Annotated in this window: 78 protein-coding genes and 8 pseudogenes; 40 read left to right on the top strand and 46 right to left on the bottom strand. The window is 71.2% G+C overall.

Translation table 11 applies throughout. The features are described from left to right. Positions 1 to 216 precede the first annotated feature (216 nt). Complete coding sequence (locus AB0435_RS13400) at positions 217 to 753, top strand: ATP-binding protein (protein ID WP_366426990.1); 537 nt, start codon at positions 217 to 219, stop codon at positions 751 to 753. Between the two features lie 197 nt (positions 754 to 950). Beyond that, positions 951 to 2,144, top strand: coding sequence for a S53 family peptidase (locus AB0435_RS13395; protein ID WP_366005456.1), 1,194 nt, complete (start codon positions 951 to 953; stop codon positions 2,142 to 2,144). A 273-nt stretch (positions 2,145 to 2,417) separates the two neighbouring features. On the opposite strand, the gene AB0435_RS13390 is transcribed toward AB0435_RS13395, so the two are convergent. The 8 genes from AB0435_RS13390 to AB0435_RS13355 form a co-directional block, all read right to left on the bottom strand. Further along, a complete protein-coding gene (locus AB0435_RS13390; protein WP_366005457.1) occupies positions 2,418 to 3,518 on the bottom strand; it encodes a methyltransferase in 1,101 nt (366 codons plus the stop codon). A gap of 58 nt (positions 3,519 to 3,576) precedes the next feature. Continuing rightward, positions 3,577 to 5,208: a serine hydrolase domain-containing protein gene (locus tag AB0435_RS13385; protein ID WP_366426989.1), complete on the bottom strand. Its 1,632-nt coding sequence runs from the start codon at positions 5,206 to 5,208 to the stop codon at positions 3,577 to 3,579. Then, positions 5,205 to 6,065 carry a methyltransferase domain-containing protein gene (locus AB0435_RS13380; RefSeq protein ID WP_366426988.1) on the bottom strand — a complete coding sequence of 287 codons (861 nt, stop codon included), beginning with the start codon at positions 6,063 to 6,065 and terminating at the stop codon, positions 5,205 to 5,207. The genes AB0435_RS13385 and AB0435_RS13380 overlap by 4 nt, the downstream gene beginning before the upstream one ends. Further along, entirely contained in the window at positions 6,062 to 7,174 is a 1,113-nt protein-coding gene (locus tag AB0435_RS13375; protein WP_366426987.1) for a Gfo/Idh/MocA family oxidoreductase, read from the bottom strand. Before AB0435_RS13375 ends, AB0435_RS13380 begins: the two co-directional genes overlap by 4 nt. 10 nt (positions 7,175 to 7,184) lie before the next feature. After that, positions 7,185 to 8,492, bottom strand: coding sequence for a radical SAM protein (locus AB0435_RS13370; RefSeq protein WP_366426986.1), 1,308 nt, complete (start codon positions 8,490 to 8,492; stop codon positions 7,185 to 7,187). Between the two features lie 13 nt (positions 8,493 to 8,505). Next, positions 8,506 to 9,627 (bottom strand): ABC transporter ATP-binding protein, encoded by a 1,122-nt coding sequence (locus AB0435_RS13365; RefSeq protein WP_366426985.1) that lies wholly within the window; start codon positions 9,625 to 9,627, stop codon positions 8,506 to 8,508. After that, a complete protein-coding gene (locus AB0435_RS13360) occupies positions 9,617 to 11,212 on the bottom strand; it encodes a hypothetical protein (RefSeq protein ID WP_366426984.1) in 1,596 nt (531 codons plus the stop codon). The genes AB0435_RS13365 and AB0435_RS13360 overlap by 11 nt, the downstream gene beginning before the upstream one ends. Positions 11,213 to 11,472: 260 nt before the next feature. Then, a complete protein-coding gene (locus AB0435_RS13355) occupies positions 11,473 to 14,235 on the bottom strand; it encodes an AAA family ATPase (protein WP_366426983.1) in 2,763 nt (920 codons plus the stop codon). Positions 14,236 to 14,829: 594 nt separating this feature from the next. On the opposite strand from AB0435_RS13355, the gene AB0435_RS13350 reads away from it, so the two are divergent. Then, positions 14,830 to 15,099 carry a hypothetical protein gene (locus tag AB0435_RS13350; RefSeq protein WP_366005465.1) on the top strand — a complete coding sequence of 90 codons (270 nt, stop codon included), beginning with the start codon at positions 14,830 to 14,832 and terminating at the stop codon, positions 15,097 to 15,099. A 144-nt stretch (positions 15,100 to 15,243) separates the two neighbouring features. Here AB0435_RS13350 and AB0435_RS13345 read toward each other — a convergent pair whose 3' ends face one another. Further along, entirely contained in the window at positions 15,244 to 15,834 is a 591-nt protein-coding gene (locus tag AB0435_RS13345) for a snapalysin family zinc-dependent metalloprotease (protein WP_366005466.1), read from the bottom strand. A 386-nt stretch (positions 15,835 to 16,220) separates the two neighbouring features. Between AB0435_RS13345 and AB0435_RS13340 the strand changes: the two genes are divergently transcribed. From AB0435_RS13340 to AB0435_RS13330, 3 genes are all read left to right on the top strand, one after another. Beyond that, the gene (locus AB0435_RS13340; RefSeq protein ID WP_366005467.1) at positions 16,221 to 16,835 is read left to right on the top strand and encodes an FAD-dependent monooxygenase; all 615 of its coding nucleotides are present in this window, start codon (positions 16,221 to 16,223) and stop codon (positions 16,833 to 16,835) included. Continuing rightward, the gene (locus tag AB0435_RS13335) at positions 16,720 to 17,007 is read left to right on the top strand and encodes a hypothetical protein (protein WP_366426993.1); all 288 of its coding nucleotides are present in this window, start codon (positions 16,720 to 16,722) and stop codon (positions 17,005 to 17,007) included. The genes AB0435_RS13340 and AB0435_RS13335 overlap by 116 nt, the downstream gene beginning before the upstream one ends. Before the next feature lie 72 nt (positions 17,008 to 17,079). Next, positions 17,080 to 17,622: a GNAT family N-acetyltransferase gene (locus AB0435_RS13330; protein WP_366426992.1), complete on the top strand. Its 543-nt coding sequence runs from the start codon at positions 17,080 to 17,082 to the stop codon at positions 17,620 to 17,622. A gap of 273 nt (positions 17,623 to 17,895) precedes the next feature. Here the strand turns inward: AB0435_RS13330 and AB0435_RS13325 are convergent, their stop codons facing one another. From AB0435_RS13325 to AB0435_RS13315, 3 genes are all read right to left on the bottom strand, one after another. Further along, positions 17,896 to 19,473: an LCP family protein gene (locus AB0435_RS13325; RefSeq protein ID WP_366426982.1), complete on the bottom strand. Its 1,578-nt coding sequence runs from the start codon at positions 19,471 to 19,473 to the stop codon at positions 17,896 to 17,898. After that, the gene (locus AB0435_RS13320) at positions 19,466 to 19,963 is read right to left on the bottom strand and encodes a DUF6542 domain-containing protein (protein ID WP_366426981.1); all 498 of its coding nucleotides are present in this window, start codon (positions 19,961 to 19,963) and stop codon (positions 19,466 to 19,468) included. The genes AB0435_RS13325 and AB0435_RS13320 overlap by 8 nt, the downstream gene beginning before the upstream one ends. Before the next feature lie 163 nt (positions 19,964 to 20,126). Next, complete coding sequence (locus AB0435_RS13315) at positions 20,127 to 23,405, bottom strand: tetratricopeptide repeat protein (protein ID WP_366426980.1); 3,279 nt, start codon at positions 23,403 to 23,405, stop codon at positions 20,127 to 20,129. Positions 23,406 to 24,797: 1,392 nt separating this feature from the next. On the opposite strand from AB0435_RS13315, the gene AB0435_RS13310 reads away from it, so the two are divergent. From AB0435_RS13310 to AB0435_RS13265, 10 genes and pseudogenes are all read left to right on the top strand, one after another. Further along, positions 24,798 to 27,317: a Pls/PosA family non-ribosomal peptide synthetase gene (locus AB0435_RS13310; RefSeq protein ID WP_366426991.1), complete on the top strand. Its 2,520-nt coding sequence runs from the start codon at positions 24,798 to 24,800 to the stop codon at positions 27,315 to 27,317. A 35-nt stretch (positions 27,318 to 27,352) separates the two neighbouring features. Next, on the top strand, positions 27,353 to 30,583 hold the full coding sequence (locus tag AB0435_RS13305) for an amino acid adenylation domain-containing protein (RefSeq protein WP_366426979.1): 3,231 nt from the start codon (positions 27,353 to 27,355) through the stop codon (positions 30,581 to 30,583). A gap of 58 nt (positions 30,584 to 30,641) precedes the next feature. Then, positions 30,642 to 31,646, top strand: a complete 1,005-nt coding sequence (locus AB0435_RS13300) for a TauD/TfdA family dioxygenase (RefSeq protein WP_366005474.1) — start codon at positions 30,642 to 30,644, stop codon at positions 31,644 to 31,646. After that, complete coding sequence (gene sbnB / locus AB0435_RS13295) at positions 31,643 to 32,686, top strand: 2,3-diaminopropionate biosynthesis protein SbnB (RefSeq protein ID WP_366426978.1); 1,044 nt, start codon at positions 31,643 to 31,645, stop codon at positions 32,684 to 32,686. Before AB0435_RS13300 ends, sbnB begins: the two co-directional genes overlap by 4 nt. Further along, the gene (gene sbnA, locus AB0435_RS13290) at positions 32,683 to 33,702 is read left to right on the top strand and encodes a 2,3-diaminopropionate biosynthesis protein SbnA (RefSeq protein ID WP_366005476.1); all 1,020 of its coding nucleotides are present in this window, start codon (positions 32,683 to 32,685) and stop codon (positions 33,700 to 33,702) included. The genes sbnB and sbnA overlap by 4 nt, the downstream gene beginning before the upstream one ends. A gap of 131 nt (positions 33,703 to 33,833) precedes the next feature. Continuing rightward, a pseudogene (locus AB0435_RS13285) lies at positions 33,834 to 34,196 on the top strand (transposase); the annotation flags it as partial. A gap of 177 nt (positions 34,197 to 34,373) precedes the next feature. Continuing rightward, a complete protein-coding gene (locus tag AB0435_RS13280) occupies positions 34,374 to 34,760 on the top strand; it encodes a hypothetical protein (RefSeq protein WP_366005477.1) in 387 nt (128 codons plus the stop codon). A 5-nt stretch (positions 34,761 to 34,765) separates the two neighbouring features. Next, positions 34,766 to 35,344 carry a TetR/AcrR family transcriptional regulator gene (locus tag AB0435_RS13275; protein ID WP_366005478.1) on the top strand — a complete coding sequence of 193 codons (579 nt, stop codon included), beginning with the start codon at positions 34,766 to 34,768 and terminating at the stop codon, positions 35,342 to 35,344. Positions 35,345 to 35,347: 3 nt separating this feature from the next. Further along, a pseudogene (locus tag AB0435_RS13270) lies at positions 35,348 to 35,494 on the top strand (transposase); the annotation flags it as partial. Between the two features lie 71 nt (positions 35,495 to 35,565). Then, positions 35,566 to 36,063 carry a hypothetical protein gene (locus tag AB0435_RS13265; RefSeq protein ID WP_366426977.1) on the top strand — a complete coding sequence of 166 codons (498 nt, stop codon included), beginning with the start codon at positions 35,566 to 35,568 and terminating at the stop codon, positions 36,061 to 36,063. 18 nt (positions 36,064 to 36,081) lie between these two features. On the opposite strand, the gene AB0435_RS13260 is transcribed toward AB0435_RS13265, so the two are convergent. Continuing rightward, positions 36,082 to 37,215, bottom strand: coding sequence for an IS630 family transposase (locus tag AB0435_RS13260; RefSeq protein WP_366426976.1), 1,134 nt, complete (start codon positions 37,213 to 37,215; stop codon positions 36,082 to 36,084). Between the two features lie 499 nt (positions 37,216 to 37,714). On the opposite strand from AB0435_RS13260, the gene AB0435_RS13255 reads away from it, so the two are divergent. Then, the gene (locus tag AB0435_RS13255) at positions 37,715 to 38,260 is read left to right on the top strand and encodes a hypothetical protein (RefSeq protein WP_366008117.1); all 546 of its coding nucleotides are present in this window, start codon (positions 37,715 to 37,717) and stop codon (positions 38,258 to 38,260) included. A gap of 574 nt (positions 38,261 to 38,834) precedes the next feature. Here AB0435_RS13255 and AB0435_RS13250 read toward each other — a convergent pair. Beyond that, on the bottom strand, positions 38,835 to 39,677 hold the full coding sequence (locus tag AB0435_RS13250; protein WP_366426975.1) for an NAD(P)H-binding protein: 843 nt from the start codon (positions 39,675 to 39,677) through the stop codon (positions 38,835 to 38,837). A 92-nt stretch (positions 39,678 to 39,769) separates the two neighbouring features. Between AB0435_RS13250 and AB0435_RS13245 the strand changes: the two genes are divergently transcribed. After that, positions 39,770 to 40,141: a helix-turn-helix domain-containing protein gene (locus tag AB0435_RS13245; RefSeq protein ID WP_366008115.1), complete on the top strand. Its 372-nt coding sequence runs from the start codon at positions 39,770 to 39,772 to the stop codon at positions 40,139 to 40,141. 253 nt (positions 40,142 to 40,394) lie between these two features. Here the strand turns inward: AB0435_RS13245 and AB0435_RS13240 are convergent, their stop codons facing one another. Together AB0435_RS13240 and AB0435_RS13235 are read right to left on the bottom strand one after the other, a co-directional pair. After that, positions 40,395 to 41,195: a GNAT family N-acetyltransferase gene (locus tag AB0435_RS13240; RefSeq protein WP_366426974.1), complete on the bottom strand. Its 801-nt coding sequence runs from the start codon at positions 41,193 to 41,195 to the stop codon at positions 40,395 to 40,397. A 203-nt stretch (positions 41,196 to 41,398) separates the two neighbouring features. After that, positions 41,399 to 42,211, bottom strand: a complete 813-nt coding sequence (locus tag AB0435_RS13235) for an SDR family NAD(P)-dependent oxidoreductase (RefSeq protein WP_366008113.1) — start codon at positions 42,209 to 42,211, stop codon at positions 41,399 to 41,401. 346 nt (positions 42,212 to 42,557) lie between these two features. Here AB0435_RS13235 and AB0435_RS13230 point away from each other — a divergent pair. Together AB0435_RS13230 and AB0435_RS13225 are read left to right on the top strand one after the other, a co-directional pair. Next, positions 42,558 to 42,835, top strand: a pseudogene (locus tag AB0435_RS13230) (amino acid permease); the annotation flags it as partial. A 190-nt stretch (positions 42,836 to 43,025) separates the two neighbouring features. Then, a complete protein-coding gene (locus AB0435_RS13225) occupies positions 43,026 to 43,472 on the top strand; it encodes a hypothetical protein (RefSeq protein WP_366008112.1) in 447 nt (148 codons plus the stop codon). A 566-nt stretch (positions 43,473 to 44,038) separates the two neighbouring features. On the opposite strand, the gene AB0435_RS13220 is transcribed toward AB0435_RS13225, so the two are convergent. Next, positions 44,039 to 44,827 (bottom strand): LysR substrate-binding domain-containing protein, encoded by a 789-nt coding sequence (locus AB0435_RS13220; RefSeq protein ID WP_366008118.1) that lies wholly within the window; start codon positions 44,825 to 44,827, stop codon positions 44,039 to 44,041. Between the two features lie 365 nt (positions 44,828 to 45,192). Here AB0435_RS13220 and AB0435_RS13215 point away from each other — a divergent pair, with 365 nt between their 5' ends. From AB0435_RS13215 to AB0435_RS13195, 5 genes are all read left to right on the top strand, one after another. After that, positions 45,193 to 45,375 carry a hypothetical protein gene (locus tag AB0435_RS13215; protein ID WP_366008111.1) on the top strand — a complete coding sequence of 61 codons (183 nt, stop codon included), beginning with the start codon at positions 45,193 to 45,195 and terminating at the stop codon, positions 45,373 to 45,375. Between the two features lie 13 nt (positions 45,376 to 45,388). Beyond that, the gene (locus AB0435_RS13210; RefSeq protein WP_366426973.1) at positions 45,389 to 46,780 is read left to right on the top strand and encodes an amidase; all 1,392 of its coding nucleotides are present in this window, start codon (positions 45,389 to 45,391) and stop codon (positions 46,778 to 46,780) included. Positions 46,781 to 47,033: 253 nt separating this feature from the next. Continuing rightward, positions 47,034 to 47,615 carry a TetR/AcrR family transcriptional regulator gene (locus AB0435_RS13205; RefSeq protein ID WP_366426972.1) on the top strand — a complete coding sequence of 194 codons (582 nt, stop codon included), beginning with the start codon at positions 47,034 to 47,036 and terminating at the stop codon, positions 47,613 to 47,615. A 265-nt stretch (positions 47,616 to 47,880) separates the two neighbouring features. Then, positions 47,881 to 48,927, top strand: a complete 1,047-nt coding sequence (locus tag AB0435_RS13200; protein WP_366008108.1) for a methyltransferase — start codon at positions 47,881 to 47,883, stop codon at positions 48,925 to 48,927. A 160-nt stretch (positions 48,928 to 49,087) separates the two neighbouring features. After that, positions 49,088 to 50,335 (top strand): neprosin family prolyl endopeptidase, encoded by a 1,248-nt coding sequence (locus AB0435_RS13195; protein WP_366008107.1) that lies wholly within the window; start codon positions 49,088 to 49,090, stop codon positions 50,333 to 50,335. 123 nt (positions 50,336 to 50,458) lie between these two features. On the opposite strand, the gene AB0435_RS13190 is transcribed toward AB0435_RS13195, so the two are convergent. Then, positions 50,459 to 51,391 carry an amidohydrolase family protein gene (locus tag AB0435_RS13190; RefSeq protein WP_366426971.1) on the bottom strand — a complete coding sequence of 311 codons (933 nt, stop codon included), beginning with the start codon at positions 51,389 to 51,391 and terminating at the stop codon, positions 50,459 to 50,461. A gap of 34 nt (positions 51,392 to 51,425) precedes the next feature. On the opposite strand from AB0435_RS13190, the pseudogene AB0435_RS13185 reads away from it, so the two are divergent. Then, positions 51,426 to 52,034 (top strand): annotated as a pseudogene (locus AB0435_RS13185) (IS21 family transposase); the annotation flags it as partial. Between the two features lie 27 nt (positions 52,035 to 52,061). Then, positions 52,062 to 52,496: pseudogene (locus AB0435_RS13180) on the top strand (ATP-binding protein); the annotation flags it as partial. A 9-nt stretch (positions 52,497 to 52,505) separates the two neighbouring features. On the opposite strand, the gene AB0435_RS13175 reads toward AB0435_RS13180, so the two are convergent. The 6 genes from AB0435_RS13175 to AB0435_RS13150 form a co-directional block, all read right to left on the bottom strand. Then, positions 52,506 to 52,910: a hypothetical protein gene (locus AB0435_RS13175; RefSeq protein ID WP_366426970.1), complete on the bottom strand. Its 405-nt coding sequence runs from the start codon at positions 52,908 to 52,910 to the stop codon at positions 52,506 to 52,508. Positions 52,911 to 52,949: 39 nt separating this feature from the next. Beyond that, the gene (locus AB0435_RS13170; protein ID WP_366426969.1) at positions 52,950 to 54,377 is read right to left on the bottom strand and encodes a hypothetical protein; all 1,428 of its coding nucleotides are present in this window, start codon (positions 54,375 to 54,377) and stop codon (positions 52,950 to 52,952) included. Between the two features lie 477 nt (positions 54,378 to 54,854). After that, complete coding sequence (locus tag AB0435_RS13165) at positions 54,855 to 55,892, bottom strand: 2-hydroxyacid dehydrogenase (protein ID WP_366005206.1); 1,038 nt, start codon at positions 55,890 to 55,892, stop codon at positions 54,855 to 54,857. Between the two features lie 33 nt (positions 55,893 to 55,925). After that, positions 55,926 to 56,549 carry a histidine phosphatase family protein gene (locus AB0435_RS13160; RefSeq protein WP_366005205.1) on the bottom strand — a complete coding sequence of 208 codons (624 nt, stop codon included), beginning with the start codon at positions 56,547 to 56,549 and terminating at the stop codon, positions 55,926 to 55,928. Then, on the bottom strand, positions 56,546 to 58,033 hold the full coding sequence (locus tag AB0435_RS13155; protein WP_366005204.1) for an FGGY family carbohydrate kinase: 1,488 nt from the start codon (positions 58,031 to 58,033) through the stop codon (positions 56,546 to 56,548). Before AB0435_RS13155 ends, AB0435_RS13160 begins: the two co-directional genes overlap by 4 nt. Then, positions 58,026 to 59,585 (bottom strand): FGGY-family carbohydrate kinase, encoded by a 1,560-nt coding sequence (locus AB0435_RS13150; RefSeq protein WP_366426968.1) that lies wholly within the window; start codon positions 59,583 to 59,585, stop codon positions 58,026 to 58,028. Before AB0435_RS13150 ends, AB0435_RS13155 begins: the two co-directional genes overlap by 8 nt. Before the next feature lie 299 nt (positions 59,586 to 59,884). On the opposite strand from AB0435_RS13150, the gene AB0435_RS13145 reads away from it, so the two are divergent. Beyond that, on the top strand, positions 59,885 to 60,664 hold the full coding sequence (locus tag AB0435_RS13145; protein ID WP_366005202.1) for a DeoR/GlpR family DNA-binding transcription regulator: 780 nt from the start codon (positions 59,885 to 59,887) through the stop codon (positions 60,662 to 60,664). 221 nt (positions 60,665 to 60,885) lie between these two features. Here the strand turns inward: AB0435_RS13145 and AB0435_RS13140 are convergent, their stop codons facing one another. Genes AB0435_RS13140 through AB0435_RS13125 form a run of 4 tightly spaced genes read right to left on the bottom strand, consistent with a single transcriptional unit; the run spans position 60,886 to position 65,738 of the window. Further along, positions 60,886 to 62,052 carry an XdhC/CoxI family protein gene (locus AB0435_RS13140; RefSeq protein ID WP_366005201.1) on the bottom strand — a complete coding sequence of 389 codons (1,167 nt, stop codon included), beginning with the start codon at positions 62,050 to 62,052 and terminating at the stop codon, positions 60,886 to 60,888. Then, the gene (locus AB0435_RS13135) at positions 62,036 to 64,195 is read right to left on the bottom strand and encodes a xanthine dehydrogenase family protein molybdopterin-binding subunit (RefSeq protein WP_366426967.1); all 2,160 of its coding nucleotides are present in this window, start codon (positions 64,193 to 64,195) and stop codon (positions 62,036 to 62,038) included. The genes AB0435_RS13140 and AB0435_RS13135 overlap by 17 nt, the downstream gene beginning before the upstream one ends. Beyond that, complete coding sequence (locus AB0435_RS13130; protein ID WP_366426966.1) at positions 64,192 to 65,184, bottom strand: xanthine dehydrogenase family protein subunit M; 993 nt, start codon at positions 65,182 to 65,184, stop codon at positions 64,192 to 64,194. Before AB0435_RS13130 ends, AB0435_RS13135 begins: the two co-directional genes overlap by 4 nt. Next, positions 65,181 to 65,738 carry a 2Fe-2S iron-sulfur cluster-binding protein gene (locus AB0435_RS13125; RefSeq protein WP_366426965.1) on the bottom strand — a complete coding sequence of 186 codons (558 nt, stop codon included), beginning with the start codon at positions 65,736 to 65,738 and terminating at the stop codon, positions 65,181 to 65,183. The genes AB0435_RS13130 and AB0435_RS13125 overlap by 4 nt, the downstream gene beginning before the upstream one ends. 350 nt (positions 65,739 to 66,088) lie before the next feature. On the opposite strand from AB0435_RS13125, the gene AB0435_RS13120 reads away from it, so the two are divergent. Continuing rightward, entirely contained in the window at positions 66,089 to 66,703 is a 615-nt protein-coding gene (locus AB0435_RS13120; protein WP_366005197.1) for a TetR/AcrR family transcriptional regulator, read from the top strand. 401 nt (positions 66,704 to 67,104) lie between these two features. On the opposite strand, the gene AB0435_RS13115 is transcribed toward AB0435_RS13120, so the two are convergent. Further along, the gene (locus AB0435_RS13115) at positions 67,105 to 67,698 is read right to left on the bottom strand and encodes a TetR/AcrR family transcriptional regulator (protein WP_366005196.1); all 594 of its coding nucleotides are present in this window, start codon (positions 67,696 to 67,698) and stop codon (positions 67,105 to 67,107) included. A 244-nt stretch (positions 67,699 to 67,942) separates the two neighbouring features. Here AB0435_RS13115 and AB0435_RS13110 point away from each other — a divergent pair, with 244 nt between their 5' ends. Continuing rightward, positions 67,943 to 69,088 carry an NAD(P)/FAD-dependent oxidoreductase gene (locus AB0435_RS13110; protein WP_366426964.1) on the top strand — a complete coding sequence of 382 codons (1,146 nt, stop codon included), beginning with the start codon at positions 67,943 to 67,945 and terminating at the stop codon, positions 69,086 to 69,088. 128 nt (positions 69,089 to 69,216) lie between these two features. Here the strand turns inward: AB0435_RS13110 and AB0435_RS13105 are convergent, their stop codons facing one another. Then, positions 69,217 to 69,906, bottom strand: a complete 690-nt coding sequence (locus AB0435_RS13105) for a LysR substrate-binding domain-containing protein (RefSeq protein WP_366005194.1) — start codon at positions 69,904 to 69,906, stop codon at positions 69,217 to 69,219. Between the two features lie 15 nt (positions 69,907 to 69,921). Between AB0435_RS13105 and AB0435_RS13100 the strand changes: the two genes are divergently transcribed. Beyond that, on the top strand, positions 69,922 to 70,263 hold the full coding sequence (locus AB0435_RS13100; protein ID WP_366005193.1) for a tautomerase family protein: 342 nt from the start codon (positions 69,922 to 69,924) through the stop codon (positions 70,261 to 70,263). Positions 70,264 to 70,933: 670 nt separating this feature from the next. Here the strand turns inward: AB0435_RS13100 and AB0435_RS13095 are convergent. Both AB0435_RS13095 and AB0435_RS13090 read right to left on the bottom strand, forming a co-directional pair. Next, a pseudogene (locus AB0435_RS13095) lies at positions 70,934 to 71,349 on the bottom strand (IS5/IS1182 family transposase); the annotation flags it as partial. Between the two features lie 94 nt (positions 71,350 to 71,443). Then, positions 71,444 to 72,202, bottom strand: coding sequence for a thioesterase domain-containing protein (locus AB0435_RS13090; protein WP_366005192.1), 759 nt, complete (start codon positions 72,200 to 72,202; stop codon positions 71,444 to 71,446). 46 nt (positions 72,203 to 72,248) lie between these two features. Between AB0435_RS13090 and AB0435_RS13085 the strand changes: the two genes are divergently transcribed. Continuing rightward, positions 72,249 to 72,518, top strand: a complete 270-nt coding sequence (locus AB0435_RS13085) for a hypothetical protein (RefSeq protein ID WP_366426963.1) — start codon at positions 72,249 to 72,251, stop codon at positions 72,516 to 72,518. Positions 72,519 to 73,102: 584 nt separating this feature from the next. On the opposite strand, the gene AB0435_RS13080 is transcribed toward AB0435_RS13085, so the two are convergent. The 10 genes and pseudogenes from AB0435_RS13080 to AB0435_RS13035 form a co-directional block, all read right to left on the bottom strand. Then, positions 73,103 to 73,318 (bottom strand): transposase family protein, encoded by a 216-nt coding sequence (locus AB0435_RS13080; protein WP_366426962.1) that lies wholly within the window; start codon positions 73,316 to 73,318, stop codon positions 73,103 to 73,105. Further along, positions 73,315 to 73,677 carry a transposase family protein gene (locus AB0435_RS13075; RefSeq protein WP_366426961.1) on the bottom strand — a complete coding sequence of 121 codons (363 nt, stop codon included), beginning with the start codon at positions 73,675 to 73,677 and terminating at the stop codon, positions 73,315 to 73,317. The genes AB0435_RS13080 and AB0435_RS13075 overlap by 4 nt, the downstream gene beginning before the upstream one ends. A 330-nt stretch (positions 73,678 to 74,007) precedes the next feature. Further along, positions 74,008 to 74,733, bottom strand: coding sequence for a hypothetical protein (locus AB0435_RS13070; protein ID WP_366005189.1), 726 nt, complete (start codon positions 74,731 to 74,733; stop codon positions 74,008 to 74,010). A 173-nt stretch (positions 74,734 to 74,906) separates the two neighbouring features. After that, positions 74,907 to 75,059, bottom strand: a pseudogene (locus AB0435_RS13065) (flavin reductase family protein); the annotation flags it as partial. A gap of 21 nt (positions 75,060 to 75,080) precedes the next feature. Further along, positions 75,081 to 81,260 carry a beta-ketoacyl synthase N-terminal-like domain-containing protein gene (locus AB0435_RS13060; RefSeq protein WP_366426960.1) on the bottom strand — a complete coding sequence of 2,060 codons (6,180 nt, stop codon included), beginning with the start codon at positions 81,258 to 81,260 and terminating at the stop codon, positions 75,081 to 75,083. Then, complete coding sequence (locus tag AB0435_RS13055) at positions 81,250 to 87,408, bottom strand: SDR family oxidoreductase (protein WP_366426959.1); 6,159 nt, start codon at positions 87,406 to 87,408, stop codon at positions 81,250 to 81,252. The genes AB0435_RS13060 and AB0435_RS13055 overlap by 11 nt, the downstream gene beginning before the upstream one ends. A gap of 73 nt (positions 87,409 to 87,481) precedes the next feature. Beyond that, on the bottom strand, positions 87,482 to 89,110 hold the full coding sequence (locus AB0435_RS13050) for a PfaD family polyunsaturated fatty acid/polyketide biosynthesis protein (protein WP_366426958.1): 1,629 nt from the start codon (positions 89,108 to 89,110) through the stop codon (positions 87,482 to 87,484). A gap of 322 nt (positions 89,111 to 89,432) precedes the next feature. Continuing rightward, positions 89,433 to 90,737 carry a cytochrome P450 gene (locus tag AB0435_RS13045; RefSeq protein WP_366426957.1) on the bottom strand — a complete coding sequence of 435 codons (1,305 nt, stop codon included), beginning with the start codon at positions 90,735 to 90,737 and terminating at the stop codon, positions 89,433 to 89,435. A gap of 316 nt (positions 90,738 to 91,053) precedes the next feature. Continuing rightward, on the bottom strand, positions 91,054 to 92,691 hold the full coding sequence (locus AB0435_RS13040) for a transglycosylase domain-containing protein (RefSeq protein WP_366426956.1): 1,638 nt from the start codon (positions 92,689 to 92,691) through the stop codon (positions 91,054 to 91,056). A gap of 165 nt (positions 92,692 to 92,856) precedes the next feature. Beyond that, positions 92,857 to 94,440 (bottom strand): GMC family oxidoreductase N-terminal domain-containing protein, encoded by a 1,584-nt coding sequence (locus tag AB0435_RS13035; RefSeq protein ID WP_366426955.1) that lies wholly within the window; start codon positions 94,438 to 94,440, stop codon positions 92,857 to 92,859. Between the two features lie 475 nt (positions 94,441 to 94,915). Here AB0435_RS13035 and AB0435_RS13030 point away from each other — a divergent pair, with 475 nt between their 5' ends. The 3 genes from AB0435_RS13030 (at position 94,916) to AB0435_RS13020 (ending at position 98,434) form a co-directional block, all read left to right on the top strand. Beyond that, positions 94,916 to 95,785 (top strand): universal stress protein, encoded by an 870-nt coding sequence (locus AB0435_RS13030; protein WP_366005174.1) that lies wholly within the window; start codon positions 94,916 to 94,918, stop codon positions 95,783 to 95,785. Positions 95,786 to 96,259: 474 nt separating this feature from the next. Next, positions 96,260 to 97,393, top strand: a complete 1,134-nt coding sequence (locus AB0435_RS13025; protein WP_366426954.1) for an NAD(P)/FAD-dependent oxidoreductase — start codon at positions 96,260 to 96,262, stop codon at positions 97,391 to 97,393. A 111-nt stretch (positions 97,394 to 97,504) separates the two neighbouring features. Then, positions 97,505 to 98,434, top strand: coding sequence for an NADP-dependent oxidoreductase (locus AB0435_RS13020; RefSeq protein ID WP_366005172.1), 930 nt, complete (start codon positions 97,505 to 97,507; stop codon positions 98,432 to 98,434). A gap of 169 nt (positions 98,435 to 98,603) precedes the next feature. On the opposite strand, the gene AB0435_RS13015 is transcribed toward AB0435_RS13020, so the two are convergent. Further along, positions 98,604 to 100,118 (bottom strand): MDR family MFS transporter, encoded by a 1,515-nt coding sequence (locus tag AB0435_RS13015; protein ID WP_366426953.1) that lies wholly within the window; start codon positions 100,116 to 100,118, stop codon positions 98,604 to 98,606. A 310-nt stretch (positions 100,119 to 100,428) separates the two neighbouring features. Here AB0435_RS13015 and AB0435_RS13010 point away from each other — a divergent pair, with 310 nt between their 5' ends. Then, positions 100,429 to 101,034 carry a helix-turn-helix domain-containing protein gene (locus AB0435_RS13010; protein WP_366005169.1) on the top strand — a complete coding sequence of 202 codons (606 nt, stop codon included), beginning with the start codon at positions 100,429 to 100,431 and terminating at the stop codon, positions 101,032 to 101,034. Between the two features lie 217 nt (positions 101,035 to 101,251). Continuing rightward, positions 101,252 to 101,914, top strand: coding sequence for an MSMEG_1061 family FMN-dependent PPOX-type flavoprotein (locus tag AB0435_RS13005; RefSeq protein WP_366426952.1), 663 nt, complete (start codon positions 101,252 to 101,254; stop codon positions 101,912 to 101,914). A gap of 100 nt (positions 101,915 to 102,014) precedes the next feature. On the opposite strand, the gene AB0435_RS13000 is transcribed toward AB0435_RS13005, so the two are convergent. Beyond that, the gene (locus tag AB0435_RS13000; protein WP_366005167.1) at positions 102,015 to 102,437 is read right to left on the bottom strand and encodes a MarR family transcriptional regulator; all 423 of its coding nucleotides are present in this window, start codon (positions 102,435 to 102,437) and stop codon (positions 102,015 to 102,017) included. Between the two features lie 162 nt (positions 102,438 to 102,599). Between AB0435_RS13000 and eno the strand changes: the two genes are divergently transcribed. From eno to AB0435_RS12985, 3 genes and pseudogenes are all read left to right on the top strand, one after another. After that, entirely contained in the window at positions 102,600 to 103,907 is a 1,308-nt protein-coding gene (gene eno, locus AB0435_RS12995) for a phosphopyruvate hydratase (protein ID WP_366005166.1), read from the top strand. Positions 103,908 to 104,408: 501 nt separating this feature from the next. Beyond that, entirely contained in the window at positions 104,409 to 104,678 is a 270-nt protein-coding gene (locus AB0435_RS12990; RefSeq protein ID WP_366005165.1) for a hypothetical protein, read from the top strand. A gap of 210 nt (positions 104,679 to 104,888) precedes the next feature. Continuing rightward, a pseudogene (locus AB0435_RS12985) lies at positions 104,889 to 105,098 on the top strand (hypothetical protein); the annotation flags it as partial. Here the strand turns inward: AB0435_RS12985 and AB0435_RS12980 are convergent. After that, positions 105,064 to 105,879: an alpha/beta fold hydrolase gene (locus tag AB0435_RS12980; RefSeq protein ID WP_366426951.1), complete on the bottom strand. Its 816-nt coding sequence runs from the start codon at positions 105,877 to 105,879 to the stop codon at positions 105,064 to 105,066. The pseudogene AB0435_RS12985 and the gene AB0435_RS12980 overlap by 35 nt on opposite strands. 51 nt (positions 105,880 to 105,930) lie before the next feature. After that, entirely contained in the window at positions 105,931 to 107,013 is a 1,083-nt protein-coding gene (locus tag AB0435_RS12975) for a non-ribosomal peptide synthetase (protein ID WP_366005163.1), read from the bottom strand. Positions 107,014 to 107,085 lie beyond the last annotated feature (72 nt).

Genomic DNA, 107,085 nt, shown 5'->3' with positions numbered 1-107,085 from the left:
GGTCTCCTACCACCCCTTCACCCGCCCACTCGACCTCATCGGCCTGCCCTGACCTGCACCACCACATGATCACCAGGACTTTGAATCAGCCCTGGGTGTGAGGAGCACCCGCCCCGTGCTGGAGGAAAACAGCTGCCTCTACAGGGACTTGGGAACCCTCCACGCCGACGTGATTCCCGGCTTCACCGGCACGGGCCTGACCGCTGGGGGTGCGGCATGATCACCGTGGCCGCTCCCTGCCCTGATCGCGTCACCCGCGTCCCGGTGACGGCGCCCGCGCTGCGCAAGCGCCCCCGCCTGCGTGCGCAGCGCCTTCAGACGATGGGTGTGGTGCCGCGAGCGAGTGCGGTCAGCGATGCCCGCCGTGCGGTGAAACAGATCCTCGCCCGTTGGGGCGTTGCCGGGGAACCGCTGTGCCGTGCGGAGCTGTTCGCCGGGGAGTTGCTGGCCAACGCGCTTCACCATGCCGCTCCCGCTGATGGGGAGGAGATCGGCCTGCTTCTCGCCGAGGGTGGTGGTGCGGTGCTGATCGAGGTGGAGGACGGCGGGGGTGCGGACACTCCGGCGGCGCGTGGTCGTGGCGGTGAGGACGGGTCGTGCGAGCGGGGCCGCGGGCTGGCCCTGGTGGAGGAGCTGGGCTGGTGGGGCTGGCGTACGTGGCCCGACGGCCACCGGACCACCTGGGCCTACCTGCCCGCACGCGGGGAGGGCTGGTGGCGTTCTCCCCTCCGCCCCAAGGCCACCCCATCTTGAAGGAAGCCTCGGCGTGACGATCGAGAACCCGGCCACCTCTGGGGACAGCTGTGATCTCCAGGCCGCCGTCGTAGACGCAGCCCGGCGACAACAGGTACGGCCGGCCCGATGGGTGACGCGCCCCAGCGCGAGCGCTTCGCCCCGATGCGGGCAACAATCCCTTTATGTCACTAAATGCACTCGTTCGGGTTCTGTCCGTGACAGCGGCCCTTGTCGTCGGTACGCCGTCCGCCGCGTTCGGCGCCGAACCCCCGCCGGGCACCGATCCCTGCCAAGGGCTTTCCACCCCCTGCTACACACCACAGCAGATCCAGGCCGCCTACGGAGCCGACACGCTGCAGGCGCAGGGGCTGACCGGCCAGGGCATGACCATCGTGACCGGTTACGGCCAGGGCTCCACGACGATCCAGCAGGATCTGGACACCTACTCGGCTGCCACCGGGCTTCCGCCCACCACCCTGCAGTTCGTCCAGTCCGGTTCCCCGACGCCCAGTCCTGTCCCGTCGGGGGAGCTCGACGAGACGACCACCGACGTCCAGGCGATCCACACGATGGCTCCGGGCGCCCAGATCGTCGTGGTGCAGTCGGACACGATCCAGAACAGGTTCCAGGGCTACCTTCAGGCTGTGCAGCAGTACGGCGCCGATGTGGTGTCGATGAGCTTCGACTACGGGGAGGCGACGGAGCAGCAGAACGGCACGATCGCGGCGCTCGACCCGGTGATCTCTCAGATCATCGCCGCGGGTGCCACGATGGTGGCCTCCTCCGGCGACTACGGTGGCTTGTCCTCGGGCAGGCTGGGCACGCTGTGGCCGACGTCCAACCCAGCCGTGGTGTCGGTGGGGGGAACCGTCCTCGACCTGGATGCCTCGGGCCAGCGCCAGAGCCCGGACGTGGGATGGCATTCCAGCAGCGGAGGCATCTCGGCTGTGTACCCACGCCCGTCGTACCAGAACGGCGTGCAGTCCGTGGTGGGCAGCGGACGCGGAACCCCGGACGTCGCGATGATGGCGACCGGCTTCCTGTCCTACCAGCCGGGGCGCGGGAAGTTCGTGACGATCGACGGCACGAGTGTGTCGGCCCCGCTGTTCGCCGGTGTCGTCGCGATGGCCGCGCAGCAGGCCGGGCAGGGCCTGGGCGACGTCCACCAGACCCTCTACGGGATCCCGTTCCCGTACAGCAGCGGTTCGGGCCTCGTCGACGTGACCTCAGGAACCAGCGACGTCAACGGCCAGCACGGGAGCACCGTGCCGCCGCCGAACGTCCCCGGCTTCACCGGGTGGACCGCGGGAGTGGGCTACGACCTGGTCACCGGTCTGGGCACCGTACAGGCCGACGCGCTCGTACCGGTCCTGGCCGGTGCACAGCCCGACCCGCCCCCGCAGCAGTGAGCACGCCGGGGAGCCTCCCTCCCCGGCCCCCGCACCGGATCGCACCCTCGGGCCACCCGGCCGCTGCTCCGCACGCCGGGTACTGGTATCACCTGGCGGGCGACCCGCAGTTCGAGGTTCTCGATCTGCAGCGAACGACCCCCTCCAGGACCGAGAGTCGGATGAAGCCGTCGAGTCGGTCACTCGGCTGCTGGACGCTGCGGGGGCGTGACAGGAGGTGTGCGGGGTGGGGTACGCGGCCGGCGCCACACGGCACCGGCCGGGTACGCGGTGCTACTTGACGCCGACGACGAGGTACTCCGGGCCGTCCAGGTGGCTCACGGCGATGTCCCGGAAGCCCGCCGCGCGCATCCAGTCGCCGCACTCGGCACCGGTGTAGCCCAGCCCGCCGGCCGAGACCGTGGAGACGTTGAGGCTGATCAGCAGGCCCGTGGTGCGTTCGCGGCGGTCGTCGTCGATCAGCGACTCGTAGATCAGCAGCCGGCCGTCCTCCGGCAGTGCCTCGTGCGCCTTGGCGATGAGGGTCTTCTTGGTGTCCAGATCCCAGTCGTGCAGGACGTGTCCCATCACGATCGCGTCGGCGGTCGGCAGCGGGTCGGTGAAGAAGTCGCCGCCGGCGAAGCGCGCCCGGTCGGTGAGGCCGACCCGTTCGAGGTGGGCGTCGAAGCCGGGGCCGACCACGGGCAGGTCGAAGCCGATGCCCTGGAGGTGTGGGTTCTGGGACAGCACCTGGGCCAGCAGCGAGCCCTCGGCGCAGCCCACATCGGCGACCGTCCGCGACCGCGACCAGTCGTACCGCTCCGCGATGGCCTGGTTGGCGCCCATGCTGTAGCCGGTCATCGCCCGCAGGAATCCGGTCACCTGGTCCGGGGCGGCGTACGCCTCGCCGAAGGTGTCGTCCTCGGCGTCGGCGCCCACCAGTTTCGGGTCGCCGGCCCCGCCCTGGTCCGCGGACTGCGAGGCGGCCAGCGCCGCGGAGAAGTCCAGTCGGCCGCCGCTGCGCAGCGCGTCGGTCAGCCCCGTCCAGCAGCCGAAGCCCGCGTTGAGGAAGGCGAGGTAGCCGGAGATGTCGGTGGCGGGCTTGCGGGGGTCCAGATAGCGGTCGGCGACCGGGGAGTTGCGGTAGATGCCGCCGTCGCGCTCCAGCAGTCCCAGGGACACCAGGGCGTCGAGGAAGTCGGCGGCGCCGCGGCCGGCGATCCCCAGCTTTCCGGTGAGTTCGGCGCGGGTGGCGGGGCGTACGGCGAGCTCTTCGAACACGCCCAGTTCGACCGCGCTCAGCAGCGCCTTGGACTTCCAGAAGGCGACCGCGATGTCGATGATGGTGTGCGGTGAGTCGGCCGGGAGGGCGGCCTCAGGCTGCGGGGTGGTCATGTTCGGCTCTCCGTTCCTGCGGTGCGGGTGTGTGCGGGCGCTTCGAGGGGCCCGGGCATCAGGTCAGCCGGAGGTCCTGGTAGACGGCGTCACCGATGGTGATCATTCGTTCCTGGTGCTCTTCCTGCCAGGTCTTGCCGTTGAGGTGCAGTGCGACCACCAGGCCGGCGTCCGGGTCGGCGAGGGCCGCCGAGGTCCACAGCCCGTAGTGGCCGAAGGTGCGCGGTGAGGCGTGGCGGCTGAAGGCCGTGCACTCGTCGCCGAGGTGGCGGGACTCGACGCGGAAGCCCAGCCCCCAGTCGGCGTTGCCGAACGGGTCCACCAGGCCGACCCGGTGGTGCGCGGTGAGTGCCATGACGGTCTGCGGCAGCAGGATGCGCCCGTGGCGTCCTCGGCCGCCGTCCGCCAGCGCGGTGAAGAACAGCGCCAGGTCGGACATCGGCCCGCGGATGTTCAGGCCGGGGATGGGCCGGGTGCAGGAGGCCTCGGTGGCGTACCAGTGGGTGGGCTGGGCCGGGAGGCCGCCGCCGGTGATGTGGATGAGTGGCAGCCGGTCCGCCTCGGCGCGGTACTCCTGCGGGGTGAGCACCACGCGGGTGTCGGTCATCCCGCAGGGTGCCAGGATCTCCTCGGCGAGATAGCGCTCGTAGTCGCGTCCGTCCACGGCGCGGACGACCTCGGCGATCAGGAACCACGCCCACCACGGCCCGTAGTTGATCCGCGCGCCGGGGGGCGTCCCCGCCGGGATCGTCATGTTCCGCAGCTGTTCGCGGCGGAGTGCGACCGGGGCGGCCATGGCCCCGTGCAGCGGGTCCAGGCCCATGGGGACGGCCGTGGTGTGGGTGAGCAGCTGGTAGAGGGTGACCCGTTCGCGGCCGTCGCCGTCGTACCAGGGGAGGTAGTGGGCGACCGGCGCCGACGGGTCCAGCAGGCCCCGCTCCCACAGCTGGCCGATCGCCACCGCGCCCAGTGTCTTGGAGCAGCAGTACCAGATGGGCAGGGAGGCCCGGGTGAAGGGCACTCCGGGGCGGCAGCTGCCCAGGGCGGCGGAGACGGTGGTGCCGCTCGGGGCGTGGCTGACGTGGAGCTGGGCGCCGGGGGTGGTGCGGCCGAGTTCGGCGCGCAGGGCGGCCATCGTACGGGGCAGCGCCTCGGTGGCGGCGCGGACCGCGTCGGTCTCGGCGTCCGGCGCGGTGACCGGCGCGGCGGCGCCCGGCCACGGGTCCGCCGTCCGCGGTGCGTCGGCGGTGAACCTCCGCAGCCGGGCCAGTGCCCCGGACGGGTCCTGTTGCAGCAGCCGGTCCAGGAAGAAGATGAAGAGGAACACCCCTTCCAGGACCAGCCGTCCGTGCTCGAAGAGCCGCACCCGCCGCTCGGCGTCCCCGAACAGCAGGACGGCGGCCTCGTCGTGCCGGAGGGTCAGGACGAGGGTGGGGCGTTCGTCCCACTCGCCGGCGCGGAACCACAGGGCGCCGGTGGCCAGGTCGGTCAGGACGAGGATCTGCCCGGCCACCCCGTCAGGCGGATCGGTCAGGCGCAGGCCGAGCCGGAGGGCCGCGCCTTCCTCAGGTCGCCGTCCGGCGGTGGCCTCGGCGTGCCGCAGCCACTCCCGGGAGAACAGGGAGAACAGCGGGTGGGCGGCGGGTGCTTCCGTACGGGACCGGTGCGGCGCTGTGCCGGCGTCGCTCACCGGGCGACCTCGGCGACGGTGAAGCGGACGATGTTCCGGCTGGTCAGGCTCCCGTCGGGGGCGCGCAGTGCGGCCAGCTCGGCCTCGACCGCCTCGACCGCGTCGGCCATGGCATCCTCGGGCACGCTCTCCCAGAACTGCCGGCCGGCGGTGGACCACACCCACTGCCACCACTGGTGGGGGCCGCGGAAGCGGGTGACGCAGGTCCGCTCCACGGTGTCGACGGAGCTGAAGCCCTCCTCGGTCAGCATGGTGTGCAGGTCCTCGACGGAGCGGAACGGGCTGTCCGGCGGGAGCCGGTGGGAGGAGGTGCCGCCGTAGGGGGCGCTGGCGGCGAAGACCGGGTTCCAGCGCTCGTCCGGGCGGCCCCACCAGGAGATGGCGAACCGGCCGCCGTCGGCGAGGAGTTGGCGGTAGCGGGCGGCCGCGTCCCTGGGGTGGGGGAAGAAGAACATCGAGATTCCGGCGAGTACCGCGTCGAAGGTGCCGTCGACGGGTGGTCCGGGCTGCCAGTGGGCAGTCTCGGCGTCGGCGACGAGGGCGCGGGCGTTGCCCAGCCCTTCCTCCGCGATGGCCGCGCGGGACCGCTCCACCATGCCCGCGGACAGGTCGATGCCGGTCACCGAGCCGCGCGGGCCGACGGCCCGCGCCGCGGGAACGAGCACGGCGCCGGTGCCGCACCCCACGTCCAGGACCCGCTCGCCCTCCCGGACGCGGGCCTCCTCCACCAACTGGCGGCCGAGGGCGTCGAAGTGCGAGACGCCGACCTTTTCGTACGTCGGGGCGCTGCGGTCGAAGAGCCGGGCCAGCGCCTCCTTGTGCTCGTCCGGCGCCGGGTGCCGAAGGGTCCCGCTCATGGGGTCCTCCCCTTGTCCTGTGTGAGGTTGCCGCTCTCGTCGAGCCGTACGGTGCGCCCGGTGCGGGCGGAGGTGTACACGGCGTGCACCGCCGCCACCGCCCGCCGTCCCGCGGCGCCGTCGACCAGGGGCGGGCGGCCGGTGCGGACCGCGTCGCAGAAGTCGACGAGCTGGTCGCGGTGGGGCTGGTGGAGCAGGCCGATGCGGTCGCGCAGCGGGGGTTCCCCCGGCGGCGGACACCGGTCGGCGGCCTGGTTGCCGTCGCCGTACGCGCCGTAGGCGGTGGGCTGCTCGCCCTCGCGGGCGGTGTGGAAGTAGGCCAGCTCGTCGTTGTCGATGACGACCGATCCGCGCTCGCCGTTGACCGCGACCCGGGTGGTGCGCCCCGGGTAGGCGGCGGTGGTGGCCAGCAGCGCGCCGAGCGCGCCGTCGGCGAACTTCAGGCTGGCGGTGGCCACGTCCTCGACCTCGATGCCGTCGTGGGCGAGCAGGCCGGTGTGCGCGGCGGCCTCCACCACGGGGCCGGCCAGCCACTGGGCGAGGTCGACGGCGTGCACGGCCTGGTTCATCAGGGCGCCGCCGCCGTCCAGGGCACGGGTGCCGCGCCACTGCCCCGACGCGTAGTAGGACCGCGCCCGCCACAGGGGGACCTCGATGAGGACCGAGGTGATCCGGCCCAGGGTGCCGTCCTCGATGGCGGCCCTGGCCACTTCGGCGGCGGGGTCGAAGCGGTGCTGGGAGATGACGCCGAGGGTGCGGCCGGTGTGCCGGGCCGCGGCGATCAGCCGGTCGGCGGCCTCCGGGGTGACGTCGACGGGCTTTTCGACCAGGACGTGCTTGCCCGCGCGCAGGGCTGCGGTGCCCAGTTCGGCGTGGGTGCCGGACGGGGTGCACACGACGACGGCGTCGATGTCCGTGCGGGCCAGCAGGTCGGGGACGGCGAGTGCCTCGCAGCCCAGTTCGGCGGCGAGCCGGTGCGCCCGTACCGGGTCCCGTCCGGCGACCGCCACCAGACAGGCCCGCTCACGCAGCGGGCCGTCGGGCCGGGCCAGCAAGCGGCCGAGGAAGCCGGCGATCGAGCCGCAGCCGAGGATGCCGAAGCGCAGCACGGCCGCCTCCTCAGCCCGCCACCGGGGCAATGGCGTTGCCCAGGTAGTTGGGGAGTTCGGTGAGCCGCCGCTGCTGGTGGTCCAGGTCGGTGGGGTAGGCGGCGCGGTAGCGGCGGGTGACCTCCTGGACCTCGTGCCAGGTGGCGGGCAGCACCCCGCCGTTGTACTGGGGGGCGAGCTGGTTGTAGAGGGTGGTGCCGGGCCGCAGGTAGAGCTGGTTGATGCCGAACCAGGCGGGCAGCTTCGCGGCCCAGTCGACCAGGCGGCCGGAGGCGCAGGCCTCGTCCTGCGGCAGCCCCAGCAGGACGAAGGCGAAGGGAGTGATGCCGGCGTCCCGCAGCTTGAGGACGGCCTCCTCGATCTGTGCCTCGCTGACCCGCTTGTGGACGCCGGTGTCGGCGATGGCGGGCGATTCGGCGCCCAGCCACATGCCCTGGCAGCCGGCCCGCGCCCAGGCGCTGACGTCGTTCTTCAGGACGACCTCGGCGCGGGTCTGGCCGACCCAGCCCACCCCGCGGCCCTCCAGCCGGGCGCACAGCTCGCCGTAGAAGGCGCGGTTGATGCCGAAGACGTAGTCGAGGAAGAACACGAACTCCAGGCCCGCGGCCTGCTGGGCCTCGATCTCGCGCACCACCCGGTCCAGCGGCTGGTTGCGCATCTTGGTGCCGAACGGCAGGTGGCAGAAGGTACAGCCGTAGGTGCAGCCGCGGGCGGCGAGCACCATGCCGCAGGGGCCGGGCAGCGGCAGCCCGCCGGAGATGACCTCGGCCGTGTAGTCGGCGGTGGGCACCAGGTCGTAGGCGGGGAAGGCGAGTTCCTCCAGGGGGAGGTTGGGGAAAGGCCGGGGGCGGGGTTCGGGTGAATCCAGCAGGTTGTGCGGGGTGGCGGCACCCGGGAGCACGGGTGCGTCGACGCCGGCCAGCAGGGCGCGGACGGCGCCGACGGTGGCCGAGTCGGTCTCGCCGCAGGCGATGTGGTCCACGCCCAGCTCGGCGCGGGTGGAGGCGGGCAGGTGGGTGCCGTGCGGGCCGACCGCGACGGTGCGGGCCGTGGGGAAGCGGGACGCGGCGCGCTCGACGGCGGCCCGTACGGAGTCCAGCTCCAGCGGGTAGCACTGGGCGCGGTCGGCGATCGCGGAGAAGACGACCAGCAGGTCGAACCCCTCGCCGTCGGGCGCCTCCTGGAGCCGCTGGTCCCACACGGTGACGGTGTGGCCCTCCGCCCGCAGCTGGCCGGCGGCGGTGACGGCGTCCAGGGGGAGCTGGATGAAGTACTGGTCGAACTTGTTGCTGGGGATGACGAGGCAGATCCGGCTCATGGGCGGTTCACTCTCACAGTCGGGTCGGCAGGGCAGCGGGGGTCGGGGGGCCGGAGGGCGTGGGGCGTTCGGTGCGGGCCAGTTCGGCCAGTCGGCCGATGCGGTCGAGGGGCCGCAGGTCCAGCGCGGGGCGCGGGCCGGGCCCGAGCAGGGCCGCGATGCCGTGCCGCAGCGCGTTGTCCATCGGGGAGTCGGGGATCAGCCACTCGCGGTGGCCGTGCGGCCCGTCCATGGTCAGTCGGTGGGTGTTGCGGGGCAGCCGGGTGCCGCCCGGCAGGAAGACCGGGTCGAGTTCCAGGGTGAGGAGGACCGGTCCGGCCTCGATCCGGGCCAGCCGCAGCCGGCTGTCGGCGGCGGGTGCGGTGCGCCGGGCCCAGGGGGGCGCGGGGGCCGCGTGCGGGGCGTCGGGGCCGACGATGGTGGAGTACAGCTCGATCTCGACCTCGCCCGCGAAGCCGGCGCCCACGCTCAGTGTCGTGGTGTCGTGAGCCGCGGTGCTGACCAGGTGGGGGTCGTGGGCGATCCGTACGGCCTGTGGCTCGGGCCCGGCCAGCAGATAGCGGTGGAAGGCCGGGGCGGGCAGGAAGCCGCCGAGGACGGCGAGCATGTGCAGCCACTCGTAGCCGAAGACGCCGTAGTCGAGGTCGACGAAGCGGCCGGCCGCGATGTCCTCGCGGCGGTCCTTGCAGAAGGCGACGCGGATGGCCGACACCGGGTGCCGGGGGGCGAACTCGGCGCGTACGGCCTCGAGTATGGCGGGGGCCTTGGCGTGCGCGTACTGGTTCATCACCACCAGCCGGGCCCGGTCGTACGCGCCGAGCAGCGCGGTGAGTTCGGGGCCCTCCCAGGACCGGCAGGCCGGCTTCTCCAGCAGGATGCGGGCCTCGGGGTCGCGGTCGAGGACGGCGGCCACGGCCTGTACGTGGCCGGCGGTCGGGGTGCAGACCGACCAGACGTCCACCGGCCGGTCCGTGGACAGTTCCCCTACGGTGGCTGCGGTGGGGAAGGGGGTGCCGCGGCCGGGGGCGGTGGGGTCGACGACGGACACGGACACGCCCATGCCGTCGAGCAGTTGGTGGTGCAGCCGGCCGGCCACGCCGTGGCCGACGACGCACACATGCGGCCTACCGGGCATGGGCGTCCCCACCGGGGGTCTCGGCGGTGCCGGAGAACGCTCCGGTGCCCAGCGGGGCGGACCGCGCGCACAGGTACTGGGTGTAGTACGCGTCGAACAGCCCGGCGTCGTCGATGATCCGGTCCACCGGCTCCAGGTGGAGGCCGGGCGGGAACCGCTCCGGATCGCGGCAGAGGGCGAGCGCGGCGAGCAGGGTGCCGGCGCGGTAGGCGTCGTAGCCGCGGTTGGCGATGCCCTCGTACTCGAAGAGGTTCAGCGAGCGGCCGTCGCCCAGCACGGTGACGGTGGTGGCGTGCGGCAGGTCGTAGCGCACGCCGACGTGCGGGATGCGCTGCGCGGTGGCGCCGGGGTAGCCGTCGGTCAGCACGCTGAAGTCCTTGGTGGCGAAGCCGGCCAGCAGCACGCCGTCGGGCAGCAGCGGCACGTCCTCGGCGGTGACGGCGGTGCCGCCGCTGCTGCCGAGGATGAGGAACGGCCGTTGCCGGCCGAGGGCCTCGGCGATGGTGCGGTGGGTCTCGAAGCCGTCCTCGGCGGCGGTGATCAGCGCCAGGATGTCGGTGTCCACCACGGCGACCCGGCAGCCCAGCGCCCGCAGCGAGCGGGCCGCCCGTGCGCCCAGGGTGCCGTAGCCCAGCAGCAGGACGTGCCGGCCGATGAATTTCTGGCCGGGCACGATCGCCCGCAGCCGGCGCACGCAGGAGTCGGCGATCTCGTTGTAGCCCAGCCGTGACTTCAGCTGGGATCGGGCCATGTTCAGTACGGGGATGGCCAGTTCGCCGGGGGCGGCCGTGATGCGCTTGAGCCCGCTGACCGTCAGCTCGACGGCGGCGTCCACCCGCGGTCCCGGCCCGTCGGCGCCGTAGCCCTGGGCGAGCAGGCCGCCGTCGTCGATGACCAGGACCTTGCGGCCGGCGATGTGCGCCCGGCGGACGAAGTCGGCCACCTGGGCGTCCACCGCCCGGGCGCGGGCCGCTTCCGCCGCTCCGGCCGTGCCGTTGATGACGGAGTTGTCCAGGGTGTCGCTGGCGTAGCCGCGGTGCAGGAACCAGGAGTGCACCCGCTCGCGGTGCTGCGTCCGGTCGCCCTTGGACAGCGCGAAGATCCACTCGGGGTCGAGTCCGGCGCGCTCCATGGCCAGCAGGAAGCCGACGCTGTTCTCCACATAGTGGTCCCGGAAGATCAGCGCCCATCCGGCGAGCGCCGGTTCGGGCCGGGCGTAACGGTCCGTCAGCGGCATGCCGGCCGCGATGGCGGCGGCCTCGGCCTCGGTGTAGCACCGGGCCCGCCGGCCGATCGCCCCGGTCAGCGCGGTGAACAGGTCACGGGCCTGCTCCGAGGGGGCGCCGGAGGCGGTGAGCACGATCCGGCGGGCCCCCGGCCCGTCGAGGACGGGGTCCAGGGTGCCGGGCGGCTGGTCGGGCAGCGGCCGGCTGCGGATGTCCAGCCGGGCGGCGCCCACCCGCACCGTGTACTGGCCGGGCCCGTGCACGGTCAGCTCCGGTCGCGCCGGCGCCCCGCCGTGGCCGTCGAGGACCGCGCGCACGGCGGCCAGCAGGTCACCGGTGCCGAGCGGCCCCTCCAACACTTCGCACGGGCCCGGCGGATGAGGATCCCCCACTCCCCCGCCAGGGACGGTGCGATGCGAAGTAACATCAGATACCGACATATATCCACCCACGCCAGGCGTGCATTCCTCGTGAGAACGGACTTGTTGCGGCCGGGCCGGAATCCGGAGGCTCCTGGTCCGGCTGGTGTTCTCAGGTCAGCCTGCCGTGCGGGGGATCTTGACGGCCATCGTGGAGATCCACGATCCCGGTGGTCACCCGGTGCGGGCGGCGGCCCTGGTCAGCCGGGTGTGGTGAGGCTCCGCGCGCCGACGGAGGCCGCCGTGCCCGTCCCGGTCAGCCGGGAGGCGAGCTGGGTGCGGCGGGTCACACCGAGTTTGCGGTAGGCGTGGGTGAGGTGGGTCTCCACGGTGCGGCGGGCCAGGTGGAGCACCTCGCAGATCTGAGCGTTCGTCCGGCCCTGGACCGCCAGCTCGACGATGCGCCGCTCCGCCCGGGTGAGTGCGGCGCTGCCCGTCGTGTCCCGGCGGGTCCTGCGGGCGCCGCTGGCCCGCAGGGCGTCACCGGTGGCGCGGAGCAGGCGTCCGGTGGCGGGCGCCTCCGGGGCGTCCGGGTGTCCGGTGGGATCGGGGGCCAGCAGCCGCAGTGCCAGGGCGTGGGCCTCGTGCAGGTCCTCACGGCCCTTGCGGCTGTTCCCGGCGTCGAGCCGTGCGCGACCCAGGTCGAGGAGGGTCTCGACGAGTTCGACGGGGGCCGGTGCGGTCCTCAGCACGGCCGCGGCCTCGCTCAGCGACTCGAGCCCCCGGCGGCCGCCCACGGCCGCGGCGTGGGCCCGCAGGGCCCGGCCGACCGTGCGGGGTGTCCCCCAGGTCCGCGCGTGGCACAGTTCCTCCTCGGCGAGGTCCAGGGCTCTCGTCGGCTCTCCGAGTCCGACCAGGGCGAGGGCGGCGCCGGAGCGCCAAGGGGTGGCCACAGGGCTGACGAAGTCGCGGGCGCTCTGACCGCGGCCGCAGGACAGGTAATCGTCGAGAGCGGCCTGCCCGTTGCCCTCGGCCATGTGCAGAAAGGCTCTGGCGTAGTGCAGTTCGTTCCACTCCCAGGAGCTGTCGGCGCTCTCCTCGTCGAGGCCGGCCAGCAGCCGCCGGGCATGGGCACGGTGGCCGAGTTCGCAGTGGGCGAGTGCCACCATGGACGCCAGGTGGGGCATGCGGATCCCCTGCCCGGCGCACGCGTCGAGGAGCGGCGCGTTCTCGGCGGTCACGCGCCGGAAGTCACCGGCCCACAGGGCCGCTTCGGCCCGTACGCTGATCAGGCACTGTCTGCCGATGTCCGTCAGGTCCGGGAGCGCGGGCGGCGCGGGGAGGGCCTCTTCGGCGAGGGCGCGCGCCTCGTCCAGCCGGTCGGCCCACTGGAGCAAGGTGGCCGCGGTTCCCAGCCAGCCGTCGCGGAGCCGGGGGTCCACCGGTGCGGCCAGCCGCGGCAGCACACGGCCGAGGGCCTCGGCCGCCGACAGCCGGCCGGTCCCGACCTCGTACTCGGTGACCAGGCCGCAGGCGAGCGGCTCGACGGCGGCGGGGGCCGTCGCCGCCAGCTCCCGCATGCGGGCGACGGCGTCGCGCCACGCGACCGCGTCGTGGGAGGCCATGACGGCGGCGGTGGTCTGCAGCACACGGCCGAGCTCGCCGTCGTCCACGGCGCTGCCCACTTGGCTCATGACGCGCATGGCGGTGTCCATGCGGCCCCGGGCGACGAGCGCCGCGCCGAGGGCGGGTGCGACAGCGGCGCGTTCATGATGGTCGGCGTGCAGCTCCAGCGCCGCGCGCAGCCTGCGGATGCCGGCATCCGCGCTGTGGGGCAGCTCCAGGGCGCCGAGGCGCAGGGTGAGCCCGGCGCGGCGGCCGGGGGCGAGCGGAGCGGTGAGGGCGTGGCGGAGGAAGGCGGTGGCCTCGTCGACCCGGCCGCCGCGCACGGCGTCCTCGGCCGCGTCCTCCAGGGACTGCGTCATCCACTCCTCGTCGGGCCGGTCGAGGTGGAGCAGCTGGGCGGCGACGTCCGCCGCGGGCGCACCGCGCTCGTCGAGCAGGCGGGCGATACGGCCGCGCAGCGCGCCGAGTTCGTCCGGGTCGGCCGCCGCGAGGGCGGCTTCGCGTGCCAGCGGGTGGGAGAAGAGGCGGCGGAGGGCGGACGCGCCCGCGGACGCGGCGCGGTGCTCCGGGCAGAGGCCGGCGGCCTCCTGGAGCAGGGCCCCGTCGAGCAGCGCGGCGCTGTCCCCCGCCACGGCGAGTGCCAGGGAGAAGCGGCGCGACCACGGGGTCCCCCGGGCCCGTATCCAATGGACGATCGCGTCACGGTAGCGGCTTCCGCCCAGCTCGGACAGGCTGCGGGGCAGCGGCCCCTCGCGGAGGTCGGCGAGGAGGGCGTGCACCAGCAGCGGATTGCCGGCGCACGCCCGGATACACAACTCGGCCCGGTCGGCACCGTGTCCGCGAGTGGACACCAGACGGGCCACAGCTTCCGGGCCCAGCGGGCGGAGCACCACGGACGTACCCGTCGCACCGGGCAGCACGGCAGTACCCTTCTCCCGGCACTCGGTCAGGACCAGCAGCACGGGCAGATCCGCCAGCCGACGGGCCAGGTAGCCGATCCAGCGGCGTGAGGCCATGTCGGCATCGTGCAGGTCGTCGACGGCCAGCAGTACGGGCCGACGGTCGGCGGTCCGCGCCAAGCGGGTCACAAGGCGGTGGAAGACCATCTGCTCCTCGGCGGCCGGCAGGTCCGCGAAGGGCACCTCCCCGTCCTCGGGAAAGAGCTGGCGCACGAGAGCGAAGGGGAACCCCGACTCCTCCGGCGAACAGCCCGCGCGCAGCACACGCATCGCCCCGTCCGCCGCCTCCCGCCCCACCACCTCCCGCAACAGGGCGGTGCGGCCCGTCCCCGCCGCCGCACCGAACACCAGCCAACGGCCCGCACCGGCCCGCGCGGACTCTCCGGCCCTCGCCGCGGCCGCCAGCGCTTCCTCGCGTTCGAGAAGCACACTGCCCATACCCACACTCCTCCACCTCGGTGCACACGACGCCCCTCTCGGTGCAGGGCGCCCAGATGAATGCTGCATGCCGAAAGTCGCGAAATGCCCTATACCGGGCCGGTATTCTCTCCGGACGGCATCTCGTATGACCTGGCCAGACGCGTAATGATCTTGATGAGGGTGGCGTGGCGTCGGAGCCGGGCTGGGTGGCACCTCGCGGCGACCGCACGGTGTCTTTCGAGGCGGTTGACACCGCACTCGACGGAGGTCGTCGGCCGCGACGGCCGCATCGCGAACGAGAGTTACCGGGACGGCCCGCCCACCGGTGCCGGCCGCGGCGTCATCGCCGGTGGCGCTCCGCCTTCGCCCCGCCGCGGATATCGGACCGCGTCACGAGGACGCGTCCCGTTCCGGTGTTCCAGGCGAGGCATGCCGTCACTGGTCAAAACAGGATTCGCTGTTCCACCGTCCCGAAGTAGGGGCGCGATCTGGCGGTAGGGACGATCTCTCCCTTACGTTCAGAGCGTCAAAGGCCCCCGGTTCCGGCAGCACTGACGGGTGAGCGCGTCGAAGTCTGCGGTGCGCCGCCAGGCACATCAGGATCGGTAGAGGTTGTCATGCGTCACCTCGCGCGCACATTGTGCGCACTCGACGGGAGCGCTCTGCTCGCACTCGGTCCTGCTCAGTCGACGGCCCTTCGAGGCCACCACGCGGGAGCAGGAGAACGCGGCTCAGCAGCTCGCGATCCCGGTCTTCGGCTGCTGGCTCGCGGCCGGGCTGACGCTGTTCCTCATCCTGGGCATGCCCCGGGCACTGCTGAGCCACCTGACCACGATGTTCCTTCCGCCCTCCGCGCTGACCCTGCTCTTGCTGGTTCTGTGAGGCACGGGCGGGAGGCCTCCGCCCGCAGACGAGCCTGGCCGGCCCCTCGCGCCGGAGCCTCGGCCATGCTGGATGCCACGGCCCGTATGCGGTGACCGGCTGTCCGGGGGAAGGGTGCGGCAACGCGACGGCAGTGCCTGCCGGTCAGCGCGAGCCGGTGGGGACCCCGCCGGCCCAGATGTCGATCACTGTCCGGCGGTGATGCGCGCGCACCGCTGGTGTGCCGGCGGCGTAGTTCGTGTCGACCTGCGCCGCCTCGGCCGCATCCGGTTTGGCGTTCGTGCAGGACGTGCCAGGGCCGTGGCCGGACATGAGCTCCGAGCACGGGCCGCTGTAGTCGTCGGGCAGCCCGAGGATGTGCCCGGTCTCGTGCGCCGCGATCCGGGTCGCGTCATAGCCCTCGTCCAGTGCTTGCTGGCCCAGCTGCACGTCGCCGTTGCCGCCGGGGAAGATCGGCCCCAACGTGGTCTGCGGCCAGCCGCTGGTCGCCTGGTAGATGTAGTCGGCCGAGCCGGGCGTGTTCGCCGGCTCCAGGCGCACGTTGTGCACCGCGTCGTTCCAGTTCTGCACGGCCTGCTTGATCGGGCCCGCCCACTGGCCGGCACCGCTGGCGTCGTAGGTCAGAGTGACCACAGCCTGGGTCGCGTGCGGCGCGGAGTGCGCCGAAGTGACGCCGACCGTAGTGCTCAGCATGGCCGGGATCAGTGCCGTCAGCACGGCTATTCGCTTGATCATGAGATGCGTGCGCCTCCTCGAGTCTCAACTGCTGCCCGCAGTAAACGAGTTCGACGCGAACATGACAATATGTTGGATGGCGATCGCATCTCAGCGGATGTCAAGTTGGCTCAAAACACACAGAGATTGATGGCCGGCCGGGCGAGAGGGGGGCGGATGGCAGGCCCGGGAGCTCCTCGGGCACGGCCTCGGGATGCCGGCGGAGTTACTCAAAGACAGGCGGGACCGGGGATGACGCGCCGACAGGCACGGCCTTCCACGCGGATCACAGAGCGTCGACAACTCCATGATCCCGGCAGCCCGTACCTGCCTCGCCCCGGAACCTCGCCCAGCTGACAGATCCCCAACGCCGGGCGGCACCGGACGGACGGTCGCGCGCGGTCGGCATGCAGGCCGGCACGCTGGACACCTTCGCCACCCGCGGACTCGCGGAGCGATTCATCGAACGGGGCACCCCGGTGCCGACCGGCCACTTCGGCGCGGCGACCACCCGGCTGGACTTCTCCACGGTCGGGGCGGTGCACCCGTTCATGCTGGCGCTCGGTCAGTCCGTCACCGAACAGCTCCTGGAGGAGCACGCGGTTTCCGTGGGCGCCCGGGTGCTGCGCGGGGAGGAAGTCGTCTCGCTCGCCCAGGGGCCGGACGCCGTCGAGGTGGTGATCCGGGCCGGCGGCACCCACCGGACCGTGCAGGCCCGCTGGGTAGTGGGCTGCGACGGCACCCGCAGCGCGGTGCGCCAGGCGGCCGGCATCGACTTTCCCGGTCAGGACACCACGCTGACCGGGTGGCTCGCCGACGTCGAAGTGGGCCCGCCGGATCGCCGGCTTCGACGACCCGCTCCCCGCCGACACCGCACCCGGCGCGCACCCGCTGAACGGCACCCGCCTGGCCGGCCTGGCCCTGGACACGGCACAGGTACCCACCGCCCACCCCCTGATGCACCACGGCCGGCCATTGCTGCTGGACCTCGGCGGGACGCCGACGCCGTGCCCCGCGAGTGATCTGGAACAGCGGGCGGCAACCGTCAACGCCGAAGCGGCACATCCGATCTGGCGGGACGTCACCGCCGTCCTGATCCGGCCCGACGCCCGGATCGCCTGGGCCAGCACCGAGACCGACCCGCAGAGCAGGGCCGCGGAATGCCTCACCGCCCTGCGCACCCTGTGCCGCTGAGCGCCTCGGGCGTGTATCGAAATTGCCTGGTGAGGATGGCGGGGAACCCATTTCGTGATCCAGAATGATGGGATGGTCACGCTTGAGACTCCCCGTTTGATCCTGCGTCGCTGGCGCGAGGAAGACGTTGCGCCCATGGCTGCCATCAATGCCGACCCAGTGGTCATGCGGTGGATCCGTGACGGCAGCATCCGTGACGAACAGCAGACTCGCGGCGGCATCCAGGCATGGGAGAGCGAGTGGGAGTCACAGGGCTTCGGCCTGTTCGCCGTGGAGATCCGGTCCACTGGCGAACTGGCCGGGTTCACCGGCCTCTCGGTGCCCGACTACTTGCCGGAGGTACTGCCGGCGGTTGAGGTCGGCTGGCGGCTGGGGCGTTCCCACTGGGGGCAGGGGTTGGCCACCGAGGCCGCTGCGGCCGCTGTACGGTTCGGGTTCGAAGAGCGAGGGCTGGAGCGGCTCGTCAGCATCACTCAAGTGGGCAACGACGCCTCCGAACGGATCATGACCAAACTGGGGATGCGTCCGGTCCGTGAGACCGTCAATCCCGCCGGCGGTCGGCGAGTGCGGGTGTTCGAGTTGTCGTCGGACCAGTACGTCACCACCACTCGTTGATCGCAGCAACAAGGATGGCGGCCTCGTAGCGGACCGCGAGTTCGTCGTACCTGGTGGCCACGGCTCGATGTGGTCCAGGCGGACAAGGACACGATCCGCGACGTGATCCACCGCTTCGACGAGGCCAGGCTCGCCTGCCTGGGCTCAACGCCTGGTGGAACTCGTACGGCCCGGCATTCTCATGACAGGCCCGTCCGCCCCAGATCCGAAGCCGCGGTCATCCCGCCCACATCAAGATCACCACATGCCCGGCCAGGATCCACGGGAAACCGTTCAGTTGACGCAGGGGATGCCGCCCTCCTTCACCGACTCGCCCGCGAAGTCGCTGTCGGACACGTGCGCGGGCGAGCTCGGCGGGGCGCTTGACGGGCTCGGCGAACCGGCCGGGCTCGCGGTGAAGTCCTCGCCGAGGACGACCTGGACGTGCCCGTCCGGCACCTCCGGACTGGTGGCGGGGGCTGCCGTCGTGCCCAGGCGGCTCGCGATCTGCTGGGCGGCGGTCTGCGCGCCCTTGCCGTAGACGACAGTGGTCCGGGCCTGCGTCGCGGTGTTGGACGTCGTGCCCGAGGTCGTGTAGCCCAGGGCCGCAAGGGACTTGAGCTCCTCGGCGGCCGCGCCCGTTCTGCCGGATCCGTTGAGGACGTCCACGGTGGCCGGTGCCGCCTTCGCCGGAGCGGAGTGCTTGTCGTCGCCCGCGCTGGGCGACGAGGACGGGCCACCGCCGAACTCCGCCCGCACCAGCCCGCGGACCTTGTCGACGTCGACGAGCTCCACGTCCTCGTTGTTGCGCGTGGCGGACCCCTCGGTCGGCAGGGTACGGAACTCGACCTTGCCGCCGGTCAGGTTGGTGGCCTGCTGGGCGAAGTCGATGACGTTCAGCTTGCTGTCGATGACCAGGTCTTTCTTCACCACCCCGAACAGACCCTGCAACTTGCTCAGGCTGTCGAAGACGCCCTGCGACTTGAGCTTGTGGGTGACCGAGGAGATGAACGCCTGCTGCCGGTGGGTACGGTCCAGGTCCCCGCCGTCCAGCCCATGTCGCTGGCGGACGAAGGCCAGCGCCTGCTTGGCATTGACCGTCTGGAGCCCGGCACGGAAGTCGGCGCCGGAATAGCGGTCCTTCACCGGGTGCTTCAGGCAGATCTGAATCGGCTGGAGCGCCGGCACATTGGCGATGTCGTAGAAGCCGAGCAGATTGACCTCGGCGAAGTGGTCGATCGGCACTCCGAGGAAGTTCTGCACGGTCGCGAGCGTTGCCTCCCGGCCCGCCTCCCGACTCTGCGCCTCCAGCTTGTCGTCCCGGAGACCCTCGGCGTACAGCTTCTCGCGCCGGCCGGTGTAAGCGTTGGAGTACGCCTCTTTGATCTTGTAGTGCCCCTGTTCCGATCCGTCGCCGTTGAAGGTCTGGACGTAGTCGTCCCGGGGTATGGAGAACGCCTGCACCTTGCCGCCGTCAGCGGGTATGTGCATCAGGATCAGGGTGTTGGTGTTGTAGTAGCCGATGTCGCTCGACCCCGCGTGGAGCTGGTCCTGGACGAATTCCTTGGGCAGGTCGTTCCCGTTCATGTCCTTGCGCGAATCGAGGCCGATCAGCAGCAGGTTGACCGAGTTGTCGAGATGCTTCGGCGCGTTCTTCCCCACCGCGTCGAGGGCGTCGGAGGTGTTGAGACCGCCCTCGATCCAGTGGTATGCGGCCCAGGAGACACCGCTGGTCGCCAGTACAGCGGCGGACGCCGCACCGACCACGGCGCGCCCCGCGATCACCAGCCGCGGCGCCCGCTTGCCGCCCCGCGGCCGGGCCTTCGCCCTGCCGTGCCCACGCGTTCCGGCACCTGGTCGTTCTTCACGCACCGTTCTTCCTCACACTTCGCCTGGACCGGAACCATCGCACCGCCAGCACGGCGATCAGCGCGACCTCCGCTGCCGCCATCGCCGGGAAGGCATCGACAGCCCAGTGCACCGCCCCAGTGGTGAGCCCCTTGCCGTGCGCTCCGGTCTTCCCGACCGCCTGCTCGGCCACCACCGTGATCAACGTCACGACCAGCGGCGGCGCGTACGCCACCCACCAGGCTCCGGCCTTGGAGCAGGTCATGGCCGCCCACGCCGCACCGATGACCGCCGTGGCCACGAAGGTCCAACCCAGCGAGGAGCTGACCAGCTCGTCCACCACGGCGCCTGCCACCGGCAGAGCGAGGGCGGACAGGGCCGTTCTCCGGGCCCGCGCCCGCGTCCTTCTGCCTTTGCGGTCCCGCGCGGCCGCCGCACGGCCGCGTGGGGCCGGTATTCGGCGTGACCCTTGCGCCGACGGCTGGGATACCGCCGCATCTATTCCGGGTTGCATAGTTGCGCAATATAGCAAGTGTTGCGGCTGGGCTGTACGCGGGTGCGCGGGGGCAATCCCGTACACCGGAACATGATCCAAGACGGGGAGGCTGCATCGATGGGGAGCACCTGCGCCGGGGGCAGGGGTGAGGATCCCCGGCGCAGGTGCTCCCCTCGGCGGTTCATGCCCCGGCGGGCAGTGTGGCCATGACTTCGCGGGACCGGCGTCCTGGCACCATGCCCAGCTGCCAAGCCCGCCAGCCCGCCTCCGGCTCGATGCCCTGCTGGAGCATCAGGGCGTATGCCCCTGCGGCCTCTTCCAGCGTCGGGTCGGCGGGCCAGTCGGTATCGCGCAACTCCTGTTGCAGTTGCGCGAGTTCTCCCTCGGCCACTGCTGATCCGATCACCGATCCGCCTGGTGAGGTGAAGGGCAGCAAGGTGCAGCGCAAGAAACGGGCCCAGGCCGATCCTCGTTGGTCTCCCGAGCCGGTGAAGAGCGCGACTGCTTGCTCCACCAGGTCCATGGCCGGTCCGGTGCGGTCGTTGCCCGCGTCGATGACGGCGAGTTCCATACAGGACCACGCTTCCCCGTGCGGGGCACCCACATGTCGGAAGTCCGTCCGCGCCTCTTGCATCAGCTGCCGGGCGAAGCCGCTGTTGCGCAGCGATCGCGTCTGGGCGGCCCGTTGGTCGCGGCTGACACGGCCCGAATGATGCCGGGCGCAGGCCAGTCCGTAGGTGTCGTGCATCCGGTTGAACATCGTGCGGGCCTTCTCCAGTTCGCGTACTGCCGCTGGGAGGTCGTCGAGGTCCTCCAGCGCTTGGCCCAGGTGATACAGCGTCCATGCCTCACCGCGGGCGTCTTCGTGCCTGCGGTGCCGGGCGGCTGCCCGTCGCAGCTGGTCGGCCGCTGCCGCCGGGTTACCGTTCAGCAGAGCGGTGCGGGCGAGCTGGGTCAGCGCCCATGCCTCGCCGCGGGTGTCCTGGGTGCGCCGGTGCAGCTCCAGGGCACGGCCGAGCTCCACCTCCGCCAGGTCCGGCTGTCCCGCGCACAGCCGTACCTGGCCCAGCTGGAGGTGTGTCCAGGCCTGGCCGTGCAGGCTCTCGCTCTCGTGGTGCAGTTCCAGGGCCTCGTTCAGCAAGGTGAAGGCCTGGGCGAGCTCGCCGCGGTCCCGCTCGACCGCCGCGAGTGCGTGCAGTGTCCAGGCCCTGTCGCCGCTCAGCTCGGGTGAGGTCTGAAGGTCAAGTGCCTCACGCAGCTTCGCCGTGGCTTCGGTGAGCTGGCCTTGGTGCTGGAGGGTGATGCCCAGGTCTCGCAGGGCACGTGCTGCGCCGGTCTGGTTCCGGGCGTCGAAATACAGGTCGACGACCGAGGACAGGGTCGCGCGGGACTTGTCCAGCTCGCCCAGCTGGCGCGCCGCGACCCCGGTGCGCCATTGCACCGAACGCGCCAGCAGCCCCTGGTCCTTCGCCTGCGTCAGCTCGCTCAGCTCTCCCAGCCGGTGGAGGTCGCCGCGCAGCAGGCAGTAGTCGCACAGGGCACCGAGCAGATGGAGCACGGCGGCCTGGTCCGAGCCTTCGGTGTGCCGGAGGGCCGCCGTGATGAAGCTCGACTCCTCGTCCAGCCAGCGCAGCGCGGCGTCGAGTGAGGTGAAGCCGTGGATTCCGGCGGCACCTTTGCTGAACATGTCGGCCCGTGTGGAGGTCTTCCCGTCGACCATCCTGATAACGGTGTCTGCCAGTTCGGCATAGCTGAGGATGAGCCGGTCCTGTGCGGCGATGCGCTCGTGCGGCTCGTCCTCCTCGCGCAGTCGCTTATGTGCGAAGGAGCGGACGACGTCGTGCATCCGGTACCGGTTGGCGCGGACCGGCTCGATCAGACCGGCCCGCGCCAGTGTCGCCAGTCCCTCGGCTGCCCGGTGCTTGTCCTCGTCGAGCAGCGCGGCGGCGGCCGCGGGGCCGAGCGAGGCCCGTCCCACCAGCGCGAGGCGGCGCAGGAGCCGACGGGTGCTGTCGTTCTGGTCGAGGTAGCGAAGCCACAGTGCCCGTCCTGCCGGGTCGCCCTGTCCGGAGGCCGCCAGCTCGGCGGCCAGCGCATGCATGGTGCGGGGCCCGAGGGCGGAGCCTGCGACCCGGAGTGCCAGCGGCAGGCCGCCGCACAGTTCCTGTACCCGCGCCAGTGCGGTCGGGTCGTAAGGACCTGATTCGGGCTCCCCGGCCACGGTCTGCAAGAGTTCTTGCGTACCGGCGGCGTCCAGGGGGCCGACGGGGAGACCGTGCACCCAGGCCACAAGATCGGGCGGCAGGGACAGCGGGGTGCGGGTGGTGACCAGGACCAGGCTGTCGGAGCCCTGCGGGATCAGTGCGCGGACCTGCTCGGGGTCGGAGGCGTCGTTCAGCATGATGATGGCCGGCAGGCCGGTGAAATGCTGCTGGTAGAGCTCGGAGAGCCGGGTCAGGTGTTGTTCCTGCGAGGACCGTTCCCTGAAGAGCAGCTGTTCGCGTGGCGCGCCTACCTGGTTCAGCAGGTGCATGAGTGCGTCCCTGGTCGGCATGGGCCGCTCGTCCGGGCTCTCCCCGCGCAGGTCCACCGCACCCGCCGCGCGGAACTGGTCGCGCAGATGGTGCGCGGCGTGGAGTGCGAGCGTGGAGCGGCCGGATCCCGGTGGCCCGTGCAGCACCACGACGGTCGGTTTGGTCTCCGTGTTCGCTCGTGCCTGGTGCACCCACTGGGCGATTCGGTTCAGTTGTGTCTGGCGTCCGGCAAAAGGGCCCACGGCTTCGGGCAGCCGGTCGTAGGACCGTTCCAGAGCATGGCGCCGCTGGGCGGCCGCGCTGCGGTCCACCCCGCGGATGGCCGGTCCCCTCGCTGTGGTGGCCGCGGGCTTGTCCGGCCTCGGGGTGCGCACGCGGGTCGTGCCCGAGAGCATCCGCTGGCGGTCGAGGTACGGCCTGATGCCCCGTACGTCGACCGCCGTCAGCCACTGCAGTCGCAACTGCTGGGTTCCACCGGGTTGCCCCCGTTTGCCCGCGCGCCGGTGCGCGGCGGGCCAGTGGCCGGCCGTCAGCTTCACGACGGCGGCGGCCGAACCGGCTACCGCCGCCATCGCTCCCGCGCCGGCCGCGGTGGCCACCGAGGTCCCGAACCCCAGGTCCGCTCCGCAGGCCGTGGCTGCCGCCACGGCGGTCACCAGAGCGGGGGTGCCGAGTGAGGCCCGCGAGAGGCGGGTGGCCAGCGGACGTACCGAGGCCTCGTCCGCGTCCAGGGCCTGCACGTACGCCGCGTACTCCTCGGCAGCGGTGGCGGCCAGGGCATCCAGCTCGGTGCGCGCGCGGCGCATCAGTGCCTCGCCGTCCGTCCGCCCTCCCGAACTGCGGGCTTCCTCTTCCACGGCCCGCCGCACCAGGTCCTCGATCTCTGTGCGGTGGTCCTTCCGCAGTACGCCCGACGAGCTCTGCATACGGTTCCCCTCCCCCGGATCCCTATCGCCCGCTCCAAGTGTCCTGTCTCAGAGCCGTTTTGGCAGGTATGCAGTCGACCCGCCGACCGCGCGCAGCCGGCCCGTCCGCGCCGGGCTGCGACAGCTTCGGCAGCGATCAGCCCGCACATATGCTCCCGGGTCGCTTCCCCTGGGGAATCAACCAGCCGCGACGGCCTTCGCGGCTCGTGCACTCGATGACCCAGGCCGCTCCGCGAGCCGCCGGCACACGCCTGCGATGCCATGACTACACAAACAATTGGCAGCCGAAAAAGCGCGGTCCCGCCTGTCTGAAATCGATGCCCGATGCAGTACGCCCTCTTCACCATGGCCCGAATTACACAGAGGGTGACCGAGCTTCACATCCGAATGAATGTGCCATAAAACGCGCATGCCAACGGCTTTCCCTGTCAAGCCTTTTCCCGTCAGCCATCCGGCTGTTTACCGCACTTTAAACTCCTCGAGTGAACCGGGTTGTTCCACTCCCGGGACACAGGCAGTGGACCGATAGCCAATGCCCTGTCGCGTTCAGATGCCGGGCTTTGCGCCCTCGAGCAGAGGAGTTGGCGAACTGGTTGCCCATCCAGGCTTGAAGACTCCGCTACGGCCTGTGATAGTGTATAGAGCTTTACCGGCACCGTCAGAGCATTACCCATGTCATGGCCTGGATGTGACGCAGTCGCCCGGGAGGTGATGCGATTTCAGGCGGCCGAAAAGACTTCGCGACTGACGGTGGACCCGTCCGAACGCTTTTCGAAAAGCAGGGCAAGACCAGGCGCATCAAAGCGCAGTCGACGGTTCCGTCAAAGCTCCTCACGCACCGTTGACAGTGACGTATAGAAATTCTTAACGTCGTTGAAGCGTCGTCGCTTCGAGACGAAGGCGACGGCTCCGCCCGCAAGTCCGGGACGGACAGGATGCCGCGGGACGGATTCACAGGCACACTGCGGTGCCTCGACACCCGAGGCGAGGTGGCCGCACCCGTCAACGGCTGGTGGCGACACACCAAGGCGACGACGCCGGTCGCGAGGGGCTCAGCGAATGCGCGCCCCGGGGGCGGGAGGGAGGATTCGGGACGTGCCGCTGATGAAATAGATGCCACCCAACTCCTCCGGAAATACCGGAGCTTCGCACACCACAACCGTCCCGCCTGTTACCGGCCGGCCGTGCTCGTGGACCAGGGGCTGAATCCGAGGCACTGCTCGTCTGCTCCCCGCAATCCCTCACGACGGTGCCCGAATCGGCACCTGCTCTCAAGGAGCTCACGTGATAGGAGAACCTGCCGAAGCCCCGGCCGTCGGACCATCCGCATCCCCTGTCTCACGGGGCGTCGGCGCCGGTCCGGAAACCGACACCGAGAAGGTCTTCGCCGAGGTGCTCGCCGACGTCATGAGGGTTGACGTGGTGTCGGTCGACAGCCACTTCTTCGACGACCTGGGTGCCGACTCCATGGTCATGGCCCGCTTCTGTGCCCGCATCAGGAAGCGTACCGACCTGCCGCCGGTGTCGATGAAGGACATCTACCGGCACACCACCGTCCGGAGCCTGGCATCGGCCCTTGCCGACGCAGACACCACGCCCCCACCTGCCACCACAGCGGCTCCGGCGCCTGCCGAAGCGGCAGCCGCGCCAGGCAGCACCCCGCGGTACGTCCTGTGCGGCACACTGCAGCTCCTGGCCTTCCTCGGGTACTCCTACCTCACCGTGTCCGCTTCCACGCGGGGTTGTGCGTGGGTCGACGACGCCCCGGATCCGGCTCAGCTCTACAGGCGCGCCGTTGCCTTCGGCAGCGCCTACTTCATCGGCCTGTGCGCCTTCCCGATCGCGGCCAAGTGGCTTCTCATCGGGCGGTGGAAACCCGCTGAGTTCCCCGTCTGGGGCCTCACGTACCTCCGCTTCTGGATCGTGAAGTCCTTGGTGCACGCCAACCCTGTGATCCTCTTCGTGGGCAGCCCGCTGTACGTGCTCTATCTGCGCGCCCTCGGTGCGCGGATCGGCAGACACGTCACGATCCTCTCCCGCACCGTTCCGGTCTGCACCGACCTCCTCACGATCGGTGCGGACACAGTGATCCGCAAGGACTCCTTCTTCCTCTGCTACCGCGCCCAGGCCGGCCGGATCCAGACCGGGCCGGTCACCCTCGGCCAGGACGTGTTCATCGGCGAGCGGACCGTACTCGACATCCACACGGCGATGGGCGACGGGGCGCAGCTCGGCCACACCTCCACACTCCATCGCGGCAAGGCCGTACCGGCTGGCCAGCGATGGCACGGGTCGCCCGCCCAGCGCACGGAGCTGAACTACCTGCGGGTGCCTCCGAAGAGGTGCGGCACCCTGCGGCGGGCCGGGTTCGGGTTCCTCGGCCCGGCGAGGATGCTCCTCGTGATCATGCCGTTGGGGATCGTGGCCATCGACGCGCTGCTCAACGAAGTGCCGAGGCTGCTCGGCCAGTCGGCCACGTCCATGGAGACGACCACCCCGTCGGCGTTCTTCATGGACACTCTGCTGCTCTCCGCCGTGCTGTTCTTCGGCTTCGTGGTCGTCGGCCTCGCCGCCCTGTTCACCGTGCCGCGTCTGCTGCACTTGGCGATCAAGCCGGGGAAGGCGTATCCGCTGTACGGGGTCCGCTACGCGCTGCACCGGACCGTCGCGCGTATGACCAACCTCAAGTTCTTCATCTGGCTCTTCGGCGACAGCTCCTACATCGTCCACTACCTGAAGTGTCTCGGGTACGACCTCTCCCGGGTCGAGCAGACCGGTTCGAACTTCGGAAGCCAGGTGCAGCAGGAGGCTCCGTACCTCACCACAGTCGGCAGCGGGACGATGGTCGCGGACGGGCTGTCGGTCATGAATGCCGACTACTCCAGCACGTCCTTCAGCGTGTCCCGGACGTCGATCGGGGCGCACAGCTTCCTGGGGAACCACATCGCCTATCCGCCGGGGGGCAGGACGGGCGAGAACGTCCTTCTCGCGACGAAGGTGATGGTCCCGCTGGACGGGCCGGTGCGTGAGGGGGTGGGTCTGCTCGGTTCGCCGTGCTTCGAGATTCCCCGCACCGTGGAACGCGACACCCGCTTCGACCTCCTCCGCAGCGGAGAGGAGCTGCGTCGCCGACTGGCCGCGAAAAACCGCCACAACCTTCGCACGATGGCCATCATGCTGTTCCTGCGATGGCTGGACTTCTTCGTCCTCACCCTGCTCGGCCTCGCCACCATCGAGAGGTACGACGCCGCCGGCCAGCTGCTGGACACCGTCTTCCTCATGGCCGGCCTCGGGTTCACCACCGCGTACTTCGCGCTGATCGAGCGCTTCCTCGCCCGCTTCCGCCCGCTGCGGCCGCGGGTGTGCTCCATCTACGACCCGTACTTCTGGCGGCACGAGCGCCTGTGGAAGGTGCCCGACACACATTTCCACATCTTCAACGGCACTCCGTTCAAGAGCGTGCTCTGGCGGATGCTGGGAGTGCGGCTCGGCAGGAGGGTCTTCGACGACGGCTGTTTCATCACGGAGCGGACCCTCACCGCCATCGGCGACGACTGCACACTCAACGCCGGCAGCAAGATCCAGTGCCACTCGCAGGAGGACGGCACGTTCAAGTCCGACCACATCACGATGGGTTCCGGCTGCACCATCGGGGTCGGTGCCCTCGTCCACTACGGCGTGACGATGGGAGACGGCTCGGTCCTCGATGCCGACTCCTTCCTCATGAAAGGTGAGGAAGTACCCCCACACGCACGGTGGGAGGGAAACCCTGCCGCAGAGGTGCCACGTGACCGGTACCAGCCGGCCGGCGGCAGCGCGGGACCGGCCCACAAGCTGCTCGTACCCGGCGAGGTATCACCACCGCGACGCGGCATCGGACAGCAGGGCCTGGCGAAACCGCACTCGGGATGACCGACACCGTGACAACCGCGCGAGGTGGAGGAACGATGGACAAGCCATCCGACAAAGGACGCGACTTCTGGCACGGCGTACTCCTCGCCGGCGGGTTCACCGCGATCCCGCGCTGGACCACCGACCCGGTGCGGGGCATCGCCCAGCACGAGACGGCCCTTCCCGAGGATCTCGTGGCGGCACTGCTCCATGCCGCGGTCCCGCTCGACTCGGTGCTGCTGGCCGCCCATGCCAAGGTGCTGGCCGTGCTCTCCGGCGAGCAGGAGGTCACCACCGGTTACGTCACCGCGCACGGTGGACAGGTGCTGCCCTGCCGGCTGACCACCGCTCCCGGCTCGTGGCGGGCGCTGCTGCTGGAGACCCGCCTGGCCGAGTCGGAACTCCTCTCGCACCAGGACTTCCCGCTGGACGCCCTCAGACATGAACTGGGCCTCGTACAGCCACTGGCCGAGACTGCCTTCAGCCCGCACGGCGACGGCGACAGGCTCGATGAGGACACCGTGTTGTGGGTGGGCTTCCCGCGACAGGACGGACGCGTGGTGCTGCGGCTGCGGTACCGGACGCACGCGCTCGACGCGTCCTGCGCGGCCAGGATCGCGGGATACCACCTCACCGCACTCCGGCTCATCGCGGCAGACCCTGACGCCGAGCACCGAGGGCAGAGCCTGCTGACTCCCGATGAAGTCCTTTTCCAGCTCGAAGGACTCGCCGGTCCGCGCCGGGAGCTACCGGATCGCCGACTGCACGAGTTGTTCGAGGAGCGGGTACGCGCGCACCCGGATGCCGTCGCCGTCGAGCACGGTGACCGGCGCTGGAGTTACCGGGAACTGAACCTGCGCGCCAACCAGTTGGCGCGAGCACTGCGGGCACGGGGGCTCAGGCACGAGAGTGTCGTCGCCGTGGTGACCGAGCGCGACCTGGACTGGGCGGCCACGGTCCTCGCGGTCTTCAAGGCAGGCGGTGCGTATCTGCCCGTCGAGCCGCACTTCCCGGCCGACCGCATCGCCGCCATGCTCTCCCGTGCCGAGTGCCGGCTCGTGGTGACCGAACCGGGCAGCACCGAACATCTCGATCACGCCCTGAAATCCCTGCCCGGCGTCCAGGTGCTCTCCGTGGAAACGGCCTACGCGGAAAGGCACGCCGAAAGCGATCCCGGTGTCGTGGTCAAACCGGACCAGCTGGCGTACATCTATTTCACCTCCGGCTCCACAGGTGAGCCCAAGGGGGCGATGTGCGAGCACGCGGGCATGCTCAACCACCTCTACGCCAAGATCGAGGACCTGGGCATCGGCGAGGGGCGGACGGTCGCCCAGACCGCTCCCCAGTGTTTCGACATCTCGCTGTGGCAGCTGGTCTCCGCGCTCCTGGCCGGCGGCCGGACCCTGCTCGTCGAGCAGGAGGTGATCCTGGACGTCCCACGGTTCGTCGACGAGATCGCCGACCGCGGGGTCTCGGTCCTCCAGCTCGTACCCTCCTATCTCGAAGCCGTGCTGTCCCACCTGGAGCTTCGCCCCAGGGAACTGCCGGAACTGCGGGTGGTGTCGGTCACCGGCGAGGCACTGAAGAAAGAGCTCGCCCAGCGCTGGTTCACCGCGAAACCCGGCATCACGCTCGTCAACGCCTATGGACTGACCGAGACCTCGGACGACACCAACCACGAGGTCATGGACCAAGCTCCGACCGGAGACCGCGTACCGCTCGGCCCATGTGTCGGCAATGTGCACGTCTACGTCGTCGACGAGCACCTGCGGCCCGTACCGCTCGGTGCCCCTGGCGAGATCGTCTTCTCCGGAGTCTGCGTAGGCCGTGGCTACGTCAACGACACCGAGCGCACCCGGCAGGCCTTCCTCGCCGATCCGCACCGTCCGGGCGACCGGCTCTACCGCAGCGGTGACTTCGGCCGCTGGCTGCCGGAGGGCAAGCTGGAGTTCCTCGGCCGCCGCGACTCCCAGGTCAAGGTCCGTGGCTTCAGGATCGAGATCGGTGACATCGAGAACGCCCTGCTGCGGCTGCCCGGTGTCCACGACGGTGCCGTCGTCGTGGCCGAGCGAGCCGGCCGGGGCACATACCTGGTGGCGTTCCACTCCGGTGAACGGTCTCTGGAACCCGATGTCCTGCGGGAGCAGCTGGGCGCATCACTCCCCCCGTACATGGTTCCTTCGGCCTTCCACTGGCGGGCGCGTCTGCCACTGACCCCCAACGGCAAGACCGACCGCAAGGCGCTCACCTCCATTGCCGCCGGACTGGACATCACCCGAGAGCCCCGCGACGCCCCGTGTACACCGGTCGAGCAGCGGCTGGCGGCGGCCTGGGCGAAGGTGCTGGGTATTCCCGAGGACCGAATCGGCAGACAAGACCACTTCTTCGACCGCGGCGGCACCTCCCTGTCGGCAGTGAAACTGGCGATCGCACTGGACCGCGCGGTCTCCCTCGGGGATGTCACCCGCCATCCCGTTCTCGCCGAGCTGGCCGATCTCCTCGACGGCAGGACCGAGCGCCGGTACGCACTGCTGCACCGGTTGTCCGAACCCGGCGCTGACCACTCCGGTGATCTGGTGTGCTTTCCCTGCGCCGGCGGCAACGCGGTCAACTTCCAGCCACTGGCCAGGGCCCTGCGGCACAGCGGCTACGCGGTCCACGCCGTCGAGCTGCCCGGCCACGACCCGACGGCCGGGAACGAGCCGTTCGTGCCGCTGGACCGGGCCGCCGACCGGGCCGCCGCCGAGATCGTCCACCTCGGCTCCCGCCGCCTCCTGCTGTGGGGCCACTCCTCCGGCACCGCCCTCGCCGTGGAAACAGCCCGGCAGCTCGAAGCACGAGGGGTACGCATCCAACGGATCTTCCTCGCCGCCCAACTGCTCGGCGACGCCGCCGACCGCCGAACCGCCGTCACCCGGCTCACCGGACTGAGCGACGCCGAGATCGCCGAGGAACTGGCGGCCGACGACGGCCATGCCGAACTCGGCCCGTTGAACGAACACACCGGAGCCGCATACCGGCACGACTGCGTGGCCGCCCACCACTATCTCGCCGACGCCCTGGCCAACCCCCCTGCGGTCAAGCTGTCCGCCCCGCTCACCGTGGTCCTCGCCGAGGACGACCCGTACACAGCCGGCTTCCGACGCCGGTACACCGACTGGCGGTTGCTGGCCGACGACGTCGACCTCTACCCACTCAAGCAGGGGGGACACCACTTCCCGCACTCCCACCCGATGGCCACCGCACAAGCCGTGCGGCGTGCGATGGGACCGCCGGCTTCACCCTGAACCGGCGTGAGGCACAGCCACCAAGGATCACCACCACCGCAGCGGAAAGGACACGCTGATGGCATCGTCATCCCCGGCGCCCCTGCCCGACGTGGAATCGCGCGTCGCCGGACCTCCTGTACTACAAACCGACGCCTCCGACGCCCCATGGGCATGGGCGGCCGAACACCGGGACACGGTGCGCGCCGCCGTCGCCGAGCACGGCGCCCTGCTCGTCCGCGGCCTCGGCCTGCGCGACACTGCCGGGACCGCTGCCGTCTTCCGGGAGCTGACCACGGGCCTGATGAGCGAGAAGGAGGCCTTCGCGCCCCGGCGGACCCACTCCCACGGCGTCCACTCCTCGACGAAGTGGCCGCAGCACCAACAGATGTGCATGCACCACGAGATGAGCTACCGGCTGGACTTCCCCGGCCTCATGCTCTTCGCCTGCCTCACCGCGCCCGCCGAGGGCGGCGCCACCGCCGTGGCCGACGCGCCGACGGTGCTCGACGCGCTCCCCACCGAACTGGTCGACCGGTTCGAGCGGGAGGGCTGGATACTCACCCGCACCTACAACGACGAGATCGGCGCGTCGTACGCGCAAGCGTTCGGCACCCAGGACCGTCGTGCCGTCGAGGAGTACTGCCACGCCCACGCGATCGCGTTCGAGTGGCAGCCCGACGGCGGACTGCGCACCAGACAACGCCGCAGCGCCGTGGTGCGCCACCCCGCCACCGGCCGGCGCTGCTGGTTCAACCAGGTCGCGTTCCTCAGCGAGTGGACGATGGACGCCGAGGTCCGCGAGTACCTGCTGGACATCCACGGAGCCGACGCGCTGCCGTTCAACACCCGCTTCGGCAACGGTGACCCGATCGGCGAGGACGTGGTGCAACTGCTCAACTCCGTCTACGAGACCCACACCGCACGCGAACCATGGCAGGACGGCGACCTGATGCTCGTCGACAACATCCGTACCGCACACAGCAGGGAGCCGTACGAGGGGCCGCGCGAGGTCGTCGTCGGGCTGGCCGACCCCGTACGCCTGGCCGACTGCTGCCCGACCATCGAGGTGACCACCCCATGACGACCACGTCGCGGCAGATCACCGTGCCGCCGTTCGCGGTGATCTCCGGCGCGCAGGTCCAACGCGCCCTCCACGGACGCGAGAAGCAGATCACGGACCTGATCGAAGCCACCTACCGACTGCACGGCGCCGGTGACTCGGTCAACCCACCGTCCTACTTCCTGCGATTCCCCGACCGCCCCTCGTCCCGGATCATCGCGCTCCCCGCCTCGCTCGGCGGCCCCGCACGCGTGGACGGAATGAAGTGGATCTCCAGCTTCCCGCAGAACGTGGCAGCCGGCGTACCGAGAGCCTCGGCGGTGCTGATCCTCAACGACCACGACACCGGCTACCCGTTCGCCTGCCTGGAGAGCTCCGTCATCAGCGCCAGCAGGACAGCCGCCTCGGCCGCGCTGGCAGCCGACCGGCTCAGCCGCGGCCGGCCCCGCCCGACCCGCGTCGGCTTCTTCGGGACGGGCCTGATCGCCCGCTACATCCACACGTTCCTCGCCGGCACGGACTGGTCGTTCGACCGGATCGGCGTGCACGACCTCTCCCCCGAGAGCGCGGCCGGCTTCCGCACCTACCTGGAACAGTCGGGCACCACCGCGGGGATCACCGTGCACGACCACGCCGAACAGCTCGTCCGGAACAGCGACCTGATCGTCTTCGCCACCATCGCCGGACAGCCGCACGTCACCGACCTGTCGTGGTTCGACCACAACCCCCTGGTACTGCACATCTCCCTGCGCGACCTCGCACCGGAGATCCTGCTCGCCTCGGCCAACATCCTCGACGACGTCGAGCACTGCCTCAAGGCCGACACCTCACCGCACCTGGCCGAACAGCTCACCGGCGGACGGGACTTCGTGCACGGCACACTGGACGACGTGATGTGCGGCAGGACGAAGGTACCCACGGGGCGGCCGGTGATCTTCTCACCCTTCGGTCTCGGGGTACTGGACCTCGCGGTCGGCAAGTACGTCTACGACGCGATCGCCGATTCCGGGGAACTCCACATCATCGACGGCTTCTTCCACGAACTGCGCAGGTACGGATGAACCCCCAGGGCACCGCCGCGGAGGAGAGAGCAACCGCGCGGATCATCACCGCCCCCACGGACTTCAACGAAGAACAGCTCTACGTCGACCTGCGCCCGATCCTGAACCACTCGCTCTTCCTCAAGTGCGAGGGCTTCAACTTCGCCGGCTCCATCAAACTCAAGGCCGCGAGCGCGATGGTGGAGGCCGCCGAGCGCAACGGCGCCCTCACACCGGCATCGGTCCTGGTCGAATCCTCGTCCGGAAACCTGGGCGTGGCACTGAGCCTGATCTCCGCGAGCAAGGGCTACCGCTTCCTGTGCGTGACCGACGCCCGCTGCAACCTCTCGACCAGACGGCTGATGGAAGCCCTGGGCAGCCAGGTGCACACCATCACGGAACCGACGGCCAACGGCGGCTTCCTGGGCGCGCGCCTGGACTACCTCCGCACGCTCTGCGCCTCCGACGACCGCTACGTCTGGCTCAACCAGTACACCAACCCCGCCAACTGGCAAGCCCACTACCTCACCACAGCACCGGCCATCGCCCGCGACTTCCCACGCATGGACGTGCTCTTCGTGGGCACGGGCACCACCGGCACCCTCATGGGATGCGCACGCTACTTCCGCGAGCTGCACCGCCCGGTACAGGTCGTCGCGGTCGACAGCGTCGGCTCCGTCACCTTCGGCGGACTACCCGCGCGACGGCTGATCCCCGGCCTGGGCACCAGCGTACGCCCGGCCATCCTCGACGAGTCCTACGTGGACGAAGTGATCCGCGTCGAGGAAGCGGACACCATCCGCACCTGCCACCGCCTGGCCAGACACGGCTTCCTCTTCGGCGGCTCCACAGGCACCGTTGTCAGCGGCGCACTGGAATGGCTCGACAAGCACGACGCCGACGGCCTCACCGCGGTCGCCATCGCCCCCGACCTCGGCGAGCGATACCTCGACACGATCTACCAGACCAACTGGGTACAGAACCTCTACGGCGAACACGCACTCGACAAGGAAAGGCTCGCCGCCGACCTGCGGTGAACACGACGAGAGCGGTCGGCCACGGTGTCGAACCGTGGCCGACGACCGTCCGACACCCCTGACCGGACCGATGTATGGGCGCCAGCGACGAACAACGCCCCGGGCCTGCCGGGCGTCGGCGAAGTTGGCCACAGACGCTCGGCCGGACCACACCGAAGATCCGTACTCGCAAGGCGGCGGACCACTGGACCTGGCTCCTGGTCGTCGCCCACACCCAGCTCCGCCTCGCCCGGCCGCCGACCACCGATCTCCGTCGGCCCTGGGAGAAGCCGGCCAAGCCCGAACACCTCACCCCGGCCCGTGTCCGGCGGGGGTTCAGGAACATCCGCGCCCACTTGCTCTGCCCGGCCCGTGTTCCTCAACCGACCGGAACCGGACCCGGACGCCCTCTCGGCTCCAAGAACCGGCGGCCCGCCACCCGCTACGACGTCGGTAAAACCGTCAAACGCCCCGAGACCCTCAAGGCCATCGGCAGACTCGGCGGATCCTGGTAGATGAAGGACAAGTTGCTCTATATCTCCGGCTGTTACTCAGAGCGGTGAGGGTGGTTTCGTGTCCGGCGGCTCCGGACCCGAACCCTTCTCCGCCCGGTTCCCCGGCGCTTCCCCGCTCTCCACGCCACTCGCCACCCCGGATCGACATCTGTTATCCGATGGGATAAATTTATCCGCATGGATAATGAGCTCTACAGGCGTGTGCGCGCCTTATTCGTCGCCGTCCTGGTCGTCTCGGTCGCCACGCTCGGCGCGGCGGCGCTCGTCGGCGGCAACGCCGCCGTGTGGGTCCGTGGCGTCATCGCCGTCGCGATCTCCGCCCTGCTCATCACGCTCGCCGGGCGGGCCTTCCGCGGCAGCCGCGCCGCCTATCTGCGCATGCGGGTGATGTCCGCCGTCGCTCCGATGGCCATCCTGGTCATCGTCGCGCTACCGCACGACGGCTTCCCGGTGTGGGTGAAGGTGGAGCAGTCCGTCATCGGTCTCCTGCTGGCCGCGTCGGCGGTCATGCTGGGCCGCAAGGATGTCCGCCGGGCCTACCCCAAGACCGGACGAGGGGCGTGACGAGCATGACCACCCGTCAGGCCTCCACTGCAGCCCGCAGGGAGCAGATCACCCGTGCCGCGATCGCCCTGCTGGCCGACCGCGGCCTGCAGGGCGCCACCTTCGACGCCATCTGCACGGAGGCCGGGCTCAGCAGCAAGCGCCTGATCACGTACCACTTCTCCAGCAAGGACGAGCTGTTCGCCGCCGTCGCCGACCGGATCGTCGCCGACGCCGAAACCTTCATGCGGCCCGGCCTCGACGCGGCGACCGGTCACCGCGAACTGCTCGCCGCCGCCATCCGCGCGAACGTGGGATTCATCGCCGGCCACCCGCAGCAGACGCGGGCGCTCCAGCAACTCCTCTTCAACGGCGGCCTGGGCCACTACGAACGGCACCACACCGAAGCGCTGGACCGGCTGGCCCGCATGCTCGCCGACGGGCAGCGCGCGGGCGCCTTCCGCCCCTTCGATCCCCGGGTCATGGCCGCAGCACTGCGGGCCTCACTCGACGCCGCGACCCCACTGCTGTCCACCGGACTCGATCCCGACGCGTGCGCGAACGAACTCGTCGAACTCTTCGACCGCGCCGTACGGCCCGAATGAGCCGCCCACACCCAGCTCCGACCCACCCGGTCTCCCGCCGAAGACCTCCGACCCCTGGGAGAAACCCGCCGGGCCCAACCAGCTGACGCCTGCCCGGATCCGGCGGGGTTCAGGAACATGCGCGCCCACCTGCTCTGCCCAGCCCGTGTCTGTCCGATGGATCGGCACCCCTTCGCCACGGCATTGGGCTGGGCGGCTGCCGTCATGAAACCCTGCACCGCATGAACATTATGGACGTCCTTATACCCTTCGCCCGGACTGGCCGCATCGCCACGGCACGCGTAGGCGCCCAGCTCAACGATGTCACTGAGGAGTTGGGGCCTCCCTGGGCGCACGGCTCCTCGACCGGAGCCGATGGACTGCCGTATCTGTACGCGTACGGCAGTCTGGAGATCGCCACCTGCCAAGCCCACTGTCAGGTGATCGAGTCGATCGTCGTCCAGACGGACTGGGCCACGATGGAATGGCCGTCACAGAAGCCGGGCCGACTGGAGAGGTTCCCCGGTTATCCCGCCTACGGCGAAGTCCTGCGGACGCTGGACGAGGCCGGATGCCCTTGGGAGAGCTACGAGCCGCTGACCCTTGACGGCCAGTGCGCGATCCGCGTCCCCGCCTCGGACGTGATCTTCGTCTTCACCACCGAGGACGAGGACAGAGAAGAACCCATGCTCTGCAGCGTGTCAGTGGCCAACCGCCACCCCCACACCTGCGGTGAATAGCCAGATGCTAGTGCCGTATCAGGCAACGTTTGCCCTGTCGACGACGGTGCGTAGGCGTCGGTCGTCGGCGTGATGGTTTCGCCAGATGATGTAGCGGCGGATCATGCTGCCCTGTTCCCTGTGGCTGGCGTGGTCGGTGCCGTCGAGGGTGAAGTAGCGCAGGGCGGTGAACTGGGCCTCGATGCGGTTGAGCCAGGAGCTGTTGGTGGGGGTGTAGGCGATCTCGACGTTGTTCGCCGCCGCCCAGGTGCCGACCCGCTGGCACCTCTTCGTTGTCAGGTGCGGGGAGAAGTTGTCGCAGACGATCGCGATGCGGACCTGGGGCGGGTAGAGGCTGCGCAGGTAACGGCAGAACTCCAGGAACTGGGTGCGCTTCTTGACCGGCTTGATGTGGCCGTAGAGCTTGTCTTTTGCCAGGTCCAGGGCGGCGAACAGGTGCCGTACTCCGCCGTAGCGGTTGTAGGTCGCCCGCCGTCTGCGGCGCGGTCCGCGATCGGGGTCCTTGTGCTTGCCTGCGCGTTCGGCCCACTGCCGGCCCGGGTGGGGCATCAGGTTGAGCGGCCCGAACTCGTCTGTGCGGAAGACGACTTCGGGCTCGCCCTCCTCGGGTATGACCTCGCCGTCGGCGATCGCGTAGAGGTGTTCGACGCGGGCCTTCTTGGCCGCGTAGTCGGGGTCGCGGGAGGTCTTCCAGGTCTTCAGGCGTTGAAACGAGACGCCTTCCTCGCGGAGCAGGATGCGCAGGCCCTCGTGGCTGATGTCGTCGATCACCCCCTCGGCGACCAGGAAGTCCGCCAGCTTGGTCAGACTCCAGGTCGAGAACGGCAGGTCGTGTTCGGTCGGCTTGGACTTCGCGATCTTCTTGATCTCGCGCCGCTCGGGCAGAGTGAAGGTCTTCGGCCGGCCGCCCTTGTACTTCGGGTACAGGGAGTCGAAGCCGTCGGTGTTGAAGTTGTGGATCACGTCCCGGACCCGGTCATCGCTGGTGAACGTCACTTCGGCGATCTTCGCCACCGCCATGCCCTGGGCGGACAGCAGGACCATCTGGGCTCGCCGCCAGGTCACCACCGACCCGGTGCCCCTGCGGATGATCCGCAGCAGCCGCCTGCCCTCGTCATCGTCGATCTCGCGTACACGTACTCGCTCTGCCACCCGGACAGGGTGACCGCCACGCGCCGCCCAGCACAGCACCGGGACGGCGTGTCACATCACAACAGGGCAAACATTGCCTGATACGGCACTAGGTATAAAACTGCCGTCCGGCAGTTTTATACCTAGACCTCGCACAGCTGTGGCCGCGAATCGGCGGGTGTCGCCACCGCACGGTCGGCAACCAGCCGCACCAACGCACTTGTCGCGCAGGTCTCTCACTCATCGGGCGTCTCTGTTTTGATCGGCAGATCCGTCGTTGTCTAGACGCACTCCCGCAATCGGCGGGCGGCCAAGGGCCGTGATCACGGGCTTGACGTGCAAGAACAGGCAGAACTGGGATGTGGAGCCGCGTGCTCGCACTTCCTTGGGGATCAGCCGGACACCTTGGCAAGGTGGTGTTCATGCCAAAGAATCCAGGGGTGAGTGCGCGGAGCTGAGCGCCCTGGCGCACCGTCAGACATTGAGGATGGGATTGCCCATGAAGCTCAGGACTCGATCCGTGGCAGCAGCCGCAGTCACCACGACCGCGCTGGCAGCCTCCCTGGTCATCGCCGCGCCCGCCCAGGCCGACACCTACCAGATCGGTGTGCAGGTCAAGAACCAGCACACCGGCAAGTGCCTGGACAGCAACAACCACGGCGACGTATACGTCATCAATTGCAACGGCGGCGCCTTCCAGAAGTGGAACGTCACTTCTTGGGCCTCCGACGTCGATCATTACTACAGCCGCGTCCAGCTCAAGGACGTTGCGACCAACAGGTGCCTCTACCTCAACTACAACAGCAACGGCTTCTCCACCCACACGGCTTCCTGTGCCATGGAGAAGCTGGGCGACGAATGGAACCTGACCTGGGTCGGCAACTCCAACCCGAACCCGAACAGCTTCCAGTTTGCCGCCCGCACCGACAGCAGCGGGAATCCGGCCTACGGCCCGTACCGCTGCCTGGATGCCGGGCAGTCCAACGTGGTCTACCCACTGCCGAAGTCGACCGTGACCTGCGACAACCACCAAAATAATTGGCAGATCTGGAGCATGTTGAAGTAGCGGTCATCAAAAGGTCATCGGTGGACTGCGTCGTGTTCGTGGCTCGGCTGGGTGTGGGCCGCTGAGGCCGAGGCGCCAGTCATTGCTACGTGTCAAGATGCCGCTGCCCCGGGGGCATTCGAAGTCGCAGGCGCCGACGAGATTGAAACCGAGGCGATTGACATAGGGCGTTCGATGGGGCGGTTGTCGACGGAGGGGTTTCGATGGCGGCACGAGTGGCGCCAGCACCGTCCACTCCGCATCGGACAGATCTGTCGAATACGCACGCCGTGCCCCGGCATCCTGCCCCCCATCAGCACAGGCACTACCAACTCGCCTGCCCTGAACGGGGCTTCCCCGACACTCACTAGGCGTGACCCTATTGCTAAGCGCTCCGCACTGTCAGAGCGTGGCGGTACAGAGCACGAGCAAAGAGCACCGTGAGCATGCGGTGCCGATGGCGGCCACGGCAAACTGGCCACCGGGAGTGTTCAGTCCCGGTCCATAGCGCCAGCGCTGCCTTCGGATCAGGTTCCTCGATCGTCAGCAGTGGATCGCCGGGCACGCCGGGCAGTTCCAGCGACGCCGACCGGACTCAGCGGAACGCGGCGACATTGCGGGCGGCCCAGTCGGCGAAGGGACGTGGGGCGCGGTCGAGGACCCGCTGCAGGTCCGGGCTGACGCGCACCTCGGCCGGGGTCGGGGAGCCGAGGATGTCCAGGGTGTCCTCGGCGAGTTCCACCGGCATGCTCTGGGCCATGGCCGCCTTGGCCTCGTCGCGGGTGAGGTCGTGGAACCGCACTGGCGAGCCCAGCGTGGCGGCGATGGCATCTGCCTGCTGGCGCGGCGTGATCACCTCCGGGCCGGTCAGTTCGTACACCCCGCCGGTGGTGTGCCGGTCGTCCAACAGGCAGGCCGCCGCGACCTCGGCGATGTCCGCCGGGTCGATGATCGGCACCCCGACGTCGCCGAAGGGCGCGGCGACAACCCGCCGCGTGCGGACGGATTCGGCCCACCACAGCGCGTTTGAGGCGAAGCCGCCCGGCCGCAGGATGGCCCAGTCCAGGCCGGAGTCCCGCAGTGCGTCCTCCACCCCGCGCAGCGCGATCCGCGTCGGGCCGAAGGGCCTGGTCGCCACGCCCTGCGAGGAGAGCAGGACAACTCGCCGGACCCCGCCGGCCGCGGCTTGGCCGATGACGTCGGCCGGGTGGGCCCCGGCGGCATGCATGTCTCCGGACAGCAGCAGGAACAGCGCCGTCGCCCCGGCCAACGCGGGCTCAAGGCTGGTCGGTTCGGCCAAGTCGGCCACCACGTGGCGGACACCGTCCGGCACGGCCGCCTCGTGCCGCGACACCGCCGTCACCTGCCGGCCCGCCTCGGCCAGCGCCCGCGTCAGCGGCCGGCCCACATTCCCGGTAGCCCCGGTCACCACGATCATGAACAGCTCCTTGTCCGATGTCCTCTGTGGTCTTCACGCTAGGAGCCGGGACTAACTTCTGGTAAGTACATACCTTGACGTAAGCTCGGCACATGGTGGTAGGCGCGCAGGACAGGCAGGCCGAGGCAGGGCAACGGTATGAGGTGTTTCACACCGACTGCCCGGCGCGCGATGTGGTCGACCATGCGACCAGCAGGTGGGGCATCTGGGTGTTGATCTCCTTGCGGAGCAATGACCTCCGGTTCTACGAGCTGCGCGAGAGCATCCAGGGCATCAGCGAGAAGATGCTCGCTCAGACCCTGCGCGCGCTGGTCCAGGACGGCCTGGTCTGGCGGGAGGTCGAACCGACGACGCCGCCCCAGGTCACCTACGGACTGACCGAGTTCGGCCGGGAGGTCGGCGAGCCGCTGACGGAGCTGTTCGACCGGATCACACAGCGGCTGTCACCACCCAGCGCGGGATAGCTCGGTGGTGGCCGGCCACGAAGGCGGGAGCGCCCGCGTTCTCCGTGATTCGCTGGAAGGACGAGCGCGTCGGCCGGTCGATTTCAATCCCGCGCGTACCGGCTGACGGTTCACTCCGAGTGCGGTCACGATCCGTATGCAGCCACACCGAGTCCCCCTGCTCGGGAAGCTGACGATCGCGAAGCATCCACCGACACGGACTTGACCCGGCCGTGAACGGCCGGGCTTGGACGTGGTGCCCAACTGGCTGCGCCTACGGGGCGGCTGCCACCTGGGACCTGGGCTGGAGCGCCGACGGCGCTCCGACCGCGTAGTGGACGTACTCGTGGATCAGGTGGAAGCCGGTCTTCGCGGCGAGGCCGCGGCTGGGGTGATTGTCGCGGGAGCAGGTCCAGCTCGGCGCGCTCCCCCGGGCGGTGATGTCCGCGCACAGTGCGCGTACGCACGCGGTGGCCAGGCCCCGGCCGCGCTCGGTGGGGAGGGTGGCGACGGCGATGTCCTCGTAGCGGCTGCCGGAGAAGTGCACGCAGGCGAGGGAGAGTAGACGCCCTTCGCGGAAGGCGCCCCAGCCGCGGCCGGATGCCGTGAGGCCTGCGGGGCCGCCCCAGCTGGCGCCGAGCCAGGCGAGGTCCGGGCCGAGGGCCCGGACGGCGGGGGTGTCCCTGGGGGTGAGACGGCGCACGGTCGGCCGAGGGGCGCGGGGTACGGCGGGAGCCGGGTCACGGTGCACCCAGATCATGCGCTCCCAAGGGATGATCCGTTCGAACGCGGCGCCGAGGACGGGCAGGAAGCGGTCCGGTGCGACGACGTACGTGTGGGCCAGCGGCGCGAGGTCGGCGGGATCCGTCGCGCGCGGGTCGCCGGCCAGGACGGTGTAACCACCGCACGAGACCGCCGCGGCCCAGGGCTCGAAGGGGTGGTCGGCCCACCAAGTCCCGTTTCCCGTACGCCCCGCGTGCTCGGGCAGCGCCCCCAGGCCGGGACGGCCGGCAGGGAACCAGGGCGCCCACGGCCCGACGGCCGGGACTGCACGACGAGAGTTCTCGATCGACATCTACCGCTCCAGGATGCGCGCGGGAAGCGGGCGGTACGGCACCATGATCGCGCCGTACCGCCCTCCGACGCTGGTGCCCTGCCGTCAGCTGCAGGCCTTGCTGCCGTGGTTGGCCTTCTTCTTGCGGCGGGACCGCTTCTTACGGGCGCGCTTGGACACTGGTGTCCTCCCTTCTTCGTACGGGGAGTTACAGGGGGCGGGTTTCAAGCGGACTGGGCGACCAGCTGGTCGGCGAGCCTGCTCAGGCGGCGCACCGTGCGGTCCTCCATCGCGACCGGGGCGGCCGGGGAGAGCGCGGTGCGGTCGTAGTAGGCGCCGGGGACGAGCTGGGTCGCGGGGTCGCACAGGCGCACGACGCGCTCGGCGCCTTCGGTGGCGGAGTCGCCCTCGTGGGCGTACATCGGCAGCAGGGCGGTGTCGCAGACGCCGGGGTGCACGCTGACGGAGGTCCAGGGCGCCTGCTCGCGGGCGAAGATCGTCAGGGCGAGCTGGGACTGGGCGTAGGCGGCCAGGCGGGAGTAGCGCTTGGCGCGGTGCGGGTCGTTCCATGCGATGGACGCGGTGCGGTGCATGGAGGACGACACGTTGACCACGCGGGCGCCGGGGCGGGCGCCGAGCGGGCCGGAGAGCTCGTGGGTGAGGAGGTAGGCGGCGAGGAAGTTGACCTGGAGGGAGATCTCGTTGCCGTCGGCGGTCATGGTGCGTCGTTCGGGCGCGACGACGGCGGCGTTGTTGACCAGGACGTCGAGGACGGGGTGCTCCTCGGCTACGCGGGCGCCCATGGCCCGTACCTCCTCCAGCCGGGAGAAGTCCGCGACGACCAGGCGCAGCCGCAGGGTGTCGGCGCCGGCCGCCACGAGACGGGCGATGGCGTCGTCGCCTGACGCCTGGTCCGGGGCGTGGACGATGACCGTGTTCCCTTGGTCGGCGAGCAGCCGGGCGGTCTCCCAGCCGATGCCGGAGGTGGCACCGGTGACCAGCACGGTCCGGGAGGCGAACGAAACGGCAGAAGACATGAGGAATCCACTCCGGGTATGAGCGAGGGCGGCAGCACTCCGCCGATTGGCGGGACTGCCGTGCGAGCGAAAGCGGCACTGTCGGCGGCGCGCGCCGCCTGGGGCCACTGCGATAAGTGAGGACTACCGGGCTACACGTGGAGCGCAGCCGTGGCGTCGGTGAAGCGGATGCGTCTAGCGCACCGGAAGTGAACAGCGCGCAGAGCCGGGCAGCGCCGTATGAGGCGGCCGGTCGTCGTGGCGCAGATTGCTGTTCACAAGGAGCATTCAAGGAGGCCGGGCCGCCGGGTTCAAGCGACGTGCCACATCCCTGACGCCGCCCTGACACACCGCCGGGTGCCCGCCGATGGCAGTGGTGGTCCTCTCGTACCACCAGGTGGTGAACTCCTACCCCAGTGACGGCGGCTCTACGAGGTCGCCTCGACGAACCTCGGCGCCTCAGCCGGTCTGGTGGTCGCCGCCTCACTGCTGGTCGACTACGTGGTGACGGTAGTGGTCTCGGTTACCTCGGGCGTGGACAACATCATCTTGGCGGTGCCAACGCTCGCGGACGACCGGGTACTGATGGCGATCTCCTTCGTCGCTCTGCTCACGGGGGCGAACCTGCGCGGCGTGCGCGAGAGTCTGACCGTCAGCGCCGCCTCCGCCGGCCCGCCCGGGCCGGATTTCGCATCTGCGATCGATCGATCCGCGCCGTAATGGATGTGGCGATTTCCGACCGTGCGGTGCGGCGCAGGTGGCGCCAAGGTGGCGTGTGTCACTTCCGACGTTTCGTCGGCGGTGCAGCGGACCGCGAGAGAGGAAGTCCTGTCGCATGACTCCCGTTCCGGTACGGCCCGGTATCTACAAGATCCATGCCCACATCATCGGCCCCACCTCCCTGGTGACGGCGACGGAGTACGCCATCAAGTACGGCGCGCCTGTCATCACCGACCGGCTGAACCCCTTGCCGATCGAGCAGGAGTGGCTCATCGAGCCGTTCACGCCCGAGCCGAACGCGCCGTATGTGATCCGTCTCGCCCAGCACGACACCGCGGGCCTGATCGTTCCCGAGGACAAGCTCTTCGTGAACAGCGTCAAGCGCGAGGAGCTGGCCAAGTTCCACTTCGAGCGTGTCATCGGCGGGTTGAAGATCCTGACGGAGAATGAACTCGCCCTGCGCGCCGGGCACCGCGGTGCGCAGATCACGGTGGTCAAGCCCTCGCCGGAGTTCCAGGAGACCTGGACCCTGGAGTTCATCAGCCCGCCGAACGAGGACTGACGCGTCCGAGCGCTGGGCGGCCGGGTGCACCGGCCGCCCTTTCGCGCGTCCTGGTCAGGAGAGCCGGGCCACGGCTTCCTGAACCGTCAGCTCCTGCTCCTGTACCCGGATGCGGATCGGCTTCGGCTTGACGACGACATCGGGCAGCTCACGGGCGTGTCCGAATCCTTGGACCGGCGCTCCACCGAGGTGACGGCGGCCTGGCCGGCGTTCTGACGCGGGTTCAGCTGTCGCGGCTGACAAGAACACCATCCGCTTCGTAGCCAGCAGCCAGGCGGCCGGCATGGAGAGTGCTGGCGCCTGAAGTGGAGTTCGTCGAACGTTCCGGTTCGAGCCCAGTCACGCACGCCGATCCGTTCGCGGCCACCTCCGCGCAGACCTTCACGCACCCGCCCTTCAAGTTCCGGATCTGAACGCGGCGTTCGCGCGCCTGACCGCAGTGTGCGGTGCCGGGTCGGTGTCGCCGCCCGCACCCGGAGCGACCGAAGGTATGCGGTACGCGTACGTCACCGACCCGGAAGGCAACCTCCTCGAGCTGATCGAAACAGCACGGGGCTGACCTAGCGTCAAGAAATCTCAGCTGTCCCGGAGTTGAGGGCCGCCGCGCGCAAGGCAGCTGCCACACGAGCCACCGGATCGGTCGGCTTCTGGGGAAGGTGGGCGAGAAACAGGCGCCGTTGTTCCTGGGGGCTGCCGCGGACGGGCAGGATGCGGACCCCTTGCGGTGCGGCGGAAGCGAGCGCTGCGGGCACCTTGGTCAATCCACAGCCCGCAGTGACCAGTTGGAGCATGGCGAGCCAGTCGCGGGCGGTGTGGGCGATCTCGGGACGCTCGTCCAGCCCTGCCCGCACCCCCATCAGCCGGTCCACGCCCGAGGCGGGACCTGCGATCCAGCGCTGCCCGCGCAAGTCGGCCACGTCCACGAAGTCGCCACGGGCGAGCGGATGCGTCGTGGGCACCGCCAGACACAGGGCGCGTTCGGTGAGGGTCCGCAGAGCGAACGGGGGCGACCCGGCGTCCGGCGACCGGAACGGCGGCGCCGACGCGAGCAGGGCCAGGTCGAGACTGCCGGCGCGCAGGGCGCGCACAAGCACCGGCGCGCCGCCCTCCCGGCCGACGACCTGAATGCCGGGGTCCGCATGACGCAGAGCGGTCAGGGCGCAGGGAACCAGGACGGCACCGGAGCTGGGCAGCCAGCCGAGGCGCACCGTCGCGGCCTGCCCGGGCAGGCCGGACAGCTCTCGCGCGGTGGCATCGATCGCGGCGATCTGCCGGGACACCGTCGACTGCGTATAGCCAAGGGACGCGGCAGCCCCTTCCTCGCCCAGAACGTATTTCGCCTGGGACGTCTCCAGTGGGTCATGGAGACGTCAATGCCGAAGACTCCGGCCGGTCATGGCAGGCATGAAACGCAACGAGTTGATCCACGGATGCCTGGAGATCGGGCCCGCCCGGTTCGGGAAGGGGCCGCCGGAAGGGCCCGGCCACGGGCACCTCGTCGGCGGCCTACCTCACTCGCGGTGCCAGTGCGGTCGGCTTGGCCGGGGTCCGTACGCGAACGCGCCAACTCGGGACACAGGGCATGGGGAGCGTGACCCCCTCGCGCTAAATGCAATGCGTTTGCTTTAAGTTACCGCAGGCCCTACAGTCACCTAACGCAAACATTTAGCTTTTGCCGAACGAGGGCTTGCGCCACTTCAGCTGATCAGGAGACAGATCCGTGTCCGCCGATGAACTCACTCCCCCGGAAGCGGCCCGCTGGGCTGCCCGTACCGGACTCCCGTTGCCAGCCGACCGTCACGACGCGGTCGCGGCCACCGCCAACCACATCCATTCCGTCATCGCCGTCCTGCGGGAACTCGACTTCGGGGACACCCCACCCGCATTCGCCTACCGCGCATGAGAGGAGAAGCACCATGCAGCCGTTCGAACTGTCTCTGACCGCAGCCGCTGACGCGATCCAGGCCCGGCAGCTCTCCCCCGTCGAGCTGGTGGACTCCGTGCTCGACCGCATCGAGAAGGTGGAACCGCACCTTCAGGCCTACGTCGCCGTCATGGCCGAACAGGCCCGCCGGGAAGCCCGCGAGGCCGCGGACGAGGCCTCAGGCGGCCACCTCCGGAGTCCGCTGCACGGCATCCCCATGGGGCTGAAAGACCTGATCAACGTCGCCGGTGTGGCGACGTCAGCCAGCTCCAGGGTTCGCGCGGGCCACCGCGCAGAGGCCGACAGCACCGTCGCCGCGCGCCTGTCGGCAGCCGGTGCGGTCCTCTTGGGCAAGACCCACACCCATGAGTTCGCCTACGGTCTGACCACCCCGCAGACCAACAACGCCTGGAACCGCGACCGGATCGCGGGTGGCTCCAGCGGCGGGTCCGCTGTCGCCGTCGCCGCGGGCGCCGCGACCTTCGGCCTGGGCACCGACACCGGCGGGTCCATCCGGGTGCCCGCCGCGCTCAACGGGGTTGTCGGCCTCAAGCCGACCTACGGCCTCGTTCCCCGCCCGGGCGTCACGTCACTGTCCTGGTCGCTGGACCACGTCGGCCCGATCACCCGGACCGTGGAGGACGCGGCCCTGGTCCTTTCCGTCCTCGCAGGCCACGACCCCCGCGATCCCGCCTCGCTGGTCGCGCCCCGGGCGGACTACCGGCCGGGGGCGGGTGCGGACCTGGCCGGGCTGCGCGTCGGCGTGCCGCGCAACTACTACTTCGACCACGTCGACGCAGAGGTGGAAGCCACCGTGCGGCACGCCATCGACCAGCTTCAGGCCCTCGGCGCGCAGCTCGTCGAGGTGGAGATTCCGATGACGCGCTACATCCAGGCCACCCAGTGGGGCCTGATGGTGCCGGAGGCCACGGCCTACCACGAGCAGACCCTGCGCACAGTTCCCGAGCTGTACCAGGCGGACGTCCGCATCCTCCTCGAAGCCGGTCAACTCATGCCCGCCGGGGACTACTTGCACGCTCAACGCTCCCGCACCCTCATGCGCCAGGCCTGGGCCGGCCTGCTGGACGAGGTTGACGTCATCGCCGCCCCCTCGGTCCCGGCCACCGCGGTGGCGGCCGACGAGGAGGTGATCACCTGGCCCGACGGGACGGTCGAGAACGTCTCCGACGCGTACGTACGCCTCTCGGCCCCGGCCAACATCACCGGCGTGCCGTCCCTGTCCGTCCCGGTCGGCCTCGACGCGGCGGGCCTGCCGGTAGGCATGCAACTGCTCGGCCGCCCCCTCGGGGAAAGCGTGCTGCTGCGGGTCGGTCACGCCTACGAGCAGACCCAGCCGGCCCGCGAACTCGCGCCGGTGGCCTGAGCAGGAGCACGGGCCCGGGCGGAGCGATCCCGCCGGGCCCGTTCCCCGATCCTGTTCGACTCCGCTCGGGGTCGACTTCTCACGACGCGTGGCCGGAGACGGCTCTGGAGCGGGGGCCCGCGGCGGCCCGCGGCCGGGCGGGCCGTGCGGCCGCGGCAGCACGGTCGGCGGAATGGCGGAATCGAAGGCGGCTCGTTTCAGAGGTACGCATCCACACCCTCTAGACGCAACAATTTTGCTTTAAGCTGGTGTCATGAGCCGCCAGATGGTACGCCCCGGCGGGCGCAGCGCCCGAGTCCAGGCATCAGTGCACGCCGCCGTCCGCGAACTCGCGTCGGAGGTGGGCCGGGACGCCCTGACCGTACCGATGGTCGCCCAGCGCGCGGGCGTAACCCCGTCGACGATCTACCGCCGCTGGGGAGACCTGCAGGAACTGATGTCGGACGTGGCGGTCGAGCGCCTGCGCCCCGACACGGCGCCCAAGGACATCGGTGACCTGGCGTCCAGCCTGACCGCCTGGGCCGAGCAGTTCTTCGACGAGATGGCCTCCCCCGCAGGCCGCGCCTACATCCGCGACGCCCTGCTCGGCGACCCGGACGGCAGCAACGCCGGCCGGTGCTCCGCCTATGCCGCCGAGCAGATCGACATCATCCTCACCCGCGCAACCGAGCGCGGTGAGAACACACCCGGCACCGAAACGGTCATCGACCACGTCGTCGCCCCCCTGATGTACCGCATCCTCTTCCGCCCGGACGAACTCGACGCCTCCTACGCCCGCGGACTCGTGGCAACCGTGGTGGCCCCCTCACGCACGGACTCACCCCCTACGGCCTGACCGGCAACCGGGACTCGGCCCTCTCCCGCATCACCGCCGCCCACCCCGGTATCCGCAAGGCGTGGGTTGATGTCGGCTACCGCACCACCGCCATCGACCACAGCACCCGGAGCAGGGCTCCTACCCGTACCAAGCCGGGACAGCGAACGCACCGTGCGGAAGGTACGGGGTGGTGCATCACGGCTCTGGCACGGTGACCCGGGGGCTGTGGGGCTCGTTGACAGATACCGCCGATGACGTCGGAAGAGGAAGAGCCAGCCTGCCCATGAGCACCGACGACTTCCCACCGCAGCCTCCCTCGCCCCTGCCGTTGATGGAGCTGAGTACAGGCTTCTGGGCCTTCAAGACCCTGGCCGCGGCGCATGAGCTCGGGCTGTTCGCCGGGCTCGACGAGCTCGGGTCCGCGACCGTGCCACAGGTCGCCGCGAAGCTGGAGATCGCTGACCGTCCCGCCCGGATGCTGCTCACCGGATGCGCAGCGCTCGGTCTCCTGGAGACGGGAGACGGCGGGGCCTTCGCCAACAGCGCTCTGGCGGCGGCCTACCTGGTGCCTTCCCGGCCGTACTACTTCGGCGGCTGGGTCCGGATACTGGACCGGCGGCTCTATCCAGGGTGGGGACGCCTGACCGAGGCCCTGCGTACGAACGCACCCACCACCTGGGACCCGCGGACGCAAGAGAGCCTCTTCTCGGGCGAGGACCCGGCGCTCCTCGAAACGTTCTGGCAGGCCATGCACAGCCTGTCCTCCTCCACCGCACGTCGGCTGGCCCGGGCAGCCGGTCTCGGTTCGTACCGGCGCCTGCTGGATGTGGGCGGCGGCTCCGGTGCGTACGCGATCGAACTCTGCCGGGCCCATCCGAGCCTGCGCGCTACCGTCTTCGACCTGCCGCACGTGTGCCCCATCGCCGCGGCGCACGCCGCCGAGGCCGGGTTGGGCGAGCGCATCGCCGTCCACCCCGGCGACTTCCTCAACGACGCCTCCCTGCCGCCGGGACACGACTTGATCCTGCTCTCCATGGTGCTGCACGACTGGGACGAGCCCACGGGGCGGGCACTGCTGACCAAGTGCCATGCGGCGCTCCCGCCCGGGGGTGCTGTCGTGATCAGCGAACTGATGGTCGACGACGACCGGTCGGGGCCCGTGGCCGCGGCTCTGATGGGCCTGAACATGCTCGTCGAAACCGTCGGAGGGGAGAACTACACCGCTGCCGAGTACAGCCGGTGGCTGACCGGGACGGGCTTCCAGCAGCCCCGGACCGTTCTGCTCGACGCTCCCGGAGCCAATCAGGCACTGGTCGCCGTCCGAAGCTGAAGGGCTGCCGCGACCGAGCGACCCTCTCCGCAGGCGCTGCGAAGTCCGGCATGGAACGTCCCGTTCGAGGGACTCTCCGGCTGAATCGCTCGGTCCGTGGGGACATCCAAGGAGACGCCGCGCACGGCCGACCGCACCGATCGGAACGGAGAGCCCGATCATGCCCTCACGAAACGACGCTCACTTTCCCGACTTCTCCACCTTCATCGACAGCGTGAACTCCGCGGGCCACGAGCCCTTCACCGCGGCTCACCCCACAAGTCCCGTGGGCGCCGAGGAGTTCGACGCGATGAGGGCGCACATCCAGTCCCTCTACCGCGGCATCGAGGACGTGCCGCACAGCTTCGTCGACGACAACGGCCAGGTCTTCGACTGCGTCCCGGTGGAGCGTCAGCCCGCGCTGCGCGGTACCACGAGCGCCCCGGCCGCCCCGGCCGACGCTCCCGCCGGGCCCGGCCCCCGCGTCACCCCGCAGAGCCTGCCGCTGCTCCCGCAGCTGAGGTCCGACCGCATCGACAAGTTCGGGCACGCCATGTCGTGCCCGCCGGGCACGATCGCCTTGCGCCGGGTCACTCTGGACGAACTGGCCCGCAGGGGCACCCTGCGGGACTTCTTCCGGAAGAGCCCGCTGGGCACGGGCCGGCATCCACGGCTGGGCCCGCAGATCCAGTCGGGGGTGCACAAGTACGCCCACGCCTACCAGGTCACCGACAACCTCGGCGGCCACAGCTTCATCAACGTCTGGGATCCCGGCATCGGCGGCCAGGTCTTCTCGCTCTCGCAGCACTGGTACGCGGCGGGCTCACCGGTGCAGACCGCCGAATGCGGCTACCAGATCTATCCGGGCAAGTACGGCACGACCCAGCCGTGCCTCTTCATCTACTGGACGGCCGACGGCTATCAGCACACCGGCTGCTACAACCTCGACTGCTCCGCCTTCGTCCAGACGAACTCGGCCTGGGCCTTCGGCGGCACACTGGCCCCGGTCAGCGTCTCGGGCGGCGCGCAGTACGAGCTGGAGGTCGCCTGGTACTTCAACGGCGGCAATTGGTGGCTCTACCTCGGCGGCACCGACGCGGGCCACGCCGTGGGCTACTACCCGGGTTCCCTCTACGGCAGCGGCCCGCTCGCGAGCGGCGCGGCGGCGGACATCGACTACGGCGGCGAGGTCGTGGACAACACGGCATGGCCCGCGATGGGCAGCGGCGCCTTCGCCGAAGCCGGCTGGCAGTTCGCGGCGTACCACCGCGACGTCTACTACTACCCCGCGTCGGGCGGAGCCGTGCAGGCGTCCCTGACCGCCTCCCAGCCCTCCCCCAACTGTTTCACCTCCGTCGTGAACCAAGCCGCCGACCCGTGGAACGAGTACTTCTTCTACGGCGGCCCGGGTGGCACGGGCTGCTCGTGACGACAACGCTCGCCGATCACCTGGCCGGGTCCGCTGGGGCCCGCCGCGCAGGGCACATCACTTTCCCGGACGGTGCGGTTCGGTACGAATGCGGCGTCCTTCTCTCCGGCGCTCTTGTCGCGCTCAGGCGGGGGTGACGAGGAGGCCGCCGACGAGAGTGTGGGTGGGGTTGAGGTCGCGCAGGGTGCTGCGAGGGCAGTGGGCGGGGTCCTGGTCCCAGATGGTGAGGTCGGCGAGGCGGCCGGGGGTGAGACTGCCGCGCAGGTGGTGTTCGCCGAGCAGTCGGGCGGCGCAGGTGGTGTGCAGGGCGACGGCTTCGTCGTAGGTGATGGCGTGTTCGGGGCCCTGGACGCCGATGACCGTCTGCCGGGTGGTCATGCCCCACACGGAGCGCATCGCGCCGAACTGGCCGACAGGGAAGTCCGACCCGGCGGCGACCAGAGCGCCCTGGTCGAGCCAGCCGCGGGCGGGGAACAGCGCGGCCACGCGTTCCGGGCCCCAGAACCCCGTCTCCACCTCGGCGGTGTCGTGCAGCAAGGGCTGTTGGATGGTGACGGGAACGCCCAAGTCGACGGCGCGTGCGCGCTGTTCGGGGCCGGCCAGGCCGCCGTGCTCCATCACCAGCGTACCGGCGGGCAGACCGGGGTTGCGAGCGAGGGCGCGTTCGTAGACGTCCAGGAGGACACGGACCGCGCGGTCGCCGTAGGCGTGGGTGCCCACCCGCCAACCGCGCCGGACCACGGCCTCGACGGCCCCGACGAGCGCGTCGGGCTCCCAGGTCAGGGTTCCGGAGAAGGTGTGGTCGCAGGCGTAGGGCGCTTCGGTGGCCCCGGCTTCCAGCCCGCCGTCGAGGCCGAACTTCACTCCCCACACCCGCAGCCACGGGTCGGAGCTGTAGCGCCACTGCTCCATCGCGTCGAGCAGGTCCTCCACCTGAGCCGCGTCGGTCAGGCCGATCGCCGAGATCAGGGCACGGACCCGGGTGCTCAGCGCCCCCGCTTCACGGGCGGCCAGGAGCGTGACGTAGTCGTCGGGTGAGACCGCGCAGTCGCGCACCGTACCGATACCGGTGGCAGCGTACCGACTGCCCCCAGGTGAGGCCGTCCCGCTGCATCCGGAGGCAGTCGGCTTCGCCGGTCACTACGACTTCGACATCGACGTCCTGGCCGCCTACCGGCCCACCGGAAAAGGCCGGGTCGAGAGGCAAGTCCTGATCGTCCGCGACCACGTTCTGTCTGGCCGGTCCTTCTCCTCCATCGAGGAGAAGGACGCCGCATTCACCGCCTGGGTGCCTCACCGGCGGGCCCAGATCCACAAGACACACCGGGACGTCATCGGCGAGCGGGCGGCCCGCGATCACGTGGCCCTCCGGCCGCTGCCGCCCACCCCGTATCTGGTGGCCGAACGGCACCTGCGGCCGGTCGGCAAGGACTGTCTGGTCGCCTTCGGCGGCAACCTCTACTCGGTGCCGGCCCGTAAGGTCCGTCCCCGGCAACTGGTGGAGATCCGGGCCACGAAGTCGCAGGTCACGCTGCACTCGACAGCCCCCGACAACGGCGGCGAGACGCTGCTGGCCATCCACCCGCGGGCAGTTGGCCGCGGAGTCCGCGTCGTCGACGAAACGCATTGGGGCGGCTTGCCCACCGGCAAGGGACGCCGGACCACCACTGGCGACGTTCCCACCCAGCCCCGCCGCGAGCGTCCAGGCGGTGAGGCAGCCGGTTCGCCCGGAGTCGGCAAGACCCACATCGCGCTGGCGGTCGCGGCCTGCCGGGCCGGATACTCGATCTACTCCACCAGCCTCGACGACATGGTCCGCAACCTCAAGGCAGCCGAGGCGGCCGGACGTCTGACCAGCAAGCTGGGCTCCTACCTGCGGCCGAGCGTTCTCGTGGTCGATGAAGTTGGTTACCAGCCCCTCGAACGCGCCGAGGCGAACCTGGTCTTCCAGGTCATCTCGAAGCGCTACGAAAAGGGTTCCATCATCCTGACCTCGAACAAGACCTTCAGCGAGTGGGGCCAGGTCTTCGGGGACGAAGTCCTCGCCACTGCGATCCTCGACCGCCTCCTGCACCACTGCGAAGTCGTCGCCATCAACGGTCCCAGCTACCGGCTGAAGAACCGCCTCAAGGCCATCGAGCGCGAGACGGAAGTCGCCTGATCCGGGAGTTCAATCCTGGCCCAGCTCCTCGCCCGGCGGGATGAAGGCGTCGGCGCTGTCGGCATCGTCAACATGCCCGTGAGCGTCCATCGTGATGGCCGTTGCCCGGCCCTGCGAGGTGATCAGCCACGCGAGTACCTGTTCCGTGAGCGGGGTGTTCCCCGGGCCCTCGTCTTTCCAGTAGGCCCGCCACCCGCCACCAGGAACTGCGGCGACGACCTGGTCGGCCTTCTCAAGGTGGGAGAAGTCCTCGTAGTCCGTGACGGGACGCATGGCGCCTCGCTTGGGGTCGACGACAAGCGCCGTTCCAGTTGCCGGGTCCCATGCCTCCACCCGCACCATGCGGCCGATCTCGGTCTCGGTGCCATTGAAGATCGCGGTCCAGCCAGTCTGATTGAAGTAACGAAGGTCCACCGCCCCATCTTCTCGCAGGGCGATGAGCGCAGCGGGCGGCTACTTGCTCTGCACGTTCATCCGTACGCACCTCTGCACATAGGCAAGTACGCCGACACCGACCTGCTGAAGGGTGTCGTAAGGCGCTCCCGCGCCGAGCGGAAAGGTGTGAGTGACCGTACCGGTGTCGGGGGCGATCTGGGCGTAGGTGAACCGGTCCCGGGGCGAGGGTTCGTCCGAGCCCGGGGTGGCGGGCTCGCGCAGCACGGTGTGGATGTGGTGGTCGCCGAGAGAGAGCCGGGGCACGGCGGCGGAGCGGACCGTGGTGTCCCACTTCAGGTCGCAGCCCCTGCCGTCGCGCCGTACGTCGACCCGGCTCATGCCTCCGGTGAACGGAGCGGACGGCGGCACGCTCGGTCCGGCGTCCGGGGGCAGCGCGGGGTAGGGGTAGCCGTACGTGCTGGCCACGTAGACCGAACGCCCGGCACCGATGGGCGAGTTCTCACTTCCACTGCCGCCTGCTTTCAGTACCGGCACCTTGCAGACCGGTGTGCCGTCGCCGGTGCGGTAGACGAGGAGGTTGACGGTCGGGGCGGCGTTGTCGACGAGCGTGACGTAGTCGGTTCCGGTGCGCGGGCCGAAGAAGGTCGGCGTGGAGCCGGTGCCCCAGCTCAGCTGGCCCGGTTTGCGGCCCGGTCCCCGGTCGTACGCCTGCCGCCAGCGGATGTGCGGGGTGCCGTCGGCCGCGGCGGTCAGCAGGTAGGTCGCGTGCGTGGTGGAGACCAGGGTGCCTTGCGGGGCGGTGGAGGTGCTGTTGGCGATGTGCTCACCGGCAGGCAGAGCGAGGGTTCTCACCGCCCCGGTGCGGTCGTCGGCGAATCCGGCGACGCCGCCTCCGGTGGCGAACCATACCCGGCCGTGCCAGTCCGGGGACAGGCCCACCACCGCGTCCCCCGCGGGTACCGCGCGTGCCAGGGACAGCGAACGGTCCACGTACAGCTGCCAGGTGCCGTCCGGGGCCTTGCGGTGGGCGACGCGCAACAGGTCGCGGTTGCCGTCGACGACCACCAGGCGGTCCCGGTTGTCGAGGTACGCGTAGACCCCGCCGAGCAACGAGCCTTTGGTGAGCGGGAGATGGGCGAGCGGCGCTCCCGTCCTCGGGTCGAGGAGATACGCCGTGGGGATGCGCCCGGCGTGGGTCGTGCACAGGGCGACGGGGTGGCCGTCGGATCCGTCGAGCACGGTCGGGCAGGCCGCGGCGAGCGCGGTCAGGTGCGAGGTGAGCGGGCCGGTGCCGGGTCCGGGCAGGCGGGTGGCATCGGACGATCCGGTGTCGGCATGCATGGTGGCGGTGCCGTCCGGTCCCGCGTACGGGTTGTGCGGCGGCAGCGGCACCCGGTCCGGGCAGGCGGTGGCCGAGGCCGCGCCGACGGAGAACAGCACAGCCGCCGCGACGGCGGCGACGCGCAGGGAAATGACAGATCGCATGGGCACTCCCGTCCTGGGCAACCCTGCTGATCTGCCCGCGCGGGCGCCCACGGACACGTGACGGACGGCGGTCACCGGGCCGGGCAGCCGACGAGCCCGGTCATCCGCTCCGCCACGCCGTACCGTTCCGCTGCGTCGACACCGCCCCTCGTATCCGCGCGGGTGCAGCCCCTTTCGGGGTGAGCAACGACGGGGCGCTGGGCATGGCCCGGGCGGTCGCCGGTGGAGCCCGGTTCCCACTGCTGGTCCTGGTCACGACCGGCCCTTCCGGCGGGCTGGTGGTGCTGGAGGGCCACCTCCGCCTGACCGCGTACATGCTGTGCCCCGACCGGCTGCCGCCGGAACTGGAGGTGCTGGCCGGCTCGTCGCCGGGTATGACCGGCTGGGGCTGCTGGGGCCTGTGCCGTGAGAGTTCGGGGCGCCTTCGACAACGGGGCCGCGGCCCGTTCCCCGTCCGGGGCGGTCGGACCGCCCGTCTCACCGCCGCAGTACGTCCGGGTTCGCGCAGTGGGCCAGCGGCTCGCCGCGCAGGTGGCGGCCGACCTCGGCGGCGACGCTCGCCGCCGCCTTGTGCGCGACCTGCCGGCTGCCGCCCGCGATGTGCGGGGTGAGGACCACGCCCGGCGTGGTCAGCAGGCGTGAGCCGGCGGGGACGGGCTCCTCGGGGAAGACGTCCAGGCCTGCTCCGGCGAGTTGTCCGGAGTCCAGGGCGTCGCACAGGGCGTCGTAGTCCAGCAGCGCTCCGCGGGCGCAGTTGACGAGGACGGAACCGCGCGGCATCGCGGCGATCCGGTCGCGGTTGATCATGCCGGTCGTCTCGTCGGTGACGCGGGCGTGGAGGGAGACGATCCGGGAGCGGGTGAGGAGCTCGTCCAGGGTGACCTGTTCTGCGACGCCGTGCAGGGCCTGTGCCTCGACATAGGGGTCGTGGACGAGCACATGGGCGCCCATGGCGGCCAGCACCTTGGCGACCCGGCTGCCCACGGCCCCGTACCCGACGAGGCCGACCGTGCAGCCCTCGATCTCGATGCCGCACCTCTCGTAGTCGAAGTAGTCGCCGCGCCAGACGCCCTCGCGCAGGTCGGTGTGGGCGTCGCCGACGCCGCGTGCGGCGGCGAGCAGCAGGGTGAGCGTGTGCTCGGCGGTGGCGGTGGCGTTGCGGCCCGGGGCGTAGCAGACGGCGACGCCGTGCCGGGTGGCCGCTTCGAGGTCGGCGTTGACGGGGCCGCCCCGGCTGACGCAGAACAGCTCCAGATCGGGGCAGTTGGCCAGGATGCGTTCGGTGAGCGGGGCGAGCTGGGTGACGCAGACCTTCACGCCGCGCAGGGCCTCTATCATCTCGTCCTCGCTTCCCGACGCCTCGCGGACCTCGGCGACCGGGCCGAACGGGGCGTGCGGCCAGGGCAGGGTGTGCTCGCGGACGTCCACGGTGCCGTCGGTGGCCTCCAGGACGGCGCCGGACAGCAGGGACGGGAGGACGAAGTGGTCGCCGGCGGCGAGGACGGGGGTGCTCATGCGGGGGCTCTTTCCGTGGTGCGGTGACGGTCGTCAGGAATGTGCGGTGCGGGCGGGGAGCGGCACGTTGAGGCAGAGGAGGGAGGCGCGGCCGTCCTTCAGCCGCAGGACGGTGAGGGCGGTGTTGTGCAGCTGCGGGAAGGCAGTGCGGTACGCGCTGAGCGGGATGCCCAGGTGGCGGCAGAGAAGGAGGCGCAGGAGCGTGGAGTGCGCGACGACGAGGATCCTGCCGTCCGGGTGCGCGGCGGCCATCTCGGCGAGGCAGGCCGACGCCCGGTCCGCGGCGGCTCCGGGGGCCTCGCCTCCGGGGAGGTGGTGGGTGTCGGGGTCGGCGAGGAAGGCGTCGAGCAGGTCCGGGAACGCCTCACGCATCTCGGCCCTGGTCATGCCTTCGCCCTTGCCGAAGTCGAGTTCACGCAGCCGCTCGTCGAGCCGGTGCGCGAGGCCGTTCGCCTGGGCGGCGAGGGCGGCGGTGAGCCGGGCGCGGGAGAGCGGGGAGCTCCACACCCCAGTGAGGTCCGCGGTGCGGGACCAGTCGGCCAGGGCCGCGGCCTGCTCGTGGCCGCGCGCGGTGAGGGCGACGTCGCTGCGCCCGGCGTAGCGGTTCTCGGCGTGCCAGACGGTCTCGCCGTGGCGTACGAGGATGAGGTCGGTCATGGTGCTGTTCTCCTGCGGGCGTGTTCTGCCACGGCCTGGTCCAGCCAGCCGCGTCGGGCGAGTTCGTCGACGAAGCGGAGGTAGGCGGAGGTGTGGTGTGCGGTGCGGGCCGGGTCGGGGGTGATCTCCTCGCCGGCGCGGACCATGCGGGCGATGGCCTCCTGGAGGGTGGCGCCGGCGGACGTGGCGGCCAGGACCGCCATGCCGACGGCGCTCTCGGCCTGGAGGGGCAGCCGGACCGTGCGGCCCAGTACGTCGGCGCGCAGCCGGTTCCAGTAGGGGTTGCGGGTGCCGCCGCCGGTGAGGGTCAGCGGGCCGTCCACGGGTGCGCCCAGGTGGTCGAGGTAGTCGAAGCAGAGCCGTTCGACGCAGGCGACGCCGAGGAGGAAGGCGTGGAACTCCTGGGCGCGGGTGGGGGTTTCGCCGAGGACGAAGGGGTGGGCGTCCGGTGCGCGGAAGGGGAAGCGCTCTCCCCCGGCGGAGACCAGTGGGTAGGCGACCGCGTCCCAGTCCTTTCCCTGGGCCTGCCGGGTCAAGGGCGTGAGTTCCGCGCGGTCGAAGTGCCGGGAGAGGACGCCGGCGCCGCTGCCGGAGGCGCCGCCGGGCAGCCACTGCCCGTCCGGTCCCCGGTGGCAGTAGACGACTCCGGCCGGGTCGCGGACCAGGTGCGGGCTGGTGCCTTTGAGGACGAGGGTGGTGCCCAGCACGGAGTTCCAGGCGCCCGGCCGTACGGCCCCGGCGCCGATCTGCGCGGCGCAGCCGTCGGTCATGCCGGCGACGACGGTGGTTCCTTCGGGGATGCCGGTGGCCCGGGCGGCGTCGGCGCAGACGGTGCCGAGCACGCTTCCGGGGCGTACGACGTCGGGCAGCAGACCCGACGGGATCTCAAGTCGGGCCAGTTCTCCGGTCGGCCACCGCTCCTGGAGAAGGTGGTAGCCGGTCTTCAGGGCGTGACTGGCGTCCGCGGCCACCTGGTGCCCCGTCAGCCGCCAGGTGATGAGGTCCACTTGATGCAGGAGCCTGGCTCCTGGCGCTGCGGCCTGGTGGTCGAGCAGCCACAGCAGCTTCGGAAGGGCCCAGGAGGGCTGCATGCTGCGGTAGCCGAGCTCCTGCCAGACCGGCTCCCCGACAGCGTTGACTCGTACGGCCTGTTCGCTGGCGCGCCCGTCGTCGTACATCAGGCCCGGTGTGAGCGGGGCGCCGTGGGGGTCGGCGAGGAGGACGGTGCCGGAGGTGCCGTCGACGGCGAGGCCGCGGACGCGCTCGGGTGCGATGCCGGCCAGTGCCTCGCGGCAGGTGGCGGCCAGTGCGCTCCACCACTGTTCCGGGTCCTGCTCGTGGCGCTCGCCGGCGCGGTGGCTGTCGAGGGGGCGGGCGGCGGCCGCGAGGATGTGGCCGTCGCCGTCCACGGCGACGCAGCGGGCGCTCTGGGTGCCGAGGTCGAGGCCGAGCCAGACGGGGCCGGCGGCGGGGCGGTCAGGCACGGGTGCCTCCCGGGACGGCGTCGACGGGCGGGGCCTGCCGGGGGAAGGGCGGTAGCGCGGGCGTGGTGGGCCGGGCCGTGGTCCGGGGCTGCCATCCCGCGTCGTGGGCGAGTGAGCGCCAGCGGAGGAAGTCCTCGTACACGTCGGCGTAGAGCCGGGCCCGGGCCGGGTCGGGTTCCCAGCGGTCCCGCATGCGCACGGAGGCGGCGACGGCGCTGCGCAGGTCGGGCTGGTCGCCGGAGAGCACGCGGGCGGTCAGGAAGGCGCCCTTGGCGCCGAGTTCGGTGTCGCGGGACCTGGCGGTGGGCACGCCCGTGACGTCGGCGATCAGCTGACACCAGGCGTCGCTGTTGGCACCGCCGCCGCACAGGCGCAGCTCGGTGGCGTCCGCGCCGGACGCGGCGAGCGAGTCGCGCAGCGCGAGCGAGAGTCCGTCGAAGACGGCGCGGGCGAGGTCGGCGCGGGTGTGTTCCAGGGACAGGCCCCAGAACGTGCCGCGGGCGCGCGGATCGAGGAAGGGGGCCCGTTCGCCCGCCGGGGAGAGGTAGGGCAGGAACATCGGCCCGTGGCCGGTGGGCGGGGAGCGGAAGGCCAGCTGCGCGAGCTCCGGAGGGCCGGGGAGCCCCAGGGTGCGCGCGGCCCAGTCCAGGACTTCCACGCCGTTGAGGGTGGGGAAGGCGCGCAGGACGTTGCCGTTCCCGTGGCCCGCGATGGTGACGCCGCACGGTGCGCCGGTGGTGTCCACGCTCTCGCGGACGATCTCCGTGCACAGGGTGGTGCCGAGGATGCCACAGGCCTGTCCGGGGTCGATGACACCGACGCCGCGCGCGGTGGCGGCGATGTCGTAGGGGGCCATGACGACGGGCAGCCCGGCGGGCAGCCCGAGGAGCCCGGCCGCCTCGGTGGTCAGGTGGGCGAGGCACTCCCGCTCCCCCAGGACCTCGGGCAGCAGCCCGCGGAGCGCGGCGAGGCCGAAGAGGTCGAGGACGGCGGGGTCGTAGTCGCCGGTGGTGTGGTCGAGGAAGGGCGCGGACGCGTCGGACGCGTCCGCGGCCGCGATGCCGGTGAGGCGGAGGAACAGCCAGCCGGCGGCGGTGAGTACGGAACGGGAGCGCTTCAGACGGTCGGGGTCGTGAAGGGCGAACCAGGTGAGGATCGCGTTGGGCATGCCCGTGCAGGTGAGGGAGCCGTTGCGGCGGAACGCCTCGTCCAGGACACCCTCGTCCCGCCAGCGGCGGACGATGCCGCCCGCCCTGCCGTCGGACCACAGGACGGCGGGCCCGGTGGGCCGGCCGTCGCCGTCCACGAGCCAGGCGCCGTCCCCCTGGGCCGTGAAGGCGAGCATCCGCACCGGGTCCGCCGACTCGGACAGCACACTGCGGACGGTGGCGGCCACGGCGTCCCACACGGCGTTCATGTCCTGTTCGGCCCGGCCCGGGCAGGGGCGGTGCACGGCGGTGGCTTGGCGGGAGACTGCTGTCTCCTTGCCCCGGTCGTCGAAGACGACCGACTTGATCATCGTGGTGCCGACATCGACGGCGAGTACCGACATGGCGGGGCTCACCGTCCCCCGTCAGGAGCGTTCGTCATCGAAGCTCCCCTTCTCCTCGTGACGGAGCGGCGCGCGGTGGCGGCCGGATCCGTGGTCGTCCTGTGTGAAATGCATGCAACTCCCGTACGGAAACCGCGTCAACGGACTCCGGCATGTTCGCAGCGGGGACGGCCTCGCCCGTGTGGCATCGCAGGCAGGAGGCCTGGAGTACCGGGCGAAGGGCCGCAGGCAGTGATGCGATGTCCACGAGAAGATAACGTGGCGACATCACACGGTGGCGGTCGCGGAGGGGTACGGAAATGGACAGGATCGACGTCCGGGAGGACAGGCGCCGCCAGATCCGGGAGGCCGTCGTCGGCGGGGGTTTCGTACGGGCCTCGGAGCTGGCCGAGCGGTTCGGCGTCAGCTTGATGACCGTCCACCGCGACCTGGACGCCCTCCAGGCGCAGGGCTGGCTGCGCAAGGTGCGCGGCGGGGCGACGACGCTGCCGTCGGCACAGTTCCACGGCAGCGTCGGCGAACGCATGACGAGCATGGCCCGGACCAAACAGGCACTGGCCCGGGCGGCGGCCACCCTGCTGGTCCCCGGGCAGACGGTGCTGGTCGACGACAGCACGACCTGCCTGGCCCTCACCCACCGCTTCGCGGACCACGCCCCGCTCACCGTCGTCACCAACTCACTGCCGGCGATCACCACACTGGCGAAGGAACCGGGCATCTCCCTGATCGGGCTGGGCGGCACGTACTTCCCGGCCTACGACGCGTTCATGGGCCTGCACACCGCGGACAGCGTCCGGGCCTTCCGCGCCGACGTGCTCTTCCTGTCGACCACGGCGATAACCAACGGCCGCTGCTACCACACCTCTCCGGAGACCACACAGGTCAAGCGCGCGATGATGGAGAGCGCGGCACGCACGGTCCTCCTCGTCGACCACACGAAGTTCGCCAAGGAGGGCCTCTACGCGCTCGCGCCACTGGGCGCGTTCGACTTGGTCGTCGTCGACGAGGGCCTGCCGGGCAAGGAGTTGCGGGCACTGCGGGAGAGCGGCACGGAAGTGATGCTGGTGCCGCAGGCGTGACGGCGGCCCAGCGGATGCCCGACGCGGCCCCCATGCCACGCGGTCGGTCCGGCCGGGGCATGCGCGGACCGTCCCCCACCCAAGCCACCGGCGCGTGCTCGACCTGGTCTACGCCACCTCGCCGCTCCTCGCCGGCGTCGGCGGACGCTGCTTCACCGACTGCAACGAGTCCGACGTCGACGACGTCGGAGATGCACACGACGGCATCACCCATCCCCGACTCACCCGCCCACCGCAGGCCCGACGAGTCCCGCCCCGGCGTGCGTCGGCGTGTCCGGAACGCGGTGGATCGCCGTGCGCGTCGCGGTGAGCGGGAGGCCCGTGGCACCGTGCCGTGCGGCGACTATCTCCGCCGCGATGGACAGGGCCGTCTCCTGCGGTGTGCGGCCGCCCAGGTCCAAGCCGATGGGAGCACGCAGCCTGGCCAGCTCGACATCGCTGACGCCGGCTTCGCGCAACCGCCGGACACGGTCGGCATGGGTGCGGCGCGAGCCCATCGCGCCGACGAACGCGACCGGGAGGCGCAGGGCGACCCGCAGCAGCGGCACATCGAACTTGGCGTCGTGGGTGAGGACGCACAGCACCGTCCGCGCGTCGGTGGCGGTACGGCGCAGATAGCGGTGCGGCCAGTCGACCACGACGGCATCCGCCTCCGGGAAGCGGGCCGCCGTGGCGAACACGGGGCGCGCGTCGCACACGGTGACGTGGTAGCCGAGAAACTTGCCGACCCGGACCAGCGCGGCCGTGAAGTCGACCGCCCCAAAGACGATCATGCGCGGTGGTTCGAGGCCCGACTCGACCAGGAGCGTCACTCCGCCGGGGCAGTGCGCTCCGTCCTGCGACAGCTCGACGGTGCCGGTGCGGCCCGCGCCGAGCAGAGCACGCGCCTCGGCCGCGGCCGTGCGGTCCAGCTCCGGCCGGCCGCCGAGACCTCCCTCGTACGACCCGTCGGGCCGGACGAGCAAGACCCCGTCCAGGAGTTCGGCCGGTCCCCGGACGACCCTGGCCAAAGCCACCGCCTCGCCGCGGACGGCGGCCGTCAGCGCCCGGGAGAGCACCTCCCGGCCCGGTGCGGCCGCGGGGAACGGGGCGGCCACGACCTCGACGGTACCGCCGCAGGTCAGCCCTACCGCGAAGGCGTCGTCGTCGCTGTATCCGAACCGTTCCCGGAGTACCACCCCGTCCTGGAGTGCCTGGACGCACAGGTCGTACACCGCCGCTTCCACGCAGCCCCCGGAGACCGAGCCGACGGCCCGGCCTCGGTCGTCCACGGCAAGGGCGGCGCCGGGGCCGCGCGGGGCGCTGCCGCTCACCGCCACGACGGTGGCGACGGCGAAGTCCCGTCCCTGTGCGGCCCACCGGGCCAGTTCCTCAGCGATGTCCAGCACGGTCCCGTTCCTTCTGCGCGGTGGCGGACGTCAGGACGCGGTCGGGCCGGATCGGCAGGTCCCGGTGGCGTACTCCGGTCGCGTGCCAGATGGCGTTGGCGACCGCTGCGGCGGACCCCACCGTGCCGATCTCGCCGATGCCCTTGATCCCGATCGGGTCGTCCGGGTCCGGGTCGTCCAGCCAGTCCACCTCGATGGCGGGGACGTCCGCGTGGGCCGCGATGTGGTAGCCGGCGAAGTCGGAGTTGACCACGTCGCCCGAGGCGGCGTCCCGGACGGCCTCCTCGTGCAGGGCCATGGACAGGCCCCAGATCATGCCGCCGGTCAGCTGGTTGCGGGCGGTCAGGGGGTTGACGATCCGGCCCGCGGCGAAGATGCCGAGCATGCGCCGTACGCGGATCTCACCGGTGCCCGGATCGACGGCGACCTCGGCGAACTGTGCCCCGTACGCGTGCCGTTCGTACGCGGCGAGGGCGCTGACCGCCTGCGCCGTGTCGGAGCGCACGGTGAGGCCGTCCGGCGGGACGGCGGCGCCGAGGGCGAGGCGCTCCCGCAGCTCGCGTGCCGCGAGCGTGACCGCCCAGCCCCAGGAGCGGGTCCCCATGGAACCGCCCGCCAGCCACGCGTTGCCGAAGTCGCTGTCGGCGATGAGCACGCGTACCCGGTCGGGCGTCACCTCCAGCTCGTCCGCGGCCAATTGGGTCAGGGCGGTGCGCGCGCCCGTTCCGATGTCCGCCGCGGTGATGCGCACGGTGAAGGTGCCGTCCGCCTCCGCCGTAGCGGCGGCGGTCGCGGGGAAGGCACCCGCGAAGAAGCTGGACGCCGCCGTGCCGGTGCCGACGAGCCAGCGGCCGTCACGGCGCACGCCGGGCCGCGGGTCGCGCCCGGCCCACCCGAAGCGGCGGGCTCCTTCGGCGAAGCAGTCGAGCAGGCGGCGTCCGGCGAAGGGCAGCCCGGAGACGGGACCGGCGGAGGGTTCGTTGCGGGCCCGCAGGGCGATCGGGTCCACACCGCAGTGCTCGGCCAGCTCGTCGATCGCGCATTCCAGGGCGAACGACCCGGGGGCCTCGCCCGGCGCGCGCATGTACGTCGGAGTGGGGACGTCGAGAGCTACCACACTGTGGACGGTGCGGTGGCCGCTCGCGTCGTACATGGAACGCCCGTAGGTGGCACTCGGCTCGACGAACTCACGGACCGTGGAAGTGGCACTCAGCGCCGTGTGCTCCAGGGCACGCAGCCGGCCGTCGGTGTCGGCTCCCAGCCGGACGCGCTGGGCGGTGGGGCTGCGGTGGCCGATGAGCGAGAACATCTGGGACCGGGTGAGCGCGGCGCGGACGGGCCGCCCGAGCACGGTCGTCGCCATGACCGCGAGGATGAGGTGCGGGCGGACCTGGGCCTTGGAGCCGAAGCCGCCGCCGACGTGCTCGGACCGCAGGTGCACCGAGGCGGGGTCGAGGCCGAAGAGCTGGGCGAGGTCCCGCGCCGTCGCGTACGCGCCCTGGGTGGTGTCGGCGACCTCGAGCCGCCCGCCGTCCCAGCGCGCCATGGCCGCGTGCGGCTCCATCGGGTTGTGATGCTCCTCCGCGGTGGTGTACCGGGCGTCCACCACCACGTCGGAACCGGCGAGTTCGGCCTCCACGTCACCCTTGTCCGTACGCGGCGGCCTCCCTGCGACCAGTACCTCCGGCGTGTACGCGGCGGGGTGGCCGGGGCGGAAGCCCACGTCGTGCGATTCGGCGTCGTACGTGATGACGAGCGCCTCCGCGGCCTCCCTGGCCTGTTCGGGGGTCTCGGCCACGACGAAGGCGACCGGCCAGCCCACGTGCGGCACGCGGTCGTGCTGGAGGACCTGCGTGGTGGTGTCGGGCCCGAAGGTGCCGACGAAGTCCTCCTTCAGGCGCGGCGCGTTGCCGTGATGCAGGACCGCGAGCACGCCGGGCATCTTCAGGACGGGGGCGTCGTCCACGGAGCGGATGCGGCCGCGGGCCACCGTGGACACCGCTATCCAGCCGTGGGCGAGTTCGGCGGCGGGGAAGTCTGCCGCGTAACGGGCCGCGCCGGTGACCTTGTCGCGGCCCTCCAGGCGGACGTGTGACGTGCCGACGGCCCTGGTCACGGGTCCGGTGGTCGTTGCCGTGGTCATCGAACGGTCTCCTCGGCGAGTTCTGTCAGGACGCTGACGACCAGGTTGCGCATCAGCGGCAGCTTGTAGCCGTTGTGCCGCAGGGGCCGGGCGGCGGCCAGTTCGGCATCGACGGCGGCCGCGAACGCCTCGGCGTCGGCCGGTCCCCCGGTCAGGACGCGCTCGGCCCGCCGGGCCCGCCACGGGCGGGAGGCCACGGCGCCGAAGGCGAGACGCACCTCGCGCACGATGCCGTCCTGGACGTCGAGGGCGGCCGCGAGCGAGCCGATCGCGAAGGCGTACGACGCGCGCTCGCGTACCTTGCGGTAGCGGGAGGCGGCAGCGATCGGCGCCGGCGGCAGGACGACGCCGGTGATCAGCGCTCCGGGCGGCAGCGCGGTCTCCAGCTGCGGGGTGTCCCCCACCGGGCGGTAGAACTCGGCGAGTGGCAACTCGCCCGGTCCGTCGAGGGTTTCGTAGGTGACGATCGTGTCGAAGGCCGCCAGGGCCACCGCCATGTCGGAGGGGTGCACGGCCACGCAGTGCGGGGAGGCGCCCAGGACGGCGTGGTTGCGGTGCTCGCCGTCGAGCGCGGCACAGCCGCTGCCGGGGACGCGCTTGTTGCACGGTGCGACCGCGTCGGTGAAGTAGCCGCAGCGGGTGCGCTGCAGCAGGTTCCCGCCGACCGTGGCCATATTGCGCAGCTGCCCCGAGGCACCGGCGAGGACGGCCTGCGCCAACGCGGGGAACCGGCGGCGCACTTGAGGGTGCGCGGCCAGATCGCTGTTGGTGACCGTCGCGCCGATGCGCAGTCCCCCGCCGACGGTGGACCCGATCCGGTCGAGGGGAAGGTCACGCAGGTCGACGAGGAGCTCGGGCCGCTCCACCCCGGTCTTCATCAGGTCGACGAGGTTGGTGCCACCGCCGAGCGGGCGGGCTCCGGGTTCGGCCCCGAGCAGGGTGAGCGCGTCGGCCATGTCGGCGGCACGCCGATAGCGGAACTCCCTCACGCCACAACCGCCTTGGTCTCGGCGGACTGCTCGTGTGCCGCCTGCGCGACGGCCCGGACGATCGCGGTGTACGCGCCGCAGCGGCACAGGTTGCCGCTCATCCGCTCCCGGATCTCGTCATCGGTGAGGGCGGGCGGACCCGCCTCGGGGCGTAGGTCGGCGGTGACGGCGCTCGGCCAGCCCGCCGCGTGCTCCTTGATGACCGCGAGGGCCGAGCAGATCTGCCCCGGGGTGCAGTATCCGCACTGGTAGCCGTCGAGTTCGAGGAATGCCTGCTGCACCGGATGCAGCCGCTCGCCGTCGGCGACGCCCTCGATGGTGATGATCGCACGCCCCTCGGCAGCGACCGCGAGTTGTAAGCAGGACACGGCCCGGCGGCCGTCGAGCAGCACGGTACAGGCGCCGCACTGCCCGTGGTCGCAGCCCTTCTTGGTGCCGGTCAGTTCGAGGTGCTCGCGCAGGGCGTCGAGCAGTGTGGTGCGGTGGTCCACGGTGAAGGTGCGCGGTTCTCCATTGATGTGCAAGGTGATGACGCTGGACGTCGATGCGGTCACGATGGCCCTCTTCGGCATATTCGACATGTTCGGCATAAAGGTTCGCGCTGCGGCGGAGCTAGGGGCACCCCGGCCGAAGGCTGGGGGGAGGAACGGCCCGCGCAGGCGGTTGGCAAGGTGGCGCTGCCTGTCGGGGAGGCCGCCGGGGAACGAGGCCGAGGTGGGCGAAGACCGGTCCCGGTTCGCCGCCGACGGTCCTCACGGCCTCGGCTGCCACTAAAGTGAGCTACGAATGGACAGTTGTCCGGATAATGCAGCGGACAGTTGTCCAGGTACCGTGAACTTAGCGGACGGTTGTCCGCTTAGCAAGGGTGCCGGACCGGCGACGGACAGAGGGCGAGGGGACGCACGTGCGGACGAGGGAGCCACAGCAGGAGGACGAGCCCCCGCCCCGGCGCTCGGACGCCCGGCGCAACCGCGAACGGATCCTGGAAGTGGCCCTGGCGGAGCTGACGCACTCCCCCGCCGTCGCGCTGAGCACGATCGCGAAGAAGGCGGGCGTCGGACAGGGCACCTTCTACCGGAACTTCCCCGACCGGGAGTCACTCGTCCTCGAGGTCTATCGCTTCGAGGTCCAACAGGTCTTCGAGGCCGCCCGCCACCTGCTCCGGACCCGGCCGCCCGAACAGGCCCTGCGGGAGTGGCTGGACCGCCTCGCCCGCTACGCGTCGGCCAAGGCGGGACTGGCCGAGGCGATGTGCGAGGCCACCCGCGCACCCGCCACCCCGGCACGCTGGGGCCACGCACCGGTCACCGCCGCCGTCGAACTCCTCCTGGATGCCAACGAGAAGGCCGGCACCATCCGCCCCGGAGTGACCCCCGACGACTTCCTCCTCGCCATCGCCGGGCTGTGGCACATCGGCACGCACGACGACGCACACGAGCGCGCCCAGCGCCTCTTCGACCTCGTCACGGACGGCCTGCGGGCCGGGGCACCCGGAGCCCGACCCGACGGGAACGGCTGACCTCGGCCGGGCCTCGGTGTGTACACCGCCACGGTCCGCCCATGAGGACACGTGCGTGGACTCGCTCCACCACCGCAGGGCCTCGGGCGGTCATTCCTCGCTCTCGCCGTCCTCGTCGAGACCGCCGGCGCCGGGTCGCGCAGCGGGCGCAGGCCGTCGCCGACGGGGGTGGAGGCGCGGAAGCCCTAGCGACCGAGCACGTTGAGGTTCGCGTGCTTGAGCGGAGAGACACGGGCGCCGTCCTTCATCCAGGACGGTGCTCACGCTCCTCGGCCGGCAGCGCCCGCAGCTCCCCGACGGCGGCGCCCAGGTAGCGGGGGATCCAAGCGCCGCGGCGTTGAGCACCAGCCCGGCGACCGAGCAGGTGACCATCACCTTTGAGGGGTGCACGACGGCCCGGGCTACGCCGCGGGAGACTCGTCCGGCGGCTCCCAGCCGTGGGTGAGGATGTCGAAGAGTGCCTCGACGGCGGACCGGCGGTCCTGCCGGTCGCGAGCGAGGACCGGGATCTCGAGCACGAATCGGGCAAGGGCCACACACGCGAGGTTGTCGTGGTCCACGCCGAGCTCGTCCGCGATGGCTGCGCCGAGACTGTCGGTGTGCCGGGTCCACATGCGTTCGGCGTACGCGCGCAGCGCCGGCGTGGAGTTCACCAGGTTGGTGAACTCGGCCGCCTGAGGATGTGCCCCGATCGCCGGCCAGGTGTCCTGGATGTGCTCCCGGAGGGCATCGAGGATGCTCTGCCCGGAGGGTCGCTGCCGCACCGCGGCGATCAATTGCGACTCCCGGTCTTCTTCCTGGTCGAAGACCAGCGCTTCCTTGCCGCTGAAGTGCTTGAACACCGTAGCGGTCGACACGTCGGCGGCGTCCGCGATGTCACGGATGCTCACCTGATCGTAGCCGCGCTCCAGGAACAGTTGGAGTGCGGCGTCGGCGATCGCCTGCCGGGTGGCCGCCTTCTTGCGGTCCCGGCGGCTGATGGAAGGCACGGTCATGACCAGAGCGTACCCGACAGTCGAATCCATCGCTAAGTAGAGTCATTGCACTTTTCGACTGGCTCTGATTTCATGGATGCTGTGCGGACCTGAGCGGCACATCCTCGTCGGCCTGGTCACCGCCATCGGCCGCGCCGCGCCGACCTGTTCATCAGGGCCCCCTCGGCACGGCAGGTCCGGCGCCGGGGTCGCACGAGGCCCCGGCCCCGCTCTCCCCCTCTTCGCGACCGAAAGGAAGCAAGTCATGAACTCCCCCGAGCCCGCCCGGGCCCGCATCAGCATCATCGGTGCCGGACCCGGCGGGCTGACCTGCGCCCGCATCCTCCAGCAGCACGGCATAGCGGTCACCGTCCATGACCGCGACCCGGGCCCCGACGCGCGCAACCAGGGCGGCACCCTCGACCTGCACGCCGACAACGGCCAGACCGCCCTGCGCGAAGCCGGCCTGCTCGACGAGTTCTTCGCACTGGCCCGCCCCGAAGGCCAGGAAATGCGCCAGATGGACTTGACCGGCACGATCACGTCCCATCAAGTCCCGGAGGCCGACGAGCTGTTCAAGCCGGAGATCGACCGCGGCCAGCTGCGTACCCTACTGCTCGACTCGCTGCGACCGGGAACCGTGCGCTGGGGCCACGCCCTCGACACGATCAGTGGACCCGACGAGGGGCCTCGGCGGTTGCACTTCACCGACGGCACCAGCATCGAGACCGATCTGGTCATCGGCGCCGACGGCGCCTCCTCCCGAGTACGCCCGGCCGTGTCCCCCGCCGTCCCCGGGTACACCGGGGTGAGCTTCCTGGAAGCATGGTTCTCCGACGTCGAGAACCGGCACCCGGACATCGCCGAACTGGTCGGCCAGGGCAGCGCCCACGCCGCCGACGGCGAGCGCGGCCTGTTCGCCCAGCGCAACAGCGGAGACCACATCCGCGTCTACCTCATCCGACGGGTCCCGGCCGACTGGATCGGTGCGAGCGGCCTGACCGCCGAGGACACCGACGGCATCCGCGCCCTGCTCCTGGGCGAGTACGCCCACTGGTCGCCCCGCATGCGCCAGATGATCACCGAGAACGACGGCCTCTACGTCCCCCGCCCGATCTTCGCCCTCCCGGTCCCGCACACCTGGGAACACAACCCGGCGGTGACCCTGCTCGGCGACGCCGCCCACCTCATGCCCCCGCTCGGTGTCGGCGTCAACCTCGCCATGCTCGACGCCGGCGAACTCGCCCTCGCCCTCGCGCACGCCGCCACCGTCGACGACGCGATCCGCACCTACGAGAAGACCATGCTCCCCCGCTCCACCAGGACGGCCAAGACCCTCGAAGGCGGCGCCGAGCACCTGCTGTCCGCGGGCGTACCCGACTTCGACAGCGACAACGGCGCCCAGCCCTGACGGCTCGGTCCGCGATTGGGGTCTTGGCGTGATGCGTGGCCCGGTTGGATCCGGTCCGGAGGTCCGCCCGCATCCCCGGGAACTGTCGAACATGGGGACAGCGCAGCCGCGGATCGTTCCGGAACTGCTCAGTCAGGCCGACGGGCCGCCTCACGGTGCAGGACCTGGATGATCTGCGCGAGGGCCGACGGGCGCGGGCCAGGAAGGCGGGCCAGAACGACTCGCCGGTGTTCGGCAGGGCCTCCGTGGACCTCGACCAGGCACACGCCCGTGGGAACCGCGTCGGCCAACTCCGGCGGCACGGTGGTGATGCCGCAGCCCGCCGCAACCAGGTGCAGTTTGGTCAGCCAGTCGCGGGCAGTATGGGTGATACGTGGCCGCCCGGGCAGACCTGGCCAGACGCCCATCATCGGCTCGGCGGGATTGGAGGCACCGGCGATCCATTCCTGATCGGCCAGTTCCTCCAGGTCCACCGTGGCTCGGTTGCCCAGCGCACTGTCAGCTGGTACCGCGAGCAGGAGCTTGGTCTCCAGGAGGGTCTCGCACTCCAGACGTGGGGTCTGGTCGTCCAGGGGCCGGTAGAGCGGTCGGACGGCGAGGACGGCCAGGTCGATCGTGCGCGCCCGCAGCGCGCGTACCAGCGCCGGGGTCGTGGCCTCGCGTGTCGTGACGCGGATGCCGGGTTGCGTGCGGCGTAGCGCGGCGAGCGTGCGCGGCAGGATGAGTGCTCCGGCGCTGGGGAAGCTGCCGAGCCGTACGACACTGAGTTCGGGCGGCAGGCCCTTCAGTTCCGCAAGGCCCTCTCCACGGCGGTCCACGAGTCGATGCGGGAGGTGTTCCAGATCCCGGAGGACGACTTCTTCCATGTCGTGCACGACATGGAGCCCGGTGACATCCTGCACCCATCGACGTTCTTCGGCATCGAGCGCAGCGCCGATTCAGTGATCATCCGCATGACGTTCAACCACCGGCCCCCGGCGCAGAAGACGGCGCTGTTCGAAACCGTCGCCGACCGCGTCACAGCCACCATGGGGATGCGCCGCGAGGACGTTCTGATGACTGTTCTGGAAACCGCTGCGGAGAACTGGTGGGTGCACGGCCGGACCATCGACCCCGACACCGGGTTCGACACCCGGATGAGCCCCGAGGCCATGCAGGCCGGCCGCGTCGGCTGACGCCGACGACTCGGTCAGCGACCGCTGACCGGGGCGGCCGTGACGCGACGGCGACCGCACTGGCCCTTTCCGATGTGAGCAAGAAGTGGACCCGTGCGGCCTTGACCCATCCCGCCTTCCGCAGTGCTTCGCGTGCGCATCTGGGCAATTCGATCGAAGAGTTGGCGAACTCACGGTCGGCCGACCCGCCGCCGGTCGATACCGAACCGGTACTCGCCCGATGCCCTCCGGACCGGGTGGGAAGCCGCCCGTCCTCGTCTCTCTCGCCCGCTGCCTCATCCACCGGAAGCGCCTCTCGAAGCAACGACCATGATGGCGCTACGAGTTCTCAGGAACGGCCTCGGCACGCACTGGCCACGCGCGCCCTCCCGGTCCTCCGAGCGCCCCGTCCCACGAGCAATCTTTCGTGGCAGGCGGGAAAGGCTTACGGCGACCCGACCACACTGGAGGAGCTCACCATGAGCCGCACTCGCCACACCATCCTCGCGCTCGCAGCAAGTACGGTTCTCACCGTGCTGGGTGTCCTCGGCCCAGTCGCCTCCGCCCAGGCGGCCCCTGCGGCCCCTGCCTCAACCGGTGGCGACGCGTGCAGGTTTGTGCAGGCTACATTTACCGGAGTGGGCCTCTCTCCCGGCGGGGTTTGCCCTGAGTAGAACTCCTGACGCAACGCGGATTGCAGGCGGCACCGGCGGATGAGCGAGCAGGCGAGTTCGAGAAACTCTTCGCGGATGTCGTCCCGGGTGTTCCAGCGGATGCGTAGGCGGCCGAACCAGTGCAGCGATGCGATCGCCTGTCCTACGAGCTCGGTTCCCGGTCCGGAGCCGTGGGCGGTGCCGCGCCGTGCGATGACGGGGTTGATGCCCTTCGCCCGGACCTGGCGGCGGTAGCCGTCGTAGCCGCGGTCGGCACAGATCTCGTTCGGCCGCCGGCGGCGGCGTCGGCCGCGTTTGCCACGGACAGGCGGAACGGCTGCCGGCGGCGGCATCAGCTGGGTGATGTCGTTGCGGTTGCCGCCTATCAGGGTCACGGCCGGCGGGATGCCGTGGCGTCGCAGATCACTTGGTGCTTGGAGCCCGGTCGGCCCCGTCGGCCTGGCTCCAACCGGTCTCTTCGGGCCGCGGCCTTGCTCACCACGGGCCTCGGCGCCCCCGCTGTACGGGACAGGCATACGGCACCTCCCTCACGGCCACAGGGCTCGGGCGATCGGCTCGACGGCTCGGGGGTTGTCGAGACAGTGATGAGCCACAGGGAGCGTGCGGTGCGTGAGGGGATGCAAGGTCATCGGCTGCCACCGTCGCGCCGAGGCGGCGGGGATGATGGTGTCGTCGCGGGCGCTCCACACGGTGATCGGGTATTCCAGCGGTCTGGGGCACGGCCCGTAGGCGTAGGCGTCGATCAATGCGAGGTCGCTGCGCAGCGCCCGTAGCGCCTCCCGACGCCGCTGCGGGTGTTCTTCCCGAGGCAGCGGGACGGCCAGAGCGGTGGCGAGGGTGACCAGGGTGTCGTCGTCCATGGCCCGGCTGTTCAGGTCGAAGTCGGCGTATTCGGGTGGCGAGAAGGCCGCACAGGCGTGCACAGCGAGGGCGGGTAGGCGTCGGCGGGCGAGTTGCCATGCGGTTTCGTAGCCGAGGGCCGCTCCCATGCTGTGTCCGAAGATCAGCAGGGGTTCCGTGACGTGATGCGCCAGTCTGTCGGCGAGTCGGGCGGCGAGTCCTGCGAGGCCGGCTGCCGGGCCGGGGTCGACGGCCGCTCCCCCGATCCGCCGCCCTGGATAGCGAACGGACAGGATCCGGAGTCCGGGTGCGAGGTGTTGGGGCCAGTGCGCGAAGTCCGCGGCGCCGCCGCCCACTCCGGGGAGGAGCAGCACGGCAGCGTCCGGGCCGCTCCACCCTCGCTCGGGCGCCAGGTCCCACAGCAGTCCGTCACCCAGTGCTCTCATCGATCCGGCTCGGCTGGCCGGTTCCGGCACCGGGGTCTTCGTCGGGGTGTCCAACCACGCCTACGGCAACCTCCAGCTCAGCCGACTGGAGACCGTCGACCGGCACACCATGACCGGGCTCGCCGGCGGCAACACCGCGGGCCGCCTCTCCCACGCCTTCGACCTGCGCGACCCCAGCCTGGCCGTGGCTTCGGGGCTGCCGCCGCCCTCGATCTCCGCCGCGTCGATCGGTGACCACAGCGGCCAGGTGGCTGCCCGGAGGAGCACCACGAACACGGCTCCGGGGCTCGCGAAGGTATACGAGCTCACTGCATAGGTGTAGGGCATTGTCCGAGGCCAGGCCGGTCGGCATGTGGGGGGAATGCTCAGGATCGCCCGATCGTCGATGGTGTCCTGCGGTACGCCGCAGTTGCACACCGGAGTGGAACACCGGAGTGGAACACCTCGCCGCCGTGGGCGAGTTCCTGCCGACCCTGCCGTCTCTCTCGCCCCTTGCCGCACCAGGCATCTCTGTTATGGCTGACAAACACCTTCCCGATCGACCTCGCCCGCAGGACCCTGAGGGCCGCCCGTGCCGTTGATCGATGGGCTGGCCGCCGCCAGACGGCCTGGCTCTCGGCGCGCGGGTCGTACGGCCGAAACTCCGTGAACCACTGTGCTTCCAGGGCCGTTTGCCCAGCCGTGGTGCCAGCAGTCCCCCGGGCCGCCTGGCGCGGGGCCGATACGAGAGGACGGATCCTTGACGAGACACGACCATGTGACGATGCGGGACCCTCGGCGGTGGTGGATCACCATTGAGCGGTGTGCATCGTGAAAACTGCACGTCGGGTGGGCTGGTGTGCGTAGGTGTCGGGACGCTCGGCCAGGTCCGGGGTGGTAGTCCAGCGACAAGATCATCGGTCATCGGGCAACTTCCTTGTTCGTGAGGACCAGCAGGGCCCGCACCAGCGCGGTCGCCCACCTCGGATCCGTGCGGACCTTGCCCAGCACGCGCCAGTTCTTCAGGTGCGCGAAGCCGTGCTCGACCGGAGCGCGTACTGCGGCCAGCGCCTTGTTGGACAGCTTCTGGCCACGGGTCAGGGGCCGGTTCCGGGCGGCCTTGTAGCCGGTGATCACCGCCGGGTCGTCGTCCGGGCCGCTGTCGTCAAGGCCGACGAACCCCAGGTGGCGATAGCTCCGAGGCCGGCGGCACGCAGGTGCGCGGTGAGCTTGTCGTGGCGGCAGGCGGTGATCTCCGAGGTCCGCCCGGGCCGGGCCGCGGAGACCCACAGCAGCCGGCCCCGGTCGTCGGTGAGGGCGATCACGAGCAGGCCGTGGCATTTGTTCTTGCCCGAGTAGTTCTTGCGGTTCTCGGTCCCGGTGCGCCGCCGGGTGCGTATCACCGAGCCGTCCAGCAGGACGACTCCGCCACCCTTTCGGGCGATCTTCTTCAGGGCGCGGTCCAGGCGCGGGGCGCGGGCTGCGAGCAGGCCCACGACCTCGCGCACCCAGCGGGGTGACGGTGGTGCGGTGGATGCCGTTGCCGCCGGCCAGGTCGCCGGGCCGCTGGTCACAGCGCAGGACGGCCAGCACGATGCCGGCGATCTTCCCGGCGGGCAGGGCCCGCCACCGGGAGCCGATCTTCTTGAAGTGGCCGCGTAACAGGTCGGCGAGCCAGTTCAGGGTGGCGCTCGACAGCGGCAGGCGGGCGGTGTAGACAAGGCCGTCAGGGCCCTCGACGGGATGGTTGTTTTTCTTCACACAAACTCAACTGCCGTCGGGGGCCCGCCGGTTACGCGCTCTTACCGCCCCCCGGTCCGCAGCTGCTATAGGCGCGCGGTGAACTTCCCGTCGGGCCGTTTGTGCAGCCAGCCGCGATCGGCGAGCTTGGTCATCTTCGCCCGCAGCGGCTCCAGCTTCCCGCGCACCCCCACCTCAAGGCCCAGTTCCTCACCCACCGCCTTGACCTGCACCGCCCCTCCGGCGGCCCGCACGATCGCCAGGATCCGGCGGTAGTCGGCGGGCAGTGCGCCCTCGTCGCCAACCTCACCGCGGTGTGGGATCAGCAGCACCGCACGCCCCGCCACCTGCACTTTCACCGGAGCCGCCGCCTCAGCGGCCTCGGTAACGACCCGGTCCTGTTCGGCCAGCCGGTTCAGGACCCGCTCGGCGACCAGCAGTTCCTCCCGCTCGGCCGCCGTGTAGTCGCGTGCCGTGCGGTAGGGCTGCTCGAAGGAGTCCCAGGTCACGGCGTCGGCTGTCGTGGTGATGCGGGTCATGAGCGGCCAGCATCCCCATTCACCGCATGAACAGCCGAGTACGGGTGTCTTGGACCCCATGGCGTCGGTGGACCATCCGTGGAAGTGGTCTTCCACCGAGCCGAACCGGTAGTCCTGCGGGATGAGGCCGCCGTAGGCGTTGCCCGCGGGCTGCATCCGGGCACCCGTCTCGAACTTGTCGATCAGCTCGGTCAGCGGTATTCCGTCGATGCGGGGGACGACTTCACCATCGTCGTCGAAGTGGTGGTCGAACTGGATCTCATTGCCGGACATCCCCTGATTATCCCGGATAACCCCCTTCTCCTTTAATCGACGGGATATCGGGAGGGCGCCGGGGCGTACGGATGCGTTGTGCGGACGCATGACGAGGCGGCGGTGGGCGCCGCGGAGGGTATGGGCGACGGTACGGGTGGTGCCGGGGTCGGCCTCGGTCAGGCCGCCTGATCTCAGTTGGGCGCCGCGCCGGCGAGTGCGGGCTCTGTGGCAGGCCCCTCGAAGTTGCGGGGTGTCTGGGTGCGGTAGGAGTGGCCGAGTTCCGGGCCGAGTCCGAAGTGGTGGCGGAAGTTGTAGATGAGGGGGCTCCAGGCGGCGGGGTCGAGTCGGCCGACGCCCCGTCAGCGTCAGCGCCCCAGACGCATGCCCAGCCCCCGCACCCGGTAGATGCGGCGGCCGTCCACCCACAGCCAGCCGTCCGCGCGTGCGGTGCGCCCGCGGTCGTCCCGGCGGTCGTCGACGACGTCGATTCCGACGGTGACCAGGCCATCGGCCGGCACCACTTGGCCCCGGTAGCGCCAGGCGAACTCCGCATCCGTCAAGGGTTCGAGGGTGCCCTGGGCGATCTCGTCCGCGGGTGTCGTGCTCAGCAGGTGGTGCTGGAGCAGTTGGGCCAGGGCCTCCACACCCAGGGAGCCGGGCTGTACCGGATCCCTGAAGAAGTGGCTCTTGAAGTACCAGGCGCCGGCGTCGACCGGTTTCTCGCCTCGCAACCGGCCCAGGCCCGCCGGCCAGTGGCCGGTGACGCGGTCCACCATCCGCAGCATGGGGCCCGGCAACCGTGCGCCGCCGGAAGGGCGTTCCGCCATGAGGTCGGCATTGCGGTCACAGGAAACAGCCCACTGGGCACGCTCCTCGTCGTCCGGCGGGATGCCGACCTGCCGGTCGAGGGCGGCGTGCGGGAAGAAGCCGAAGACCGAGGTGGCGGTCAGCAGGGGCGCGCCGTCGGCGGCGCATTCGATGGCGAAGGAGACGATCGTGGTGTCTCCGTGCCGGGTGGAGCCGGTAAGTGCCACCCGGGTGCGCAGGATCCTCGTTCCCGGCCGCACCTGACCGTGCAGCCGAGCGGTGCCGTCGAGGTTACGGAAGACGAGCCGCGGGCCATGGGCCATGGCGATGTCGGCGGTACGGACGGCGAGCCAGCCGCAGGGCTGGAGGGCGACCTCCATCAGGACCGCCCAGGGCATCACGGCGGTGCCGTTCTGCTCGAAGTACCAGACCTCCGGCGGGACGTCGTACTCGGCGACGATCGCGCTGCCCGTCCTCGATTCGCCCGAGGGGGCGTCCAGGGACACGATCCGGCTCATGAAGTGGTAGGGCGGGCCAGGCAGGTGCGTGGTGGTCTCCGCCTGGTCCAGGACGGCGGCCGGCGGCCCGAATACGTCGACCGGGCTTCCCCAGGCGCAGGCGAGCAGTGAGGGGTAGCCGAAGGCGAAGCCGTTCTCGGTGGCCACCGGCCGGGATTCGCGGTGGCCCGCCAGACCGCCGAGCGCCCGGGGTTCGAGCAGGGTGCCCGTGGTCTGCTCACGGTGCGGACCCAGTTCACGCCAGTGCTCCAAGGGGGCGTCGCGTACCAGCCGCAGTGCCAGGTCGCGGCAGTGGAAGGCGTTGACGCCGTCCACACTGACCATGGCCTCCGCGTACAGCACCGGTTCCCGGCCGGTGGTCAGACCGCCGACGTGGATCTCGTAGACCACGTTCCGGCTCTCCGGGGTCGCCTGGCTGCGGCAGCGGGAGACGGCCGTACTGCCGGGCACGGCTTCGAAGCGGGCCGCGTCCCGGTCGACGGTCAGCCCGAGGGCGGCCATATGAAAGGCCATGGCCTGGTGCACACCTTGGCTCATCAGCGAACCGGCGAAGACGGGGTCGTTCTTGAAGTGGCCCTCGAAGTACCAGCCGTCGGGGCGCAGCCGCGTCTCGGCGCGCAGATAGCCGCGGCCGAGCGCCCCTCCGGCCGGTTCGAACGCGGTGACCTCGTCGATCAGCAGGAGCCGGCCGGCGTCGATGCGCGGTGTCCGCACATGGGCGCGGGTGGCGTCCCAGGCGGGTCCGAAGCAGTCGTACGGCCGCCCCTCGGCGAAGGCCCGTACGGCTGCGGCGTCGAAGCGCGTGGCAGTGGAGGGCAGGGTGGGCGGGGTGGGCAGGGTGAAGGGGAGGTCGCGGGAGAGGGCCTCGCCCGGGGTCCAGCGGATGCCGCCGGCCGCGGCGAGCTCGGCGTCGGTGAAGAAGCCGGCCTGTGCGTTGCGGACGCTGACGACGGGTTCGTCGCCGACGAAGCAGTCGTAGCGGAAGAAGAACAGCCGGGTGCCCGCGTGCTCGGCGTGGCCGTCGACGTGGATCTCGTAGCGCAGGGTCTGCCCGACCCGGGGAGCGCTGCCGTGGTAGGTGGCCTCGCAGCCGAGGAGGCGGTAGACGCGCTCGCCCCGGTTGAGGAGGTCGATGCCGAGCCAGCTGATGAGGAGCAGGTCGGCCTGGCCCGCCTCGACCAGGAGCCCGCCCGGGATGTGCCCGGTGTGGTCGAGGTACCAGGTGTCGGGCCGCAGGTCCGTCTCGGTCCAGATGGTGCCCGTGCCCATGGAGGCGGGTTCGGCGTCGATGCCCGTGACGCGGTCGACCAGGAGCAGCGGTGGGCCGGGGAGCCGGGTCTGACGCCGGTGGCCGTCCTGGGCGGTGAACCGCGGCCCGAAGAGCTCGGAGACGGGCCCGCTCGCCAGCCGTTCCAGCTGGGCGCGGTCGAACTTCGGGCCGGGGAGGGTCTGTTGGCGCACGAGTGGCGCGAGAGGGGGTTCTCCCGGATCACGCCGGAGCGGCAGGGTGTCCTTCATCGTCTGCCGTCCGCGTAGATACCGCTGGTGCAGCGCGGTCTGCTCCGTCAGGTACTGCCGGTGCAGGGCGGTGACCCGATCGCGGTACCGGGCGACGGCTGACGTACGGGCGGCCACGGGTGGCCCGGCGGAGGGTGTGTCCGGGGCGGCGGACGGCTCCCCGGACGTCGGAGCTGCGGAAAGCGCGGCGGGCGGCCCGAGCGCGGGAACCGCGGGGAGTGTGGCGGGCAAGGCGGGCGCAGGAGCCATCACGGTGGCGAGCCGGTCCGGCGCGGGCAGCCGGACGGCGGGGGGATGCGCCGGTACGCGCAGCACGTGCCCGGTCTTCGACGCGTCGGTCTCCGCCCGGTCCAGCCGGAGCGACAACGGGGCCGAGTCGACGTACAGTCCGGCCGCCACCAGTTTCTCCACGGACCGGCGCAGCCGGTGGAGCGCACGCCCGCCGGACTCGTCGAGCGCCACCGCAAGGTGCTCCCTGTCGGCCAGGATGCGGGTGATCCAGTCGGTGCACAGGGAGCCGGGGCCGTGTTCGACGAAGACGCGGACGCCGTCGGCGTAGGCCCGCTCGATCACCGCCGGGAAGTCGACCGGGCTCGTGGCCGTCCCCATGAGGGCGTCGGCGGCGCTCTCCTCGGTCGGCAGGTAGGACTCGGCCGTGTCGCCCCGGTAGAAGCGCACGCCCGGTACGGGCACAGTGGGGCGGCGGTGCAACCGGTGCCACGCCTCGCGGACTTCCGCCAGCTCGGGGGCGTGGGCGGCGAGGTCGTAGTCGAGGCGCATCGCTGCGTGCGGGAAGCGGTCGCGCACCAGGGCCGCGCAGGCGCTCTCCTCGCCGCCGACGACGCAGACGCCGGGGGCGTTGACGGCCATCAGGTGCACGGCGGGCTCGTCGGCGACGGCCGCCCGGACCCGTTCCACCGGGGCGGTGACCAGGTAGTTCCGCCAGCAGTGGCCGGTGATGCCCCGCGCCTGCCAGGCTCGGCGGATCGCCCGGTACTCGCCCGTCACGTCGTGTGTGAACAGCCCGCTGCGCCGGGCGTCCTCGCCCAGGGCCGCGGCATCGGGCCATGCTTCCAGGGCGACCAGGGCGGAGGACTCGCCCGAGGAGTAGCCGATGGCGGCGTCGGGGTGCAGGCCGAGCACGTAGCGGGTGATCAGCGTGTGCAGGACCGCGAGCTGGGTGGTGGCCCAGATCCTGCCGAGCACGCCGGTGCCGGCGAAATCCGTCGGCGGCCAGGACATGTCCTGGTCCCCGCATCGCCGCCAGGCGACTTCGGCGAACGCGGGTACGGCGGCGACCAGTTCCCGGCCCATGTGCGGGTAGGCAGCCGAGCCGTTGGTATACACGAAGGCGACCTGGCCGGCGCGCCGCGCGGGCTCGGCTGTCGCGGGGGCGGCCCGCAGCCGGACGCGCCGTTCCGGGCCTTCGAGGACCGGCACGACGACCTCGGCCGTGCGCAGCCGCGCGCGGGTTTCGGCGAGCCGCCCGGGCCGCGGCCTGACGTCGTGGCGCAGGGCGATGACGGCCGTCGCGACGGCGAGCAGGCCGGCGGCGGCGTGCGGGGTGCCGAACAACGCGGAGATGTCGCAGCAGCCCGTCGCGTCGGCCGAGGGGGCGGTGCTCACCCGCAGGTCCGGCGGACCGTCACCGTCTTCGTCGAGGACCGCCAGAACCCGTTCTCCGGCCCGCTCGGCGTCGGGCAGGCGTTTGAGGACGAGGACGACGGCGGCGTCCCCGGGCTCGCGATCCGCGCCGAGGTCGCGCAGGGCCGCCTGGTGCACGGGGTCGTGGGCGAGGTCGGTCGCCCCGACGACCACGGCGTCCGCCTCGCGCGACCGGAGGAGGCGGACGGCCAGGGTCAGGGCCGCGGTGCCGGAGTCCTCCTCGGCCAGGACGGTGAAACCGGGCCCTGTCAGGTCGAGTTGGCTGTTGATCCGGTTGGCGACGATGTTCATCATGGCACCCATCCCCGTCGCCGCGGTGCCCGGAGGTGCGAAGGCGTCCCGGAGGACGGCCGCCTCGCCGGGAGGCCGGGAGAGTCCGGCCCGCTGCCAGAGGCCGTCGATGCGCAACCGCGCGACGTGCCGGCCCACCTGCGGGTCGACGCCCGCCCCCACGACCACTGCCGTGCGCGGGGGTGGCAGGGTCGCCCCCTGGGCCGCCTCTCGCGCGGCGTCGAGGACCAGGAGTTGCTGGGGCAGGGTGTCCCGCAGGTCGAGCGGCGGGAACCGCAGTCCCTCCAGGGCGAGTTCCACGTGCTCACGCGGCTCACGATCGGGCCGTCCGGCGCACAGCGCGGCGATGAACTCGTCGGTGCCGCCGCCCCGTCCGGTCCGTACGGCGAGCGCGACCACGGCGAGCGGCGGGGCAGCCGGGCGGGGCGGGGGGAAGCACTGCGGCACGGGCGCGTCCCCGGCGTCCAGGACGAGGTGCGCGTTGGTGCCGCCGAAGCCGAACGCGCTCACCGCGGCACGGCGCGGCCCGGCCCAGTCCTCGTGTTCCGCGAGGAGCCGGAGGGGCCGCTCCAGTGCCGCGGGGGTGCCGTCGTGCGGGGTCGCCGGGCGGACCCCCGTGCCGAGCGCGCCGATCACCTTGAGCAGGGCCGCCGCGCCCGAGACGGTCAGCAGATGGCCGACGTTGGCCTTCACCGAGCCGACGGGCAGATCGTGGTGGGCCGCGAAGAACCGGGCGGTGGCGCGGGCCTCCACCGCGTCCCCGACGGACGTTCCCGTGGCGTGGCACTCGAGCAGGCCCAGGGACTCCGGGGACACCCCGGCCGCGGCGTAGGCGGCGCGCATCGCGCGTTCCTGGCCCCCGGCGTCAGGGGCCACGAGCCCCGCGGCCCGGCCGTCGTTGCCCAGGCCGATGCCGCGTACCACCGCGAGCACGTGCCGTCCCTGGGCGAGGGCGTCACGCAGCCGCATCAGGGCGAACAGCACCGCGCCTTCGCCCGGTACGAGACCGTCGGCGTCCTGGTGGAACGGCCGACTGCGCCCGGTCGGGCTGAGCGCCCCCATGACGGCGAATCCACCGTGCACGATCAGTGGGTCGGACCGGTTCACCGCACCCGCCAGCATCAGGTCCGCCGTACCGTCCTGGAGCCGGTCGCAGGCGAGCTTGACCGCGTACAGCGAGGTGGCACAGGCCGCGTCCAGGGCGTACGCACCGGCGTCGAGGCCCAGCGCCCGGGCCGCGAGCAGGGCGGGCAGGCCGGAGGAGAAACGGTTGCGGGGGTGGGGCCGGGACGAGGCCAAGGACGCCAGCAGGGCGTGCCTGACCGTGGGTTCCTGGGCGGAGAGCCATACGTGCTCGGTGTAACGGACCGCGGCGGTGGAGGGGTAGGACAGGTTGCCGAGCACCAGGCCCGTGCGCGGCGGGGCGGCGGGATACCCCGCTTCGGCCAACGCCTGGCGTCCGGTGTGGAGAACCCATGGGAAGAGCGGATCCAGCCGCCGGATCTCCTCGGGGGGCAAGGCGTACCCGGTGGGGTCGAAGGCGTCCTCGAAACCGTGGACGAACCCGCCGATGCCGCTGATGGTGCGGCCCACGCCGTCCCTCTCCCCGAGCAGTCCCCAGCGGCCCTGCGGGGCGGGCGCGAGGCTGACGCGGCGGTCGAGGACGTTCCGCCAGAACGCCGCCGGGCTCAGCGCGTCCGGCAGGACGCAGCCCCGTCCCACGATGGCGACGGGTTCATCGGTCACCGGTGCCTCGCTTCCCGCCGTTCTCGTGGCCTTGGGGTGCAGGAGGTTCGTCGGGCCGCTGGATCAGTTCGACGCCGAGCAGCTCCGCGAACGGCGTACCGTCGTGACTCACCAGCCGCAGGTCGCAGACGTTTTGGATGCCGCCTTCCCCCCGTACAGGCAGGAGCGTGCACGTGACCGGGCCTCGCGCGGGACCGCGGTGGTGGGACCTGAACGTGCCGACGGCCAACGGGAGCGCGGCGTGTCCGAGGGCCTCGTCCGCCCAGAGCACGGCGAGTTGCAGGGCACCGTCGAGCACGGCCAGGTCCGTCTGCCAGGTGCCGCCGGGCCAGCCCAGGGCGGTCAGGCCGGTGAGAGTGCCCCGCGCGCCCTCCGGTCCCATCCCCTCGACGTCCGTCAGCGCGTGCAGCAGCGGACCGTGGAACAGGGCGTGCCCGTCGTAGATCTCCTCGTGTTCCCACGGCGGCAGGGCGAGGCCCGTGTCCAGCGGGGTGAGCGGGCGCCCTTCCGGGGCGCCGTCGGCCTCGACGTGTGCCGTGCAGTGCACGCGGTCCGTGGTCCAGCGCACCTCCGCCGACAGGGAACCGGAGTCCGCAGACGCGCGCGTGCCGTGCAGGGTGAACTCCCGCTCCAGGGGCTCCGGCCCGTCCCAGACGGCCGGCAGCATGACGCGCACGTCACGCAGCGTCGGCTCAGTGCCGCCCGGGTGCCAGTCCCGGGCAGCCGCGAGGATCCACTCCAGGGACTGGGCCAGCGGGAGGACCGCCCTCCCGCGGATGACGTGGTGGGCCAGGTATGGATGCGTGTCCGGGGTGACCCGCACCCCGGCGGGCTGGGGATACCGCAAGCCGGCCGGCGGCAGGGCGGCGGGAGGCTCCTGCCGTGTGTCCGCCGGGGCGGGCAACGCCAGGAGGAGCACCCGGCTGTCCTCGCCCGAGCAGGTCATCTCCTCGACGAAGGCCCGGGCCCCGGCATCGACGTCCAGCAGGGGCACGCCGGCCGCCCCGAAGTGGTCCGCCAGCGCCGGGGTGACCATGCCTCCCTGCCAGGGCCCCCATGCGAGGGCCCGCACCCGGCAGCCGGGCCGGGCGGCGGCCTCGGCGGCGGCCACGTGGTCGAGCGTCGCGTTGGCCATCGCGTAGTCGCTCTGCCCGGGGTTCCCGAAACTGCCCGCCACCGACGAGAACACGCAGAGCGTGCGCAGCGGATCGGCGGCCGTCGCGTCCAGCAGGACGCGCAGCCCCGTGGTCTTGGTGCCGAAGACCTCGTCGAACTGCTCGTCGGTCTTGTCGGCGATCCGCCGGTCCGCCAGCACTCCGGCGCCGTGCACGATGCCGGTCACCTCTCCCCACGTGGCGCGGACAGAGTCCAGCGCCGCGCGCACGGCGTCGGGGTCGCGTGTGTCGGCGGGGAGGTAGCGCACCGGCGCGCCGGTCTCCTCGACGGCGGCGAGGGTGGCCCGGATCTCGCGGACGGCCAGGACGCGGCGGGCTTCGCGGGCGAGGTCGGCGGGCGCGGTGTCCGCGTGCTGCGCGGCGAGGGCCCGTACGAGGGCGGGTTCGTCGGCCCCGGGAGGAAGCCCCGGGGGTTCGTCGGCCAGTTCGGTGCGGCCGAGGAGGATCAGGCGCGGTTTCCGGGCCCGGGCGAGCGCTGTCACGGCGGCTGCGGTCACCCCGCGGGCGCCCCCGGTGACGACGAGGACGTCGTCGGGGCCGGGCCCGCCGTCCTCGGCTCCCGGAGGCGCGGGGACGGCCAGTACCGTGACCCGGCTGCCGTCCGGGGGCAGGCCCGCCTCCAACAGCGGGCCGCCGTGGAGCAGTTCGCCGACGAGGGCGTCGGCCACGGCCTGGGGCGTACGGCCGGAGCGCGCGCAGTCGATGGCCTTGACCACTGCCTTGGGCCACTCCCCCGCGAGCGTGCGGACGAGTCCCGCCAGGCCGCCGAGCCAGGCGCGCTCTCCCTGTGTGCCCCCGGTGCCGAAGTCGCCGCCGGTGTCCTGCGCCGTGACGAAGACACCGCCCTCGTCCGTGAAGCGCGCGGCCACCAGGCGCGCCGCGCTGAAGGCCGCGCGCTGGACGTCCAGCATGGCGTCGGCGGTCAGGCCCTCGGCCAAGCCGCCGAGCAGCAGCACCGCTCGCGTGTCCTCGGGCAGGTCCACGACCGGCTCGGCCCGCACTCCCCGCGCGCCCAGCCTCTCGGCCACGAGGGTGGCCAGGCCCGAACCCCCGTCGACGATGTGCAGGGTGTGCTCGCGCAGTCCGGGCAGCGACAGCCCGGTCGGTGGAGCGGGCACGGTGCGCGGCACGTAGCGCCCGAGGCCGGCGGAAGGCCGCGCGGACGGCAGAGCGGGAAGGGGTACGGGTTCAGGCCCCGCCGGAAGGGCTTCCACGCCGTCCGCCATCGAGCGGAGCTTGTCGACGACCTGCCGGAGGGTACGCAGGGAGACCAGTTCCGCCGGATCGCCGTGGAGCTCGGGCAGCTCTCCCACGCGCTGGTTGAGCAGGGAGAGGATCTCGACGCGTTTGATGGAGTCGATGCCCAGCTCCGACTCCAGTTCCATGTCCAGGTCGAGCATCTCGGCCGGGTAGCCGGTCCGTTCGGCGACCACGGCCAGCAGCGTCTCCTCCAGCAGCGCGGGGTCGAGGCCGGCCGCGGCCGGGACGACGGCCGGTGCCGCGGGCTGTGGTGCGGCCGGATCCGGTACGGCGGAGGCCGGTACGAGCGTGGCTCCGTCGGCCGACCGTGGCGGCGGCGCCGCGACAGGGAGGGTCGTTCCGCCGGCCGACCGTGACGTTGGCGACGCAGCGGTAGGCAGGGCCGTTCCATCGGCCGGCCAGGCGTTGGAAGACGCGTCGACGGGTTCGCCGGACCGGTCCGGAGCGACGGCACCGGGGGCCCCCACCAGCGCCGCGAAGGACGTCTCGGACATCTTCAGGAAGGCTGTGTGCGCCTCGCTCATGCACCGCAGGAAGACGGCGTGGGCGTCGGCGGTCTGGCGCTGGGCGTCCTCGATCAGGGCCACCCGCTCGTCCTCCCCGGGTACGGCGGCCGGGTCCGCGCTGTGTGGTGGTGCCGCCGGAGCGGTTGGCGGCGGAGGCACGGAGGAGGCCACGGGCGCACGTGGCGGCACCGGCACGGGAAGCTGCGCGGGTACGGGACGCGTGGGCGCGACGGGCAGCGCGAAGGCGGGGGGCGGTGGAGGAACAGCGGGCGAAGGCGCGGGCATCGGGGGCGAAGTCGGCCTTGTGCCCGGTTCCGGAGTCACGCTCTTTCCGTCCGTTTGCCCGTCCGATTTCCCGTCCGCTTCCTGCGGCGGATAGCGCCGCCCGCGGTTGCCGCCGTCGATCGGTACGGTCATCCTCGGCCTCCGTTCCTTCTCGGCGGGGCGCGGCAGGGCGAAGTGCCGCCAGTAGGGCGCGAAGTCCAGGGGGACGCCGTGGACGGCGAGCCGTGCCAGAGCGTCCTGGAAGGCGGTCACGCCGTGGGTGTCACGCCGGTCGAGCGGTACGGCCAGGTGGGGCCGGTCGCCGAGGATGTGACCGACGAGCGTGGTGAGGACGGTGCCCGGGCCCACCTCGGCGAAGGTCCGTACCCCCGCCGCGTACATGGCCTCGATCTGCTCCACGAAGTGGACGGGTTCGACCAGGTGCCGGGCCAGCCGGTCACGGATCCGTGCCGGGTCGGACGGGTAGCGGGCGGCATCAGTGTTGGAGAAGACCTCCAGGCCCGGGAGTGTGATGGCGGTGCCGGCCAGGGTGTCGGCGAAGGGGGCGCAGGCGGCTTCGACGAGCGGGCTGTGGAAGGCGGCGGAGGCGGCCAGCGGCACAGTGGGGATGCCGGATTCCCGCAACCGCCCGGTCACCGTCGCGATGGCCGCCGCTGTGCCCGAGATGACGGTCTGCCGTGGGGCGTTGTGGTTGGTGATCCACACGTCCTGTTCCCCGCAGGCCTCCAGTGCCTCGCGGGTCTCGTCGGGGCCTGCGCTGATCACCAGCATCGCGCCGGGGGAAGCCGCCGCCGCGTCGCGCATGGCCTCTCCCCTGGCCCGGGACAGGCGCAGGAGCGTTTCCGCGCCGTAGGCACCCGCCGCGTGCAGGGCGATGAGTTCGCCGAGGCTGTGGCCCGCGACGCAGTCGGGCCGGAGCCCGAACTCTCCCAGCACGGCCAGCAGGGCCAGGCTGTGCGCGGCGAGGGCCGGCTGTGCCCACTCGGTGGCCGTGAGCCGCTCCTGCTGCGCGGCGCGCGCGTCCTCGGGCACGGGCGGCGGGAAGACCACGCGGTGCAGGGGCGTTTCGTCGGACCCCGTACCGCCGACGGCGTCCCAGGCCGCGAGTGCCCCGGGGTGGTGGGCCGCGAGGTCGCCTCCCATGCCTACGTACTGCGCTCCTTGGCCGGGAAACAGCCAGGCCGTGCGGCCGGCCCCGCTCGGCCCGGCACCCCAGTGCACGGCGAGCGGCAGGGACCGGTTCTCCTCGGTGTCAAGGGCCGCCGCGGCCCGGTCGAGCCGTTCGAGGAGTTGTGCGGGACCGGCGGCCAGTACGGCGAGACGCCGGTCGGCGTCGGCCCGGAATTCCTCCTGGCCGCGGCGTGCCAGGTGGGCGATTCCGTTCCCCGGCCCGGCGTCGGCTTCTTCCGCGGCCCGCCGCAGTGTGGTGACGCGTTCGCGTAGTTCCTCGGTGGAGTCGGCGCAGAGCAGCAGCAGTTCGGTCGGGGCGGTCCGCAGGCGCGGCCGGCTGCCGGCCGGGGCCCGGTGTTCCTCCAGCGTGACGTGGAAGTTGGTGCCGCCGAAGCCGAAGCTGGAGACCGATGCCCGGCGGGGGCCGCCGTCGGGCCGGATCCATGGGCGGGTGCGGGTGTTGAGGTAGAACGGGCTGGTCTCCATCCGCAGGCCGGGGTGCGGACGGTCGGCGTTGATGGTGGGCGGCAGGACCTTGTGGTGCAGGGCGAGGACGGCCTTGAGCAGGCCGGCCGCCCCGGCCGCGCATTTGGTGTGGCCGATCTGGGACTTCACCGAGCCCAAGGCGCACCACTGACGGCCGAGGCGGCCGGATTCCTCGAACACCTCGCGCAGGGCGGCGAATTCGGCCTGGTCACCCGCGTTGGTGCCGGTGCCGTGGGCCTCGACGAGCTCCACGGTGCCCGGCGCGTAGCCCGCCTCCCGATAGGCCCGGCGCAGGGCGAGGGCCTGGCCCGGTGCCCTGGGCGCGTAGATCGCGGAGCCCCGTCCGTCGGAGGAGCTGCCCATGCCGTGGATGACCGCGTAGATACCGTCCCCGTCGCGTTCCGCGTCGGCCAGCCTCTTGAGCGCGAACATCACCACCGCTTCGCCGAGCATGGTCCCGTCGGCGTCCTCCGCGAACGGCCGGCACTCCTGGGTCGGGGACAGCGCCGGGGTGGTGGTGAAGCAGAAGTACATGCCGATGTCGTTCGACACGTCGACGCCGCCGCTGATCACCAGGTCGGCGCGGCCCAGGGAGAGTTCGTCCAGGGCCGTGGAGAGGGCGGCCAGCGAGCTGGCGCAGGCCGCGTCCGTGGTGTGGTTGGTGCCGTGGAAGTCGAAGCGGTTGGCGATACGCCCGGCCACCACGTTGGCGAGCAGGCCCGGGAAGGTGTCCTCGGTGGGGTACGGGTAATACGCGAAGACGCGCTCGCATACCGCTGTCACCTCCGCCTCGGACAGGCCGTGCTCGCGAAGGGCCCTGCGGAACACCGGCACCTGTGTGGGGGCGTTGGTATCCGTGAGCAGGCCCAGCGCGGCCGCGCCGAGCACCACGGCGACGCGGTCGCCGTCGGGCCTCGTGGTACCGCCGTTCGCGGCGTCCCGCAGGGCCTGGTCGGCGACCATCAGCGCGAGCAGTTGCGCGGTGTCGGTGGAGGTGAGGCTCTGCGGCGGAACGCCGTAGGCCATGGGGTCGAAGTCCACGGTGGGGACGAAGGCTCCGCGCCGTGCGTAGACCTTCCTCGGGGTGCCGGGGACGGGGTGGTAGTAGTCGTCGATCAGCCAGCGGCTGGGCGGGACGTCCCGCATGAGGTTGCGCCGGCCGAGGATCAGCTTCCAGCTCTGTTCGACGTCGCGGGCGTCGGGCAGCAGGGCGCCGAGGCCGACGACGGCGACGGGTACCCGGCCCGGGATGTGTTCGTCCGGCATGGTGTGTGTCCTCGCGACGGGGGCGGGTCGAGGGTGCGGGTCGGGATCGGGAGCAGGGCACCGCCCGAGCGGGTCAGGCGAGCCGGCGGGGGCGGAAGGCGAACGCGGCGGCGGGTACGGCGACTCCGTGGCTGCGCAGTTGGTGGGCACGGGTGAGGGCGGCCGCGCCCTCGAGGAGGTTCAGCGCGATCTGGACCACGTCGCGTTGGGCGGGGTCGGCGAGGAAGCTGTCCGCGGCCCAGCGGTTGAAGGCTCCCATGGCCGGTCCGCACCAGATCTGGTAGTCGGCCCGGCGCTCGGTGTACCCCGTGACCGCCCAGCGGCTGGACATGCCCAGGTACCAGCGGAAGGTCAGGGCCATGCGGTGCCGGGGATCCCCCCGGGCCCGCTCGGCCTGGGCCGGATCCCGCTGCTGCCAGAACCGCAGGGTCTCGGCCCAGACCGTCTCGAACGGGGCTCGCAGGACGTCCCGTTCGACACGGGCCCGCCGCTGCGGTGGGATGTCCTCCCAGTCCTCGTGGTCGCGGTAGAGCTCGTAGAGCTGTGTGGCGCGGGTGGCGAAGAACGTGCCCCGGCGCAGGACCTGGAGCTTGATCCCCATCTCGAACATGTCGGCCGCCGGAGCCATGGTCACATCGGCGATGTCGGCCTGCGCCAGCATCGCCTTGGCGTCGTCCGACAGGGCCGATTCCCGGGCCGCCTGGTTCACGGAGCCGGTGAGCACGTATGCCGCGCCGAGGGCGAAGGCCCCGGCCACCGCGGCGGGCGTGCCCAGCCCGCCCGCCGCGCCGACCCGGACGACGCGGTCGTAGCCGTGCGCGGCGGCCGTCTCGTCCCGCAGGGCCAGCATGACCGGCAGCAGGACCGCCAGCGGCCGGTTGTCGGTGTGGCCGCCGCTGTCCGCCTCGACGGTGATGTCCTCGGCGACCGGCACCCGTGCGGCCAACTCGGCTTCGTCCGCGGACAGGTGCCCACGGTCCACGAGGTGCCGCAGCAGGGACGCGGGGGCGGGGGACATGAAGGGGCCCGCCACCTCGGGCCGGGACACCTTCGCGAACAGCCGCGCCCCCCGCAGGATCCGGCCCTGCGGCCCGCGGCGCAGGCCGCAGGCGGCGACCCGCACCACCGCGGGCGTCAGGGACATGAACGCCGAGGCGGAGACGGCCGGGACCCGGTGGCGCAGCACGATGTCGGCGACGCGGTCCTCCAGTTCGGGCTCACCGGGCGAATGGATCAGGTTGATGCCCCAGTTCGGCTTCCCGGCGAGTGCGGAGGCCAGCTCGGCCACCGCCCGCTCGACACGCTCCGGTGCCAGCCCGGCGGCGCCGAAGAAGCCGAGCATTCCCGCCCGGGCCATGGCGGTGACCATGGCCACGGTCGCGATCCCGTTGGCCATCTCACCGGCGATGTAGGGGAATCGCACGCCGTGCGCCTCGCGGAACGACCGGTCCCCGAGCCACTCCGGGTAGAGCGGCGGCAGCGTGCCCAGCAGGGGAAATCCTTGCCGGCCCGCCCGTGCCGGGCCCGTGGAGCCTCCGACGCCGATCGCGATGTCACCGTTCCCGGCCGGATCGGCCACAAGGTGAACGGGCTCTCTGACTTCCGACACCACGTTCTGGATCTCCACCGGCGAGGAGGCTGCCGGACGGTCCCCGGGATGCCACAGGACCGGCTCGGTGAGTGGCGGAGCGTGGGCGGTCATGGCCCGTCCCGGACCGTCCGGGCCCGTGCCGGCGACGGCTGCGGGCTCTGCCTCGGCGCACTGGTCATCCGCACCCTCTCCTCACGCCTCCGGGCAGCGCCGGGCGGACTCCGCCGCTCCCGCCGCTTCCACCCCTGGAAATCAACTGCCTATCTCATCCAGTTAATTCCAGAAGAGTCATGAAATCCATCACTCACTAGAGTGAAGACCGTGGACGTCCGCAGTGCTCACCCCGGGGCGGGCGCCGGGCACAACCCCGGGCATGCCGACGCGCCCCGCGCCGGTGCCGGCGAGTGACCGGCAGATCCGCGGGGTCGTGCGTTCAGCCCGAGACGGGCCGGCTGTCCGCGGCCAGCCGCAGCGACGTGTGGTCGACGGTGCGGGGCAGCAGGCGGTCGGGGCCGAGGCGGTGCGACGAGGTCACGCGCCAGTCGCGCCCCAGCAGTTCGGCGAGGAGGGTCGCGCTGGTGAACAGCACGATGTTCCGGCCCGGGCACTCAGCCGGTCCACGGCTGAACGGGGCGATCGTCCAGTCCGCGTCGGCACGTCCGTCCAGCCAGATCTCCGGCTCGAACCGGTCGGCGTACGGCAGATGCCGGGCGTCGCGGTGGAAGTACGAGCTGTAGAAGATCACAGCGGTGCCCGCGGGGACGGTGCGGCCTCCGGGCCAGCGCGTCTCCTCGGTGGTGTCGCGCAGGATCGCCAGGGACGTGGGCCACAGCCGCTGGGACTCCAGCACGCAGGCCTTGAGATACGCGTGGTCGGTGCGGGCCCTGGCCGCCTGCCGGGGATGCCGGGCGAGCAGACCGAGCGCGAGGTAGGCACCGATCGGTGCGGCGTCGAAGGCGAAGAACCAGTGCTGCATCTGGGCCACGGGGTCGGTGCCGGCGGTGGCGGGGGTGGCGGGGGTGGCGCGCACCGCACGGGCCAGGCCGCCCGGTTCGGGCAGGTCGAGGTAGCGCCGCGACCGGACGAACAACTCCTCGCGCAGACGGTGGCGCCTGCGGTGCAGCATGAACCAGTTGCCGTCGGCGCGTAGTTTGTCGCGCAGTTCGGTGATGCGCTCGTCGCTGCGGGCCGTGTCACCGAACACGACACGGCGCACGATGCGCTGGTACACCTCGTGGAACTTCTTCCAGGTGAGGTCGCCGTATGCCCGCAACGGCCGGGCCTCTTCCGTGATCGCCGCCAGGAAGGCGTCCTGGAACCGGTGCTCGGCGGCGGGGTGGTCCAGCGCGGCCTCGTTGAACCTGCGCCTGCCCTCCCGGGCGCCGTCCGCGGTGATCAGCACCCCGTTCGGTTCGAAGTGGGACAGGGCCGCCACTTTCTCCTTGTTGGCGGCGGTGAACGCCGCCCCGGTGCCGCCCAGCACCCGGTGGACGTCCTCGGCGGAAAGGAGGACGAGGCCCTTGCGCCAGAGGAGAGTGACGAGCACCGGCCCCGGGCCGTACTTCTCCCGCAGCCGGTCCAGGCTCCGGCAGGCCCACGCGTTGCTGTCCACCGCGGCCGCCAGCCGGACGGCCAGGGGACGGCGGATGACGGGCCCCTGGGCGAGGTTGGGGACCGTGCACAGCAGGCACAACCGAAGCGCTTCGCTGCGACTTGCCTGAGTGAGCGCGTACGGCATGACGGCACCTCCCTGCTCCCGTCAGCTCCGCAGTGAGGCTGCCCGGCACCCCCGTCGTCATCCGCCGAGCCGGACGGGGTCACCCGAACGGGTGAGTGCGGGGGTGTCGGCCCGGCGCATGGCGGTAGGGCTGGGCAAGGAACATCCGACGGAACCTGGCCACCCGCGTTCACCAGAAAGTGCGGCCTGCAGGGACCACATCCCATAAATTCCGATGGACAGGGAATGCATGGAATCAGCCCGAGTTGGACCGCTTCGCCAACTGATACTCAATCAGTAACGTTCAGGATCCGTTCAAACGCAATCAGGGAGTTCCTCATGGTGATCCGGCGTCAGCGCTGGCCAATGGCACTGGTGGTCGTGGCATGCGCGATGAGCACCGCCCTGTCCGGGTGCGGCAAGGGCGACGACAAGGGAGCGAGCTTCTCTCCGTCGAATGCGACGCGCTCCCCCGCTTCCTCCCAGCCGGACAGCGGCAAGGGCGGGCGGGACGTTCTGCCCGGGCTGCCGTCAGCCGATCAGGCACAGCAGCAACTGGCACAGCTGAAGGTGGCCAAGTGGCGGCCGATGAGCGGCTACAGCCGCGCCAAGTTCCCGCACTGGGCTGCACCTCCCCCGCCTCGGGGTACTTCCTCCCCGCGCAGTCGGTCATCGCCGGCCACGCCATGGAGTACGGCGCCGGGTACTTCTGGGACGGCTTGATGTCGTTCTCCAGCGCCGCGGCCGCCACGACGGGCTTGAAGACCGAGCCGGTCGGGAACCCCAGCCCGCCGCCCATACGGGTGCCGACCGACAGGTCGATCTGCGTCTGGTGGGATCCCACGCCGTAGTCGCGGCTCTGCCCCATCGCCACGATCCGCCCGGTGCCCGGCTGGACCACGGCCATCGCAGTCGCGGCCCGGTCGGTGGTGAGCACATGCGAGGTGACCGAACGCCGGAGCGCCTGCTGCGCCTTGGGGACCAGCGTGGTGTGGATCTCCAGGCCGCCCTGCCGCCACAGGGCCTGCCGCTGGGCGGCCGTCCTGCCGAACGCCGGGTCGCCGAGGACCACTTGCCGTACGTAGTCGCAGAAGAACCCGGCGCCGTCGGACGCCGCGGCGCAGCCCTGCCGCGGGGCGCTGACGTGCAGCCCGAGCGGCGTGGAGATCGCCTGCCGGGACTGGTCCCGGGTGATGGTGCCGTAGCCGGCCATCGCCCGCAGCACCGTGTCGCGGCGTTCCTTGGCGAGACGGGGGGAGGTGACCGGGTCGTAGGCCGTGGGCGACTGGACGAGTCCGGCCAGAAGTGCGGCCTGGGGAAGGGAGAGGTCGGCGGCGTGCACGCTGAAGTACCGCTCCGCCGCCGCCTCCACGCCGTACGCCTGCTCGCCGAAGAAGGCGATGTTGAGGTAGCCGGTGAGGATCTCGTCCTTGGAGAGCTTCTTCTCCAGCGCCACCGCGTACCGCAGCTCCCGGACCTTGCGGGCGAGGGTCTGGCTCTGGGCCTGCCGCACGGCCCTGGCGTCGTCCCCGGCCGCCTCGACGAGGACGTTCTTCACGTACTGCTGGGTCAGGGTGGAGGCGCCCTGGGCGACGCGGCCGCTGCCCGCGTCGGTGCGCAGGGCCCGGAGCACCCCCTTGAGGTCGAGGGCGCCGTGCTGGTAGAAGCGGTGGTCCTCGATGTCGACGGTGGCCTTGCGCATCACGGGGGCGATCCGGTCGCCGGGTACGACGGTGCGGTCGCGGGAGTAGACGGCGGTTATCAGGCCGCCGTCGGCGTCGTAGATACGGGTGGACTGGGCGAGGGCCGAGGTCTTCAGGGCGGCCGGCAGGTCGTTGAAGTCCCCCACCGTGGTCTTGGTGTACGCCCCCAGGGGGCCCACGACGGGCAGGGCGACACCGGCGACGAGGAATCCCGCCAGGACGGCGAGGCCCACGAACTGAATGGCGCGGCGTGGCCGCGGCACGGGCGACATGAGAGGAACCGTACGCGGAAAGTCTGAGAATTCCCTCAACTGCCTGTATATCAGGGGTAATTAGCGTCCTACCGGCCTGCGCACCGAGCACAGGCCGGCCGAGCGGAGGTCCCACAATCAGGATGGCCGTACCGACCTTGCGTTATGCCCCGGAAGTTTGTGCGGTCAGCCGCGGAGGAGACCGGCCGCCCGGTGTCCGATGACCACGCACGGCGCCATGGTGTTCCCGGAAGTCACGCGGGGCAGCACCGAGGCGTCGGCGATGCGCAGACCTTCCACGCCCCGGACGCGCAGCTCGGAATCGACGACGGCGTCGCCGTCGACGCCTGTCCGGGCCGTCCCGCACGGATGCCAGTAGCTGAAGGCCGCCGTGCGGATGTAGGCGGCGACCTCGGCGTCGGACCCGTTCCCGAGGGCCGTCCGGGATCCCCGGTAGGGGCGCATCGCCTCCGCGTGGGCCATCTCCTCGGCGAACCGGTATGCCTCGACGGCGTCGCGCAGGTCGTCCGGCTCGTCGAAGTAACCGGTCTCGATCACGGGAGCGCTCGCCGGGTCGGCGTCCGCGAGCCTCACCGATCCGCGCGACCGCAGGCTCATGCCCAGCAGGAAGCTGAAGGCGGACTCCGGCTTGCCGTACCGGGCCTCCGCCTCGGGGCTCATGAACGGCATCGCGACGGGATACATGAAGAACTGCGGCAACTCGGCGTGGCCGTCGGCACCCCAGAAGCACACCGCTTGCGCACGCGACGGTGGGGGAAGCTCCCGGGCGCCGGTCTCCCACACGCAGTCGAACATCAGGTGGTCGCCGAGATTGCCGCCCACTCCGGGAAGATCCTCGCGGACGCCGATGCCGAGCGACTCCAGGTGCCGGGCGGGCCCGATCCCCGACTGCATGAGCACCTTGGGCGTCTGCACCGCCCCGAGACTGAGCACGACCTCGCGCGCGGCGCGGAAGCGGACGCGGCGGCCTCCGGTCACGGCCTCGACGCCGACCGCGCGGTCACGCTCGAACACGACCCGGGTGACCAACGTCCCCGTGAGCACCGTCAGGTTGCGCTGCCGACGCCGTGGGGCGACCAGTGCGCGGTAGGGCGAGCGCCGCGTGCCGCCCTCGGCAAACTCGTCCCGGACGGCGCAACCGCTCCCCCGCTCGGCGAGTTCCCCGTTCGGGCTGTCGTAGCGGTCGAGCCCGGCCGACTCCGCTCCCGCGAGCATCGCCGAGAAGAACGGGTGCAGCGGCTGCGCGGGCCGGATGTGCATCGGGCCCGCCGTGCCCCGGCGTTCGAGGTCGGGCTCGCCGCTCCAGGTCTCCAGATCGCGGTAGACGCCGAGCACCGAGCGGTAGTCCCACCATGGGTCCGCGCAGGTCGCGGCCATGTCCTCCCAGTTCCGCCGATGACCGCGCGACCAGGCCCCGGCGTTGATGCTCGAACCGCCTCCGAGCCCCTTGCCCATCGCGTACTGCAGGCGCCGGCCGTCGATCTGGGCTCCGGGCTCGGTGACATAGTCCCAGTCGCGTTCCGTGCCGAGATTCTCCAGCCACCGGTCGGGGTCGGAGACCCGATCGTCGACGTCGTCAGGTCCCGCCTCCAGAAGCAGCACCCGCAGGTTCTCGTCGGCCGCGAGCATCCCCGCGGCGGTCGACCCCGCCGGGCCCGCGCCACACACGATGATGTCGAACTCTTCGGCAGCCGCCGCGCCCTGGTCAGTGGCACGTCCGGCCTCTGTCCACTGTCGACGCTCGTCCACGTTGCCCACTCCTCTGACGATTGCCTTCCCGGCCCAGCAACTGCGCGCATCAGCAGGGCCCGACACCCACGGGATGACGCACTGTCAGAACGCCATCACGGGACGCGAGCCCGAGCTTCACCTCCCACAAGGGCGGTTCTTGGCCCTGCCGTTGGGCCGGGTCGGACCGTCCAGGATAGGCGTGGGCCCGGCCTCCGGGGCCGGCGTGGCTCTTTTTCCCCCACCGGGCATGGCCCGAGGCGGGACCCAAAAGGCTGCGGCACTGTGAGTACCACCACGACGCGCCCCCCGGACCGGATGCCGGGCAGTCCACAGGCAGGCGGCCTCGGCCAGACCGCAGGCCCCGCACGGAGCCCCCTCGCATCCCGGATGCCCGGGCCCTGACGTGCCACGACGGCGACAGCGAGGGAAGGTGGAGGCAGAGGCCGGCCCGGACCGACGGCCGGTCCGGCAGGCGGCTGAGGCGGTGAGCGCGATGGAACATCCCGTGATCGTGGGTGTCGACGGGTCCGACAACAGTCTCGCCGCCCTTGACTGGGCCGCAGAGGAAGCGGTCCGCCTTCGACTACCCCTTCGCGTGGTCTACGCCTCTCTGTGGGAGCGCTACGAAGGATCAGCCCCCTCGTTCACTGATGAACAGCCGACCGAAGAGGTCATGGCCCAGCACATCATCGCCACGGCCGGGCAGCGAGCCCGGCAACTCTTCCCCGGCCTGACCGTGGACGCCGTCACGGTCCCCGACGACGCCGTGGAAGCGCTCACCAGGGAGTCGCACAGCGCCGCCGCCGTGGTGATCGGCTGCTCCGGGCGAGGAGCCGTCAAGGAGTTCCTGCTGGGCTCGGTGAGCATCGCGGTGGCAGGCCGTGCCCATGGCCCGGTCGTCGTCGTGCGCGGCGAGGACCGGAACGTCAAGGGCACGAGCCACCGGGTCGTCGTCGGTGTGGGTCAGGCGGACGAGGCCACCACCGCCGTGCTCTTCGCCCTGCGCGAGGCAGAGGCACGCGGGTGCGAGCTGCAGGCCGTGCGCGCCTGGCGCAGCCCCCAGCAGCCCACCGACGTCCTGGCCGTGCTGGACGCCACCCCGCCGGCGTACGAGGAACAGGCCCACTCGGTCCTGGACGATGCGCTGACGGAGGCAATGGCCGCGCACCCGGGCGTCCCCGTCACCCGTACGGTGGTGGAAGGCCCGCCGCACCGGGTGCTGCTCTGGTCGGCCGCCGACGCCGACCTGCTGGTCCTCGGTGCCACCCGGCGCCATGACGGATCCAGACTGCACCTGGGCCGGGTCGGCCACACGGCTCTGCACCACGCGGCCTGCCCGGTGGCAGTGGTGCCCCACCGGTGAGCGCGTTCCCCCGCGGTAGGCCGACCCGCCCAGGCAGGCACACCCCCGCAACCGGTCGCGCCGTCCTCGGCCCCGTCCGGCTCCACCACGTAAGCCTCCACAGTCGGGCCCGCCACTGCCCCGGCAGCCCGCCCACTCACCACGTGCCCCAGGTTCGGATCCTCGAAGCCATTCGCCACGCACACCGCCGCGTCCGCCTGCGCGACGCCCCACAGCAGCGGTCGTGAACCGCAGCCGTCCGCGCCTCCGACACCGCCGCGCGCAAGACCTGCCGATGTCATGTCAGCTGTCTATCGGCGGTAGCGGTGATCTGTCGGTGAGTTGTCAACGGCTGCCGGGACATTGGAGCCGGTCGGCCCGGGACATCAACGGCACCGGCCACCGGAACCGCATCGCCTCGGCTTACGGAAACGGCCCCAGTCGTGACCCGCCGGGTGTGCGCCCAGCAAACCACGATCAAGAAGGAATCCCACCATGACGACTGACATCACGATCATCGGCGCCGGGCTCGGCGGCCTCACGCTCGCCCGCGTCCTGCACGTCCACGGAATACCGGCCACGGTCTACGAGGCAGAGCCCTCCCCGACTGCGCGTTCGCAGGGCGGGATGCTCGACATACACGACTACAACGGGCAACTCGCCATCGAAGCGGCGGGCTTGATGGACGAGTTCCGTGGCCTCGTCCTGGAGGGCCGTCAGGCGATGCGGGTCCTCGACCGGGACGGGACCGTCCTGTTCGACGAGGCCGACGACGGCACGGGCGGCCGCCCCGAGGTGCAGCGCGGCGAGCTGCGGCAGATCCTGCTCGACTCGCTGCCCGCCGGCACCGTCCGGTGGGGGCACAAGGTCTCAAGCACCCGCGCCCTGGGTGGGGGCCGTCACCAGGTGGTCTTCGCCGACGGCACCAGCCTCGTCACGAGCCTGCTGGCCGGCGCGGACGGCGCGTGGTCACGGGTCCGTCCGCTGCTCTCCACCGCCACACCCGGGTACATCGGCAAGTCCGTCGTCGAGACCTACCTGTTCGACGCCGGCACCCGGCACCCCGCCACCGCGAAGGCGGTCGGCGGCGGATCGATGATCGCGCCCACGCCGGGCAGGGAGATCTTCGCCCACCGGGAAAGGGACGACACCCTTCACGCCTACGTGGGGCTGACCGAGCCCCAGGAGTGGTTCGCCGCCATCGACTTCACCGATCCCGCCGTGGCCACCGCGCGGATCGCGGAGGAGTTCGACGGCTGGGCGCCGGAGCTCACCGCGCTGATCGCCGACAGCGACACCGCGCCGGTCCTGCGTCCCCTGTACGTCCTGCCGACCGGGCACCGGTGGGACCGGGTCCCGGGGGTGACCCTGCTCGGCGACGCCGCCCACCTCTCGGCCCAGAACGGCGAAGGCGCCAACCTCGCCATGCTCGACGGCGCCGAACTCGGCAAGGCCCTGGCCGCGCACCCCGATGACGTGGAGGCCGCGCTCACCTCGTACGAGCAGGCCATGTTCCCCCGCAGCGCCGAGGCCGCCGCTTTCGGAGGTGCCGAGGCATTCGGGGCCGACGCCGACAACACGGCCCACGGCCTGATCGCCGCGTTCACCCGACACGAGCAGGCCCGGTAGGAAGCCACCGGGAACCGCGGCCTCCAAGGGCACGGCAGGCCCGAATCGCTGTCCTTCAGGCTCAGGGGAATAGTCGCGTCCGGTACGGCCGTTGGGACGGACATGCGAGCTATGGGATTCAAGGAGTTCGGCGGGCCCGAGGTACTGCACGTCCTGGACCTCCCGGAACCGGAGGCCGGGCCGGGCGAGGTACGCATCCGGGTGCGCGCGGCGGCGGTCAACCCGACCGACACACTCCGCCGCAACGGCACCTCGTCCGCGCGCTACAAGGACGTGCCGCCACCGTACGTGCCAGGCATGGACGCGGCCGGGGTGCTCGACCAGATCGGCGAAGGCGTCTCGACCGACCTGCGGATCGGCGAACATGTGATGGCCGTCGTGGTGCCGGACGGCGCCCACGGCGCCTATGCGGAACGGATCGTCGTCCCCGCCGAATCCGTCGTCAGGATCCCCGCGGGCACGACCGACGCCGAGGCCGCGTCCCTCCCGATGAACGGCCTGACCGTGCGCCTGGCGCTCGACGTGCTCGGCCTCGCCCCGGGCTGCACCGTCGCGATCACCGGAGCGGCGGGCGCGGTCGGCGGCTATGCCGTCCAACTGGCCAAAGCGGAGGGGCTCCGCGTGATCGCCGACGCGTCGCCGCGCGACGAGCAGCTCGTCAGGGAACTGGGCGCCGACGTCGTGCTGAAGCGCGGTGACGACTTCCCCCAGCGGATCCGCGCAGCCGTACCCGACGGCGTCGACGGACTCATCGACGGCGCGCTCTTCGACCGGCGCGCGCTCCCGGCGGTCCGGGACGGCGGCCGGATCGCGACGCTGCGGAATTTCTCCGCGCCGGGAGAACGCGGCATCACCTTCCATCCGGTGATGGTCACCGAATACGCCCGTGAGCACACGAAGCTCGACCGCCTCCGGCAGCAGGTCGAGGACGGCCGACTGACGCTGCGCATCGCGCAGCTCCTGCCGGCGGAACAAGCCGCCGAAGCCCACCGGATTCTGGAAGCGGGCGGCGTCCGGGGGCGACTGGTCCTCCAGTTCTGACAGCACCGACAGTGCGGGGGGCTTCCCTACGAGGGCGCGCCACCCGCCCCGTCCTACAGTCCGCGCGGTCCGTCGAACTTGATCGTTCAGAAGGGGATTCCCCGGACACAGGACCGCACCACCCAGCCGCAGCGACGGGCCGTGGCCGAGGCCACGGCCCGTCGTCGGGTCATTCGGCGGGCTGAGGAGCAGCGGGAGCGCCGTCCGGAGCCGCGTTGGCACCGGCGGTGCCGCGCAGCGGCACGTGGCGGATCAGCAGCGCGAGTACGACACCGATCACGGCGGCACACGCAGCCCAGGTGAAGGCGACGTCGATGCCGTCGCTGACGGCCTTGGCGAAGGCATGCCGGATGCCTTCGGGCAGGGCGCGCAGGGCCTCGGGAGTCATCTGCCCCACACCGCTCCCGGACTTCACGGCGCCGCCACCACCGGTCGCGGAGGTGAAGGAGTCGGTGAGCTTGTGGGTATAGAGGGCCCCGAGCACGGAGACACCGAGGGAACCGCCCATGTTGCGCAGGAAGGTCGCCGCGCCGGTGGCCGCGCCCATGTCGCGCAGCGGGGCGCTGTTCTGGGCGATGAGCATCGTGGTCTGCATCAGGCAGCCCATGCCGGCGCCGAGGACGACCATGTAGAGCGAGGTGAGGGTGCGCGAGGTGTCGGGGCCCATGGTGGCGAACAGGAAGAGGCCGACGGTCATGAGCACGCTGCCGACGATCGGCAGGGCGCGGTAGCGGCCGGTGCGGCCGATCAGGGCGCCGCCGCCGAGGGAGAACACCATCGCGGCCATCATCATGGGCATCAGCAGCAGGCCGCTGTTGGTCGCGGAGGATCCCTGGACGAACTGCTGGAACTGCGGCAGGAAGGTCACCCCGCCGAACATGGCGAAGCCGACGACGAAACTCAGGGCTCCGGCGAGGCTGAAGTTGCGGTTGGCGAAGACCGACAGCGGCATGACCGGCTCGGCGGCACGGCGTTCGACCAGGACGAAGGCCGCGAACGCCAGCACGGTCACCACGGCCAGCCCGATGATCATCGTCGAGCCCCAGTCGTACTCGGTGCCGCCCCAACTGGTGATCAGGACCAGCGTGGTGATCCAGACCGTCAGCAGCGCGGCGCCGGTCCAGTCGATGCGCACCCGACCGGACGTGTTGCGGGGCAGCTTGGCCAGGACGAACCAGCACACCAGCAGGGCGATGACGCCCAGCGGCAAGTTGACGTAGAAGGCCCAGCGCCAGTTGAGGTGGTCGGTGATGAAGCCGCCGGCCAGCGGGCCGCCGATCATGGCGACCGGCATGACCGCCATCATCACGCCTTGGTACTTGCTGCGGTCCCGGGGCGGGATGATGTCGGCCACGACCGCCATGACACCGACCATCAGGCCACCCGCGCCCAGGCCCTGGAGCGCGCGGAACCCGATCAGCTCGCCCATGTTCTGCGATATGCCGCAGAGCGCGGAGCCGACCAGGAAGATGACGATGGAGGAGATGAAGGTGATTCTCCGTCCGAGGAGGTCACCGAGCTTGCCCCAGATCGGGGTGGCCGCGGTGGAGGCCAGGATGTAGCCGGTGGTCACCCACGCCAGGTGGCCGAGGCCGCCGAGGTCACCCACGATGGTGGGCAGCGCGGGCGCCACGATCATGTTGTCCAGCATGGCGAGCAGCATGGCGATGACCAGGCCGCTCATGGTCATCATGATGTCGCGATGGCTAAAGCGTGGCGGTGCTGTGTCGACGTCGGCAGATGCCGGTGCTGTCTGCGTCACGGCGCATGTGCCTTTCAGCGGAGAAACGGCCGTCCGGACGCGAGAGACGCCCGGACGGATGCATCGAATGGATCAAGTGGAACGGGCCGGGCCGTGCTCGCGCGGGGCGCCTCGTTTACTTACCGGCCGGTTGGTAGATTACTTGCCTTCCGGTAAGTTTGACAAGGTGGGTCCATCCAACGGTGATCGAACCAGGCGCTCCGGCACACGGCGCCGCACGAAAGGGAAGAGCATGGCAGGAGCGGGGCAGCGGCGAGGCAGCGACACGAAGGCCAGGATCCGCAAGGTGGCCCTCGACCTGTTCACCGAACAGGGCTACGAGTCGACTTCCCTGAGGGAGATCGCCGAACGCCTCGGCATCACCAAGGCCGCCCTCTACTACCACTTCAGCAGCAAAGAGGACATCGTCCGCTCGCTCTTCACCGATTACCTGGAGGCCCTCGACTCCATGGTCACCTGGGCCCAGGAGCAGCCCTCGGAACCGGACCTGCGCGCCAAGGCCGTCGACCGCATGGTCGATCTGCTCACCGGAGAGGGCATGGCCGCCATGCGGTTCGCCGTCGCCAACCAGCGCGTCGTACGCGACCTCGACCCCGACCGGGGCGGCGCTCTCGAGCGCCTGAGCGAACTCTTCAAGACCCTCGCCGGACCCGATGTCTCGGTGGACGAAGAACTCCGCCTGCGCACCGCACTGTTGAGCGTCAACATAGTGTTGATCGCCTCGCGGGGGCTGGACGTATCCGACGAGAAGATCATCTCTGTCGCCCGCGACATCGCCCACCAGCTGGTCCCCACAGCCGGTTCCACCGGCCACCACACCGCGGCCGACCACAGCTGACGCCGGGCCGCGCGATACAGGCGGCGAGCGGGCCTCCCGGACGGTTCGGCCCGTGGAGGATCCCGTAGAGCACCCCCAACGCATCATGGGTGGGCCCGGTCCGCAGATGGACCGGGCTCACCAGGAGCCGGTCGATGAAGACCGGTTCGCATTCCGGCCCGGCCCCCGCCTCCACCGACCAAGATCGATCGCTGGTCGGTTCGTTAGGGTCGGAGGCGTGACGACGACACCCCTTACCGACAGCGCCTTCGACTCGCTCCGCCTCGACGCCGTGCCCGACCAGGAGGCGTTGCGCCGGGTGTACGAACTCCCCGGCGGCGCGGCCATGCGCAAGCAGATGACCGAACTCACCGACCAGACCCGGCAGCTGATCGGCTGCTCATCGCTGGTCCTGATCGCCAGCGCGGACGCCGAGGGCAACTGCGACGTCTCGCCGCGCGGTGGCCCCGCCGGGTTCGTCTCCGTCCTGGACGCACGGACGCTGGCGATACCGGACGCGACCGGCAACAAGCGGCTGGACACTCTGCAGAACGTCATCGCCACCGGACGGGCCGGGCTGCTGTTCATCATCCCCGGGCGGACCACCACCCTGCGGGTGAACGGCCGGGCTGTCGTCTCCACCCGCCCGGATCTGCTGTCACAGCTCACCGCCGTGGGAAAGCCGCCGGCCAGTGCGCTGGTGCTGGGGATCGAGGAGGTCTACCCGCACTGCCCCAAGTCGCTGCTGCGCAGCGCGGCCTGGAAGCCGGAGCAGTGGCTGCCGGCGGACGCCCAGCCGACCTCGGCCGAGGTGACGCTGGCTCAACTGCGGATGCCGGAGCTGACGATCACCGACATCGAGCAGGCCGAGGCGGACTCTCTGAAGTACCGGTACGAGTGACGGACCGAGGCGAAGGGGACACCTCCCTGCTCGAGCGAAGCCGGGAGCTTGGGGGCGCGTGCCGGGCGTCGCGACGGAGCGAACGTCGCCCGCCGGGGCACTAGCGTGTGGCGAGCCGCTCCAGCAGGGCGGCACTCCGCGCAAGCAACGCCCGCTCCTCGTCGGTGAGTTCGGCCTCGATGGCCTGCGCGAGCCAACCGGCCCTGCGGCTGCGCTCCGCTTCGAGCGCGGCCCGGCCTGCGTCCGACAGCTCGACCAGCGACTTGCGGCCGTCCGTGGGGTGCGCCCGGCGCGTGATCAGGTCCTGTTCCATGAGCAGCCCCACCGCCCGAGCCATCGACTGAGGGCGTACGCGCTGGTCGGCGGCGAGGTCGCTGGTGGTCATGGGGCCGTTGCGGTCGAGTGCGCCGAGCACGGCGGCCTGGCCCAGCGGGATGCGGTCCTCGTGCTTGACGCGCCGCGTGAGCTTGCCCATCGCGGTGCGCAGTTCAGTGGCGATGATGGCGGCTTCCGAGGTGGGCACAGGGCACTTTACCCCGTTGGTCAGCAAAGCTGCGCACCCGACCTGCACAGCAATGCTGTACAGCAAAACTGCGCAGCATTGCTGTAGAGTTTGGCGTTGTCGGGCTCAGCGCCAGTGTTGTCGCAGCCGGGCCACGGCATACGACAACGGGAAGGACCTCCCATGTCCGCAAAGGCAGTCGGCACCGTCAACACCGCCATCGAGACCGTCACCGCCCGCCGGATCATCGACAGCCGGGGCAACCCCACGGTCGAGGTCGACGTCGTCCTGGCGGACGGGTCCCCGGGGCGCGCGGCTGTCCCCTCCGGCGCCTCCACCGGCGCCCGGGAGGCCGTGGAACTGCGCGACGGAGACTCCGCGCGCTGGCACGGCAAGGGCGTCGACCGCGCGGTGGCCCACGTCAACGGGGAGATCGCGGCGTCCGTGCGCGGCCGGGACGCGGCGGACCAGGCCGGTCTCGACGCCGCGCTGGTCGCCCTCGACGGCACCGCCACGAAGTCCCGGCTCGGCGCCAACGCGATCCTCGGCGTCTCCCTCGCCACCGCCAAGGCCGCCGCGGCGGCCCACCGCCAGCCCCTCTACCGCTACCTCGGCGGCGCCGACGCCCACCTCCTGCCGCTGCCGATGATGAACATCGTCAACGGCGGTGCCCACGCCGACAACCCGCTGGACTTCCAGGAGTTCATGATCGCTCCCGTGGGCGCGGACACCTTCGCCGAAGCCGTCCGCATGGGCAGCGAGGTCTTCCACACCCTGCGCCGCGATCTGCTGGCCGCCGGGCACTCCACGGGCGTCGGCGACGAGGGTGGCTTCGCGCCCGCGCTGCGTACCGCCGAGGAGGCGCTCGACTTCGTGATGGCCGCCATCGAGCGCACCGGCTACCGCCCCGGCGCGGACATCGGCCTGGTCATGGACCCGGCGTCGTCGGAGTTCTTCCGCGACGGGGTGTACGACTACACGGGCGAGGGGGTGCGCCGTACCCCCTCCGAGAACGCCGACTACCTGGCCAAGCTCATCGACGCCTACCCGGTCGTCTCCATCGAGGACCCGATGGCGGAGAACGACCTGGACGGCTGGCGCGAGCTGACCACCCGCGTCGGCGACCGCTGCCAGCTCACCGGCGACGACGTGTTCTGCACCAACGAGACGCTGCTGCGCGAGGGAATCCGCACCGGCGTCGGCAACTCGGTCCTGGTGAAGGTCAACCAGATCGGAACCCTGACCGAGGCGCTGGCCGCGGTGGCCACGGCCCACCAGGCGGGCTGGACGGCTGTCATGTCGCACCGCTCGGGCGAGACGGAGGACACCACCATCGCGGATCTGGCGGTGGCGACCGGCTGCGGTCAGATCAAGACCGGATCGCTCTCCCGCTCCGACCGCACGGCGAAGTACAACCAACTGATCCGGATCGAAGAGGAGCTCGGCGACTCGGCGCGCTTCGCGGGCCGCTCCGCACTGCGTCGGGCGTGAACAGCAGGCAGTGGTAGAGAACGCGGGCCCCGGATTCGATCTGGGGCCCGCTCGCGCGGCCCGGCTGTGCACCGTGCTCTGCCCTGCCCTGTCGGCCGCGCCCAGTCCCGGCCCGGTATCGGTTGCCGTTGCGGGCGACCGATCACCACGGAAGGAATGGGCCAACGGATTGTCATGAACCCTTAAAGGACCTTCGCGGGGCGCTGCCAGGGATCACTCTTCTGTTCGTCGAATGCCAGGACGCCGAGGCGTGCCGGGCACTTGGGAACCACTGAGTGAAAGACAGGCAAGCACATGAGACGTTCCACTCGAAGCCCCCGTGGTGCAGCGCGATTCGCTGCGGTCCTGACGGCGGCGGCCGCTCTTCTTGCGGGAGGCGTGTTCTCCGCCGAGAGCGCTTCGGCGAACACGAGCCCCGGTGGCTGCCGTAGCGTCGGCTGGGCCTCCGAGCCTGGCGGCGTCCAACTGCTGCCGTGCAGCAGCGGCGACGGAGGCGTGGGCGTGAACGCGACGGTCCACATCAGCAACCCGAATGCGATCGGCATCTTCCCCTGCGCCCAGCTCCTGCAGGTCAACGGGGACGGCAGCACCACCCAGGTAGGTGACTACGGCTGCCTGGGCTCCTGGACTTCGGGGGCGCCCGACCTGGTCAAGGGCCCCATAGGCGTGCACCAGGGCACGTACGTGGTACAGGCCGGATTCTGGGCCACGATCAACGGGCACTACGGCTACTACGGGGCAGCCCAGAGCCAGCGGATCACCGTGTACTGATCCGCTGCGGCAGACCATGGCCACGGGCACGCGGTGACCACCGTTGAGCCCCACCGGCCATGGTCCAGCAGATGGCGGCGCAGCTGGCCGGTGATTGGCCACGGCTCAGCATTGACGGTCGCCGAGGGGTCAGCAGACTGGTCCCCGGCGACCGCCTCCGGAGAGGGCTTGAAGTAGCGACGTACGTTCGCCGGCCACGGCGAGCCGTTCCCGGACGGTCACCTCGCCGTAAAGGCCTATGGCCGCCCAGTCGGTGGGGGTCGGGGCGCATATGTCTTGTTTCCGGTCCCCGACAAACCCGAACTGGCGGCCCTGGTCGATGCCAGGTGGTGCCAGTCCCGGATCTCGCCCTCGGGGAGCGCATCCCCCACACCGGCCCCCGACCCTACTGGCGGATCCGCTCCGCGACGATGCGCATGACCGCCTCGGCGTGGCTGTTGAGGTAGAAGTGGCCCCCCTCGAAAACGTGCATGTCGAAGCGGCCGCGCGTGTGGTTCTTCCAGCGCAGGCATTCCTCGTGGGTCGCCTGGGGGTCCTCGTCGCCGAACAGGACTACCACCGGGCAGTCGACGGCGGCGTCCGGCGGTCGGCAGCGGTACGTCTCCACCGCCTTGTAGTCGCCACGAAGGATGGGGAGGATCATCTCGAGGAGCTCCGGGTCTTCGAGTATCCCCGCGTCGGTGGCGTCCAAGCGCTGCATCTCGGTGATGAGGGCCCGGTCGCCGGACCGGTGCAGGAACTCGTCGCGGACGGACGAGGGGGAAGGCCTGCTGGACTCGAAAAGGACCGCGGGCGCGACTCCCCTCTCCTCCAACCGCCTCACGGTCTCAAAGGCGACCGCCGCTCCCATGCTGTGGCCGAACAGGGCGAGGGGCCGGTCGGCAAGCGGCAGCAACTCGGGGATGATGCGGTCGGCGAGCGCCCCGATGTCCTCGACGCATGGCTCGTGGCGACGGTCCTGACGGCTGGGGTACTGGACCGCCAGGACGTCGAGTTCCGGTGACAACCGCCTGGAGACAGGCACGTAGTACGAGGCCGAGCCGCCCGCGTGCGGGAAGCAGACGAGACGGGCGCGGGGGGACGGCGCGATCTGGTATCGCCGCAGCCATACGCCGGAGCCTGAGCCGCCGCCAGTGCCGATGCCGGTGCCTGAACTCGTGCCAGTGGTCGTTGCCTTCATGTGGGGCGGCCGGTCTTCCATTCACAATCCCTCCTCGGCGCTTCGCGTTCGTGTCGTTCCCGCTCCTGATCGCTACCCCCCGGTCCGCTGCATCAGCGTGTCGACCCGCCTGGCCAACTGGTGCAGTCGCGGGCACTCGTAGAAGGAGTTCAGCGGGACGTCGACGCCGAAGCCGGCCATGACGGCTTCCCGGACCCGAGGCACCGTCAGGGAATCGCCGCCGAGCGCGAAGAAGTCCGCGTCCCGCCCCTGCGGCTGGACGGCGAGGATCTGCGACCAGATGAGCGCCAGCTGCCTCTCGGTCGCACTGCCCAGGGCGACATCGGCCCCGCCGGGCCCCTCGGCATCGAATACCACGACGGGCAGCCGCTTCCGGTCGATCTTTCCGGACGTCGTGAGCGGCATCTGGTCGAGCACGACGAAACGCGCCGGCACCATGTTCCGCGGCAGCCGTCGCGCGAGCGTCGCCTTGAGCCGGTCCGGCGACACCGGGGCACCGGGGCTGAGTTGGACGTAGGCCACCAGTTGCGAGCGCCCCTCGTCGACTTCCCTCTCGACGACCCCGGCGTGTACGACGCCCGACACGTCCAGCAGGGCGGCCTCGATCTCGCCCAGTTCCACCCGCACGCCGCGGATCTTGATCTGGTGGTCCACCCGCCGGTGGAAGACCAGCTCGCCATCGGCCGTCCTGCGGGCCAGATCGCCCGTCCGGTAGATCTGGAACCCGGGTTCGCCGCGCGGGTCGGGGAAGAAGGCCGAGGCGGTCAACTCGGGGTTGTTGAGGTAGCCGGGAGCCAGGAACCGGCTGCGCACCCACACCTCGCCGAGCTCTCCATCGGCCACCTCGTCGCCGTCGGCGGTGCGCAACGCCACCTCCCGTCCCGGCAGGGCACGGCCGACCGGCACCGTCGGCGAGTGCTCGTCGTCCGGGGTGACCAGGTGGAAGGTGGCCAGGATGTTCTCGGTCTGGCCGTACATGTTGTAGATGTCGGCCCGCGGGAAGGTGGCGCGCAGCTTGGCGACCAGTGCCGGCCGCAGTTCCTCGCCCGAGACGGTGAGCACCCGCACGTGGTCGAGCGCACCCGCGCCGGTGCTGTCCACGGCGTCGGTGAGCGCGCGGTAGAGGCTGGGTGGTGATACGCGCCAAGTCCCCACGCACCACCCGCCCGGCGCCCGAGACGTCCCGCCCGGCGGACCTGGTGAACCGTCAGTTCACCGCCACCGCAC

The sequence above is a fragment of the Streptomyces sp. NPDC051173 genome (assembly GCF_040689515.1).
Lineage (GTDB): Bacteria > Actinomycetota > Actinomycetes > Streptomycetales > Streptomycetaceae > Streptomyces.
The sequence above is the reverse complement of the archived record's forward strand: the minus strand, read 5'-3'. Positions and strand labels throughout refer to the sequence as shown.

What these genes read in the sequence shown, in the direction of transcription:
- AB0435_RS13135 (WP_366426967.1), bottom strand. Translation starts at nt 64,195, where the DNA reads ATGACCACGGCAACGACCACCGGACCCGTGACCAGGGCCGTCGGCACG.
- AB0435_RS13020 (WP_366005172.1), top strand. Translation starts at nt 97,505, where the DNA reads ATGGGATTCAAGGAGTTCGGCGGGCCCGAGGTACTGCACGTCCTGGAC.
- AB0435_RS13280 (WP_366005477.1), top strand. Translation starts at nt 34,374, where the DNA reads ATGGATAATGAGCTCTACAGGCGTGTGCGCGCCTTATTCGTCGCCGTC.
- AB0435_RS13250 (WP_366426975.1), bottom strand. Translation starts at nt 39,677, where the DNA reads ATGATCGTGGTGACCGGGGCTACCGGGAATGTGGGCCGGCCGCTGACG.
- AB0435_RS13070 (WP_366005189.1), bottom strand. Translation starts at nt 74,733, where the DNA reads ATGTCCGGCAATGAGATCCAGTTCGACCACCACTTCGACGACGATGGT.
- AB0435_RS13055 (WP_366426959.1), bottom strand. Translation starts at nt 87,408, where the DNA reads ATGCCGGACGAACACATCCCGGGCCGGGTACCCGTCGCCGTCGTCGGC.
- AB0435_RS13030 (WP_366005174.1), top strand. Translation starts at nt 94,916, where the DNA reads ATGGAACATCCCGTGATCGTGGGTGTCGACGGGTCCGACAACAGTCTC.
- AB0435_RS13160 (WP_366005205.1), bottom strand. Translation starts at nt 56,549, where the DNA reads ATGACCGACCTCATCCTCGTACGCCACGGCGAGACCGTCTGGCACGCC.
- sbnA (WP_366005476.1), top strand. Translation starts at nt 32,683, where the DNA reads ATGAACCCCCAGGGCACCGCCGCGGAGGAGAGAGCAACCGCGCGGATC.
- AB0435_RS13090 (WP_366005192.1), bottom strand. Translation starts at nt 72,202, where the DNA reads ATGAGAGCACTGGGTGACGGACTGCTGTGGGACCTGGCGCCCGAGCGA.
- AB0435_RS13340 (WP_366005467.1), top strand. Translation starts at nt 16,221, where the DNA reads ATGCAGGCCGGCACGCTGGACACCTTCGCCACCCGCGGACTCGCGGAG.
- sbnB (WP_366426978.1), top strand. Translation starts at nt 31,643, where the DNA reads ATGACGACCACGTCGCGGCAGATCACCGTGCCGCCGTTCGCGGTGATC.
- AB0435_RS13390 (WP_366005457.1), bottom strand. Translation starts at nt 3,518, where the DNA reads ATGACCACCCCGCAGCCTGAGGCCGCCCTCCCGGCCGACTCACCGCAC.
- AB0435_RS13365 (WP_366426985.1), bottom strand. Translation starts at nt 9,627, where the DNA reads ATGCCCGGTAGGCCGCATGTGTGCGTCGTCGGCCACGGCGTGGCCGGC.
- AB0435_RS12980 (WP_366426951.1), bottom strand. Translation starts at nt 105,879, where the DNA reads ATGGAAGACCGGCCGCCCCACATGAAGGCAACGACCACTGGCACGAGT.
- AB0435_RS13110 (WP_366426964.1), top strand. Translation starts at nt 67,943, where the DNA reads ATGAACTCCCCCGAGCCCGCCCGGGCCCGCATCAGCATCATCGGTGCC.
- AB0435_RS13225 (WP_366008112.1), top strand. Translation starts at nt 43,026, where the DNA reads ATGACTCCCGTTCCGGTACGGCCCGGTATCTACAAGATCCATGCCCAC.
- AB0435_RS13050 (WP_366426958.1), bottom strand. Translation starts at nt 89,110, where the DNA reads ATGACCGCCCACGCTCCGCCACTCACCGAGCCGGTCCTGTGGCATCCC.
- AB0435_RS13330 (WP_366426992.1), top strand. Translation starts at nt 17,080, where the DNA reads ATGGTCACGCTTGAGACTCCCCGTTTGATCCTGCGTCGCTGGCGCGAG.
- AB0435_RS13235 (WP_366008113.1), bottom strand. Translation starts at nt 42,211, where the DNA reads ATGTCTTCTGCCGTTTCGTTCGCCTCCCGGACCGTGCTGGTCACCGGT.
- AB0435_RS13400 (WP_366426990.1), top strand. Translation starts at nt 217, where the DNA reads ATGATCACCGTGGCCGCTCCCTGCCCTGATCGCGTCACCCGCGTCCCG.
- AB0435_RS13315 (WP_366426980.1), bottom strand. Translation starts at nt 23,405, where the DNA reads ATGCAGAGCTCGTCGGGCGTACTGCGGAAGGACCACCGCACAGAGATC.
- AB0435_RS13265 (WP_366426977.1), top strand. Translation starts at nt 35,566, where the DNA reads ATGAACATTATGGACGTCCTTATACCCTTCGCCCGGACTGGCCGCATC.
- AB0435_RS13345 (WP_366005466.1), bottom strand. Translation starts at nt 15,834, where the DNA reads ATGATCAAGCGAATAGCCGTGCTGACGGCACTGATCCCGGCCATGCTG.
- AB0435_RS13170 (WP_366426969.1), bottom strand. Translation starts at nt 54,377, where the DNA reads ATGCGATCTGTCATTTCCCTGCGCGTCGCCGCCGTCGCGGCGGCTGTG.
- AB0435_RS13240 (WP_366426974.1), bottom strand. Translation starts at nt 41,195, where the DNA reads ATGTCGATCGAGAACTCTCGTCGTGCAGTCCCGGCCGTCGGGCCGTGG.
- AB0435_RS13380 (WP_366426988.1), bottom strand. Translation starts at nt 6,065, where the DNA reads ATGAGCGGGACCCTTCGGCACCCGGCGCCGGACGAGCACAAGGAGGCG.
- AB0435_RS13370 (WP_366426986.1), bottom strand. Translation starts at nt 8,492, where the DNA reads ATGAGCCGGATCTGCCTCGTCATCCCCAGCAACAAGTTCGACCAGTAC.
- AB0435_RS13205 (WP_366426972.1), top strand. Translation starts at nt 47,034, where the DNA reads ATGAGCCGCCAGATGGTACGCCCCGGCGGGCGCAGCGCCCGAGTCCAG.
- AB0435_RS13145 (WP_366005202.1), top strand. Translation starts at nt 59,885, where the DNA reads ATGGACAGGATCGACGTCCGGGAGGACAGGCGCCGCCAGATCCGGGAG.
- AB0435_RS13165 (WP_366005206.1), bottom strand. Translation starts at nt 55,892, where the DNA reads ATGAGCACCCCCGTCCTCGCCGCCGGCGACCACTTCGTCCTCCCGTCC.
- AB0435_RS13305 (WP_366426979.1), top strand. Translation starts at nt 27,353, where the DNA reads ATGGACAAGCCATCCGACAAAGGACGCGACTTCTGGCACGGCGTACTC.
- AB0435_RS13010 (WP_366005169.1), top strand. Translation starts at nt 100,429, where the DNA reads ATGGCAGGAGCGGGGCAGCGGCGAGGCAGCGACACGAAGGCCAGGATC.
- AB0435_RS13015 (WP_366426953.1), bottom strand. Translation starts at nt 100,118, where the DNA reads ATGAGCGGCCTGGTCATCGCCATGCTGCTCGCCATGCTGGACAACATG.
- eno (WP_366005166.1), top strand. Translation starts at nt 102,600, where the DNA reads ATGTCCGCAAAGGCAGTCGGCACCGTCAACACCGCCATCGAGACCGTC.
- AB0435_RS13210 (WP_366426973.1), top strand. Translation starts at nt 45,389, where the DNA reads ATGCAGCCGTTCGAACTGTCTCTGACCGCAGCCGCTGACGCGATCCAG.
- AB0435_RS13040 (WP_366426956.1), bottom strand. Translation starts at nt 92,691, where the DNA reads ATGTCGCCCGTGCCGCGGCCACGCCGCGCCATTCAGTTCGTGGGCCTC.
- AB0435_RS13300 (WP_366005474.1), top strand. Translation starts at nt 30,642, where the DNA reads ATGGCATCGTCATCCCCGGCGCCCCTGCCCGACGTGGAATCGCGCGTC.
- AB0435_RS13045 (WP_366426957.1), bottom strand. Translation starts at nt 90,737, where the DNA reads ATGCCGTACGCGCTCACTCAGGCAAGTCGCAGCGAAGCGCTTCGGTTG.
- AB0435_RS13245 (WP_366008115.1), top strand. Translation starts at nt 39,770, where the DNA reads ATGGTGGTAGGCGCGCAGGACAGGCAGGCCGAGGCAGGGCAACGGTAT.
- AB0435_RS13275 (WP_366005478.1), top strand. Translation starts at nt 34,766, where the DNA reads ATGACCACCCGTCAGGCCTCCACTGCAGCCCGCAGGGAGCAGATCACC.
- AB0435_RS13150 (WP_366426968.1), bottom strand. Translation starts at nt 59,585, where the DNA reads ATGTCGGTACTCGCCGTCGATGTCGGCACCACGATGATCAAGTCGGTC.
- AB0435_RS13115 (WP_366005196.1), bottom strand. Translation starts at nt 67,698, where the DNA reads ATGACCGTGCCTTCCATCAGCCGCCGGGACCGCAAGAAGGCGGCCACC.
- AB0435_RS13200 (WP_366008108.1), top strand. Translation starts at nt 47,881, where the DNA reads ATGAGCACCGACGACTTCCCACCGCAGCCTCCCTCGCCCCTGCCGTTG.
- AB0435_RS13355 (WP_366426983.1), bottom strand. Translation starts at nt 14,235, where the DNA reads ATGGGCAGTGTGCTTCTCGAACGCGAGGAAGCGCTGGCGGCCGCGGCG.
- AB0435_RS13025 (WP_366426954.1), top strand. Translation starts at nt 96,260, where the DNA reads ATGACGACTGACATCACGATCATCGGCGCCGGGCTCGGCGGCCTCACG.
- AB0435_RS13195 (WP_366008107.1), top strand. Translation starts at nt 49,088, where the DNA reads ATGCCCTCACGAAACGACGCTCACTTTCCCGACTTCTCCACCTTCATC.
- AB0435_RS13320 (WP_366426981.1), bottom strand. Translation starts at nt 19,963, where the DNA reads ATGCAACCCGGAATAGATGCGGCGGTATCCCAGCCGTCGGCGCAAGGG.